At 65.7% G+C, this 113058-nt stretch carries 100 protein-coding genes, 2 tRNA genes, 1 pseudogene and 1 riboswitch (1 of these 104 only partly in view); of the genes and pseudogenes, 50 read left to right on the forward strand and 53 right to left on the reverse strand.

Annotated elements, in window-relative coordinates; all coding sequences use genetic code 11:
* The 7 genes from RM543_RS11665 to RM543_RS11695 form a co-directional block, all read right to left on the reverse strand.
* Positions 1-827: the 5' portion of an ABC transporter substrate-binding protein gene (locus tag RM543_RS11665; RefSeq protein ID WP_311691798.1), read on the reverse strand. 22 nt of this gene lie to the left of the window's left edge; only the first 827 of its 849 coding nucleotides appear in the window; it begins with the start codon at positions 825-827; its stop codon lies off the left edge, out of view.
* Positions 802-2676 (reverse strand): TonB-dependent receptor plug domain-containing protein, encoded by a 1875-nt coding sequence (locus RM543_RS11670; protein ID WP_311691801.1) that lies wholly within the window; start codon positions 2674-2676, stop codon positions 802-804. Before RM543_RS11670 ends, RM543_RS11665 begins: the two co-directional genes overlap by 26 nt.
* Before the next feature lie 151 nt (positions 2677-2827).
* A riboswitch (cobalamin riboswitch) is annotated at positions 2828-3035 on the reverse strand.
* Positions 3036-3264: 229 nt separating this feature from the next.
* Positions 3265-4404, reverse strand: a complete 1140-nt coding sequence (locus RM543_RS11675; protein ID WP_311691803.1) for a 2-methylaconitate cis-trans isomerase PrpF family protein — start codon at positions 4402-4404, stop codon at positions 3265-3267.
* Positions 4405-4745: 341 nt separating this feature from the next.
* Positions 4746-4820, reverse strand: a tRNA-Gly gene (locus RM543_RS11680).
* Between the two features lie 134 nt (positions 4821-4954).
* Positions 4955-5707: a TerC family protein gene (locus tag RM543_RS11685; protein ID WP_311691806.1), complete on the reverse strand. Its 753-nt coding sequence runs from the start codon at positions 5705-5707 to the stop codon at positions 4955-4957.
* A 76-nt stretch (positions 5708-5783) separates the two neighbouring features.
* Positions 5784-9224: a pyruvate carboxylase gene (locus RM543_RS11690; RefSeq protein WP_311691808.1), complete on the reverse strand. Its 3441-nt coding sequence runs from the start codon at positions 9222-9224 to the stop codon at positions 5784-5786.
* Positions 9225-9315: 91 nt separating this feature from the next.
* Entirely contained in the window at positions 9316-9966 is a 651-nt protein-coding gene (locus RM543_RS11695; protein ID WP_311691810.1) for a DUF998 domain-containing protein, read from the reverse strand.
* 167 nt (positions 9967-10133) lie between these two features.
* Here RM543_RS11695 and RM543_RS11700 point away from each other — a divergent pair, with 167 nt between their 5' ends.
* Entirely contained in the window at positions 10134-12521 is a 2388-nt protein-coding gene (locus RM543_RS11700; RefSeq protein ID WP_311691812.1) for an ATP-dependent helicase, read from the forward strand.
* 704 nt (positions 12522-13225) lie between these two features.
* On the opposite strand, the gene RM543_RS11705 is transcribed toward RM543_RS11700, so the two are convergent.
* Positions 13226-13444: a DUF1127 domain-containing protein gene (locus RM543_RS11705; RefSeq protein WP_311691814.1), complete on the reverse strand. Its 219-nt coding sequence runs from the start codon at positions 13442-13444 to the stop codon at positions 13226-13228.
* Between the two features lie 280 nt (positions 13445-13724).
* On the opposite strand from RM543_RS11705, the gene RM543_RS11710 reads away from it, so the two are divergent.
* A complete protein-coding gene (locus RM543_RS11710) occupies positions 13725-14801 on the forward strand; it encodes an Mrp/NBP35 family ATP-binding protein (protein WP_311691816.1) in 1077 nt (358 codons plus the stop codon).
* A 591-nt stretch (positions 14802-15392) separates the two neighbouring features.
* On the opposite strand, the gene RM543_RS11715 is transcribed toward RM543_RS11710, so the two are convergent.
* Positions 15393-15752 carry a hypothetical protein gene (locus RM543_RS11715; protein ID WP_311691818.1) on the reverse strand — a complete coding sequence of 120 codons (360 nt, stop codon included), beginning with the start codon at positions 15750-15752 and terminating at the stop codon, positions 15393-15395.
* 42 nt (positions 15753-15794) lie between these two features.
* Here RM543_RS11715 and RM543_RS11720 point away from each other — a divergent pair, with 42 nt between their 5' ends.
* Genes RM543_RS11720 through mraY form a run of 7 tightly spaced genes read left to right on the forward strand, consistent with a single transcriptional unit; the run spans position 15795 to position 23341 of the window.
* A complete protein-coding gene (locus tag RM543_RS11720) occupies positions 15795-16085 on the forward strand; it encodes a division/cell wall cluster transcriptional repressor MraZ (protein WP_311691820.1) in 291 nt (96 codons plus the stop codon).
* A gap of 3 nt (positions 16086-16088) precedes the next feature.
* Complete coding sequence (gene rsmH / locus RM543_RS11725; protein WP_311691822.1) at positions 16089-17099, forward strand: 16S rRNA (cytosine(1402)-N(4))-methyltransferase RsmH; 1011 nt, start codon at positions 16089-16091, stop codon at positions 17097-17099.
* On the forward strand, positions 17096-17464 hold the full coding sequence (gene ftsL / locus RM543_RS11730) for a cell division protein FtsL (protein ID WP_311691824.1): 369 nt from the start codon (positions 17096-17098) through the stop codon (positions 17462-17464). Before rsmH ends, ftsL begins: the two co-directional genes overlap by 4 nt.
* Entirely contained in the window at positions 17461-19248 is a 1788-nt protein-coding gene (locus tag RM543_RS11735; protein ID WP_311691826.1) for a peptidoglycan D,D-transpeptidase FtsI family protein, read from the forward strand. The genes ftsL and RM543_RS11735 overlap by 4 nt, the downstream gene beginning before the upstream one ends.
* A 50-nt stretch (positions 19249-19298) precedes the next feature.
* Positions 19299-20789, forward strand: a complete 1491-nt coding sequence (locus RM543_RS11740) for a UDP-N-acetylmuramoyl-L-alanyl-D-glutamate--2,6-diaminopimelate ligase (RefSeq protein WP_311691828.1) — start codon at positions 19299-19301, stop codon at positions 20787-20789.
* The gene (locus tag RM543_RS11745; RefSeq protein WP_311691830.1) at positions 20786-22234 is read left to right on the forward strand and encodes a UDP-N-acetylmuramoyl-tripeptide--D-alanyl-D-alanine ligase; all 1449 of its coding nucleotides are present in this window, start codon (positions 20786-20788) and stop codon (positions 22232-22234) included. Before RM543_RS11740 ends, RM543_RS11745 begins: the two co-directional genes overlap by 4 nt.
* Before the next feature lie 21 nt (positions 22235-22255).
* Positions 22256-23341 carry a phospho-N-acetylmuramoyl-pentapeptide-transferase gene (mraY, locus tag RM543_RS11750; RefSeq protein WP_311691832.1) on the forward strand — a complete coding sequence of 362 codons (1086 nt, stop codon included), beginning with the start codon at positions 22256-22258 and terminating at the stop codon, positions 23339-23341.
* Positions 23342-23360: 19 nt separating this feature from the next.
* On the opposite strand, the gene RM543_RS11755 is transcribed toward mraY, so the two are convergent.
* The 7 genes from RM543_RS11755 to RM543_RS11785 are packed head-to-tail and all read right to left on the reverse strand — an operon-like array spanning position 23361 to position 30654.
* Entirely contained in the window at positions 23361-24422 is a 1062-nt protein-coding gene (locus tag RM543_RS11755; protein ID WP_311691834.1) for a lipocalin-like domain-containing protein, read from the reverse strand.
* Positions 24423-24447: 25 nt separating this feature from the next.
* Positions 24448-24837, reverse strand: coding sequence for a Na+/H+ antiporter subunit G (locus RM543_RS11760; protein ID WP_311691836.1), 390 nt, complete (start codon positions 24835-24837; stop codon positions 24448-24450).
* A 13-nt stretch (positions 24838-24850) separates the two neighbouring features.
* Positions 24851-25120 (reverse strand): K+/H+ antiporter subunit F, encoded by a 270-nt coding sequence (locus RM543_RS11765; protein ID WP_116084365.1) that lies wholly within the window; start codon positions 25118-25120, stop codon positions 24851-24853.
* Positions 25117-25620, reverse strand: coding sequence for a Na+/H+ antiporter subunit E (locus RM543_RS11770; protein WP_311691839.1), 504 nt, complete (start codon positions 25618-25620; stop codon positions 25117-25119). The genes RM543_RS11765 and RM543_RS11770 overlap by 4 nt, the downstream gene beginning before the upstream one ends.
* Positions 25621-25623: 3 nt before the next feature.
* Positions 25624-27369: a monovalent cation/H+ antiporter subunit D gene (locus RM543_RS11775; RefSeq protein ID WP_311691841.1), complete on the reverse strand. Its 1746-nt coding sequence runs from the start codon at positions 27367-27369 to the stop codon at positions 25624-25626.
* Positions 27366-27782 carry a Na+/H+ antiporter subunit C gene (locus tag RM543_RS11780; protein WP_311691843.1) on the reverse strand — a complete coding sequence of 139 codons (417 nt, stop codon included), beginning with the start codon at positions 27780-27782 and terminating at the stop codon, positions 27366-27368. The genes RM543_RS11775 and RM543_RS11780 overlap by 4 nt, the downstream gene beginning before the upstream one ends.
* Position 27783: 1 nt before the next feature.
* Positions 27784-30654, reverse strand: coding sequence for a monovalent cation/H+ antiporter subunit A (locus tag RM543_RS11785; RefSeq protein WP_311691845.1), 2871 nt, complete (start codon positions 30652-30654; stop codon positions 27784-27786).
* 192 nt (positions 30655-30846) lie between these two features.
* Between RM543_RS11785 and RM543_RS11790 the strand changes: the two genes are divergently transcribed.
* The 6 genes from RM543_RS11790 to RM543_RS11815 all read left to right on the forward strand — a co-directional run bounded on the left by RM543_RS11790 (position 30847) and on the right by RM543_RS11815 (position 37203).
* Positions 30847-31419, forward strand: coding sequence for a hypothetical protein (locus RM543_RS11790; RefSeq protein WP_311691847.1), 573 nt, complete (start codon positions 30847-30849; stop codon positions 31417-31419).
* 25 nt (positions 31420-31444) lie between these two features.
* A complete protein-coding gene (locus RM543_RS11795) occupies positions 31445-33982 on the forward strand; it encodes a methyl-accepting chemotaxis protein (protein ID WP_311691849.1) in 2538 nt (845 codons plus the stop codon).
* A gap of 142 nt (positions 33983-34124) precedes the next feature.
* Complete coding sequence (locus tag RM543_RS11800; RefSeq protein ID WP_116084352.1) at positions 34125-34766, forward strand: ATP-dependent Clp protease proteolytic subunit; 642 nt, start codon at positions 34125-34127, stop codon at positions 34764-34766.
* A 209-nt stretch (positions 34767-34975) separates the two neighbouring features.
* Entirely contained in the window at positions 34976-36241 is a 1266-nt protein-coding gene (gene clpX, locus RM543_RS11805) for an ATP-dependent Clp protease ATP-binding subunit ClpX (RefSeq protein ID WP_311691852.1), read from the forward strand.
* 186 nt (positions 36242-36427) lie between these two features.
* Positions 36428-36811 (forward strand): NADH:ubiquinone oxidoreductase subunit NDUFA12, encoded by a 384-nt coding sequence (locus RM543_RS11810; protein ID WP_116084349.1) that lies wholly within the window; start codon positions 36428-36430, stop codon positions 36809-36811.
* The gene (locus tag RM543_RS11815) at positions 36808-37203 is read left to right on the forward strand and encodes a DUF2155 domain-containing protein (RefSeq protein WP_311691855.1); all 396 of its coding nucleotides are present in this window, start codon (positions 36808-36810) and stop codon (positions 37201-37203) included. The genes RM543_RS11810 and RM543_RS11815 overlap by 4 nt, the downstream gene beginning before the upstream one ends.
* Here the strand turns inward: RM543_RS11815 and aat are convergent.
* The 3 genes from aat to accB all read right to left on the reverse strand — a co-directional run bounded on the left by aat (position 37167) and on the right by accB (position 39763).
* Entirely contained in the window at positions 37167-37814 is a 648-nt protein-coding gene (gene aat, locus RM543_RS11820) for a leucyl/phenylalanyl-tRNA--protein transferase (protein WP_311691857.1), read from the reverse strand. The genes RM543_RS11815 and aat overlap by 37 nt on opposite strands.
* 99 nt (positions 37815-37913) lie before the next feature.
* Positions 37914-39260 carry an acetyl-CoA carboxylase biotin carboxylase subunit gene (gene accC, locus RM543_RS11825; protein ID WP_311691859.1) on the reverse strand — a complete coding sequence of 449 codons (1347 nt, stop codon included), beginning with the start codon at positions 39258-39260 and terminating at the stop codon, positions 37914-37916.
* Positions 39260-39763 (reverse strand): acetyl-CoA carboxylase biotin carboxyl carrier protein, encoded by a 504-nt coding sequence (gene accB, locus RM543_RS11830; RefSeq protein WP_311691861.1) that lies wholly within the window; start codon positions 39761-39763, stop codon positions 39260-39262. The genes accC and accB overlap by 1 nt, the downstream gene beginning before the upstream one ends.
* Positions 39764-39953: 190 nt before the next feature.
* Between accB and RM543_RS11835 the strand changes: the two genes are divergently transcribed.
* The 4 genes from RM543_RS11835 (at position 39954) to RM543_RS11850 (ending at position 43449) form a co-directional block, all read left to right on the forward strand.
* The gene (locus tag RM543_RS11835) at positions 39954-40772 is read left to right on the forward strand and encodes an Fpg/Nei family DNA glycosylase (RefSeq protein WP_311691864.1); all 819 of its coding nucleotides are present in this window, start codon (positions 39954-39956) and stop codon (positions 40770-40772) included.
* Between the two features lie 128 nt (positions 40773-40900).
* Positions 40901-41815 carry a DUF4123 domain-containing protein gene (locus RM543_RS11840; RefSeq protein ID WP_311691867.1) on the forward strand — a complete coding sequence of 305 codons (915 nt, stop codon included), beginning with the start codon at positions 40901-40903 and terminating at the stop codon, positions 41813-41815.
* The gene (locus RM543_RS11845) at positions 41812-42642 is read left to right on the forward strand and encodes a polymorphic toxin type 15 domain-containing protein (RefSeq protein ID WP_311691869.1); all 831 of its coding nucleotides are present in this window, start codon (positions 41812-41814) and stop codon (positions 42640-42642) included. The genes RM543_RS11840 and RM543_RS11845 overlap by 4 nt, the downstream gene beginning before the upstream one ends.
* 129 nt (positions 42643-42771) lie before the next feature.
* Positions 42772-43449 carry a GAD-like domain-containing protein gene (locus tag RM543_RS11850; protein ID WP_311691871.1) on the forward strand — a complete coding sequence of 226 codons (678 nt, stop codon included), beginning with the start codon at positions 42772-42774 and terminating at the stop codon, positions 43447-43449.
* 7 nt (positions 43450-43456) lie between these two features.
* Here the strand turns inward: RM543_RS11850 and RM543_RS11855 are convergent, their stop codons facing one another.
* The gene (locus RM543_RS11855; protein WP_311691873.1) at positions 43457-44101 is read right to left on the reverse strand and encodes a TetR/AcrR family transcriptional regulator; all 645 of its coding nucleotides are present in this window, start codon (positions 44099-44101) and stop codon (positions 43457-43459) included.
* A gap of 132 nt (positions 44102-44233) precedes the next feature.
* Here RM543_RS11855 and aptA point away from each other — a divergent pair, with 132 nt between their 5' ends.
* Positions 44234-45571: an omega-aminotransferase AptA gene (aptA, locus tag RM543_RS11860; RefSeq protein WP_311691875.1), complete on the forward strand. Its 1338-nt coding sequence runs from the start codon at positions 44234-44236 to the stop codon at positions 45569-45571.
* Here aptA and RM543_RS11865 read toward each other — a convergent pair.
* The 8 genes from RM543_RS11865 to RM543_RS11900 form a co-directional block, all read right to left on the reverse strand.
* Entirely contained in the window at positions 45568-46344 is a 777-nt protein-coding gene (locus RM543_RS11865) for a hypothetical protein (protein ID WP_311691877.1), read from the reverse strand. The genes aptA and RM543_RS11865 overlap by 4 nt on opposite strands.
* A 420-nt stretch (positions 46345-46764) precedes the next feature.
* Complete coding sequence (locus tag RM543_RS11870; RefSeq protein WP_311691879.1) at positions 46765-47166, reverse strand: hypothetical protein; 402 nt, start codon at positions 47164-47166, stop codon at positions 46765-46767.
* 163 nt (positions 47167-47329) lie between these two features.
* Positions 47330-49285, reverse strand: coding sequence for an acetate--CoA ligase (gene acs / locus RM543_RS11875; RefSeq protein ID WP_311691881.1), 1956 nt, complete (start codon positions 49283-49285; stop codon positions 47330-47332).
* Between the two features lie 128 nt (positions 49286-49413).
* Entirely contained in the window at positions 49414-50169 is a 756-nt protein-coding gene (locus tag RM543_RS11880) for an ABC transporter ATP-binding protein (RefSeq protein WP_311691883.1), read from the reverse strand.
* 39 nt (positions 50170-50208) lie between these two features.
* Complete coding sequence (locus tag RM543_RS11885; RefSeq protein WP_311691885.1) at positions 50209-50973, reverse strand: ABC transporter ATP-binding protein; 765 nt, start codon at positions 50971-50973, stop codon at positions 50209-50211.
* An 11-nt stretch (positions 50974-50984) separates the two neighbouring features.
* Entirely contained in the window at positions 50985-52202 is a 1218-nt protein-coding gene (locus RM543_RS11890) for a branched-chain amino acid ABC transporter permease (protein WP_311691887.1), read from the reverse strand.
* A gap of 3 nt (positions 52203-52205) precedes the next feature.
* A complete protein-coding gene (locus tag RM543_RS11895) occupies positions 52206-53237 on the reverse strand; it encodes a branched-chain amino acid ABC transporter permease (RefSeq protein ID WP_311691889.1) in 1032 nt (343 codons plus the stop codon).
* A gap of 124 nt (positions 53238-53361) precedes the next feature.
* Complete coding sequence (locus tag RM543_RS11900) at positions 53362-54729, reverse strand: substrate-binding protein (RefSeq protein ID WP_311691891.1); 1368 nt, start codon at positions 54727-54729, stop codon at positions 53362-53364.
* Positions 54730-54948: 219 nt separating this feature from the next.
* Here RM543_RS11900 and RM543_RS11905 point away from each other — a divergent pair, with 219 nt between their 5' ends.
* A complete protein-coding gene (locus RM543_RS11905; protein WP_311691893.1) occupies positions 54949-56241 on the forward strand; it encodes a short-chain fatty acyl-CoA regulator family protein in 1293 nt (430 codons plus the stop codon).
* A 33-nt stretch (positions 56242-56274) separates the two neighbouring features.
* Here the strand turns inward: RM543_RS11905 and RM543_RS11910 are convergent, their stop codons facing one another.
* From RM543_RS11910 to RM543_RS11920, 3 genes are all read right to left on the reverse strand, one after another.
* Entirely contained in the window at positions 56275-57048 is a 774-nt protein-coding gene (locus tag RM543_RS11910) for an amino acid ABC transporter ATP-binding protein (protein ID WP_311691895.1), read from the reverse strand.
* Entirely contained in the window at positions 57045-57716 is a 672-nt protein-coding gene (locus RM543_RS11915; RefSeq protein WP_311691897.1) for an amino acid ABC transporter permease, read from the reverse strand. Before RM543_RS11915 ends, RM543_RS11910 begins: the two co-directional genes overlap by 4 nt.
* A gap of 119 nt (positions 57717-57835) precedes the next feature.
* Complete coding sequence (locus RM543_RS11920; protein ID WP_311691899.1) at positions 57836-58693, reverse strand: transporter substrate-binding domain-containing protein; 858 nt, start codon at positions 58691-58693, stop codon at positions 57836-57838.
* A gap of 279 nt (positions 58694-58972) precedes the next feature.
* On the opposite strand from RM543_RS11920, the gene RM543_RS11925 reads away from it, so the two are divergent.
* The 6 genes from RM543_RS11925 to RM543_RS11950 all read left to right on the forward strand — a co-directional run bounded on the left by RM543_RS11925 (position 58973) and on the right by RM543_RS11950 (position 65550).
* Complete coding sequence (locus RM543_RS11925) at positions 58973-59152, forward strand: hypothetical protein (protein WP_311691901.1); 180 nt, start codon at positions 58973-58975, stop codon at positions 59150-59152.
* A 1-nt stretch (position 59153) separates the two neighbouring features.
* Entirely contained in the window at positions 59154-60623 is a 1470-nt protein-coding gene (locus RM543_RS11930) for a sodium:solute symporter family protein (RefSeq protein ID WP_311691903.1), read from the forward strand.
* 237 nt (positions 60624-60860) lie between these two features.
* Complete coding sequence (locus RM543_RS11935; protein WP_311691905.1) at positions 60861-61238, forward strand: response regulator transcription factor; 378 nt, start codon at positions 60861-60863, stop codon at positions 61236-61238.
* Positions 61235-61555 carry a hypothetical protein gene (locus RM543_RS11940; RefSeq protein WP_311691907.1) on the forward strand — a complete coding sequence of 107 codons (321 nt, stop codon included), beginning with the start codon at positions 61235-61237 and terminating at the stop codon, positions 61553-61555. The genes RM543_RS11935 and RM543_RS11940 overlap by 4 nt, the downstream gene beginning before the upstream one ends.
* A 13-nt stretch (positions 61556-61568) precedes the next feature.
* Positions 61569-64262 carry an ATP-binding protein gene (locus tag RM543_RS11945; protein ID WP_311691909.1) on the forward strand — a complete coding sequence of 898 codons (2694 nt, stop codon included), beginning with the start codon at positions 61569-61571 and terminating at the stop codon, positions 64260-64262.
* Positions 64263-64431: 169 nt separating this feature from the next.
* Positions 64432-65550, forward strand: coding sequence for a FliM/FliN family flagellar motor switch protein (locus RM543_RS11950; protein ID WP_311691911.1), 1119 nt, complete (start codon positions 64432-64434; stop codon positions 65548-65550).
* A gap of 114 nt (positions 65551-65664) precedes the next feature.
* Here the strand turns inward: RM543_RS11950 and RM543_RS11955 are convergent, their stop codons facing one another.
* Positions 65665-66087 (reverse strand): protein tyrosine phosphatase family protein, encoded by a 423-nt coding sequence (locus RM543_RS11955; protein ID WP_311691913.1) that lies wholly within the window; start codon positions 66085-66087, stop codon positions 65665-65667.
* Positions 66088-66221: 134 nt separating this feature from the next.
* Between RM543_RS11955 and RM543_RS11960 the strand changes: the two genes are divergently transcribed.
* The gene (locus RM543_RS11960) at positions 66222-68219 is read left to right on the forward strand and encodes an enoyl-CoA hydratase/isomerase family protein (protein ID WP_311691915.1); all 1998 of its coding nucleotides are present in this window, start codon (positions 66222-66224) and stop codon (positions 68217-68219) included.
* A gap of 12 nt (positions 68220-68231) precedes the next feature.
* On the opposite strand, the gene RM543_RS11965 is transcribed toward RM543_RS11960, so the two are convergent.
* Positions 68232-68465 carry a hypothetical protein gene (locus tag RM543_RS11965; protein WP_311691917.1) on the reverse strand — a complete coding sequence of 78 codons (234 nt, stop codon included), beginning with the start codon at positions 68463-68465 and terminating at the stop codon, positions 68232-68234.
* Positions 68466-68607: 142 nt separating this feature from the next.
* Between RM543_RS11965 and RM543_RS11970 the strand changes: the two genes are divergently transcribed.
* Positions 68608-68889, forward strand: coding sequence for a DUF2312 domain-containing protein (locus RM543_RS11970; protein WP_311691919.1), 282 nt, complete (start codon positions 68608-68610; stop codon positions 68887-68889).
* Between the two features lie 73 nt (positions 68890-68962).
* On the opposite strand, the gene RM543_RS11975 is transcribed toward RM543_RS11970, so the two are convergent.
* Positions 68963-69841, reverse strand: a complete 879-nt coding sequence (locus RM543_RS11975; RefSeq protein WP_311691922.1) for a hypothetical protein — start codon at positions 69839-69841, stop codon at positions 68963-68965.
* Between the two features lie 105 nt (positions 69842-69946).
* Between RM543_RS11975 and RM543_RS11980 the strand changes: the two genes are divergently transcribed.
* Together RM543_RS11980 and RM543_RS11985 are read left to right on the forward strand one after the other, a co-directional pair.
* Complete coding sequence (locus tag RM543_RS11980) at positions 69947-71602, forward strand: ABC transporter permease (RefSeq protein ID WP_311691925.1); 1656 nt, start codon at positions 69947-69949, stop codon at positions 71600-71602.
* Positions 71603-71649: 47 nt separating this feature from the next.
* A tRNA-Thr gene (locus tag RM543_RS11985) sits at positions 71650-71725 on the forward strand.
* Here the strand turns inward: RM543_RS11985 and RM543_RS18965 are convergent.
* Complete coding sequence (locus RM543_RS18965; RefSeq protein ID WP_432280468.1) at positions 71688-73367, reverse strand: recombinase family protein; 1680 nt, start codon at positions 73365-73367, stop codon at positions 71688-71690. The two genes, RM543_RS11985 and RM543_RS18965, sit on opposite strands and share 38 nt — an antisense overlap.
* Positions 73368-74075: 708 nt before the next feature.
* On the opposite strand from RM543_RS18965, the gene RM543_RS11990 reads away from it, so the two are divergent.
* Together RM543_RS11990 and RM543_RS11995 are read left to right on the forward strand one after the other, a co-directional pair.
* A complete protein-coding gene (locus RM543_RS11990; RefSeq protein ID WP_311691928.1) occupies positions 74076-74528 on the forward strand; it encodes a hypothetical protein in 453 nt (150 codons plus the stop codon).
* A 106-nt stretch (positions 74529-74634) separates the two neighbouring features.
* Entirely contained in the window at positions 74635-75090 is a 456-nt protein-coding gene (locus RM543_RS11995) for a hypothetical protein (RefSeq protein WP_311691931.1), read from the forward strand.
* Positions 75091-75276: 186 nt separating this feature from the next.
* Here the strand turns inward: RM543_RS11995 and RM543_RS12000 are convergent, their stop codons facing one another.
* Positions 75277-75732, reverse strand: coding sequence for a very short patch repair endonuclease (locus RM543_RS12000; protein WP_311691933.1), 456 nt, complete (start codon positions 75730-75732; stop codon positions 75277-75279).
* Positions 75733-75788: 56 nt separating this feature from the next.
* Here RM543_RS12000 and RM543_RS12005 point away from each other — a divergent pair, with 56 nt between their 5' ends.
* From RM543_RS12005 to RM543_RS12025, 5 genes are read left to right on the forward strand one after another with little or no spacing between them, the layout of a single operon-like run.
* Complete coding sequence (locus RM543_RS12005; protein ID WP_311691936.1) at positions 75789-77384, forward strand: DNA cytosine methyltransferase; 1596 nt, start codon at positions 75789-75791, stop codon at positions 77382-77384.
* A gap of 26 nt (positions 77385-77410) precedes the next feature.
* Positions 77411-78868, forward strand: a complete 1458-nt coding sequence (locus tag RM543_RS12010; protein WP_311691938.1) for an ATP-binding protein — start codon at positions 77411-77413, stop codon at positions 78866-78868.
* Positions 78865-81573 carry a Z1 domain-containing protein gene (locus RM543_RS12015; RefSeq protein WP_311691940.1) on the forward strand — a complete coding sequence of 903 codons (2709 nt, stop codon included), beginning with the start codon at positions 78865-78867 and terminating at the stop codon, positions 81571-81573. The genes RM543_RS12010 and RM543_RS12015 overlap by 4 nt, the downstream gene beginning before the upstream one ends.
* The gene (locus RM543_RS12020) at positions 81524-82555 is read left to right on the forward strand and encodes a PD-(D/E)XK motif protein (protein WP_311691942.1); all 1032 of its coding nucleotides are present in this window, start codon (positions 81524-81526) and stop codon (positions 82553-82555) included. Before RM543_RS12015 ends, RM543_RS12020 begins: the two co-directional genes overlap by 50 nt.
* Positions 82556-82557: 2 nt before the next feature.
* Complete coding sequence (locus RM543_RS12025) at positions 82558-84633, forward strand: AIPR family protein (RefSeq protein WP_311691944.1); 2076 nt, start codon at positions 82558-82560, stop codon at positions 84631-84633.
* A 33-nt stretch (positions 84634-84666) separates the two neighbouring features.
* On the opposite strand, the gene RM543_RS12030 is transcribed toward RM543_RS12025, so the two are convergent.
* The 3 genes from RM543_RS12030 to RM543_RS12040 form a co-directional block, all read right to left on the reverse strand.
* Entirely contained in the window at positions 84667-85521 is an 855-nt protein-coding gene (locus RM543_RS12030; protein WP_311691945.1) for an HNH endonuclease, read from the reverse strand.
* Positions 85521-86876: an AAA family ATPase gene (locus RM543_RS12035; RefSeq protein WP_311691947.1), complete on the reverse strand. Its 1356-nt coding sequence runs from the start codon at positions 86874-86876 to the stop codon at positions 85521-85523. The genes RM543_RS12030 and RM543_RS12035 overlap by 1 nt, the downstream gene beginning before the upstream one ends.
* A gap of 1179 nt (positions 86877-88055) precedes the next feature.
* A complete protein-coding gene (locus RM543_RS12040) occupies positions 88056-88202 on the reverse strand; it encodes a hypothetical protein (protein ID WP_311691949.1) in 147 nt (48 codons plus the stop codon).
* A 289-nt stretch (positions 88203-88491) separates the two neighbouring features.
* Between RM543_RS12040 and RM543_RS12045 the strand changes: the two genes are divergently transcribed.
* From RM543_RS12045 to RM543_RS12075, 7 genes are all read left to right on the forward strand, one after another.
* Entirely contained in the window at positions 88492-89226 is a 735-nt protein-coding gene (locus tag RM543_RS12045) for a Crp/Fnr family transcriptional regulator (RefSeq protein WP_311691951.1), read from the forward strand.
* A 78-nt stretch (positions 89227-89304) separates the two neighbouring features.
* Positions 89305-90453, forward strand: coding sequence for an acyl-CoA dehydrogenase family protein (locus tag RM543_RS12050; RefSeq protein ID WP_311691953.1), 1149 nt, complete (start codon positions 89305-89307; stop codon positions 90451-90453).
* A complete protein-coding gene (locus RM543_RS12055) occupies positions 90450-91148 on the forward strand; it encodes a PIG-L deacetylase family protein (RefSeq protein WP_311691955.1) in 699 nt (232 codons plus the stop codon). The genes RM543_RS12050 and RM543_RS12055 overlap by 4 nt, the downstream gene beginning before the upstream one ends.
* A complete protein-coding gene (locus RM543_RS12060) occupies positions 91145-91726 on the forward strand; it encodes an SAM-dependent methyltransferase (RefSeq protein WP_311691957.1) in 582 nt (193 codons plus the stop codon). The genes RM543_RS12055 and RM543_RS12060 overlap by 4 nt, the downstream gene beginning before the upstream one ends.
* A complete protein-coding gene (locus RM543_RS12065; RefSeq protein ID WP_311691959.1) occupies positions 91723-92586 on the forward strand; it encodes a glycosyltransferase family 2 protein in 864 nt (287 codons plus the stop codon). The genes RM543_RS12060 and RM543_RS12065 overlap by 4 nt, the downstream gene beginning before the upstream one ends.
* Positions 92555-93379 (forward strand): manganese catalase family protein, encoded by an 825-nt coding sequence (locus RM543_RS12070; RefSeq protein ID WP_311691961.1) that lies wholly within the window; start codon positions 92555-92557, stop codon positions 93377-93379. The genes RM543_RS12065 and RM543_RS12070 overlap by 32 nt, the downstream gene beginning before the upstream one ends.
* Positions 93380-93431: 52 nt before the next feature.
* Positions 93432-93956 (forward strand): DUF421 domain-containing protein, encoded by a 525-nt coding sequence (locus RM543_RS12075; protein ID WP_311691963.1) that lies wholly within the window; start codon positions 93432-93434, stop codon positions 93954-93956.
* A gap of 370 nt (positions 93957-94326) precedes the next feature.
* Here the strand turns inward: RM543_RS12075 and RM543_RS12080 are convergent, their stop codons facing one another.
* The 7 genes and pseudogenes from RM543_RS12080 to RM543_RS12110 all read right to left on the reverse strand — a co-directional run.
* Entirely contained in the window at positions 94327-95376 is a 1050-nt protein-coding gene (locus RM543_RS12080) for an ABC transporter ATP-binding protein (protein ID WP_311693344.1), read from the reverse strand.
* Positions 95376-96617: an MGH1-like glycoside hydrolase domain-containing protein gene (locus RM543_RS12085; RefSeq protein WP_311691965.1), complete on the reverse strand. Its 1242-nt coding sequence runs from the start codon at positions 96615-96617 to the stop codon at positions 95376-95378. Before RM543_RS12085 ends, RM543_RS12080 begins: the two co-directional genes overlap by 1 nt.
* A 49-nt stretch (positions 96618-96666) precedes the next feature.
* Positions 96667-97869, reverse strand: a complete 1203-nt coding sequence (locus RM543_RS12090; RefSeq protein WP_311691967.1) for a carbohydrate ABC transporter permease — start codon at positions 97867-97869, stop codon at positions 96667-96669.
* Complete coding sequence (locus tag RM543_RS12095) at positions 97866-99098, reverse strand: sugar ABC transporter permease (protein ID WP_311691969.1); 1233 nt, start codon at positions 99096-99098, stop codon at positions 97866-97868. The genes RM543_RS12090 and RM543_RS12095 overlap by 4 nt, the downstream gene beginning before the upstream one ends.
* Positions 99099-99156: 58 nt before the next feature.
* A complete protein-coding gene (locus RM543_RS12100) occupies positions 99157-100503 on the reverse strand; it encodes an ABC transporter substrate-binding protein (RefSeq protein WP_311691971.1) in 1347 nt (448 codons plus the stop codon).
* Complete coding sequence (locus tag RM543_RS12105; protein ID WP_311691973.1) at positions 100500-101540, reverse strand: LacI family DNA-binding transcriptional regulator; 1041 nt, start codon at positions 101538-101540, stop codon at positions 100500-100502. Before RM543_RS12105 ends, RM543_RS12100 begins: the two co-directional genes overlap by 4 nt.
* Before the next feature lie 68 nt (positions 101541-101608).
* Positions 101609-102094 (reverse strand): annotated as a pseudogene (locus RM543_RS12110) (tyrosine-type recombinase/integrase); the annotation flags it as partial.
* A 277-nt stretch (positions 102095-102371) separates the two neighbouring features.
* Here RM543_RS12110 and RM543_RS12115 point away from each other — a divergent pair.
* Complete coding sequence (locus tag RM543_RS12115) at positions 102372-102926, forward strand: hypothetical protein (RefSeq protein WP_311691975.1); 555 nt, start codon at positions 102372-102374, stop codon at positions 102924-102926.
* Positions 102927-103218: 292 nt separating this feature from the next.
* Here the strand turns inward: RM543_RS12115 and RM543_RS12120 are convergent, their stop codons facing one another.
* Positions 103219-104082: a LysR family transcriptional regulator gene (locus tag RM543_RS12120; RefSeq protein ID WP_311691977.1), complete on the reverse strand. Its 864-nt coding sequence runs from the start codon at positions 104080-104082 to the stop codon at positions 103219-103221.
* A gap of 84 nt (positions 104083-104166) precedes the next feature.
* Between RM543_RS12120 and RM543_RS12125 the strand changes: the two genes are divergently transcribed.
* Together RM543_RS12125 and RM543_RS12130 are read left to right on the forward strand one after the other, a co-directional pair.
* A complete protein-coding gene (locus RM543_RS12125) occupies positions 104167-104340 on the forward strand; it encodes a hypothetical protein (protein ID WP_311691979.1) in 174 nt (57 codons plus the stop codon).
* Between the two features lie 41 nt (positions 104341-104381).
* Positions 104382-105422, forward strand: a complete 1041-nt coding sequence (locus RM543_RS12130; RefSeq protein WP_311691981.1) for an aldo/keto reductase — start codon at positions 104382-104384, stop codon at positions 105420-105422.
* A 315-nt stretch (positions 105423-105737) separates the two neighbouring features.
* On the opposite strand, the gene RM543_RS12135 is transcribed toward RM543_RS12130, so the two are convergent.
* The 3 genes from RM543_RS12135 to RM543_RS12145 all read right to left on the reverse strand — a co-directional run bounded on the left by RM543_RS12135 (position 105738) and on the right by RM543_RS12145 (position 107771).
* On the reverse strand, positions 105738-106553 hold the full coding sequence (locus tag RM543_RS12135) for an alpha/beta fold hydrolase (RefSeq protein ID WP_311691983.1): 816 nt from the start codon (positions 106551-106553) through the stop codon (positions 105738-105740).
* Between the two features lie 346 nt (positions 106554-106899).
* Positions 106900-107139 carry a hypothetical protein gene (locus tag RM543_RS12140; protein ID WP_311691985.1) on the reverse strand — a complete coding sequence of 80 codons (240 nt, stop codon included), beginning with the start codon at positions 107137-107139 and terminating at the stop codon, positions 106900-106902.
* Entirely contained in the window at positions 107136-107771 is a 636-nt protein-coding gene (locus RM543_RS12145) for a pyridoxamine 5'-phosphate oxidase family protein (RefSeq protein ID WP_311691988.1), read from the reverse strand. The genes RM543_RS12140 and RM543_RS12145 overlap by 4 nt, the downstream gene beginning before the upstream one ends.
* A gap of 75 nt (positions 107772-107846) precedes the next feature.
* On the opposite strand from RM543_RS12145, the gene pdxR reads away from it, so the two are divergent.
* Positions 107847-109268 (forward strand): MocR-like pyridoxine biosynthesis transcription factor PdxR, encoded by a 1422-nt coding sequence (pdxR, locus tag RM543_RS12150; RefSeq protein WP_311691991.1) that lies wholly within the window; start codon positions 107847-107849, stop codon positions 109266-109268.
* Between the two features lie 238 nt (positions 109269-109506).
* Here the strand turns inward: pdxR and RM543_RS12155 are convergent, their stop codons facing one another.
* The 3 genes from RM543_RS12155 to RM543_RS12165 all read right to left on the reverse strand — a co-directional run bounded on the left by RM543_RS12155 (position 109507) and on the right by RM543_RS12165 (position 111820).
* Positions 109507-110643, reverse strand: a complete 1137-nt coding sequence (locus tag RM543_RS12155) for an MFS transporter (RefSeq protein ID WP_311691994.1) — start codon at positions 110641-110643, stop codon at positions 109507-109509.
* The gene (locus RM543_RS12160; RefSeq protein ID WP_311691997.1) at positions 110640-111164 is read right to left on the reverse strand and encodes a TetR/AcrR family transcriptional regulator; all 525 of its coding nucleotides are present in this window, start codon (positions 111162-111164) and stop codon (positions 110640-110642) included. The genes RM543_RS12155 and RM543_RS12160 overlap by 4 nt, the downstream gene beginning before the upstream one ends.
* 170 nt (positions 111165-111334) lie before the next feature.
* Complete coding sequence (locus RM543_RS12165) at positions 111335-111820, reverse strand: RrF2 family transcriptional regulator (RefSeq protein WP_311691999.1); 486 nt, start codon at positions 111818-111820, stop codon at positions 111335-111337.
* A 133-nt stretch (positions 111821-111953) separates the two neighbouring features.
* Between RM543_RS12165 and RM543_RS12170 the strand changes: the two genes are divergently transcribed.
* Complete coding sequence (locus RM543_RS12170; RefSeq protein WP_311692001.1) at positions 111954-112871, forward strand: NAD(P)/FAD-dependent oxidoreductase; 918 nt, start codon at positions 111954-111956, stop codon at positions 112869-112871.
* Positions 112872-113058: the final 187 nt, after the last annotated feature.

The raw sequence follows: 113058 nt of genomic DNA on the forward strand, positions 1-113058 counted from the left end.
CTGAGCTCAGCGAGGCGCCGCACCGCGCGAAGGATATGGGGTGTGCCGCAGACCCGGTCCGACCCCGGCAGCCCGGCATCGCGCCCGGCGGCGCGGATGCGCGCGAGGATCGGGTGGGACATGATTTCCTGGCGCCGGGAGAAGCCGGGACCGTCATCGCCGCCGGTGATCACGAGGTCCGGCTCCAGGAGCGCGAGAAGTTCGAGGGGGAGCATGCCGCCATCCGAGAGGCCGGCTTCCTCGGCCACGTTCGAAAACCCGGCCGCCGCAAGCGCTTCGCCGTCGAGCGTCCGGCTGCCGGAGGTCCAGCCGCCGGCGCCGTAGAAGGCGGCTCTTGGGCCGGAGGCCCGGTCGGCTCGGAGGGCATTGAGGTCCTGCTCGAAGCGTAGGGCGATCGACTCCGCGGCCGCCTCGCGACCCAGGATCCCGCCCATCCGGCGGATCTGGCCTGCGACATCGGCGAAGGAATTGGCCGGCGGAAAGACTTCGACCGCGATCCCGAGGCGGCGGAGCATCTCCGTCGTCGCAAGGGAGGAAAAGCTGCCGGAGAGGACGAGGTCGGGGGCGAGGAGGTAGATCTCCTCCGCCCGGCCCTGGTTGACCGGGTAGGCCAGCGCCTCATCCGCCATCGCGGAGTAGGCCGGATCCCGCGTCAGGCGCGAGATCGAGACGAGTTGTCCCTCGCCGGCGACCAGCATGGCGAGCTGGTCCGTGCACACGTTGAGGGAGACGACCCGTCCGGGGGCGGCCGTCTCTCCCATGGCCGGGGCAGCCGCAAGGACCACCCCGACCAGGAGGGCTTCAGAAATCCGCCTGAAGACCGACATAGGCCGTCCGCCCGCGCGTCGCATAGCCGAGCACCTCGGTATAGTCCTCGTCGAAGGCATTCTCGATCCGCGCGGTCAGGGAGACCTCGTCCGTGAGGGCATACCGCCCGGAGAGATCGACGGTCGTGAAGTCGTCGAGCTCGATGTCCCCTTCGCCCGTTGTGTAGAACGGGGTATCGTAGAGCCCGCTCACATGGCGCACGTCCACCGCGGCGAGGGCGCGGTCGCCCAGGAAGGCGTAGGTGGCGCCAAGGGACAGCTCATGCTCGGGGCGGCGGATCTCGGTGTCGCCGTCCGGGTCCTCGGCATCGAGCCAGGTGTAGGCGCCGCGGAAGGACAGATCCTCGGTCACGTCGAGCAGCGCCGCGACCTCGACGCCGCGGCGGTCGCTCTCGCCGTCCTCGTTGCGGTAATCGGGACCGCCCGGCGTGAACTGATAGATGATCTCGTTCTCGAGAACTTCGCGGAAATAGGTCACGTCCACACTGCCGCGCCCGCCGAGGACCGGAACCTCGATTCCGGCATCCCAGGAGCGGTTCGTCTCCGGCTCGAGATCGGGATTTCCGGTGCTGAACTGGGTATCGTAGAGTTCGATATAGGACGGATTGACCACGCCGCGCCCGGCGGAGGCGTGAAAGCGAAGGCCGCTATCCATCTGGTAGGACGCCGCGATGGTGTAGGTCCGCTCATCCTCGAACGGATCGTTCTCGCTGTAGCGAACGCCCGCCTGCAGATCGAGTGCGCCGATAGCGCCGCGATATTCGAGGGCGATGGAATCCGAGGACCGGTCGTAGTCGGGATCGGTGGAGGAGCTGTCCTCCTGCTGCTCCAGCAGTAGATTGAGTTGGTGATCCGTGGTGGCGACGGAGCGCCCGTCCAGCCCGAAGCTCAGGATGTATTCGGCGGACGTCGTCTCGGTCTTGGCGGGTGCCGCGTCGTTCTGGGCCCGCTCGTTCTGGGTGTTCTTCCAGGAGAGGCGGTGGGTCAGGCGACCGTCCAGCATCTCGTACTCCGCCCAGATGCCGGCGGTCTGTTCCTCGACATGGGTCTCGTCATCCGAGTTGACGACGTAGCCGTCCGCGGTGGAAGCCGTGAAGTCCGTGGCGTCGTACCCGAAATCCTCCTCGGCGATGCGGCCGGTGGCGCCGATCGTCAGCCCGGGCAGGATTTCGTAATCGCCCTTGGCGACGACGGAGCGGCGTTCGGTGCCGTCGCGTTCCTCGTCCTCGCCGGAGAGGTCGACGCCCTCGTCCTCGCGGTCGGTGAAGGAGAGGGACATGCCGCCCCTGTCATCCCGGAAGGAGACGTAGCCGGAGGAATTGTAGCCCCCGGCGCCGACCTCGAGCGAGCCGCCATATTGCGTGCCGGTGGATCCGGTACGGGTGATGATGTTGACGACCCCGGAGGAGGCATTGGAGCCGTAGAAGACCGATTGCGGCCCGCGCAGGACCTCGATGCGCTCGATGTTCCGCGCCGAAAGGCCGGACAGGTAGTATTCGCCGTCGCCCGCCGCGGCTTCGATCCCGTCGATCAGCACCAGCGTGTGGTTCGCCTCGCCGCCCCGGATCCGGATCTGGGAGAGGTTCGTGGAGGTGCCGTTGACGGAGAGGCCGGGCAGGGCGGTCAGCGCCTCCTGCACGGTGGCGATGCCGCGGGTCTCGAGTTCCTCGCCGGTGACGATGCTGGCGGCGCGGGCATAGTCCCCGAAGCGCAGCGGCGTGAGACCGCCGGAGACGAAGATCGTGTCGAGGTCGAAGGCGTCCGTGGCCAGCACCTCCTGTGCATGAAGGGCGATCGGCGTGAGGGCCGTTGTGGCGACGAGGCCGGCGGACAGTAAGGACGCGCGCATCGGCGGGGCTCCCGTGATGCGCCCCGGGACAGTCCCGGGGCGCGAGCTGCGGTTGTGCCGGACGGGGAAGGGACAGGACCACGCCACGGGCAACGACGAAGTCACCGCTGACGGAAGTCTTTTCCGTAGCCCGACGCGCGCCCCGCGGCCGAACAGGGTGATCACCTCGGCAGGTCTCCTGGCTTGCGGGTCGCAGCTTCGCCGGGCCTTCCCGCGCGAGGATCGCGCAGTGACATGTTCCGACGTCGCTCACCGCCTACAGTTGCGGGGGCAGCCGCGGCATCGACCCCGTTCCCGAAGCCTGACCGCGTTCCCTATTCACCGCGCATGTGGCGCGGACCGAAGCCTGATCGGCGTAGCTTTCACCGCACGTTCCGGCAAGCGATTCCGTGCGGCCGTGCTCGCTCGCGGCAAAATCGCCACGGCGCACAATGCGAGGTTGAAGGCCCGGCGATCACCGCCGCATCGGGCGAGAGGATCCGGGGTGCAGCCCCGAAGAAACCGTCCCTTGGATCAGGACTGGACGCTTCGCGGCCCTTGGAGATGCGACAGGGCGCCGGGGACCCGGGGCCTGTCGCAGCGATCAGGTCAGTTCGGAATGAGGACATGTCCTTCGAAGAGGCGTCGCGCGGTCCGGATGACGGCGCCGTGGACGGCGTGTGGCGTTCCATCACGGTCCTCGATCTCGGCATCGACCTCGAGAAGACCCGACGGATGCCCGATGCGCAGGCTGGCCTCCCTCTGCCGCGCGATGCGGGCGGGGAGGCTTCCGGGCAGTCGGGCCGCGACGCCGAGGCAGAGCCCGCCGGTGAGCGGCACCGCGCGGTGCGGATTGCCTATGGAGATCATGCGCACACCGATGTCGAACGCGTCCGCTGGCATCGTCCGGCCGGAGAGGAGCGTATAGTCCGTGGGTGCGAAGACCATCGCGACCTTGGGGATCGACGGGATGCCGCCGGCCGCCTCTGGCGTGGCGGCGATGCCCATGGCGACGGACGCGGCCCGGCGGATGCCCTCCATCGCCGTCATGAAGTCTTCATCCGCCTCGAGCGCCTCGGGATGCTCGGTTCCGGTCTTGCCGACGGCGGCGGGCTCGAGAAAGACGCATGGATTTGCCGCGTCCACCATGGACACGGTTACCCTGCCGATGCCCGGCACGTCGAGGACGCTCTCGGCCTCACCGTTCGCCGGCTGGAGGTGCCCGGTTCCGGCGCCGCCCGGATCGAGGAATTCCAGCCGGATCGGCGCGGCTGTCCCGGAAACGCCATCGATCGCCTGCCCGCCGGACACCGCGGCGGTCCCGTCCCTGACCTCGAAGCGGGAGACGATGATCTTCCCGGTGTTGGTGTTGTGGATGCGAACGGCGGCTTCGCGGTCTGCGCCTTGGGTCATTCCCTCGTCAAAGGCGAATGGCCCCATCGCGGAGGACATGTTGCCGCAATTGCCGCTGGCATCGACAATCTCGTCCGCGACTCCGATCTGGTAGAAGCTGTAATCGACATCGGCGTCGGGGCGGCTCGGCGGGCCGACGACGCAGACCTTGGAGAGCGATGAGATGCCGCCGCCCATGCCGTCGAGCTGGCGCTTGTTGGGATCGGGGGATCCCATCGCGGCGAGGAAGATCGCCGGCCAGCGGGACTCGTCGTTCGGCAGGTCCCCGCGCCGGAAGACCAGCGCGTTGGACGTGCCGCCGCGCATGAAGGTGCAGGGGATGCGGGTATAGCTCATGAAGCCCTCCTTGGCCGCCCGGACCGGCGGCGGAGTGTGACGCGGCGGGGCCGCGAGGGATCGTCACGGGGTCCGGTCCTCGGCACTTTAATCGAGGACGTGGCGCGCGGGCCAGACGAGACTGGTATCCGCCCCGCTTCCGGACAGCGAACAGGTAACCCCGGTGATCATCTCGAGGACGGTCGAGGCAGAATTTCTCCTCGTCGCACCCGGGAGCATCCTCCGGCGCGGTGCCGTCGGCTTCGTGACGGAGCAACCCGGAAGGCTGCCGGCCCAACGGGAACCGCGACGCCTGACGCGTACGCCTGAGCCGTCTCTATCACTGTAGTGGGAGGACCGAATGGAGCGGGCGAGGCGATTCGAACGCCCGACCCTTACCTTGGCAAGGTAATGCTCTACCCCTGAGCTACGCCCGCTTCCTTTCGGTGAGCGGGGGTTTAGACTTTGTGGCCGAGGGCTGCAAGAGGTTTTTTCCGCCGACTTTCGCCGCCGTGGCGTAAGGTTGGAGGAAAAGGCCGGACGGCCCGCGCGGGGCCTTCCAGGCCTTGGCTCAGGCTCGCTTTTTCTCCCCCATGGCAAGCGCGCCCTCGCCGCGGCGGCGACGTTTGCCGCGGATGAGGTTCAGCACCTCCACACCGCCGGCGAAGACCATGGCGGCATAGATGAAGCCCCGCTCGATATGCTGGTGGAAGCCGTCGGCAACCAGCGCCATGCCGACCATGACGAGAAAGGCGAGGGCCAGCATCTTGGTGGAGGGGTGGGCCTCGACGAAGGTCGCGATCGGCGTGGCGGCGGCCATCATGACGAGGATCGCCACGACCACGGCGGCGATCATGACCGGCAGGTGGTCGGCGATGCCGACGGCGGTGATGACGCTGTCGAGGGAGAAGACGAGGTCCAGCACCATGATCTGCGCGATGACGGCGGCGAATGTCGCTTCCGCCACCTTCGTCTCGCCATGGGGACCGCCCTCGACCTCGGCGAAGATCTCGGTGGCGGCCTTGTAGATCAGGAAGAGGCCGCCGGCGATCAGGATCACGTCCCGCCAGGACAGATCGAAGCCGAGGACCGTCAGGATGGGCTCGGACAGCGAGACGATCCAGGCGATGGAGGCCAGAAGCGCGATCCGCAGGATCAGTGCCCCCGCGAGGCCGACGAGCCGCGCGCGGCGGCGCTGCGCTTCTGGCAGGCGCCCCGCGGCAATCGAGATGAAGATGACGTTGTCGACCCCGAGGACGATCTCGAGGATCGTCAGCGTAAGGAACGAGGCCCAGACGGCGGGGTCGGACAGAAGCTCGAACATGATGCACCGGATGCAGGTATGACCGCCGGGAGATAGAGGCCTCCCGGCGGGTTGCAAGATCCGGTGGCCGGACGTGTCACTCCAGTTCGATCAGCAGGTCCTTGGCATCGATCTGGTCGCCCGGCTTGACGTGCACCGCCTTGACGGTGGCGTCGCGGTCGGCGGAGAGGCCGGTTTCCATCTTCATCGCCTCGATGGTCAGGAGCTGATCGCCGGCGGCGACGCTCTGTCCGGCGGAGACGGGGACGGAGGCGATCACGCCGGGCATCGGCGCGCCGACATGGGCGGCATTGCCGATCTCCGCCTTCGGCCGGACGGCCGCGGTCGCCTTCACGCTGCGATCCGTGACGCGAATGGTGCGGGGCTGGCCGTTGAGTTCGAAGAAGACCCGGGCAATGCCCTCGTCGTTCGTTTCCCCGCGGGCGGCCATGCGGATTTCCAGCGTCTTGCCGGGGTCGATCTCCGCCTGGATCTGGTCGCCCGGTTCCATGCCGTAGAAGAACGTACTCGTCGGCAGGACCCGGACAGGCCCGTAATCCTGATGCCGCGCGAGGTAGTCGGAGACGACCTTGGGATACATGAGGTAGCCGTTCAGATCCTCGTCGTCGATCTGGCTCAGCTCGAACGTCTGCTGGAGCTCCTTGCGCGTGCCCTCGATATCGGCGGGCGGGAGGGCGGCGCCGGGGCGCTCGGTCATCGGCTTTTCGCCGCGAAGGACCTTCTTCTGGATCTTGTCCGGCCAACCGCCCGGGGGCTGGCCGAGATTGCCGCGCATCATGTCCACGACGGAATCGGGGAAGGAGACCTCGCGCTTGGGGTCCTCTACGTCGGCGCGGGTGAGGCCCTGGCTCACCATCATCAGCGCCATGTCCCCCACCACCTTTGAGGAGGGCGTGACCTTCACGATGTCGCCGAACATCCGGTTCACGTCTGCATAGGTCTGGGCGACTTCGTGCCAGCGCTCCTCGAGACCGACGGAGCGGGCCTGTGCCTTGAGGTTGGTGAACTGCCCGCCCGGCATCTCGTGCAGGTAGACCTCGGAGGAGGGGGCCTGCATGCCGCTTTCGAAGGCGGCGTAATGGTTGCGGACATGTTCCCAGTAGTTGGAGATCTCCCGCACCGCGCCGATATCGAGCCCGGTATCCCTGTCCGTCAGCGCCAGCGCCTCGACGATGGTGCCGAGGGTTGCCTGGCTGGTGTTGCCCGACAGGGCATCCATCGCGCAATCGACCGCGTCGACGCCGCTTTCGGCCGCAGCGAGGATCGTGGCGCAGGCGATGCCGGCGGTGTCATGGGTGTGGAAGTGGACCGGCAGGCCGACCTCCTCCTTCAGCGCCTTGACGAGGATGCGGGCCGCGGCGGGCTTCAGAAGCCCAGCCATGTCCTTGAGGCCGAGGATGTGAGCGCCGGCATCCTTCAGCTCCTGCGCCATGCCGACATAGTATTTCAGGTCGTACTTGGCGCGATCGGCGTCGAGCAGGTTGCCCGTGTAGCACACCGTCCCCTCGCAGACCTTGCCGCTTTCGAGAACGGCATCCATCGCGACGCGCATGTTCTCGGTCCAGTTGAGGCTGTCGAACACGCGGAAGACGTCGACGCCGCTTTCGGCCGCCTGGGCCACGAAGGACTGCACGACGTTGTCGGGATAATTCGTGTAGCCGACGCCGTTGGAGCCTCGCAGCAGCATCTGCGTCATCAGGTTGGGCATCCGGGCGCGCAGATCCCGCAGGCGCTGCCACGGGCATTCCTGCAGGAAGCGGTAGGCGACATCGAAGGTCGCGCCGCCCCAGCACTCCATCGAGAAGAGCTGCGGCAGGTTGGCGGCGTAGGCGGGCGCGACGCGGATCATGTCGATGGAGCGCATCCGGGTCGCGAGGAGGGACTGGTGCCCGTCCCGCATGGTGGTGTCGGTGATCAGGAGCTGTTTCTGGTCCAGCATCCAGTCCGCGACGGCCTGCGGGCCGAACTCGTCGAGGATGGTGCGGGTGCCGGGGGCCGGCTCCGCGCGCGGCTCGGGGGCGACCGGCTCCCTGATCCCTTCGGCCGGCCGGACGCGCCCTTCGGTCTCGGGATGCCCGTTCACGGTGATGTCGGCGATGTAGGTCAGGATCTTCGTCGCGCGGTCCCGTTGCGGCGGGAAGTGGAAGAGCGCCTCGGTCTCGTCGATGAATTTCGTGGAATACTCGTTCGAGACGAATTTCGGGTGCTTCAGCAGGTTCTGCACGAAGGCGATGTTGGTCGCGACGCCGCGCACGCGGAACTCCCGGAGGGCCCGGTCCATCCGCGCAATCGCGGCCTCGGGCGTCCGCGCCCAGGCGGTGACCTTGGTCAGAAGCGAATCGTAGTAGCGGGTGATGACGGCGCCCGAATAGGCGGTGCCGCCGTCGAGCCGGATGCCCATGCCGGTGGCGGAGCGGTAGGTGGTGATCCGGCCGTAATCGGGAATGAAGTTGTTGAGAGGATCCTCGGTGGTCACACGGCACTGGAGCGCGTGTCCGTCGAGCTGCACGTCGTATTGCGAGGCGACGCCTGTCGCTTCCGTCAGGCTCTTGCCCTCTGCGATGAGGATCTGCGCCCGGACGATGTCGATCCCGGTGACCTCCTCGGTCACGGTATGCTCGACCTGCACGCGCGGGTTCACCTCGATGAAGTAGAACTCGCCGGTTTCCATATCCATCAGGAACTCGACGGTGCCGGCGCATTCGTAGCCGACATGTTCGCAGATCTTCCGGCCCAGGTTGCAGAGGCGTTCGCGCTGCGCTCCCGAGAGGTACGGCGCCGGCGCCCGCTCCACGACCTTCTGGTTGCGCCGCTGCACGGAGCAATCCCGCTCCCAGAGATGGTAGATGTTGCCCTGCTTGTCGCCGAGGATCTGCACCTCGACGTGGCGCGCGCGGGTGATCATCTTCTCGAGGTAGCCCTCGCCATTGCCGAAGGCGGCCTCGGCTTCGCGCCGGCCCTCGCGGACCTTCTCCGCGAGCTCGTCCGGGCCCATGATCGGCCGCATCCCCCGGCCGCCGCCGCCCCAGGACGCCTTCAGCATCAGGGGATAGCCGACCTCATCGGCCTGGCGGGCGATCTCGTCCATGTCCTCGCCCAGCACCTCGGTCGCCGGGATGACGGGAACACCGGCCTCGACCGCTACGCGCCGGGCGCTGGCCTTGTCGCCGAGCGCGCGCATGGTCTCGGCGCGGGGGCCGATGAAGGTGATGCCGGCTTCGGCGCAGGCTTCCACGAGCGCCGGGTTCTCCGACAGCAGCCCGTAGCCGGGGTGAACTGCATCGGCGCCCGACTGCTTCGCGACCCGTATGATCTCCTCGATCGAGAGATAGGCAGCGACCGGCCCCATCCCGGCGCCGACCCTGTAGGCCTCGTCTGCCTTGAAGCGGTGAAGGGAGAGCCGGTCCTCCTCGGCGTAGATCGCAACCGTCTTCTTGCCGAGCTCGTTCGCCGCGCGCATGATGCGGATGGCGATCTCACTTCGGTTCGCGATCAGGATCTTCTGGAAATCGGCCATCGTCGTCCCCGCATTATGCATTTGCAGCATAAGGTGTAGGGGCGATGCTCCGGGGGGTAAAGACTGCAGCGGCGGCGGCCAGCGGCGATGCTCAGCGGTGGGGGTAGCGCCCGCGCGACCGGAAGACGGCGCCGAGGACGAGCACGATCGCGCAGGCGACCAGCCCGGCCAGACGCTCCGTCAGGCCGTCGATATGATCGGGCGAGAGCAGGTAGATCGCGGAGGAGATGGCCCACAGCACGGCGAGGCCGAGCAGCACCGGCCGCGCCCATGCGATCTCCCGGCTTGCGCCGGCGGACATCAGCACCGGCACCGCGACGAACAGCGCGCCGAGCGCATAGACGAGATAGGTGTGAATGACGACGCCGCCCGTATCGTTGTCGCCGTACTCGTTGCGCGCGCCGATGACGACGACGAGGACCGCGAGGAGGACGAGGCAGAAGATCGCGGCCGTCCAGCCGTTCCTGCCCAGATGCGAGTGGGCCGCCGCGAGGGCGAGGGCGAAGAGCGCGCCCGCGAACCCGTAGAGCGCCACGTCCATCACGATCTCTCCCTGGCCCGCCGCGAGGTCCGAAATCGAATCCGAGATCCAGTTGTACTCCGCCGGCACGACGAAGGGCGCGACGAGGACCCCGAGAATGAGGGCCAGCACGCCCGCGAACGCGATGACGGCCAGAATGCGCAGAAGGCCCGATCGTTCCGAGCCCGGTGTGTAGAGCGTGTTCTGCATCAAAGTCCTCATGCGCGAAGGAATGGCCATCGGCACTTGATGTCCCACGGGGCAAGCCCTGGGAACTGGCAGAGTTCCGGCCCCTCGTCGCAATTCGGTGCCCCTCACGCGGATCTGGGTGGAACGGAAGGCGAACGCGGGCTTTCCATTCCGGCCCGCAGCGATTAGCTTGTCGCCCCATGAGCAGCTTCGACGATCATGACGCCTTCGCCTCCGCCGTTCCCCTGTCGCAGCGCGCGATGGCCGGGCGCGGCGCGCCCTATCTCGATGGGTTGAACCCCGCGCAGAAGGAAGCGGTCGAGACCCTCGAGGGGCCCGTCCTGATGCTTGCGGGGGCCGGCACCGGCAAGACCCGCGCGCTGACCGCCCGGATCGCGCATCTGCTGTCGACCGGAACGGCGCGGCCGAACGAGATCCTCGCCGTCACGTTCACCAACAAGGCCGCGCGCGAGATGAAGACCCGCGTGGGCAGGCTCCTCGGCGATGCGGGAGAGGGGATGCCCTGGCTCGGCACGTTCCACTCGATCTGCGTGAAGCTGCTGCGCCGACATGCCGAACTGGTGGACCTGAAGTCGAACTTCACCATCCTCGACACCGACGACCAGCTTCGGCTTTTCCGCCAGCTCATCCAGGCCGAGGGAATCGACGAGAAGCGCTGGCCGCCGCGGATGCTCGCGTCGATCATCGACGGCTGGAAGAACCGCGCGCTGCGCCCGGATGCCGTCCCCGTCGCCGATGCCGGCGCGTTCGACCGCAAGGGCGTGATGCTCTACGCCGCGTACCAGGATCGGCTGAAGACGCTGAACGCCTGCGATTTCGGCGACCTGCTTCTGCACATGGTCACGATCTTCCAGACCCATGACGACGTTCTCGAGCAGTATCGCCGCTACTTCCGCTTCATCCTCGTTGACGAGTACCAGGATACCAACGTCGCGCAGTACATGTGGCTGCGGCTCCTGGCGGGCGGGCACAAGAACATCTGCTGCGTCGGTGATGATGACCAGTCGATCTACGGCTGGCGCGGGGCCGAGGTGGGAAACATCCTGCGATTCGAGCAGGATTTCCCGGGCGCCCATACGGTCCGACTCGAACAGAACTATCGCTCCACGCCCCACATCCTCGCCGCCGCCTCCGGTGTGATCGCCAGCAACAAGGGGCGCCTCGGCAAGACGCTCTGGACCGAGGAGAAGGACGGCGAGAAGGTCCGCCTCATCGGCCACTGGGACGGTGAGGAGGAGGCCCGCTGGATCGGGGAGGAGCTCGAGGCGATGGGCCGGGGCACGCGCGGCCTGCGCCCCGTCTCCCTGGACGAATGCGCCATCCTCGTGCGGGCCTCGCATCAGCTCCGGGCCTTCGAGGACCGGTTCCTGACCATCGGTCTGCCCTACCGCGTCATCGGGGGCCCGCGATTCTACGAGCGGCTCGAGATCCGGGACGCGATGGCCTATTTCCGCCTCGCCGTCAGTCCCGATGACGATCTGGCCTTCGAGCGGATCGTGAACACGCCGAAACGCGGCCTCGGCGACAAGGCGCAACAGAAAATTCAGATCGCGGCCCGCTCGAACGGCGTGAACCTGCTCGAGGGCGCCCGCATCCTGCTGGCGTCCAAGGGGCTGACCGGCAAGGGCGCTGCCGCCCTCGCGGAGCTCGTCTCGGGGATCGATCGCTGGCACGCGCAGGTCCGCCTCGGTGGCTCCCATATCGAGACCGCCGAGATGATCCTCGACGAATCGGGCTACACCACGTTCTGGCAGAACGAGAAGACACCCGAAGCCCCCGGGCGCCTCGAAAACCTCAAGGAACTCGTGAAGGCGCTGGAAAATTTCGACAACCTTCAGGGGTTCCTCGAGCATGTCTCCCTGATCATGGACAACGAATCGGAGGATACCGAGGCGAAGGTCACCCTGATGACGCTCCACGCCGCGAAGGGTCTCGAATTTCCCGCCGTGTTCCTGCCGGGCTGGGAGGACGGGCTGTTCCCCAACCAGCGCGCGATGGACGAGCAGGGGTTGAAGGGTCTCGAGGAGGAGCGCCGCCTTGCCTATGTCGGCATCACCCGCGCCGAGGAGCTCTGCACGATCTCCTTCGCGGCGAACCGGCGCATCTACGGCCAGTGGCAATCGGCGCTGCCCTCCCGCTTCATCGACGAGCTTCCCGAGGAACATGTGGACGTTCTGACCCCGCCAGGTCTCTACGGCGGCGGGTTCGGAGCTGCGGGCATGGCGGCGAGCGCATCGCCGGCGATCTCCGGGGCCATGGGCTCGGACATGCATGAAAAGGCGAGCAAGGCGGACGTCTACAACTCGCCGGGCTGGCGCAGGATGCAGTCCCGCTCGGCGCAGCGGTCCGTCTCGCAGCCGCAGGAAACGCGGAACATGGTGATCGATCTCGAGGCAGTCAGCGCCTTCACCGAGGGCGACCGCGTCTTTCACCAGAAGTTCGGCTATGGCGAAGTGACGGGGATCGAGGGCGACAAGCTCCAGATCTCCTTCGACAAGGCCGGTCCGAAGAAGGTGGTCGCGAAATTCGTCGTTCCTGCCGCCTCGGCCGGAGACGTTCCGTTCTGATCCAGCGGCGCGTTACGCCATGAGCGGCTGAGACCTGGCCCCGCTCCTCGCGCGGCCCGTCCTTCCGACATTCACAGAGTAGGCCTCGGGCATGTTTGCGGGGCGCGCGAGCCGTCACGACGGGGGATGCTCCCGGCGTCCGGTGCGTCTTGAGTCATAATGTCCGGAAACAAAAAGGCGGCGGCACCAGGGAGGAGGAGAGGTGCCGCCGCCATTGTCAGAACGCCCAGGGAGGAGGAGAGGACGTCCCGATCTGAAACTGGCCTTCCCGTGAGAAGGGAAGGAGGACGGCGGCACCAGGGAGGAGGAGAGGTGCCGCCGCCATTGTCAGAACGCCCAGGGAGGAGGAGAGGGCGCCCCGATCTGAAACTGGCCTTCCCGGGAGGAGGGAAGGAGGACGGCGGCACCAGGGAGGAGGAGAGGTGCCGCCGCCATTGTCAGAACGCCCAGGGAGGAGGAGAGGGCGCCCCGATCTGAAACTGGCCTTCCCGGGAGGGGGGAAGGAGGACGGCGGCACCAGGGAGGAGGAGAGGTGCCGCCGCCATTGTCAGAACGCCCAGGGAGGAGGAGAGGACGTCCCGATCTGAAACTGGCCTTCCCGGGAGGGGGGAAGGAGGGCGGCGGCACCAGGGAGGAGGAGAGGTGCAGCCAGCCATATCAGGAAGCGCCAGGGAGGAGGACGGCGCGTCCCGAATGAGAAGTCCTCAGAGGCCCGCGGCTTCGCGCGAGATGCCCTCGATATTGGAGCGGTGCATGCCGAGATCGGCAAGCTCGCGGTCCGTCAGGTTGCCCAGCTCGCGGCGGGTCTGGCGGTAGAGTTTCATCTTGGTGCGGGTCGCTTCGTCGCGGCGGAACATGGCCGTCGCCCAGCCGAAGATGCCCGTGGTGCCGCTCATGCGGTCTGTGTTTGCTGCGTATGCCATATGCTCAATCCTCTTCGTCTCGTAACGCCACCAGAGGCTTCGTCCTCTATCCGTGTGGCGGCAGGCTCCGTGTCCTGCTGTCGAGATCGAATTTGAGACTTTTGCTGCGCTTGCACAACGCCCGAAGCTTCAACGCCGCCATGCGGCAATTGCATAAGTCATGCTGACCTATCGTCACTGAACCGTTACCCTGGCCCTCTACCGGACCCGGTCGCCCGCTTGCCTTCCGGGCGCCAGTTCTAAAGGGTGCGCTCGCCTGAAGGACAGGGAGGCTGAGATCATGGCGGCACGACGCGAGGATATTCTGGAGGCTCTCAAGGGGGTGGCGCTGCCCGGCGGCGGCGACCTCGTCTCGGCCGATATGGTCCGTGCCCTGGGAGTCGAGCCAAGCGGAGCGGTGCGCTTCGTCATCGAGGCGCCGAACGCCGACATGGCCCGGTCGCTCGAGGGCGTTCGCGTCGCGGCGGAAGGGGCGGTGAGCCAGGTGGCCGGTGTCACTTCCGCGGCCGCCGTTCTCACCGCGCACGGTCCCGCCGAAAAGGGACCGCCGCCCCAGATGAAGGTGGGACGCCATCCCACACCGCAGCAGGGCGGTCCCGCGCGGCTCGAGGGAATCGACCGGATCGTCGCCGTCGCCAGCGGCAAGGGCGGCGTCGGCAAGTCGACGGTCGCCTCCAACCTTGCCGTCGCGCTCGCCCGGGAAGGGCGGCGCGTCGGCCTGCTCGACGCCGACATCTACGGGCCGTCCCAGCCGCGGATGATGGGAACCACGAAGCGCCCGTCCTCCGAGGACGGCGAGCGGATCGACCCGCTGCACGCCCACGGGGTCACCCTCATGTCCATTGGCAACATGATGAAGGAGGACGAGGCGCTGGTCTGGCGTGGGCCCATGCTGATGGGCGCGCTGCAGCAGCTCATGACCCAGGTGAACTGGGGGAGGCTCGATATCCTCGTCGTCGATCTGCCTCCGGGCACGGGCGACGTCCAGCTCACCCTCTGCCAGCGGTACCAGCTCACGGGCGCCATCGTCGTCTCCACCCCTCAGGATGTCGCGCTGCTCGATGCGCGGCGGGCCATCGACATGTTCGGCAAGCTCAAGACGCCGGTGCTCGGCCTGATCGAGAACATGTCCACCTATGTCTGTCCGCAATGCGGGCATGAGGCACATCTCTTCGGTCATGGCGGCGTGGAGGCCGAGGCGCGGAAGATCGACGTGCCGTTCCTCGGTGCACTGCCGCTCGAACTGGAAACGCGGCTCGCCGGCGATTCCGGCACGCCCGTCGCGGCCGGCAGCGGAAAGGCGGCAAACGCCTACGCAGAACTCGCCCGGCGCCTCATCGGCGGCGGAATGGGCTGAGATCCCATTGCCGCCCCCGGTCCGGGCCGGCGAGTCGCGGGGCAGGTAGGATTTCGTGGTGACACGAGCCGGGCCTGCGGCCCGGCCCGGCCTCCCCGGCGGGCGTAAAACCCCTGTAACGTATTGATCTTGCGGCACACGTTGCGAATTTGTCCCAGCGCGGTGGGTCGAGTTCCCACGTGTCTTCCATCCTGAACCCGTTTCAGAGATCACAGCGCCGCGATCGGGCGTGAATCACGCGTGATTCTGTGGGTAACCAGTCAAGCACGCTTTCTACCACCTTGGTATTTTGCACTCCGACCTGTTGCAGTCGGGTCATCCAGCCACGTCAGCCTCACCGTCAATCTTATAGGGCGAATCGCTAGATGTGGTGAAAAGCGGCTGTTTTACATCAACATTCACACGGTTTGGCGGTCCGAGCTTGACTCCGGGCCACGTCCTGCGTCAGCGCGAATCTCCACGAATAGTCGCATCTCCCATTTCATGGGCTTGCGTGGGCAGGCGCTCCATGGCAAAACTTTCCTACGTTGAGAGCGGAACCAAAAAAGCGGGCCGACAAAGAGCACCGCAAAGACTTCCCCAAGTCAGGTTTCATACAGGCAATCCGCTACTCGATAAAAAAGAGATCCGGCGCGCAGCGAGCAGACATCCCCCCAGGTGGCTCCGCGATCGGACGAACCCAGTAATGGGACGAGGGCGGCGGATCGGACAATGGCAGCAGTCCGATCCGCCGTTTTTCTTTTCCTGGGGCGGTAATTGAGGGCGTGGCACGCGTTGCAGGAAACGTTCCGGGGCGAAGGCCTGCACAAATTGGACGGAAAGGGCCGGATTTCGATCCTGGCTGATTTCCGTCGTGTGCTCCTTGCCCAGGATTCCAGCGCCGTCGACGGAAAAAATCCAGAACTTACAGTTGTTTACGGCCATCCGGCCCAGAAGTACCTCGAATGCCATTCGGCCGAGGGAATTCAGGAAGTCGACCGCCGTATTTCGTTGATGCCGATGGGGTCCGAAACCCGCCGAAAGGTCGAGCGAATCTATTACGGCCTCTCCGTGAAGGTTCGTCTCGACGATAATGGAAGACTCGTTCTCAATCCCCGGATGCGCGCGAAGCTCGGCGACACGACGGATGTCTACATGACCGGCGCCGGCGCGACCTTCCAGATCTGGAACCCTGCCGTCTTCGAACGGCTCCGCGGCCCGATCTTCGATGCGCCGATCGACGAGGACGACGATACCGATTTCGACCCGCAATCGCTGTTCTTCGATCCGGACGGGGGGATCTGAGCCATGGCATCGGCCGACACGGCTCCCGAAGCGCCGAAGGGTCCGCATGTTCCGGTGCTCATCGATGCGCTCATCGAGGAGGTTTCTCCGGTGCGCGGGACCTGGCTCGACGGGACGTTCGGCGCGGGCGGCTACACCGAGCGACTGCTGCAGGCCGGGGCGGACCGGGTGATCGCTCTCGACCGGGATCCCACCGCCATCGAGGCCGCCGAGCCGATGCAGGCGCGCTGGGGCGACCGGCTCGACCTCCGCCTCTCCCGGTTTTCCGAGCTGGACGCGCAGGGCGATGCGCTGGACGGCGTCGCGCTCGACCTCGGCGTCTCCTCCATGCAGATCGACCGCCCGGAACGCGGCTTTTCCTTCCAGAAGGACGGCCCGCTCGACATGCGCATGGGCGATGACGGCCCGAGCGCCGCGGACCTCGTGAACACCGCCGAGGAGGCGGAACTCGCCGATATCCTCTTCCACTACGGCGAGGAGCGGGCGTCCCGCCGGATCGCACGGGCCATCCTGCGCGCCCGCCCGTTCGAGACGACCGGGCAGCTGGCGGAGGTGATCGCGTCCTGCCTGCCGCGACAGAAGCCGGGACAGATGCATCCCGCGACGCGCTCCTTCCAGGCGATCCGGATCGCGGTGAACGACGAGATGGGCGAGCTGGCCCGCGGGCTTGCCGCGGCCGAGCGCGCTCTGAAACCGGGCGGAGCGCTCGCCGTCGTGACCTTCCATTCGCTGGAGGACCGCGTGGTGAAGAGGTATCTCGCGGAGCAGACCGGCGCCGTCGGGCAGGGCAGCCGCCATGCGCCGGCGATGGCGCCGCGCACGCCGCGATTCGAGCAACGCCGCCGCAAGGCGACCGCGCCCGGCGACGCTGAGATCGCAGGCAATCCGCGCGCGCGCTCGGCCAAGCTGCGCGTCGCGTTCAGAACGGACGCCGAGGCGAACCCGCCCCGGCGCAGCGCGCTCGGCCTGCCCGGGCCGAAGGACTGGTGGCTGGAAACGGGGAACAGGGAATGAGAGGACTTCTCTACGTCGCCTCCGCACTCGCGGTGATGGCGCTGGCGTTCTGGGCCTACCAGGAGAACTACCGCACGCAGGCGTCGATCCGCGCCAACTCGGAGGTCAGCCGGGACATCGGCCGCCTGCGGGAAACGCTGTCGATCCTGAAGGCCGAATGGGCGTATCTCAACCGGCCCTCGCGGCTTGCGGATCTGGCGGAGATGAACTTCGACAAGCTCGGGCTTTTGCCGGTCGAGAAGACCCAGTTCGCACGGCCCGATCAGCTTCCCTATCCCCCGGCGGGACTGGCGCGCGTCGGCGCGCCGGTCGACCTCGTCGGCGTGGTTCCCCAATTCGCCCCCGACGGTGAGGACTGGCCATGATCCGCACGCCCCTTCGTCCCCTCGCCCGTATCCTCAAGGCCCGCGAGGACGGTGAGGATCCCGGCCTGATCGAGCGCGAGAATCGCCGCAAGCGCCGCGATGCGGATCGGGACCGCAAGCGCCTGCGGGCCCAGGGACGTCTCCTTGTCCTCGGCCTCTGCTTTTTCGCCGCCTATGCCACCATCGGCGTGCGCATGGGGATTCTCGCCAATGTCGAACCGGCCGAGCCGAAGGTCGCGAGCGCGGGGCAGCAGATCGTCACCCAGCGTGCGGACATCACCGACCGCAACGGACGCATCCTCGCCACCAACCTCGTGACGCGCTCGCTCTATGCGCAGCCGCACCTGATGGTGGAGCCCGAGCGGGCCGCACGCGAGCTGGCCGCGCTCTTCCCCGAAGAGATGGACGAGGAGCGCCTGCGCGGCTGGTTTACCGGGGAGCGCAAGTTCATCTGGCTGCGCCGCCAGATGAGCCCCGAGCAGATGCAGGCGGTCCACGATATCGGCGAGCCGGGCCTGCTCTTCGGCCCGCGCGAGATGCGCCTCTATCCCAACGGCCCGCTCGCGGCGCACATCCTCGGTGGGTCGCGCTTCGAGAAGGAGGACGTCAACGCCGCCGAGGTGATCGGCACGGCCGGCGTCGAGAAGGCGTTCGACGAGTATTTGCGCGATCCGTCGCAGGGCGGGGCGCCGCTTGCCCTCTCCCTGGACATGACCGTTCAGAGCGCCGCGCGCGAGGTCCTGGGCGGCGGGATGCGGTTGATGAATGCCCGCGGTGCCGCCGCCGTCCTGATGGACGTGCATAGCGGCGAGGTCATTTCGATGCTCTCTCTGCCCGATTTCGATCCCAACGACCGGCCCCGGCCGCTCGCGTCCGGCAACGACCCGTCAGAGAGTCCTCTCTTCAACCGCGCGGTTCAGGGGGTCTACGAGCTGGGTTCCGTCTTCAAGATCTTCGCCGTGGCGCAGGCCATGGAACTCGGCCTCGTGAACCCCGATACGATGATCGACACGAAGGGGCCGCTCGTCTGGGGCCGGTACAGGATACGCGACTTCCACGATTACGGGCCGAGCCTTTCGGTCAAGAACGTGATCGTCGAGAGCTCCAACATCGGCACGGCGCATATCGCGATGGACATCGGAGCGGAGCGGCAGGAGGATTTCCTCGCCTCCCTGGGCTTCACCACGCCGACGCAGATCGAGATGGTCGAGGCGCCGACCGGCAAGCCGCTCCTGCCGCCGAAATGGTCCGAGATCTCGACCATGACGATCAGCTACGGCCACGGCCTGTCCGCCAGCCCGCTGCACCTCGCCGCGGCCTATTCCACCATCGTGAACGGCGGCACGCGCGTGCACCCGACGCTGGTGAAGCAGGCCGGCCCGCAGAACGGCGAGCGCGTCATCAGCGAGCAGACGTCGCGGGCGGCGGTGGACATGTTGCGCGCGGTGGTGACCGAGGGAACGGCCAGCTTCGGGGACGTGGTCGGCTACGAGGTCGCCGGCAAGACGGGCTCCGCCGACAAGCCGAAGCCCACTGGCGGCTACTACAAGGACCGTGTCATCGCGACCTTCGCCTCGACGTTCCCGGCCAGCGATCCGAAATACGTGCTCATCGTCACGCTCGACGAGGGCGAGGACACGATCGGCTCGATGCCGCGCCGGACCGCGGGGTGGACCGCGGTTCCCGTGGCGGCAGCCATGATCGAACGCATCGCGCCGCTCCTCGGGCTGAGACCGGCCGTTGAACCTTCTCAGGAGGCTGCGTTAATACCGGCCAATCTCTGACGCAGGCCGCGGACGGCCGCGCCACAAGCATGGCAGGGGGCCTTGCATACATGGACGGACGAACGCAGGAGGCTTCGCTGGCCGATCTCGGCCTCACGGGGCAGGGCGGTGCCGAGGCGCGGATCACGGGCCTTTCGGTCGACAGTCGGCAGGTCCGGCCGGGCGATCTCTTCGCGGCGCTGCCGGGAACGAAGATCCACGGTGCCACCTTCGCCGAGACGGCCCTTGAGCGCGGCGCGGTCGCACTCCTGACCGACAGCGAAGGGGCGCGCGTCGCGGCGCCGGCCCTCGCCGGATCGGACGCGGTGCTGATCGTCACCGAGGACCCTCGCGAGGCGCTGGCCTACGCCGCCGCACTGTGGTTCGGCCAGCAGCCCGATGTCGTCGTTGCCGTGACCGGGACGAACGGCAAGACCTCGGTCGCCTCCTTCGCCCGGCAGATCTGGATGGCGATGGGGCTTTCGGCGGTCAATGTCGGCACGACGGGGATCGAGGGATCCTGGGAAGCGCCGCTGGCCCACACCACGCCCGAGCCGATCACGCTGCACCGCATGCTGTCCGGGGCTGCGGAGGCCGGCGTTACCCATGCGGCAATGGAAGCCTCCTCTCACGGTCTGTCCCAGCGGCGGCTCGACGGGGTGCGCCTCGCCGCGGCGGGCTTCACGAACTTCAGCCAGGATCATCTCGACTACCACGCCACGTTCGACGAGTACTTCGACGCCAAGGCCTCCCTCTTCACCCGCGTTCTGGACGAAGACGGAATCGCCGTCATCCACATGGACGACGAAAAGGGCCCGCTTCTGGAGGCGATGGCGGACGGGATCGGCCAGGAGGTGATCCGCGTCGGCCGCGGCGCCGAATGCCATCTCCGGATCGCCGGCCTGCGCTTCGACCCGACGGGTCAGGACCTGCGCTTCGTCTGGAACGAGACCGTCCGTCAGGTGCGCCTGCCGCTGATCGGGGGCTTCCAGTCCGAGAACGTTCTCGTCGCGGCCGGCCTCTGCATCGCCGGCGGCTCCGACCCGGCCGAGGTCTTCAACGCATTGCCGCAGCTTCGGGGCGTGCGCGGGCGAATGCAGCTCGCGGCGACGCGGGAAAGCGGGGCGCCTGTCTATGTCGACTACGCCCACACCCCCGACGCCCTTGCCACCGCCCTTCAGGCCCTGCGCCCGCATGTCATGGGACGCCTGATCTGCGTCTTCGGCGCAGGCGGGGACCGGGACAGGGGCAAACGTCCCTTGATGGGCGCGGCCGTGGCCGAGCATGCGGATGTCGCCATCGTGACGGACGACAACCCCCGCTCCGAGGATGCCGCCCTGATCCGCTCTGCGATCCTGGCATCCTGCCCCGGCGGGATCGAGGTCGGCGACCGGGCGGAGGCGATCCTGCGGGGCGTCGATGCCCTGCAGCCGGGAGATGCGCTCCTGATCGCCGGAAAAGGGCATGAGAGCGGACAGACCGTGGGCGATACGGTGTATCCCTTCGATGACGTTGAGCAGGCCTCCGTCGCCGTGGCCGCCCTCGACGGGCAGGTCTCGTGAGCCTCTGGACCGCGGCAGAGGCCGCCGAGGCGACCGGTGCGGAAGCCCGCGGAGACTGGACCGCCACGGGTCTTTCGATCGACACGCGGACGATCGAGCCGGGCGATCTCTTCGTCGCGCTGACCGACATGCGGGACGGGCATGATTTCGTCGCCGACGCCTTGAGCAAGGGTGCCGCCGCCGCGCTCGTCTCCCGCGTGCCGGAGGGCGTTGCGCAGGATGCGCCGCTGCTCCTCGCCGGCGATGTGATGGACGCCCTCCGGGCCCTCGGCGCTGCCGGGCGCGCGCGAAGCCGGGCCCGCGTCATCGGCGTGACCGGCTCCGTCGGCAAGACCTCCACCAAGGAGATGCTGCGCGCGATCCTTGCTGGGCAGGGAAACGTCCATGCCGCCGAGAAGAGCTACAACAACCACTGGGGCGTTCCGCTGACGCTGGCGCGGATGCCTGCGGATGCAGATTTCGCCGTGATCGAGATCGGCATGAGCAATCCGGGCGAGATCGCGCCGCTGGCCGCGCTCGCCCGCCCGCATGTCGCGCTCGTCACCACGGTCGCGCCTGCGCATCTCGCCGCCTTTGGACGGATCGAGGGAATCGCAGAGGAAAAGGCTGCGATCTTCGGCGGTCTGGAGCCGGGCGGCGTGGCGATCGTCAATGCCGACTTGGACACGACCCCGATCCTGGTCGAGGCGGCCCGGTCCGCCGGCGCGCGGCTCTCGACATTCGGGCGCACGGCAGGGGCGGACTGGCATCTCGGCTCCGCCGAGATCGCCGGCGGCGTGACCGTCGTGCAGGGGGCGGGGCAGGGCGAACCCCTCGTCTTCCGCCTCAGGACCGCCGGCGCGCATTTCGCGATGAACGGGCTTTCCGCGCTCGCCGCCGCCGCCGCCGCCGGGGCCGACACTGCCATAGCGCTCGGCGATCTGGGCAACTGGACGCCGTACGAGGGCCGCGGCGCGCGGGAACGGGTGCAGCTCGATCCCAGAGCGGAGCCCGGTCTGGGCTTCGACCTGATCGACGATTCCTACAATGCCAACCCGGCCTCCGTCTCCGCGGCCCTCGGCACGCTTGCCGCGCTCACCCCGCAGGACGGGCAGGGCCGCGTCGGGCGCGGGCGGCGGATCGCGATCCTCGGTGACATGCTGGAGCTCGGATCGGGAGAAAGACAGCTCCACGCCGCGCTGGCAGAGGATCCGTCGATGGCGCGGGTCGACCTCGTGCATGTCGTCGGGCCGCGCATGGCTGCGCTTCACGAGGTGCTGCCCGAGGAACAGCAGGGGATGGCGGTGGACGCCGCCGCCGATCTCGCGACCGAGGTGCGGGCGCTGGTCGATGCCGGCGATATCGTGCTGGTCAAGGGATCGCTCGGCGTCGGCCTTGCGCGCGTCGTTGACGCGATCCGAAATATCGGTCACTCCCGCGCGGCCGACGAGACCGACGAAATCTAGAAAAACAAGGGAGCGGAGCGCGTGCTCTACTGGTTGACCGGCCTTTCGGACGGGGGCGATTTCTTCAATCTCTTCCGCTACATCACATTCCGTGCGGGCGGAGCCTTCTTCACCGCGCTCGTCTTCGGCTTCATTTTCGGACGGCCGTTGATCGATTTCTTGCGTCGCCGCCAGCGCTTCGGTCAGCCGATCCGCACGGACGGGCCGGAAACCCATATCCAGACCAAGGCCGGTACGCCGACGATGGGGGGGCTCCTGATCCTCTCCGCCCTCGGCTTCGCGACCTTTCTCTGGGCGCGCCTCGACAATCCCTATGTGTTGATCACGCTCTTCGTCACCGCCGCCTTCGGCGGGCTCGGGTTTGCCGATGACTACGCGAAGGTCACGAAGAACAGCCATGCGGGCGTGTCCGGACGGGTGCGCATCCTTCTCGGCCTCCTGATCGCGGGGATCGCCGGTACGGCGGCGGCGTGGTCCCACCCCGAGGACCTGACAGGGCAACTCGCCTTCCCGATCTACGCCGAGCTTCTGATCAACTTAGGCATCTTCTTCGTGCCGTTCTCGATGCTGGTCATCGTCGGTGCCGCGAACGCTGTGAACCTGACGGACGGTCTCGACGGTCTGGCGATCATGCCGGTGATGATCGCGGCCGGTACGCTCGGCGTCATCGCTTACGCCGTCGGGCGGACGGACTTCACCGAGTACCTCGGCGTGCATTACGTGCCCGGGACCGGGGAGCTTCTGATCTTCGTCGCCGCGCTGATCGGCGGTGGCCTCGGCTTTCTGTGGTTCAACGCCCCGCCGGCGGCGGTGTTCATGGGCGATACCGGCTCGCTTGCCCTTGGCGGGGCGCTCGGCTCGATCGCGGTGATGACGAAGCACGAGATCGTCCTCGCCATCGTCGGCGGCATCTTCGTCGCCGAGGCGCTCAGCGTCATCATCCAGGTGATGTACTTCAAGCGCACGGGCAAGCGCGTCTTCCTCATGGCGCCGATCCACCATCACTTCGAGAAGCGTGGCTGGGCCGAGCCGCAGATCGTCATCCGGTTCTGGATCATTTCGCTGATCCTCGCGCTGATCGGTCTCGCGACGCTCAAGGTCCGCTGAAGCGAATCCGGGACGAACGTCAGTAGCCCGTCATCTCGAGGTACCCCACGCCCGCGTGGGTGCCTCGGGTGCGGACGGGGCCCTCCCAGTAGGCGAAGGATACGTCCATCCAAGCGTCCGGGTTGATCGCTTCCAGCGTGACGTCCAGATTCTCCTGCGGCAGGCGCACGCGCCAGCGGACGGGGATCTGCCGCCCCTGAACCTCGGCGCTGCCCTGGGGGTCCATGGCAAGCGCCCCGTCGGCCAAGGGAACCGCGCGGCCGTCCGGGGCGATCCAGGTGCCCGAGCCGTAGAACGTGCCGCCCGTTTCCCTGAGCCGAAACCCCATCAGTTTCGCGCCGCCCGAGAGATGGAGCGAGATCCAGTCCCATCCCTCCTGCGTCTCCGAAAGGGGCTGCGACGACCATTCCCGGTCGAGCCACGCGCGGCCCGTGACCGGAATCTCCTCGCCATCCATCCGCAACGCCCCCTCGGCTCTGTAGAACGGCTGGGAATAGTACCGGCTTGCCTGCCCCTCGGCGGACTTCACCGAATACCCGTCCTCGCCTTGCAGGATCAGCGGCCCGTCCGCGCGAAGGGCCACGCGAAAGGAGAAGTCGTCGCCTTGCGCCTCCACGTCGAGCGCGGCCAGCGCCTGCGTGCCATCATCGCGCGCGGCGAGGCGCCAATCGTCGATCCAGGCAGCGAAGGGGTCGGCCTCGACGCCGGCCTGGCCGACGCCGCCACGGGCGAGACGCTCGGCGCTGAAATGGCGATCCGGCGTCGTCACCGCGGCATGGGCCATCCAGAGCTGCGGGCTGGACCAGAGGGCCCCGTCCACCGGCGACAGCGCGGACCGGAAGAGCGTCCATTGCAGGCCCATCGGCGTGCCGTCCGGCGCTTCGAGATTGGCGGTCAGATACCACCACTCGATGCGGAAGCTGGGATGTGCGCCATGATCGGCGGGGAAGGCGAGGGGGGTGCGATCGGGCACCGCGAAGCCCTCGGCCGCGGTGCCCATCCCGGCGAACCCCTGCGCGGTGGCGCCGCTGCCGGGAAGGGCGGCCAGAAGGGCGAGAAGGCGGCGGCGGGTCAGGCTCATGATGCGGAGCTAGCGCGCCGGCGGCTCACTTCGTGTCGATCTTCTTCATCTCTTCGGGAACGGTATCGTAACCGGACCAGCCGTGATCGCCGGACGCGTCCGGCAGGTCGTCCTTGGCCACGTGCCGATGCATGTAGACCTTGGCGAGGAAGTTCGCGGTGATCGGCGCGGTCAGCAGCAGGAACACCGTGATCAGGAGCTGGTGCGCCACGATTTCCCCGTTCCAGCCGTAGGAATAGATCATCGCGGCAATCAGCACGCTGCCAACGCCGAGGGTGGTCGACTTCGTCGGCCCGTGCAGGCGGCGCATCAGATCCGGCAGCTTCACGAGGCCGAAGGATCCGACAAGGCCGAACACCCCGGCGGCAACGAGGAAAAAGGACACGGCAATCTCGAAGATCAGCTCTTCGCTCATCGGTATTCCCTCCTCATTCGATGATGTTGCCGCGCAGGATGAAGCGGCAGAAGGCGACGGTGGAGACGAAGCCGGTCATGGCGATCAGCATCGAAACCTCGAAATAGACCTCCGTCCCCTCGGCGATGCCGTAGAGGTTCAGAAGCGCGATGCCGTTGATGAACATCGTGTCGAGGGCGAGGATCCGGTCGGTGATGTCCGGGCCCTTCGCCAGCCGCACGAGGTTGAACACGAGCGCAAGGGCGAAGCAGGCGACGGCGAACCAGAGCGCGAAGGTGATCATTCGAAAATCTCCAGGAGCCGGCGCTCGTACCGCGACTTGATCTCGTCCCGGACGGACTCGGGATCGGGGGCGTCGAGATAGTGGATGAGGAGCGTATGCCCGTCCGCGGCCAGCATCGCCGTCACCGTGCCGGGCGTCATCGTGATGGTCCCGGCGAGAATCGTGATCGCCTCCGGCTGCGTCAGCTCCAGCGGGACCGCGACCCAGCCGGACTGCATCCTGGCGTTGGACTTGAAGAGAATCGTGTAGGCCACGACCACGTTCGCCACGACGATGTCCCAGAGAACCACGAACATGTAGCCGATGAAGCGCGACCTCGACCGGATCACCGGTTTGTTCTGCCAGTAGGGCCGCGTGATGATCGGGATCACGAGGCCGAGAATCAGGCCAAGGAGGATATTCCCCAGCGTGATCGTGTTGTTCAGCATCAGCCAGATCACCGTCAGTAGGAGGGTGAGCTGGGGGTGGGGGAGGTATTTGGGGCCGACTGTATAGGCCATGCGTCAGTTCCCTCCTTGGTCCGGGGCGACCTGCAGGACCGGCCGCGCGGGCGGCTCGGCATCGGTCCCCGTTTCGGTCTCTTCGGTGGGCGCAAGGCCCGGCTCGCCGCCCTCGTCGCCCGGCCCGCCATGGTCCCCGCCGTCATGCGCGTCGCCGTAGCCGTAGGGCTTGGCCGCGCCGATCTCGGCGGGCCGCTTGGCGCTGCCCTCGTAGTCGAGCACGGCGGAGATGTAGGCCCCACGCTCGAAGAGCTGGGCGGCCGTGGCTTCGGCGTAGCGGAAGGCGGGCCCGGAGAAAATCGTCAGAAGCACGATCATGCCGAGCGGCAGGGCGGCCGCGACGAGGGAGAGGGGCGCTGGCATCGGCGCGGTCACCGTCCGGCTTGCCGCCTGCGCCTCCTGCTCCTCGATCTCGATTTCCGGCTCCTCGAGGCTCTCGCCCGGCACCGGCGCGGTCTTCCAGAAGACGCGGGAGCCTTCGCGGGCGAAGCCGACGATGGTGAGGATCGAGGTCGCGAGAATGATACCCCAGATCCAAGGCGCCAGCGGATGTCCCGCGGAGGCATCGAGGATGAGCAGCTTGCCGATGAAGCCCGACAGCGGCGGCATCCCGGCCATGGCGATGGCGCCGGCGAAGAAATATGCGCCGACGAGGCCGCTCGGCTTGACCTCTCCCACCTCGCCGCGGTGGCGTATGAGGTCGACCGCGAGGAAGAGCGCCGCCGTGGCGAAGGTGGAATGGGCGATGTAGTAGATCGCCGCGGCCGCGCCCGCTTCGTTGAAGGGCGCGATGGCGATCATCAGCGTCCCCATGGAGCCGATGACGGAGAAGGCGACGATCCGGCCGATGCCGATCCCCCCGAGCGTTCCCAACGTGCCCACGATCAGGGTCACGAGCGCGGCGGGCAGCAGGATGTCCGAGAAGAAGTATCCCACCTCGCCGAGCGCCGGGGCGAAGACGAGGGTGAATATCCTCAGGATCGCATAGGCGCCGACCTTGGTCATGATCGCGAACATCGCCGCGACGGGCGCTGGGGCATTGGCATAGGTGCCGGGCAGCCAGAACTGCACCGGGAACAGTGCCGCCTTGATCGCGAAGACCACGAGCAGGAGCGTCGCGCCGACCATGGCAAGCGCTTCCTTGCCGGGATCGAGCTCGGCCATGCGCACCGCCATGTCCGCCATGTTGAGCGTTCCCGTCACGGCATAGAGCGTGCCGAGGGCGAACAGGAAGAGCGTCGAGCCGGCGAGGTTGAAGGCGACATACTGGATGCCCGCACGCATCCGCACGCCGCCGCCGCCGTGGATCATCAGCCCGTAGGAGGCGATGAGCAGGACTTCGAAGAAGACGAAGAGGTTGAACGCGTCGCCGGTGAGGAACGCGCCGTTCACGCCCATCACCTGGAACAGCAGGAGCGGGTGGAAGTGCCAGCCGCGCCGGTCCCAGTCGCTGCCGATGGCATAGGCGGAGACGATGAGGCCGAGCGCCGAGGTCAGCATCACCATCATCGCCGACAGCCGGTCGAGGACAAGGACGATCCCGAAGGGCGCCGGCCAGTCTCCGAGGCGGTAGACCGAGATGTCGTCCCCGCCCGCGAGAAGGAAGAGGCCGATCCCGATCAGGAGGGTCGCGATGGTGCCGGCCAGGGAGAAGACCCGCTGCAGCACGAGGTCGTGCCGCATGGCCAGCGCCATGATCGGCGCGAGGATCGCCGGAACGACGATCGGGGCAACGATCCAGTGGTTCACTGCAGCACCCCCGCTTCCTGCGGCGACCGGTCCCGCTTGGCCTCGACGCCGGGCTGCGCGCCGGGATCGGGAACGTCGCGGTCGTCTTCGTCGAGGGCCATGTCGATCCGGTCCGTGTCGGTCTCGAGAAAGCCGCCGAGCGCGATCAGCACGGCCAGCGCGGTCATCCCGAAGGAGATCACGATGGCGGTCAGCACGAGCGCCTGCGGCAGCGGATCGGCATAATTCTCGACCTCGGGGCCGTAGATCGGCGGCTGGTTCAGCGACAGCCCGCCGGTGGAGAAGAGAAAGACGTTCACGGCGTAGCTCAGGATCGACAGACCGATGATGACGGGGAAGGTGCGCAGGCGCAGGATGAGGTAGAGACCCGCCGAGGTCAGCACACCGATGGCGGAGGCAACGAGCAGTTCCATCTCAGCGGGCTCCTTTCTCGCCGGCGCCCGACGGGCCGGCCGGATCATAGTCCATCGCCTCCTCGTTCACCGTCTCGCCGGTGCGGCGGGCGAGCCGCGACAGCGAGTAGAGCGCCAGCATCACGGCCCCGACGACGGTCATGAGCACGCCGATGTCGAAGGCGATGGCGGAGGCCAGCTCGAATTCCTCGATGGGACGGAAATGAACGTAGGTGTACGCGCTCGTCAGGAACGGATACCCGGCGAACCATGAGGCGATCCCGGTCAGCGCGGCGATCAGCACCCCCATTCCGATCATCGAGTGGTAGGGGTACTTCTGCCGCTCCTGGCTCCAGGCAAAGCCGCTGGCCATGTACTGCATCAGAAGTGCGATCGCGATGACCAGACCGGCGATGAAGCCGCCGCCCGGCTGGTTGTGCCCCCGCAGGAAGATGAAGACGCCGACCATGATCGCGATCGGCATCATCACGCGGGTCGCGACCACCATCATCAGCGGGTGCCGGTCCTTCGAGCGCGGCACGTCGTCCCGCCAGTTGGCGAGGCGGCGGCTGGCGCGCCCGTCGAGCAGGGCCTCGCCGATGGCGAAGATGGTCAGCGCGGCGATGCCGAGAACGATGATCTCGCCGAACGTGTCGAAGCCCCTGAAATCCACCAGGATCACGTTGACGACATTGGTCCCGCCGCCGCCGGACTTGGCGTTCTCGAGGAAGTAGGGGGAGATCTTGGCCGTGTCCCCCAGCATCAGCAGGTAGGACAGCGCGCCCACGCCGAGACCGCCCGCCGCGGCGATCATTCCGTGCCACCAGCGGCGGAGAACCGGGCTTTCCAGCGGCGTGCGCTTGGGCAGGAAGTGCAGCGCGATCAGCATCAGCATGATCGTCACGACCTCGACCGACACCTGCGTCAGCGCGAGGTCCGGCGCCGAGAGCCGCACGAAGGCGAGCGAGACGACGAGGCCGATGATCCCCATCGAGATCAGCACGATGATACGGTTGCGGTGGAAGGAGACGGCGGCCGCCGAGGCCGTGACGAGGAGGGCCCATACGGTCACGTCGAGCCCGCCCACGGGCAGCATCTCGGTCTGCGGACCCTCGTGCCCGCCCCGGAAGAAGGCGCCGGTGGCGGCGGCGAGGACGGCCAGCGTCAGGACCACGAACGGCCGGGAGATCCGCCCGTCATGCAGCCCGTCCGCAACGCCGTTGGCCGCGCGGACGGCGCCAGCGACGACACCGTCGAACATGCGCTTCGCCTCGGGCCGCGGCGTCCGGTCCCAGGTCCGGCCGAGCGGGCCGAAGAGGGCCAGGAGGAGCAGGCCGCCGGCGACGGCGATGCCCGACATGAAGAGCGCCGGCGTGACCCCGTGCCAGAGCGCGAGATGGGTATGCACATCGCTCCCGGTGACGGCAGAGGCCGACGCATCCACGAGCCAGCCCGCGAAGAGGGCAGGGGCCACGCCGATGGCGACCACCAGCACGACCAGGAGGGCCGGCGGCAGCCACAGCACGCCCGGCGGATCGTGCGGGACATGCGGGTAATCGCTCCGCACCTTGCCCCCGAAGGTATGGGCGATGAACCGGAAGCAGTAGGCGGCGGAGAGAAGCGCGCCGAGCGTCGCCAGGACCGGGATCAGCCACTCGTTCCCCAGCCAGTAGGTGTGGGAGGCCTCCTCCAGCATCATCTCCTTCGAGATGAAGCCGTTGAGCAGCGGAATGCCGGCCATCGACAGCGCCGCGAGCGTTCCGATCAGCGCGGTGATCGGCATCAGGCGCATCAGCCCTCCGAGGCGCCGGATATCCCGGGTATGGGCCTCGTGGTCGACGATCCCGGCGGTCATGAAGAGAGCCGCCTTGAAGGCCGAATGGTTGAGGATATGGAAGACCGCCGCGATCGCCGCCGCCTCCGTGCCGAAGCCGAGGAGCATGGTGATCAGGCCGAGATGGCTGACCGTCGAGAAGGCCAGGAGCGCCTTCAGATCGTGCTTGAAGATGGCGATGAGCGCCCCGAGCACCATCGTGATCAGCCCCGCGCTGGCGACGATGTAGAACCATTCGGGCGTGCCGGACAGCACCGGCCAGAGCCGCGCCATCAGGAAGAGACCAGCCTTCACCATGGTTGCGGAGTGCAGGTAGGCCGACACCGGCGTCGGAGCCGCCATCGCGTGGGGCAGCCAGAAGTGGAACGGGAACTGCGCCGATTTCGTGAACGCGCCGAGCAGGATCAGGATCAGCGCGGGCAGGTAGAGCGGCGAGGCCTGGATCTGGTCCCGCATCGCCAGCATCTCGCTGATCTCGTAGGTCCCGGCGATCCGTCCCAGCAGCAGCGCGCCACCGATGAGGGCAAGGCCGCCGAGCCCGGTCACCGTCAGCGCCATGCGGGCGCCCTGGCGCCCCTCGGGCAGGTGCTTCCAGTAGCCGATCAGGAGGAAGGAGGAGAGCGATGTCAGCTCCCAGAACACCGTCAGCAGCAGGATGTTGTCGGACAGGACGATCCCGAGCATCGCGCCCTGGAAGAGCATCAGGTAGGTGTAGAACTGGCCCATCGGATCCTCGCGGCTGAGATAGCCGCGGGCATAGATGATGATCAGAAGCCCGATGCCGAGGATCATGAAGGCGAAGAGCAGCCCGAGCCCGTCGAGCCTGAAGGACAGCTGAAGGCCGAGCTGCGGCATCCAGTCCAGTCCCGCGGCGACGCCGTCGCCCTGCAGCACGGACGGCATCAGCGCCACGAGCAGCACCAGCGCGGCGAGCGTTGCCGCACCGGCGGAGACGGCGCAGGCGGTGCGCCCCGCGCGGATCATCAGGCCCGGAAAGAGCGCGCCGATGAAGGGCAGCGCCGCAATCAGGATGAGGGTCGAGTCTGTGTCAGGCTCCATCGGCGTCCCGGGATTGCGTCACAAGAAAACACCCCGGCGGGCGGGGCTTTGGCAGGGTGTACCTGCGCAAGCGGGGCTTGCCAACGCGATTGGGCCGGTTCTGACGTCCTCGTTAACGGAGACTTTGCGAATGCCCCCTAGGGTCCGCCCTCGCGTCGGCCCCTCGGCGCAACGTCCCAAGGAGTCGCTGTCATGGTCCGGAAAATCCCTTTCGCCGCCGCAATCGTCATCTCGTCCGTCTCAATCGCACAGGCGAGCGAGCTCTCGGAGGATCAGATGCGCGCCGTCTTCGATGCCGAGATCGCCCCCGCGCTTCTCTCGCCGGAGGTCGTGTCCGCCGTCGCCGCCCAGAACGCCCGCCATGCGGGGCTGACGCAGGACGAGATCACCGAGAGGGACCTCGAATGGCGGGGCCAGGTCGGCATGTCCGACGCGGCGCTGGTCGCATCGGTGGTCGAGAACGCGGTCGCTGACCGCCTGCGGGAGGTCGTGGACAGCTCTGGCGGGCGCATCACCGAGATCTTCATCATGGATGCGGAGGGGCTGAACGTCGCCGCCTCGGCGGCCACCACGGATTACTGGCAGGGCGACGAGGCCAAGTTCACCGAGACCTTCGGCGCCGGGCGCGACGCGGTCCATGTCGGCGACGTCACGTACGACGAATCGACCGGGCGGGATCAGCGTCAGCTGTCCGTCACGCTTCTCGATCCCGAGACGGGCGAGCCCATCGGCGCCGTCACCGCCGGCATTGTCGACCAAGACTGATCCGCAACCTGTCCGGGAGCCTCCCATGCGCAGACTAGATCCCCGCCGCACCCTCTTTGCGGCCGCTACCCTCGCCATTCTGCTCGTCTGCGGAGTCGCGGCCGCAGTCGAACATTTCACCGCGAGCCACGACGCGCGGCAGTCGGCGCTCGGTGAGCTTTCCGAACACGCCGCCTCGTCCACTGAACTCATTGCCGCGCAAGCCGCCCGGATCCTCCAGTTCGGCGCATCGGACCGGTTGGACGATCTTCTCGCGAGCGCGGTCGATGCATCGCATGGTGCGGCGGTCGCGGTCTCGGCCGTCGGCGCGGACGGGGATCCCGTCGCGACGTCCGGCAGCGCCGCCGGTTCCGCGATGACCGATGTGGCGGGCGAGGCCCTGTCCGGCGAGATCGCGTCGGCCGAAGGGGGGCTCGTCGTCGCCGTGCCCGTCCGGGGCAGCGACGGCGCCCTCCTCGGAGCAATCGTCAGCCGCTGGGATCCGGCCGGAACGCTGGCCGATGCGGACGCGATCGTGATGCACCAGGCACGCATCGCGCTGATCGACCTGGCCGCGATGGCGGGCATCCTGCTGCTTCTCGTCGCGATCGGCATCACCCGTCCGCTCGGGCGCCTGCGCGGACGGATCGTCACGCTTGCCGCCGGAGAATACGAGGCAGCGGTTCCCGGCCGTGGCCGCCGGGACGAACTCGGCGCGATCGCCTGCGCGGTCGACGAGATGCGCATCGCGCTGGAAGCGGGCGAGGCGGCGCGCCTCGAGACGGTCTTCAAGTCGTCCGCCTTCACGCAATCTTCGGCCGCGATGATGCTCGTCGGCCGGGACCACCGGATCCGCTACGTGAACGGCGCCGTCTGCGAGCTGATGACGGCCTACCAGCCGGTCTTCTCGAAAATCGTTCCAGGCTTCGACGCCTCCAACCTCGTCGGCTTCGAGATCGTCGGCTTCCATGACCGCCCGGACAGGATCCGGGATCTCCTCGACAACCCCGCGCGGCTTCCCTTCGAGACGGACATTGCCGTGGGCGACGCCCGCTTCCACCTCGACATCAATGCGATCTACGACGATGCGGGCAGCTTTGCCGGGGTCGTGGTGGAGTGGCAGGACGTGACCGAGCTTCGGACCCGCGAGGCCCTGGTCGAAATGATCGAGTCGGAGCAGGTGAAGGCGGAGTTTCACCCCGACGGTACCCTTGCCCGTGCCAACGCGCCGTTCTGCGCGGTGGTGGGCGAGGGGGCCGAGGCCCTGAAGGGCCGTCAGCTAGGCTCGATGCTGGCCCTCTCGACCGCCGAGGAGGACCAACAGCGTCGGCGGAACGATCTCGTCGGCTGCCTGATGGAGAATGGGAGCATTCCGGACAAGTTCCGCCTCGAGGGCGGCGGAGTGGTCGACGGGATCCTCGGCCTCGTGAAGGACAGCGCCGGCAATCCCTACCGCATCGTTCTTCTCGGTCGGGACGTGACCGCCACCGAAGCCGAGATGGCGGCCGCGGAGGCGCGACAGGTCGAGATGGCCCGGCGTCAGGAAGAGGTCGTCGATGCGCTCGGCGTGGCGCTCGGCCGGATTGCGCAAGGAGATCTGACCACCCGCCTGCCGGACTCGCTGCCGCAGGACTACGATCAGCTCAAGGCGGATTTCAACGCGGCGCTCGACGCGCTGTCCAGCGCCGTCACCGAAGTCGCGGACAGCGTCAGCACGCTCCACGGCGAGGCCCGCGAGATCAGCTCCTCCGCGGACAGCCTGTCCCGGCGCACTGAGCAGAACGCCGCGACGCTGGAGCAATCCGCCGCGGCCCTCGAGGAGCTGACGGCTTCGGTCAGCTCCTCCGCGAAAGGTGCGGACGAGGCCAACCGTATCGTCGGTGGCGCGCGGGATCGGGCCCTCCAGAGCGGTGAGGTCGTTCGGGAGGCCGAACAGGCCATGTCCGAAATCCAGACGTCCTCGCAAAAGATCGTGAAGATCATCGACGTGATCGAGGACATCGCCTTCCAGACCAACCTGCTCGCCCTCAATGCCGGCGTCGAGGCGGCACGGGCCGGGGAGGCGGGCCGCGGCTTCGCCGTCGTCGCCTCCGAGGTGCGGGCGCTGGCGCAGCGCTCCTCCGAGGCCGCGCGGGAGATCAACGGCCTGATTTCCTCGAGCTCGACCCAGGTCGGCCGCGGTGTCGATCTGGTGAACCGTGCCGGCAAGACGCTCTCCGAGATCGTCGCGTCGGTCACCGACATCTCCGGTCATGTCGAACGGATCGCCACATCGGCCAACGAGCAGTCCCTCGGCGTCTCCGAGATCAACACGGCGGTCACCCAGCTCGACCGGGCGACGCAGCAGAACGCCGCCATGTTCGAGGAGACGAGCGCCGCCGCGCATTCGCTGAACGCGGTGTCCGAGGGCCTCGCCCGCGCGGTGGAGCGGTTCGACATCGGCGCGCCCCCCGCCGCGGAAACGCGTCCGCGGGCACGGGCCAAGACGCGGACGCTCTCAAAGCCCTCGGTCGCCTACGCGGCCGGCGGGGCGACGTCGGGCTCCTCCGCGCTCGCCGAGGATGCCGATTGGGAGGACTTCTGAGCGCCGCCAGGGAGGGCCGTCCGGCTCGCAGGGCACGCCCTTGCGACCGGGGCGGCCCTTGCGGCTCCTCCGTGCCATCCTTAAGACTCGACCATCCCGAGACCCGAAGCCCGACCGGGCCGCACCACACGAGGCAGATCTCATGCAAGACCCCAGAGAAACCTACATGAACCTCGTGCCGATGGTCGTCGAACAGACCAGCCGGGGCGAGCGCGCCTACGACATCTTCTCCCGCCTCCTCAAGGAGCGGATCGTCTTCGTGAACGGTCCCGTCCATGACGGCATGAGCCAGCTCGTCGTGGCGCAGCTCCTTCACCTCGAGGCGGAAAATCCGTCGAAGGAAATCTCGATGTACATCAACTCTCCGGGGGGTGTCGTGACCTCCGGTCTGTCGATCTACGACACGATGCAGTACATCAAGCCCAAGGTCTCCACCCTCGTCATCGGCCAGGCCGCGTCGATGGGCTCGCTTCTGCTGACCGCCGGCGAGAAGGGCATGCGGTTCTCCCTGCCCAACAGCCGGATCATGGTCCACCAGCCCTCCGGTGGCTACCAGGGCCAGGCGACGGACATCATGATCCACGCCCAGGAAACGCAGAAGCTGAAAGAGCGGCTGAACCAGATCTACGTCAAGCACACCGGACAGACCCTGAAGAAGGTCGAGGCTGCGCTGGAGCGGGACAACTTCATGTCCCCCGAGGAGGCGAAGGACTGGGGCCTGATCGACGAGATCGTCGAGAGCCGCAAGGCGGTCGAGGATCGCACGGGCGGCGGCGCCTCCTGATGATCCGGGGCCGCGGGGCGCGCCCGATACGCGGCAGACCCGCCGCGCCCCGGTTCCGGTCCGCGGCGGTCTTGCGCCGCCGCAGATCCATCGCCAGATTCGGCGTTGTAGTGCCCGGAGCGCTGGCCTAACCTTTCCGGACGCCGCGTTCCATGCGCGGCGGCCCGGCGTTTGATGCGAAGAAACGGGCCCCGGCCCAGGAGACACCGATGGCGAATTCTTCCGGCGGCGACAGCAAGAACACGCTCTACTGCTCCTTCTGCGGAAAGAGCCAGCATGAGGTGCGCAAGCTGATCGCGGGACCGACAGTGTTCATCTGCGACGAATGCGTCGAGCTGTGCATGGACATCATCCGCGAGGAGACCAAGACCGCCGGCCTCAAGTCCTCCGATGGCGTTCCGACGCCGAAGGAGATCTGCGAGGTCCTCGATGATTACGTGATCGGGCAGACCCATGCCAAGCGCGTGCTGTCCGTGGCGGTGCACAACCACTACAAGCGCCTGAACCACGCCTCGAAATCCGCTGAGATCGAGCTGGCGAAGTCGAATATCCTGCTGATCGGCCCGACGGGGTGCGGCAAGACCTACCTTGCCCAGACGCTCGCCCGGATCCTCGACGTGCCGTTCACCATGGCGGACGCGACGACGCTGACCGAAGCGGGCTATGTCGGCGAGGATGTCGAGAACATCATCCTCAAGCTGCTCCAGGCCAGCGAGTACAACGTCGAGCGGGCGCAGCGCGGCATCGTCTATATCGACGAGGTCGACAAGATCACCCGCAAGTCGGACAACCCGTCCATAACCCGCGACGTGTCGGGGGAGGGCGTGCAGCAGGCGCTCCTGAAGATCATGGAGGGCACGGTCGCTTCCGTTCCGCCGCAGGGTGGGCGCAAGCATCCCCAGCAGGAATTCCTGCAGGTCGACACGACCAACATCCTCTTCATCTGCGGCGGCGCCTTCGCTGGGCTCGACCGGATCATCAGCCAGCGCGGCAAGGGCAGCGCCATGGGCTTCGGGGCGGACGTCAAGGACGAGGCGAACCAGGATATCGGCGAGCTCTTCACCCAGCTCGAGCCCGAGGATCTGCTGAAGTTCGGCCTGATTCCCGAATTCGTCGGCCGTCTGCCGGTGATCGCGACGCTGACCAACCTCGACGAGGAAGCCCTGGTCACCATCCTGACGGCGCCGAAGAACGCGATCGTCAAGCAGTACCAGCGCCTGTTCGAACTGGAAGAGACGCAGCTGACCTTCACCGACGATGCGCTGACCGCCATCGCTCGCCGGGCCATTGCCCGCAAGACCGGCGCGCGCGGCCTCCGCTCGATCATGGAGGACATCCTCCTTGAAACGATGTTCGAGCTTCCGGGTCTCGACGGCGTCGAGGAAGTTGTCGTCAACGAGGAAGCCGTGAACTCGGAGGCATCGCCGCTGATGATCTACGCTGACGCCAAGAAGGACAGCGCCAGCGCGGGCTGATCCTTCCTTTCAGGATGCGAAACGCGGGCCGGGCGCTGTCATGGCGTCCGGCCCGTCTTGCTTTCGGGCGCGAAAGCCGGGGACCATTCGATCCCAAACCCCGCATCCCCGCGCCGGCTCCGCCTTCGTGACTGGACGGCGGGCGCGTGGCGTTGCATAGCTGGGCGGACTGAACGAGAGGCGGATATGGGCATTCTGAACACGCTGCTGCGCGCCGTCACGTGGTGGAACGGGCAGACGCTGAACACGCAATTCTTCACCTGGCGCAATGGCGTCAAGGTTGGAGAGGATGATGCGGGGAACATCTTCTACCGTTCCAAGACCGGTGATCGTCGCTGGGTGATCTTCAACGGCATGGCCGAAGCGAGTCGGGTCAGCCCCGACTGGCATGGCTGGCTGCACCACACCTTCGAGGATCCGCCAGCCGAACGCCCGCTTCAGCACAAGCCCTGGGAAAAGCCGCACCTGCCGAACCTGACCGGAACGGACGAGGCCTATGCCCCCGCGGGATCGATCCGGCGCGTCGAGCCGGCCCCCCGGAGCGATTACGAGGCATGGAGCCCGGAATGATCGGTCGCGCTTGCGCAGGTCTCGCGCTGTTTCTCTTTGCCGGTGCGGCAGTGGCGCAGGACGATCAAATTCCAGAATATACCGGCCCGGAGCGCGCGGCCTCGGCGATGGCTGCGGAAATCCGCGTGCTCGACAAGCTGACGGGCGATCTCAAGGACGTGCAGATCGCGCGCGGTACGATGGAAACCTATGGCCGGCTGAACATCGTGCTCGGCGACTGCCGGTATCCCGAGGACGACCCCTCGTCCGACGCCTATGCCTGGCTGGAAATCCGGGATGACGCGATGGACGAGCCGGCCTTCACGGGCTGGATGGTCGCCTCTTCACCGGCGCTGAATGCGCTCGACCACGTGCGTTACGACGTCTGGGTGCTGCGCTGCATCACCGTCTGAGCGGACGGGGCGGGGGAGGCGGCATCGAAGCTCGCGTCCACCTCCAGCCCGTCCCGGAGCATCTGGTGGTAGGCCGCTCGGGGGACGTCGAGCGCGCCGAGGCGCTTCAGATGCGGCGTCGTGAACTGCGTGTCCAAGAGCACGAAGCCTGACTGGCGGAGCCGGTCCATCAGGTAGACGAGGGCGATTTTGCTGGCATCGGTGCGCCGGCTGAACATGCTCTCGCCGAAGAAGACGCCGCCGAGCGAGACCCCGTACACCCCGCCGACGAGGGACGCCTCCCGCCGCACCTCGATCGAATGGGCGAAGCCGCGATCATGGAGGCTGCCATAGAGGGCGCGGATCTGCGGGTTGATCCAGGTCTCCTCGCGATCGGCGCAGCCGGCCATCACGCCATCGAAATCGGTATCGAAGCTGATCGATACCTCATCGCGCAGGATCGTGCGGCGAAGGGATCGGGAGATGTGGAGGCCGCCCATGGGCAGGATGCCGCGGACCTCCGGATCGACCCAGTAGATCTCGGGGGACGTACTGCTTTCCGCCATGGGGAAGATCCCGGCGGCGTAGGCGCGAAGGAGGATCGACGGTGTGAGCGCGAGCTCCATTCGCATCTCCGATGGGCCGACGATCCGCGGCGCCGCTCAGAGAAGTGAACGACGCCGCCGATGTCGGAGGTCCTGCCGGAGCGCCAGGCGGGCGAGCCCGCGGTCTCAGGCTCCGGCGTTCTCGAGCCAGGTCTCGAGCCAGTGAATATCGTAATCCCCGGCCTGGACGTCCTCGTTGTCGAGAAGCGCGTCGAAGAGAGGGACCGTGGTGTCGATCCCGTCCACCACCAGCTCGCCGAGGGCCCGGCGAAGGCGCGCGAGCGCTTCGGGGCGATCCCGGCCGTGGACGATCAGCTTGGCGATCAGGCTGTCGTAGTAGGGCGGGATCTTGTAGCCGCCATAAAGCGCCGAATCCATCCGCACACCGAGGCCGCCCGGCGCGTGGAAGGTGCGCACGGTGCCGGGGCAGGGAGAGAAGCTCGGCAGCCGCTCCGCATTGATCCGCGCCTCGATGGCGTGTCCGGAGGGGACCAGCTCGCCTTGGGTGAACGACAGCGGCAAGCCCTGCGCGATGCGGATCTGCTCCCGGACGAGGTCGACGCCGAAGACCGCCTCGGTCACCGGATGCTCGACCTGGAGCCGCGTGTTCATCTCGATGAAGTAGAACTCGCCGTTCTCGTAGAGGAACTCGATCGTGCCGGCGCCCGAATAACCGATGGAGGCGACGGCGTCGGCACAGACCTTGCCGATACGGGCGCGGGTCGCGGCGTCGATGGCCGGTCCGGGCGCCTCTTCGAGAACCTTCTGGTGGCGCCGCTGGAGCGAGCAATCCCGTTCCCCGAGATGCACCGCGCTGCCCTTGCCGTCACCGAAGACCTGGATCTCGATGTGGCGCGGCTGGCCGAGGTACTTCTCGATATAGACCTCGTCGTTGCCGAAGGCGTTGCGGGCTTCGCTGCGGGCGCTGTGGAAGGCGTTGTCGAGGTCTGCAGGCGTCTTGGCGAGCTTCATGCCGCGTCCGCCGCCGCCGGCAGTGGCCTTGATGATGACCGGGTACCCGATATCCGCGGCGACCTCGCGCGCGGTGTCCACGTCGGGAACGCCGCCATCCGAGCCGGGAACGCAAGGCACGCCGAGCGCCCTCATCGTCTCCTTGGCGGTGATCTTGTCGCCCATGATGCGGATATGTTCCGCGGACGGGCCGATGAAGGTCAGGCCGTGATCCTCCACCACCTGCACGAAGGCGGCGTTCTCGGACAGAAAGCCGTAGCCCGGATGGATCGCCCCGGCGCCCGTGATCTCGCAGGCCGAGATGATGGCCGGGACGGACAGGTAACTCTGCCCCGAGGAGGGCGGCCCGATACAGACGCTCTCGTCCGCGAGGCGCACATGCATCGCGTCGCTGTCGGCGGTGGAGTGAACGGCGACGGAGCCGATGCCCATTTCCCGGCAGGCCCGGATGACGCGCAGCGCGATCTCGCCGCGGTTTGCGATCAGGATCTTGTCGAACATCACTCGATGATCATCAGGGGAGCGCCGAATTCGACCGGCCCGCCATTCTCCACGAGGATGCGGCGGACGGTCCCGGAATGGGGCGCGGGGATCTGGTTCATTGTCTTCATCGCCTCGACGATGAGGAGCGTCTGTCCCTCCGTTACGGTATCGCCCACCGAGACGAACGGCGCCGCGTTCGGCTCCGCCGCGAGGTAGATCGTGCCGACCATGGGGGAGGTGACGGCGCCCGGATGCTCGGCGGGATCCTCGGGCTGGGCCGGCGCGCCGCTTGCGGGCTGCGGCTGTGCCGTGGTCGGCGCCTGGGACGCGGCCGGTGCGGCATGCGCGATGTGCTGCACCTGCTGCGGCGCGGCCTGCGCGTGCCGGCTGACGCGCACGTTCAGGGAATCGTCTTCCCCGTACTCGCGGTTGACCTCGATCTCCGTGAGGTCCTTCGCGCGCAAGAGTTCCGCCAGAGCCTCAATAAAGGCTACGTCGGCATCCTGACTTTCCCTCGTCATGCGTACCCCGCTCAGGTTCTTTAGATCGCACCCCTCTAACCCAAGCGGTTAAGACATGAAAGCGTCCATGAGCGGTCCCTTGCCGTCCTTTAGGGGCACATGACCACCGGGCCGCGCGGCGCTGGTCCCCGGCGAGATCCGCGCTCTGTTGTGCGCCGAAGGTCGGCGGGGAAGGCGATCCAGATGACTGGTGACGGGACGATCAGGGGAACGGGGGCGGGGCGTGCCTGAATTGCCGGAGGCCGAGTCGAACCGCGCCCGCATCGAGGCCGAGGCGCTGAACCGCACGATTTCGGAGATCGTCCGAGGCGAGGTGAGCCATATCGACGTGCCGTCGCCGGCGGAGGGGGAGCGCCTCGTCGGGCACCGTTTCACCGAGGCGCGGCGGCACGGCAAATACATCTTCGCGGGCTCGAAAAGCGGTCCGTGGATCGCGGTTCATCTCGGCATGTCCGGCTCGCTCAGACCTTACGACGAAGAGGATGGCGCACCCGATCACGCCCGCTGGACCGTCGCTTTCGAGGGGGCGCGGCGTCTGGCGTTCTGCTGTCCCCGCAAGCTCGGGTGGGTGCGGGTGATCGACGATCCGGACGCGTTTCTGACGGACAAGAAGGTCGGGCCGGATATCCTGAGCATGGGCGAAACCGCCTTCGCGGACGCGATCGGGGGAACGAGGGGCGCGATCAAGTCCGCCCTGATGAACCAGAAGAAGGTCGCCGGGATCGGCAACCTCTGGTCGGACGAGATCCTGTTCCAGACCGGCACCTCCCGCGAAGCGCGCGGCGGTGATCTGCCTCCGGATCGCATCGCCGGGCTCTACCGGACCGCCCGGACCATTCTGAGCCGCTTGGTACGGGAAGACGCCGAGTACGATCGTCTCCCGGAGGACTGGCTCATCCACGCGCGCAGCTCCGGACGCGGCTGTCCCCGCTGCTCCGGAACCATCGGCATGCGCAAGGTCGGCGGACGCTCGGCGTTCTTCTGCGACGCGCACCAGGTTCGGATCTGACGCTCAGGCGGCAACCCGCCAAGACAGCAACATTGACGTTGCGGTGCCCGCGCGGACGTGCTCTCGTCGGGCATAAGCCCTTTTCAGACGGCGGATTTTAGAACGTGCGTCCATTTCCGCAGGACCCCTTGCTCGACCTGTTGCGCCGGCTGCCGGGGCATCTTTTCGCCGTCGTCGACGGAGCCCTGGCGCCGGGCGCTCCGCTGCATCTGTCGGACCTCGATCCAAGGCCCCTCTATCTCGGCGGGAGCGGCACGGCCTCGATGATGTCGGGCCCTCACCTCGTCAACTGCCCGACCGGTCACGCCCTCGATCTCGTGCGTCAGGCCATTCCGGCGGAGGCCATCGTCTGGTGGTCCTTTCCGGGCGAAAGTGCAGCCAGTGCGGAGGAAACGGCGTTCCGGCACATCCGCGGTCTCGGCATGGTCGAGATTCCCCGAAATCGTCCCGATGCGGGAGCGCGGACGCGCGCCGGCGGGGCAGAGGGATACGAGGCGGTGCTGTTCCGCCATGCTGATCCCAACGTGCTGGTCCATCTTCTGCCGGTGATGACGCCGATGCAGGCCGCGCGGCTTCTCGGCGAGGCCTTGGCGATCAATTTCGATGCGACGCGCAACGGAGGCCTCCGTCATGCCGCGAGGCCCTCGGACCTGCCGCCGGCACCGACGGGCCTCCTGCGCCTCGAATTGCCGCAATATCTCGCGCTCACGAATGCGCGCCTCCATGCCAGCCATGTCCGCATCGCGGCCTATCTGGCGCGTCACCGTCTCGAGGGGATGGAGCATCTGGACGAGGCGGCGCTGCTCGACATCGCCAAGCGGTCGGACGCGTCCGGCCGGCCGCTCGGGCTCAGATCGGAGAAGGCCCATTCCCGGTGGGCTTACCTGATGATGATGACGGGTGGACAGGTCGCCGAGGATGATACCGCCCGGGACTTCGTCCGCTCCGGTCCCGATCCCGAGCGGCGCGTAAGGCAGCTGATCGACGAAGCGGCGGCGGCGATCCGGCGGGACGGCTTTGCCTCCGCGGGAGGCGCGCGATGAGCGGATACGGAGAGGCCGGCGCAGTCGGCGGGCGCGTCGCCGGCGGATTGGTCGGCGGGGCGATCGGCTCGTTCCTCGGTCCCCTCGGAACGCTCGCGGGCCGGGCCATCGGCTCCCGTCTCGGCGGCCTGGCCGGCCGGGCGGCGGCGGAAGCGGTCGCCAGCGCCATGACGGACGCGAACGAGGAGGCCGAGGAGATGTCCGACGAGGACGCCTCCACCTCCTGCGCCGAGTGCGGAGAAATCGACTGTTTCACTCCGCCGGACGGCGCGGATCCCGAGGAATTCCGCCGCCAGCTCAAGGAGCAGCAGGACGCGATCAACGAGATGTCCCCGGACAAGATCCTCGAGAACATGGACAATTTCGACAAGGTTGGGCGCGGGCCAGACGACGCAAGGCTCCGGCGCGAGGCTCGCGATACCTACAGAACGCGCGAGACGCGAAACCGCGCAACCGAGCTTCGCCGTCAGGAGGGTCTCAGCCGTCCGGACGCCGAAGCGCAGGCGGCGCAGGAGGTCGCCGAGGCGATGCGTTCGCTCGATGCGCTCCACGCCCCGGACGGAATTGCCGGCGGGGATGGTACGATTTCAGGCCTCGGCAACCGTTCGGCCAATCGCTCCATCGGTGGTCAGTGGAAGAACGGACGGGCGGACCAGCTGAAGGAGATCGCCGAGCAATCCCAGCGCGAAGGGCTGGAGAAAATGGATGTCGAGCTCGAAGTCTGTCCCGAAGAGGGAGACGCGGGTAGTGACGGGCCCGAGTCCGGCGCTGGCGCAGGCGCGGGCGACGGTGATGGAAGCGGGCAGGGCGACACGCCGATGGTGTGAACCCATCTGGACCAATGACGGACAGGCGGGTCGAGGCCGTGTCTGGTGAAGGGGAGGCCGTCCCAATCCTCCCCGCAGACGCCTCGGGTCTTCCGCTGGCGGATAATCGAATGAGTGAAGGAAGCTGACATGGCAGACGACATCGGCGAGGACCTCGAATACGCCATCGAGAAATTCGGCCCCGTCGCGGAGCATGCCCCGATGCCGGCGACGACCCTGTCCAGGCTCGAGGGTCGCGTTCCGGATACGCTCGTCGCGTGGTGGAGGCGCTACGGCCAGAGCAGCATCCTGAACGGCGAGTTCCAGGTGGTGGATCCCGAGGCGTATCGCCCGCTTCTCGAGGCCCTGTTTCGCGGTGATCCTGACTTCGACGCATCAACGACCCATGTCTTCGCCATCGGCGCGACCGGCGGCCTCGACTGCTGGTCCGAGACCTGGGGCGATCTGTCCATCGGGACCTTCCCGAACCGGCTGATCTCGGAGAAGTTCATTCACCCCGAAACGCAGCGCGACGATATCGACCTCGGCACGGTCTTCTCCATGGCCGACGATTCAGGGGCCGACCCCTACGATGACAAGGGGCGGGACCTTTTGCCGAAGATCCGCAAGCTGCACGGTCCGCTGGAGTTCGGGCAGGTCTACGCTCCGAAGCTTCATCCGGCCCTCGGCGGCCCTCGGACGGCGGAGAACTTCCGGCCCGCTTCGGCACTTGAGGCGATCTCCCTCATCCATCAGGCCGAACCGGTCATCCTCACCGACGCATCCGTCTTTCCCCCGAAGGACATCCGGGTGATCGGGCAGGGGTGAGGCGCGGTCAGCTCGCCAGCAGACTTCCGTACAGCGTTTCGAGGAAGGTCTGCGGCGTATCGGAGATGTCTGCCTCCTCGCCGAGCAGACGGCGGATCTGCGAATCGTAGTCCGCGTAGTTCTGGGTCAGGGCCCAGATCGAGATCAGCAGGTGCGGTGCATCGACATGAGGGATGCGTCCCGCGGCGCTCCAGCTTCGGATGAGGTCCGTCTTGGACTGTACGATCCGGCGCAGGGACTCCAGCGTCTCTCCTTCGAGATGAGGCCCGCCCTGCAGGATCTCGTTCGCGAGGAGGCGGCTTTCGCGGGGCATCGTGCGCGTCTGCTGCAACTTGCGCCGGACGTAGGACAGAAGCTCCTCCCTCGGATCGCCGTCCGGGTCGAGGGAGGTGAGCGGCACGCCCCATGTGTCGATCAGGCTCGTCAGGAGCGCACGGTAGAGCTCCTCCTTCCGCGAGAAATAGTATAGCAGGTTCGCCTTGGAGAGCCCGGCGGCGCGGGCGATGTTCGCGATCGAGGCGCCGTGGAACCCGTGGGCCGAGAATTCGTCGAGCGCCGCGCAGAGGATGATCTTCCGGTTGCGTTGCTGGATCAGGGTTTCGCCGCGCCGCGGCTCGCCACCTGATCGTGGCTCTTGTATTCTGGCTGACATTGGCTCTCACTCGTAAAAAGAACGGCCCGAACGCAGACCGCTTGACTGGTACACCGCGATTGGTAGCGTCAAAATCCGGGGTCGGTCAAATGGTTCGACCATTTTATCCATGTATCACAAGGGGATCGCATTATGGCCGATGGTAGGGGCGGGAGCCATGGTGCGGCGCCGAACGATCTGGACGCCTTCTGGATGCCGTTCACGGCGAACCGGCAGTTCAAGGCGGCCCCGCGCATGTTCGTGGCCGCGGAAGGGATGCACTACACGACGCAGGACGGCCGGCAGGTTCTCGACGGGACGGCGGGGCTCTGGTGCTGCAATGCCGGGCACGGCCAGCCCCGCATCATCGAGGCAATCCGGGAGCAGGCCGGCATCCTCGACTACGCCCCGGCCTTCCAGATGGGCCACCCCAAGGCCTTCGAACTCGCCTCCGCGCTCAGGGACATGGCGCCCGAGCCGTTCGAGCATGTCTTCTTCACCAATTCGGGCTCCGAGAGCGTCGAGACCGCCCTCAAGATCGCAATGGCCTATCACAAGACGCGCGGCGAGGGCGGCAGGACCCGCCTGATCGGGCGCGAGCGCGGCTATCACGGGGTGAATTTTGGCGGGATCTCCGTCGGCGGCATCGTGACCAACCGAAAGGCGTTCGGCACGCTTCTGGCCGGCGTGGATCACCTGCCGCACACCCATATCCCGCAGAACGCCTTCACCCGCGGCCAGCCCGAGCACGGCGCACATCTGGCGGACGAGCTGGAGCGGATCGTGGCGCTCCACGGCGCCGAGACCATCGCCGCCGTGATCGTCGAGCCGATGGCCGGATCCACCGGGGTCCTGTTGCCGCCCAAGGGATACCTGAAGCGCCTGCGCGAGATCACGGCGCGGCACGGCATCATCTTGATCTTCGATGAGGTCATCACCGGGTTCGGCCGCCTCGGTGCATCCTTCGCCGCCGAGCGTTTCGACGTGATGCCGGACCTCATCACCTGCGCCAAGGGCCTGACGAACGGTGTGATCCCGATGGGCGCGGTCCTTGCGACGTCCGAGATCCACGATGCCTTCATGCAGGGGCCCGAGCACCTGATCGAGCTCTTTCACGGCTATACCTATTCCGGCAATCCCATCGCCGCGGCGGCGGGCCTCGCGACCTTGCGCACCTACCGCGAGGACGGGCTCTTCGAACGGGCGGACGGCCTTGCCGGTTACTGGGAAGAGGCCCTGCATTCCCTTGCCGGTCTGCCCCATGTCATCGACGTGCGGAACATGGGCCTCATTGGCGCCATTGAACTGGAGCCGATCGAGGGCGCTCCGACCAAGCGCGCATTCCAGGCCTTCCTCGATGCCTACGACAAGGGCATCCTCATCCGCACCACGGGGGATATCATCGCCCTGTCCCCGCCGCTGATCATCGAGAAGGCTCATATCGACGAGCTGATCGGCACGCTGGGCGAGGTGCTCTCCGCCCTGGACTAGGACGCGAGCATCTCGCGGTAGGCGTCGACCGGCCCGGTCGACCGGGCGAAATCGCGCGCGGTGCAATAAGCCTCGCGGGCGATCTCCTCCCGCATTTCCTGCGCGCCGAGCAGCGTCCGGACCTTTTCGCCGAGGTCGGAAAAATCCCAGGCAAGCGGAACGTACGTCTCCCAAGGGCGATACAGATCGGGCAGCGTCCTCAGGTGATCCATGGACGGCTTCAAGAGCACCGCGCCCGCAAGGATCGCCTCGACATCGCGCCAGCAGAGCTCTCCGCTGCCGAACGGGGAGAAGCAGAGCTTCGAGCGACCGAGCTCGGCCATGTACTCGGCCCAGGGGAGCCCGCCGCCCGTCGCTGCCGAGATGTCGCCGATCCGGCCCACCTGCACTTCGGCGTCCTGCCGCATCCGCCCGTACCAGCCGTCGCGAGACACGCCGCCAAGGCGTGCGTGCAGGTCGATGGGACGCGCCTCTTCGCCCTGCCGTGCCGGCTCCTCGCCCTTGCGGAACCGTTCGAAGAGTGTGGGCTCGGTCAGGAAATTGGGCGACAGGCGCAGTTTCGAGGCGTCCGCGCCGAGGTCCCGGCCCGGAACCACGTCCATCTCCAGACCGTAACGCGCGCCGTAGAATTCGCTGAGATTCGAGCCGCCGTGACGGTCCTGCGCGTATCGGGACGGGTCCGCGTAGAGCGACTTCTTGAAGTAGAAATCGGCCTCCGGGAGCAGTCTTCCGAACGGTAGCGAAAGACTGGCAACGCTGTCGAAGATGGTCATGCCTGGGCGCGATGGAAGGGATCGCACGCTATCCAGAAGCCGATCCATCCGGTCCGGATCCGAATCCCAGGGTTGAACGATGACATGATCGGCGTTCCTCAAGCGGCTCGGGATACCGGTTTCAGCGTCCTTGGTCGGATACAGCCGGAAACTTGCGGCTGCGGCGCTGCCGGCGCCCTCCTGCCGAAGAAGCGGATGCACCTGCGCATATGAAATCTTCTGTGGCTTGTACAAGATCAGGACGTTCTTGCGCCGCCCCCCGAGGAACGGCCGCCCAAGAACGATCTTCCGGCGCTTCCGCTTCCAGGGCTCGGGCCCTGTCCGAACGACCAGGGAATTCAGTGTCATGCGCGCGCCTTCCGTGCTCTGCTCGCTCAGGTTACAGGTTTCGCGGCGGAGCGCACCCGCATCGTCGTGGGCCTACCTGCTCGTATCCAGCCGGGCGGGGCGGGGGGACGGTCCGGTGATCCTTGCGGCGTCGGTCAGGGAGGGGCGGAGGACGGCTTCTTCGCGGTGCCGGGCGATCCGTATCATGGCTTCGCTCGGGATCACGGCGTATCGGCCGAGGAGCGCTTCGACGTGATCCGATTGCCCGGCGCGGTCCGGCCGGGGCGTCCCGGCTGCCTGCAACGCCGGGGCGGGCGGCAAGCCGCCATCTCTGCTGCCGGCCGCATCCGGTGCGGCGGAGAGCGCCCCTCTCGGCACCGGCCCGGCTTTCACCGCTGCTGCCGGCCGACCATCTTCCGGCGCGGCGCTCAAGAAGCGCCCGGCCTGCGGCAATGACGGGCCGGCCGGGATACGGATCGCGTCGATTGCTGACATCTGAAAAGCCCTCGCCTGGCTCGGATGCCCCACGATTCGAATGATTCCACGAAATCTTTACGAGAATGCTTCGGTCCGTGCCCGAATTTTTCCAAGAGGGCTATGGACAGGCAAACGGGCGCAGGTCGGAGCCGGCGCCCGCCACGGAGCATCGCGCCGGCGTTCAGCCCTTGCGGTTCATCCGGTTCTCGACGAGGTCGTCGACGACGTCGGGATCGGCGAGGGTCGACGTGTCCCCGAGGCTGCCGGCATCGTCCTCGGCGATCTTGCGCAGGATGCGGCGCATGATCTTGCCGGACCGTGTCTTGGGCAGGCCCGGCGCCCATTGCAGCAGATCGGGCTTGGCGATCGGGCCGATCTCGGTCCGGACCCATTTCTCGAGCTCGGCGCGGAGATCGTCGGTCGGCTCGACACCGTTCATCAGCGTGACATAGGCGTAGATGCCCTGGCCCTTGATGTCGTGCGGATAGCCGACGACCGCGGCCTCGGCGACGTCCCTGTGCGCGACGAGGGCGCTTTCGACCTCCGCCGTGCCCATCCGGTGGCCGGAGACGTTGATGACGTCGTCGACCCGGCCCGTGATCCAGTAATATCCGTCAGCATCCCGCCGGCAGCCGTCGCCGGAGAAGTAGTACCCCTTGTAGTCGGAGAAGTAGGTCTTCTCGAACCGTTCGTGGTCGCCCCAGACGGTCCGCATCTGGCCGGGCCAGGACGCCTTGATGCACAAAACGCCCTCGCACTCGGTTTCCTCGATCTCCGCGCCGGACTGGGGGTCGAGGACGATGGGTTCGATGCCGAAGAACGGTCTGGTCGCGGAACCGGGCTTGAGGGGCGTCGCGCCGGGCAGCGGCGTCAGGAGGTGCCCGCCCGTCTCGGTCTGCCACCAGGTATCGACGATCGGGCGCTCCCCCTTGCCGACGACCTCGTTGTACCAGTTCCAGGCCTCCGGGTTGATCGGCTCGCCCACCGTGCCGAGGACCTTGAGGGAGGAGAGGTCGTATCTCTCGACCGGCTCGCGGCCATGTCCCATCAGCGCGCGGATCGCCGTGGGGGCGGTGTAGAACTGCGCGACATCGTGCTTTTCGCAGATCGCCCAGAAGCGACCGGCATCGGGATAGGTCGGCACGCCCTCGAACATCAGCGTCGTCGCGCCGTTCGCCAGCGGCCCGTAGAGGATGTAGCTGTGGCCCGTGACCCAGCCGACATCGGCGGTGCACCAGTAGACGTCCCCCGCGTGGTAATCGAAGACCAGCTCGTGCGTCATCGCGCAATAGACGAGGTAACCGCCCGAACTGTGGACCACGCCCTTGGGTTTGCCCGTGGAGCCGGACGTGTAGAGGATGAAGAGCGGATCTTCGGCGCCCATCGGCTCGGGGTCGCAGTCGGGCGCGACGTCCTCCATCATCGACAGCACGTCCACGTCCCGCCCGTCGATCCAGGTGGTCTGATCGCCGGTATGCTTCACGACGAGGCAGCGCACCTTGTCGGAGCAATGAAGGAGCGCGGCGTCGGTATTCGACTTGAGGCCGGTGCGCTTGCCGCCCCTCGGGGCGCTGTCCGCCGTGATCACGGCCTTGGCGCCGCAATCGTTGATCCGGTTGGCGAGCGCGTCGGGGGAGAAGCCGGCGAAAACGACGGAATGAACCGCCCCGATCCGGGCGCAGGCCAGCATCGCATAGGCCGCCTCGGGGATCATCGGAAGGTAGATGATGACCCGGTCCCCCTTCGCGACGCCCTGGCTCTTGAGGACGTTTGCGAAGCGGCAGACCTGCTCGTGCAATTCGTTGTAGGTGATGTGCCGTGCCGCGTCGCCCGGCTCGTCCGGCTCCCAGATGATCGCGGTCTGCTCGCCGCGGGTCTCCAGATGACGGTCGACGCAGTTGGCGGCGACGTTCAGGATGCCGTCCTCGAACCAGTTGATGGACACCGAGCCGAGGTCGAAATTGCAGTTCTTCACCCGGGTGTAGGGCTCGATCCAATCGAGCCGCTTGCCCTCTTCGGCCCAGAAGGCCTCGGGGTCGGCGATGGAGCGGGCGTAGCGTTCCTCGTACTCTTCGGCGGTGACGTGTGCGCCTTCCGCGAAGCTGCCCGGAACGGGGACCTTCTTGTCGTCCAGCATGTCTGTCCTCCCTCGGATGGCGCGGGCGGAGCCTCCCGCCGGGGGGACCCCCCGCTCCCGCGCCCAGATCTGTCCTCATACCCCTTGTCGGTTCCCGGGCGGCGAGGTGCAAGGCCCGGGACGGGCTTTCAGATGGCGAGATACTCGGCGCGAAGCGCGTCGTCCTTCAGCACCTCCTCCGCGCTGCCGTCGAACACGATCTGCCCGGTGTCGAGGATGACGGCGCGGTCCGCGAGCTTCAGCGCGCGAATGGCGTTCTGCTCGACGATGATCGTGGTGATGCCCTGGCTCTTGATCAGGGCCAGCGTCTTCTCGATCTCGTCCACGATGACGGGCGCGAGGCCCTCGTAGGGCTCGTCGAGAAGCAGGACCTTGATGTCCCGCGCAAGCGCCCGGGCAATGGCCAGCATCTGCTGCTCACCGCCCGACAGCGTCACGCCTTCCTGCTTCCGCCGCTCGCCGAGGCGGGGGAACAGTTCGTAGAGTCGCTCGAGGGACCAGCCAATGGGCGGCGCGATCTGCGCCAGCTTCAGGTTCTCCTCCACCGTCAGCCCCGGAATGATCCGCCGGTCCTCCGGCACGAGACCGAGGCCCGCCGCGCTCGCCTCGTGGCTGGCCATGCGGTGGAGCGGCTGGTGGTCGAGCCAGATCTCACCGTGGGTGAGCTGCGGGCTGCCGGTGCGGGCGAGGGCGCGGAGGGTCGAGGTCTTGCCGGCGCCGTTGCGACCGAGAAGCGCGAGGATCTCCCCCTCGTGCACGGTGAAGCTGATGCCCTGCACGATGTAGCTCTCGCCGTAATAGGCGTGCAGGTCCCACACCGAGAAGAAGGCGGGCGCGGTGCTGGCATGGTTGGCGTGCTGACTGAAATCGGGTCTGGCGACCATGGTGCTATCCTTGGGGGTCATATCCTTGGGCTCGGAAGATCAGGCCGCGGCGTCGGAGGTGCCGAGATAGGCCTCCTGCACCTTCGGGTGCCCCTTGATGCGCTCCGGCGTGTCCTCGACGAGCGGAGTGCCCTGGGCGAGGACGGTGATCCGGTCCGCAAGGGAGAACACGACGTGCATGTCATGCTCGATGATGACCATCGTGATGTCCCGCTTGGCCTTGATCTCCTTCAGGAGCGCAATGGTGTTGTTGGTGTCCGCGCGGGACATGCCGGCGGTGGGCTCGTCAAGGAGAAGCAGGCGCGGTTCCTGCACGAGACACATCGCCATTTCGAGGCGGCGCTTGTCCCCGCGGGAGAGGGAAGCCGCGTGGACGCCCCGGTTCTGCGCCATGTTCACGTCGGCGAGGATGGCTTCCGCCTTCGCCGCCATGTCCGTCTGCGACGCGACGGAGACCAGGGGGTTCAGCTCGAACGCGCCGTCCCTCCGGGCGAAACAGGGAATGAGGACATTCTCCATCACCGTCAGGTCGCCGAAGATCTCCGGCGTCTGGAAGACACGGGCGATGCCCAGCTGGTTGATCTCGTGTGGCTTGCGGCCGAGGACGGATTGCCCGTCGAAGAGCACGGAGCCTGTATCCGGCATCAGCTTGCCCACGAGACAGTTCAGCAGCGTCGATTTGCCGGCCCCGTTCGGCCCGATGATGGCGTGGACGGTGTTCTCCCTGACCGACAGGGTCACGTCCGAGAGGGCCTGAAGTCCGCCGAAGCGCTTGCCGACATCCTTGACGTCGAGAATTCCCATGGTCTCTCTCCTCACTCTGCCGGACGGGTGGCGCGTTGCTTGGCGGCGTCTTCCTCGGCCGCGCCGCCGCGACGGCCCCGGCGGCGGAAGAGGGCGCGGCTGCGCCGCCCGCCTTCGACCAGTCCGCCCGGCAGGAAGATGATGATGGCCATGAACAGAAGGCCGAGCGTCAGGTGCCAGCCCTCGCCGGTGAAGCGCGCGAGCACCCAGACGATGGCGTTCTCCAGACCGTCCGGCAGGGCGCCGAACCAGCCGTGGAGGACGCCTTCGTTGATCTTCGAGAAGATGTTCTCGAAATACTTGATGACGCCCGCGCCGAGGACCGGGCCGATCAGCGTTCCGGCGCCGCCGAGGATCGTCATGATCACGACCTCGCCGGACGCGGTCCACTGCATCCGCTCGGCGCCCGCCAGCGGATCCATCGAGGCAAGGAGACCGCCCGCGAGGCCGGCATACATGCCCGAGATCACGAAGACGGCGAGCGTGTAGGGCCGGGTCGACAGACCGGTATAGCTCAGCCGCTGCTGGTTCGACTTCACCGCCCGCAGCATCAGCCCGAAGGGCGAGCGGAAGATGCGGATGGAGATGTAGAAGGTGACGAGGAGCAGGATCGCGCAGAGATAATACCCGGCGTTGAACTGGAACGCCCAGGGGCCGAGATTCAGCGTTTCGGTCGCCCGCATCTCGATGCCGAAGAAGTTGGTGAGGGGCAGGGACGTCGCGACCCCGCCGCCATCCAGCACCCGCGGATCGTCGAGCGAGAGCTGCAGGCCCGTCTCCCCGTTGGTGATCGGCGTCAGTACCGAGTAGGCGAGGTTGAACGACATCTGCGCGAAGGCGAGCGTCAGGATCGAGAAGTAGATGCCCGACCGCCTGAGGGAGATGTACCCGATCACGACGGAGAACAGGCCGGCCACCGCGATGGAGAGCAGGATCGCCGGAACGACGTTCATGCTCAGAAGCTTGAACATCCACACCGCGGCGTAGGACCCGACCCCGAGAAAGGCGGCATGGCCGAAGGAGAGATAGCCCGTCAGCCCGAAGAGCAGATTGAAGCCGATGGCGAAGATCCCGAAGATCACGAACCGCTGCATCAGGTCGGGGTAGCCTGCGTTGAACTGCGCGAGCTCGGAGCCCTGCGGGAACGGGTTGAGAATGAACGGCGCGAAGAGCGCCAGGATCGCGACGACGGCCAGAAGGCCGGTATCCTTGCGGTCGAGACCGAGCATGGATCAGTCCTCCATGACGCCCTTCCGCCCCATCAGGCCACGCGGCCGGGTCAGAAGGATCACGATTGCAATGAGGTAGATGATGATCTGGTCGATGCCGGGAATGATCGACTTGATCTCGTTCATCGAGGCGAAGCTCTCGAGGATGCCGAGGAGGAACCCCGCGAGGACGGCCCCGGGCAGGCTTCCCATTCCGCCAACGACGACCACGACGAAGGACAGGACGAGGAAGTCCATCCCCATGTGGTAATTGGGCGAATTTATCGGCGTGTACATCACCCCCGCGAGCCCTGCGACGGCGGCCGCGATGCCGAACATGATGGTGAAGCGCTTGTCGATGTTGATGCCGAGAAGGCCCACCGTCTCCCGATCCGCCATGCCGGCGCGGACGACCATTCCGAACGTGGTGAATTGCAGGAAGCAGAACACCCCGGCGATCATGAGGCCGGCGAAGGCGAAGTAGATCAGGCGCCAGTAGGGGTAGATGATCGTCATGGGATCGAAGCCGAGCGCGGCGCCGAAATCGAACGAGCCCGCGAAGGCGCTGGGGGCCGGCGTCGGGATCGGATTGGCGCCGTAGAAGTACTTGATGATCTCCTGGAGAACGATCGCGAGGCCGAAGGTGACGAGGATCTGGTCCGCATGGGGGCGCTTGTAGAAGTGCTTGATCAGTCCGCGCTCCATGATCCAGCCGATCAGAAGCATGACGGGGATCGCGAAGAGGATCGCCAGCGGCACGGACCAGTCGATGAGCGCGGCGCCGAACTCGGGGCCGAACCAGATCTCGAGATAGGGCGTGTCCACTTCCATCGGGTTTCCGAGGAAGTCCGTCCGGCTCTCGTCCACCGTGGTGCGAGAAATGGTGAAGATACGCTGCAGCGTGACCGCGCAGAAGGCGCCGATCATGAACAGGGCGCCGTGGGCGAAATTGACGACGCCGAGGGTGCCGAAGATGAGGGTGAGGCCGAGGGCGATCAGGGCGTAGGCCGAGCCCTTGTCGAGGCCGTTCAGGATCTGAAGGAGTATCGCGTCCATCGCGGGTGCTTTTATCCTGCTGTGAGGGAGGGGCCGCGCGCGGGATGCGGGCGCGGCGGGTCAGGTGCGGCGTCGGAGATGGGCGGGGCGCCCGGTGCCCGGGCGCCCCCCTTTCACGCGGGCGTCAGGCGCCCTCGTTGCACTCGCCGAGCGCGCCGCCGGCGAACATCGGGTGATCGGCCGGGTAGGTGACCTGCTCCACGGGGGTCGCCTCGACGATCTCGACGAGGTCGAACTCGTTGTCCGGGTTCTCCTTGCCGCGGGTGACGACGACGTCCTTGAGGCACTGGTGATCGGCGCCGCGGTAGAGCGTCGGGCCGTTGCCGAGACCGTCGAACTCGTAGTCCTCCAGAGCCTCGACCACCGCGCAGGGGTTGAACGAGCCGGCCCGCTGGACCGCATCCGCGTAGAGCAGCGTCTGCACGTAGCAGGTATGGGCCGCCTGGGACGGCGGGAAGCCGTACTTCTCACCGAAGGACTGGGTGAAGACGTTCGTGCCGCGATACCGTTCGCCAAGCTGGTTCTCGAGCTTCCAGTCCCAGTTCTGGGAGCCGGGAATGCCGCGGATGTTCTCGCCCGCGCCGCGCGCCATCAGCTCCGAGTAGAGCGGCACGACGATCTCGAACTGCTTGCCGGTCTGGGCCATCGCGTCCTTCAGCCCGAACTGGACGGCGTTGGTGAGCGAGTTCACCATGTTGCCGCCGTAGTGGTTCAGGAAGAGCACGTCCGCGCCCGATTGAAGGATTGGGGTGATGTAGGAGGAGAAGTCCGTCGCCGCGAGCGGCGTGAGGACGTTGTTGACCGTCTCCCAGCCCAGATCCTCGGTGACGGCCTGCATGGATTCCTGCGTCGTCCAGCCCCAGGTATAGTCCGCGGTCAGATGGTAGGCCTTGCGGTCGGTTCCGTACAGGGTCTCGAGGACGGGGCCGAGCGCCGCGCCAGACTGGTAGGCGTTGAAGAAGTGACGGAAGCCGTTGGCCTTGCGGTCCTTGCCGGTGGTGTCGTTCGAATGCGTGAGGCCGGCCATGAAGATCACGCCCGCTTCCTGGCAGAGGCCCTGCACGGCGACGGCAACGCCGGACGATGAGCCGCCCGAAATCATGACCGCGCCGTCCTTCTCGATCATCGAACGGGCGGAGGCGCGGGCCGCGTCGGACTTCGTCTGCGTGTCGCCGGTTACGTATTCGACCTTCTTGCCGAGGATGCCCTCTCCCGTGAGCGCCTTCGAGGAGAAGGTGTTCATCATGCCGCCGTCGCCCTCGCCATTGAGGTGCTCGACCGCGAGCTCGAACGCCCGCAACTCATCGGCGCCCTCGTCGGCATAGGGGCCGGATTGCGGCACGTTGAAGCCGAGCGTCACGGAACTGCCGGTGGGCTCGTTGGTGAAGGCGCTGGCGGATCGGGCGGTGAAGATGGTCGGCAGGGCGAGCCCCGCGCCGGCGGCGATACCGGTTTTCAGGATACCGCGACGTGTTTGTCTGCGAAACGACATGAATTTCCTCCCATTTGTTCGCCCCGCGCTCTCCTCCCGAGAGGGGGCACGCCCCGCTTCCGTGGGCTGTAATTTTTATGCAGTCCTTTGAGAAAACAATTCAACAACCCATTCCAAAACAGTAGGAATTTTGTAAATTGATGGACAGTGCGGTGCAGCATTTTGTAAAGTTCTTGATGCTGCATCGCGGTAAGTCCCTGACGGGAAAGGACGTCATCCATGGCCAGCGCGGGGCATGCCGGAAGCCGCATCAGGGAGCGGCGCATCCTGAACGGGATCAAGCAGGCGGATCTGGCCAGGGCGGCTGGAATCTCCGCCTCCTATCTCAATCTCATCGAGCACAATCGCCGCCGGATCGGCGGCGGGCTCCTCGCCACGATCGCGAGAGAGCTGGGCCTTGAAGCACAGGCGCTGTCCGAAGGCGCCGGGCGGGCGCTGGTCGCCGATCTCGAGGATGCGGCGGCGGGCCATGCCGGCGCGTCGGCGGAGATCGCGGAGCTGGAGGACTTCGCCGGGCGGTTCCCGGGCCTCGCGCGCCTGATGGCGGAGCAGGGCGGTGCGGTGCGGCGGCTGGAGCGGACCGTCGCGTCGCTGTCCGACCGGCTCGCGCATGATCCGATCCTGTCCGCCTCGCTGCACGAGGTGCTGTCGGTCGTGACCGCCATGCGCTCCACCGCCGCGATCCTCGCCGAAACGCGGGATCTGGACGCGGTCTGGACGGAGCGTTTCCATCGAAATCTCGCCGAGGACGGCGACCGTCTTGCCGGCGCGGCGGAAGATCTGGCGCGCTACCTCGATGCCAGTTCCGAGGATGCCGCGCCTGCCGGTCCGCTGGAGGAGGTGGAGCGCTTCCTAGCTGCGCGGAACTGGCACATCCCCGAGATCGAGACGGCCGATGCGGGGGACGCAAGCCGGATCGCGGAAGAGCTGTCGCAGGCGAAGGAGCTGGAGAGCGCGGCCGCGCAGCGTCTCGCCCAAGGTCACCTCGCCCGCGCCGCCGGAGATGCCCGCGCCCTGCCGCTGGGGCTCCTGAGGGAGGCGCTCAGCGAGGGCCTCGATCCCGCGGCCGTTGCTATCCGGGCAGGCTGCGGCCTCGGCACGGTCCTGCGCCGGATCGCGAGCGTGCCGGAGGCCGGCGCCGCGCTTCTGAGCTGCGATCTGTCGGGCACGATGATCCTGCGCAAGCCGGCGCCGGGCTTTCCCGCGCCGCGCCTCGGTGCCGCTTGTCCGCTATGGCCCCTTTTCGAAGCGCTGCTCCGCCCCGGCGTTCCGATCGCCCGTGACATCGAGATGGACGGCCGCCCTTCCGTCCGGTTCGCGGCCTATGCGCTGGCCGAGCCGTCCGGTCCGCCTGCATTCGGGCGTCCGCCGGTGATCGAGGCGACGATGTTGCTTCTGCCGGCCGCCGAAGGGTCGGGGGAGGCCGCGCTCCCTGTCGGTGCGGCCTGCAGGCTGTGCACACGGGACGCCTGCCCGGCGCGGCGGGAGCCGTTCATCGCCGGGTCAGCCTGAGCGCCGGACTGCTCGTTGCAGTCCGGCCGTCCCTCAATGTGTCAGGACGCGGGACAGGAAGCTCTGGGTCCGCTCATGCTGCGGATTGTCGAACACCTGCTCGGGCGCTCCCTCTTCGACGATCTCGCCCTGGTGGATGTAGATCACTCGGTCCGCGACCTCGCGGGCGAATGTCATCTCGTGGGTGACGATGACCATGGTCATGCCCTCGCGGGCCAGTTCGCGCATGGCGTCCAGCACCTCGCCGATCATCTCGGGGTCGAGCGCCGACGTCGGCTCGTCGAACAGCATGAGGCGCGGCTCCATCGCAAGCGCGCGGGCCAGAGCGACGCGCTGCTGCTGTCCGCCCGAAAGCTGCGAGGGGTACTTCTCCGCCTGGTTTGCGATGCCGACCCGGTCAAGCAGGCGATCGGCGGTTTCCCGTGCCTCGGCGGTACTTGCATTGCGGACCTTGCGCGGGGCGAGGGTCACGTTGTCCCGGACGGTGAGGTGCGGAAAGAGGTTGAATTGCTGGAACACCATGCCGACCTCGGTGCGGATCTGCTGCAGCGCTTTTGATGCGCGTCCGTCGGGTTCCAGCCTCCGGCCGTCCACCTCGAGCGCGCCGCTCTGGAATTCCTCGAGCCCGTTGATGCAGCGGATCAGGGTCGACTTGCCGGAGCCGCTGGCGCCGATGATCACCACGACCTCGCCGGGCGTGACCGACAGATCGACGTCCTTGAGGACGTGCAGCGAGCCGAAGTTCTTGTTCAGCTTCTCCATTTTCACGATGGGGGTGGCGGTGCTGTCCGTGGTGCGATCGCTCATTGTCCGACGAGCCCCTTGCGTTCCAGAAGTCTCAGGAAGAGCGACAGCGTGAGCGTGATCGCCAGGTAGAGGAGGGCGACCATCAGGTAGACCTCCAGCGCGCGGAACGTCGTCGCGATGTAGATCTGACCCTGCCGGACCAGCTCGCCCACGCCGATGACGGCGAAGAGGGAGGTGTCCTTGATGCTGATGATGCCTTGGTTGCCGAGGGAGGGGATCATGCGGCGGAAGCCCTGCGGCCAGATGATGTACCGGAAGGTCTGCGTCCTGGAGAGGCCGAGGGACAGGCCCGCCTCCCGCTGTCCACGCTCGATCGACTGCACGCCGCCCCGCACGATCTCGGAGATGTAGGCGCCGGAGTTCACCGCGATGGCCGCGATCCCGGCGACGACGGCATTGATCGGCCCGCCCAGAAGCTGCGGCAGGCCGTAGAAGATGAACAGAACCTGCACGAGAACGGGCGTGCCGCGAAAGATCTCGATATACGCGATCGCGGGCCAGCGCAGCCAGCCGGCGCGGCTCAGACGCAGGAGCCCGAAGATCATCCCGATGACGAAGCCGATGGCGAGCCCGCCGAAGGAAATCAACAGGGTGTAAGGTATGCCCGCCAGGAGATGGGGGATGGACTGGAAGGCGGCCTCCCAGTCGAAATCGAAATTAGAATCCAAGACCGGGCTCCGTCTGCGATCGACGTTATCAAAAAAAACCTCCCCGGAGCGCCGAAGCTCTCCGGAGAGGCCAATTATTCACGCAAGGGCCGCGCCTGCAAGCGCTGCCCCGATGTGGATCAATCTTCGCTCTCGGCGCCGTCTTCTTCCATGTCGCCGCCCTCGGCGTCCATGTCCTCGGTCTCGGCGTCGGTAGCGGCGGCGTCGTCATCGGACGGGGCGCTGCCGAACCACTCGGCGTAGATCTCGTCGTAGGTGCCGTCCTCGCGCATTTCGGCGAGCGCCTCGTTCACCGGCGCGACGAGCTCGCTGCCCTTGGCGAAGGCGATACCGTATTGCTGGCCTTCGTAGAGCGGACCCACGACCTTCACGCGGCCTTCGCCGCGGGTCTTGGCGAAGTAGCTCACGTTCGGCGCATCGTAGAAGACCGCGTCGACGCTGCCACCCATCAGGGCGAGATACATGTCGCCCGAGCCCGGGTAGGGCGTGATCGTGGCCGTGTCTCCGAATTCCTCGGTGAGGTAATCGTAGCTCGTGGAGCCGATCTTGGTCCCGATGGTCATGCCCTCGAGATCCTCGATGGTCTCGACACCGTCGTTGTCGGCGGCGACGAGCATCTGCAGACCGCTGTCATAATACGGATCGGAGAAATCGACGATTTCCCCGCGCTCGTCGGTGATCGTGATCCCCGCGATGGCGATGTCGACATTGCCGGTCTGAACCGCGGGGATGATCCCGTTGAAGTCCATCGTGTTGATGTCGACCTCGAAGCCGGCGCGGTCGGCCAGTTCCCGGATCATCTGCATGTCGAAACCGGTCATCTCGCCGGTTTCCTCGTCCATCATCTCGAACGGAACGAAGCTCGGATCCGTCGCGACGGAGGCCGTTTCCATGTCCTGCGCGAAGGCCGTGCTGCCCACGACGAGAGCGGCGCTGATGGACCCCACGAGGGTGGCGGTTTTGGTCGGAAAAGACATTTTGTCTCCCTTTTTGCTTTGTAAAACCGAGAGTTAATCGGTTTCAGCTGTGCCTGATGTTGTAGCGCTCCATTCGCGACGTCAAGGTCCGGGCCGGTGCGAAGGGCGCGCGCGGCCGGCGGTCTGTTCGGAGAATTTCCTTTATCGCCGGGATGCTAGCGCAAAGGCGGCGCCCCCCGCGAAATTGCCGGACCTGCGGCTTGACCTTGGGGGAAATAGCCGTGAAGCACCGGGGGGCCTGGCGCATGATACGGCGCCGCCGAGGGACAGGGGAGCGTCATGGGCGCATTTCGCGGGTGGCTGGCCGGGACCGGCCTGCTCATTCTGGCGGGGATCGCGGTGCCTTACGGCCTGCTGCCCGGGGACGAGCCCTCCTTCGCGGTGCTGATTTTCTGGTGCCTCTTCGCGGTCGCCGTGATCGGGGCCATTCTCGTCGGCATTTCCGGATGGCGCCGCTGACATGATCTCTCCCGTTCTCGTCTGGGGCGCGATCGGCGCCTTCGCCCTCATCGGCTTCGCGGTCGCCTTCGCCGCATCCCGCGGCAATACCGGCAGCGCCGTCGACTACTATCTCGGCGGACGCGCCATCGGCGGGGCGGTCTCCGGCCTCAGCTATGCCGCGACGACCTATTCGGCCTTCATGCTCGTCGTTCTGACGGGCCTGACCTACAGGGGCGGGGTCGGGGCGCTCGGCTTCGAGCTGATCTACTTCTCGGGCCTGTCGCTCGTCGTGGTCTTCGGGCCGCGCTACTGGCTCGCCTCGCAGACCTGGGGGTTCGTGACACCGGCCGAGATGCTGGGACGCAGGTACGGCTCGCGGAGTGTCGCGCGGGCGACCGCCGTGGTCTCGCTGCTGTTCCTCATGCCCTATTGCACGACGCAGATGGCCGGCATCGGCCTGTTGCTGTCCGGCGTCACCGGGGGCGCGATCACGCTTCCCCTGGCGGTCGCGGTCGGCGCGCTTCTGGCGATCTTCTGGACGCTCGTCGCGGGCCTGCGCTCTGTCGCGTGGACGGATGCGGGTCAGGCCGCGGTGATGATGGTCGCGGCGCTACTCGCCGTCGGCTTCGTGGTCGCGGCGATCGGCGGGCCGGGGGCCTTCGCCGAGCGGGTGATGGAGGAGCGGGCGGCCTGGCTCGGCGTTCCCGGACCGGGCCTCTGGTCCCTGCCGACCTTTCTCGCCCTGTCCGTGCCGTGGTTCTTCTTCCCGCTGTCGAACCCGCAGGTCAGCCAGCGCCTCTTCGCGGTGCGGGACCTTCGCGCGATGCGCTCCATGATCCTCTGGGTGCTCGGGTTCGGCCTTCTCTTCACGCTGATCTCGGTCGTCTGGGGCTTCGCCGCACTGATCCTGACACCCGATCTTGCGAACAGTTCCGAAGCGACGCCCGCGCTTCTGGCCTCCGGCGCGGTCCCGGTCTGGGTGTCGCTCCTCCTGATCGTCGGCATCCTGTCAGCGGCGGTCTCCACTCTCGATTCCATCGCCCTGACGCTCGGTGCCATGGTCGCGCGGGATCTCGCAGGGCGGGAGACGCAGGAGGCGCGGCAGGTCTTCGTCGGCCGGCTGGTGGTCGTCCTCGTCATCCTCTTCGCCGCGATCTTCGCGGTGCAGCAGGCGAGCATCGTGGATCAGCTCGCGGCCCTCTCGGCGGCCGGGCTCATCGTCTCCGTGCCCGCCATCGTCGGCGCGTTCTTCTGGCGGGGCGGAACGGCGGCAGGGGCGCTGGCCTCCCTCGTCGGCGGTGCTGCCCTCGCTCTGTGGTTGGCGCTGGGCGCAGGGATCTCGGTCTTCGATCCGGTGCTCTGCGGCAGTGTCATCGCGGCCTCGACCCTGCTGTTCGTCGGCGTCAGCGCCGTCACCCGCGGACGGCCGGACGCCATCGACTTTCCGGGCGAGCTTCGCCCGCTCCTGAGCCGCAAGGCGATCTGGTAGGGGCCTGCGCCGTCGGCTGGTGCGCCGAGGCATTCCTTGCGCCGGAAGGGACGATCCCGGCCCGGGGCGCGTCCGCCCGCCGATTGCAGTCGCGCCCCCGTCTCTGAGCCTCACCCGCAGCTCACGGCGTTTTGACAAGTCGCCGGCGGCGGGCCAAGATGCACGTCGCGCGTGTGGTCCGGTGGGGAGGCCGACCACGCCGTTCCGCGCGCGGCGGCCGGGGGAGGGCCACCCAAGATGGACAAGCGTGTCCTGCTCGTCGAGGACGAACCGAACATCATCGAGGCCATCCGCTTCATCCTGTCCCGCGACGGGTGGACCGTGCTCACCCATTCGGACGGGACAACGGCGGTCGAGGCCGTGGCGCGGGCGGCACCGGATGTGCTCGTGCTCGACGTGATGCTGCCCGGCCGCTCGGGCTTCGACATCCTGCGCAGCCTCAGGGCAGACGGGACATCGGCGGGACTGCCGATCCTCGTTCTGACCGCCAAGGGGCAGGATCGCGACCGCGCCATGGCGGAGGAGGCCGGCGCGACACGGTTCATGACCAAGCCGTTCGCCAATGCCGAGATCCTGCAGAGCCTGTCGGATCTCTACGCCGGTGCGCGGGGATGAGCGCCGGTGAGATGCCAGCCGCGGAGACGCCAGCCGCGGAGACGCCCGCCGGGGAGCGGCGCGCGCTGTTTCTCGAACGCGGCTCCTATCGCCGCCGGCGGCTCATGGATGCTGCGCGCATCCTGCCCGTCGCCGGTGCGATCCTGCTGATCCTGCCGCTTCTGTGGCATTCGGGCTCTGCCGAGAACGGGCCGGGCCCGGCGGCGGACGCGATCTACGTCTTCGCCGTCTGGATCCTGCTGATCGCCGGGGCGGCCATCCTGTCACGCTTCCTCACCGTGCCGCGGGCGGAGCCGCCGCGCGGGCGCGAGCCGTAGGGCGGCAGGGGCCATGCCCTTCAATCTCCTCCTCGCCATCGCGCTGACCTATGTCGCCGCGCTCTTCCTCATCGCATTCCTGGCGGATCGCCGGGCCCAGCGGGGGCAGGGCCGCTGGCTGTCCTCGCCGCTGGTCTACACCCTTTCCCTGTCGGTCTATTGCACCGCGTGGACGTTCTACGGCGCGGTCGGATACGCGGCGCGGTCCGGCCTCGAATATCTGACGATCTATCTCGGGCCGACCCTCGTCTTCGCCGGTTGGTGGCTGATCCTGCGCAAGCTCGTGCGGGTGGGACGGACGCAGCGGATCACCTCGATCGCGGATCTGATTTCCTCCCGCTACGGCAAGTCGACGCTTCTCGGCGTCATGGTCACGCTCCTCGCGGTTCTCGGCACCACGCCCTACATCGCGCTCCAGCTTCAGTCGGTCGCCCTCTCCCTCGGGGTCTTCGCGCTGCCCGGAACGACGGGCTGGGTGGCGGCGGATCCCACCGCCACGGGGCTCTGGGTCGCGGCGGGGCTCGCCGCCTTCACGATCCTCTTCGGCACACGCAACCTCGACGCGAACGAGCGGCATCCGGGCGTCGTCATGGCGATCGCGGTGGAGGCCGTCGTCAAGCTCGTGGCGCTGATCGCCCTCGGCATCTTCGTCGTCTGGGGGATCGGCGGTGGCGTCTCGCAGACGCTGGCGCGGATCGACGCTGCCGCCCATCCCGGATGGGAACTGGCCGGCGGCCGTTGGGCAGGGCTGACCTTCACCTCCGCCGCCGCGATCCTCTGCCTGCCGCGCATGTTCCAGGTCATGGTGGTGGAGAATGCCGACGAAGCCCACCTCGCTATCGCCGGCTGGGCCTTTCCGCTCTACCTGATGCTGATCTCGCTCTTCGTGCTGCCGATCGCCGCGATGGGACTGGAGCGGTTGCCGGACGGTGCGAACCCGGACCTCTTCGTGCTGACGCTGCCGCTCGCTGAGGGGCAGGGGGCGCTGGCGACGCTCGCCTTTCTCGGCGGCTTCTCCTCGGCCACATCCATGGTCATCGTCGCGGCGATCGCCCTGTCCACCATGGTCTCGAACCACATCGTCATGCCGCTCTATCTCGCCCGGCGCCCGGCGGGGGCGACCATGTCAGGGGACGTGCGCGCCGCCGTCCTTCGCGCGCGGCGCCTCTCGATCGCGGGTGTATTGCTCCTCGGCTATCTCTATTACCGAATGTCCGGCGGGTCTGAGGCATTGGCGTCCATCGGCCTCATCTCCTTCGTCGGCGTCGCACAGGTCCTCCCGGCTCTCATGGGGGGGCTCTTCTGGCGCGGGGCGACGCGCACCGGCGCCGCGGCCGGGCTCGGGATCGGCTTCGCCGTCTGGGTCTACGCGCTCTTTCTGCCGAGCTTCGGGCCCGAGGGGCTGATCTCCGCCGGTGTCCTCGCCGATGGCCCCGCCGGGCTCCACTGGCTCCGCCCGCAGGCGCTGTTCGGCATCGTCGGGCTGGACCCGGTCATCCATGCGCTCGTCTGGTCGATGCTGCTGAATATCGGTGTCTTCTGCGTCGTCTCGCTCGCCAGCTTTCCGAGCCCGCTCGAGCGGCTTCAGGGCGCCCAGATGGTCAACGTGTTCGAGCGCACGCTCGGCGCCCGCGGCTGGAGCCACGGCTCTGCGGAGGCGGAAGACCTCTTGACGATGGCGCAGCGCATTCTCGGCCCCTCGGAAGCGCGCGCCCTCTTCGCCGAAGAGGCACGGGCGCAGGGCAAGGCGGACGGCCTTCCGGACACGACGCCCGAGTTTCTCGGCCGCCTCGAACGCAAGCTCTCGGGCTCCGTCGGCGCCGCCACCGCCCATGCCATGGTCGCCCAGATCACCGGATCCGCGGCGGTGCAGGTTGAGGACCTCCTGCGCGTGGCCGACGAGGCGCAGCAGATCATGGAGTATTCGAGCCGTCTCGAGGCTCAGTCCGACGAACTGCGCCGCACCGCAAAGGCCCTTCGCGAAAGCAACGCCAAGCTCACCGCGATCAGCGCGCAGAAGGACGCTTTTCTCAGCCAGATCAGCCACGAGCTGCGCACGCCCATGACCTCGATCCGTGCCTTTTCCGAGATCCTGCGCGATCACGGGCTGACCGCCGTGGAGCGGGAGCGCTATGCGGGGATCGTCCATGACGAGGCGATCCGTCTGACGCGTCTGCTCGACGATCTTCTGGACCTCTCCGTGCTGGAGAACGCTCAGGTCTCGCTCAACCTCGCCGAGGTGCGTCTCGTGGATCTGATCGACCGCGCGGTGGATGCCGCCTCCGCCGTTCCCGGCGCGACGCGTGTCGAGGTGCGGAGGGACAGGGACGCGGAGGCGGTCTCACTGGTCACCGATGCGGACCGCCTGACGCAGGTGTTCATCAATCTCATCGGCAACGCCTACAAGTACTGTGACGCCGCCTCTCCGGTCCTGAGCGTTGAGGTCGTCGCCGATGCCGAGACGATCCGCGTCGACGTGATCGACAACGGCCCCGGAATTCCGCCCGGCGCGCGGGACATCGTCTTCGAGAAGTTCTCCCGCCTCGGGGAGCCCGGAGCCGCCGGCGGGGCAGGGCTCGGCCTCGCCATCTGCCGGGAGATCGCCCACCGACTCGGCGGCCGGATCGTCTATCTGCCGGAGCGGGAGGGCGGAGCGTTCCGCCTCACCCTTCCGCGCGGCCTTGGGCTGGCGGACGCGGCCGAATGACGGGCGCGGCGGGACGCGGGCGCGCGGTTTCCGGTGCGCGTTAACGTCCCGCTTACCCGCCATCGGCTAAACCCCGGGATGTGCGGCCCCGATCGGGGCGTCTGGACAGGCGAGGCTTGGGGCGGTGTCCGACCGAGACGACAAGACTGAAACAGCCGTGCTTCGGCGCATGTCTGAAACGTCCCGCCGGACGGATCCCGGTGGCCGCGTGCTCACGCCGGAACGCGCGCTGTCGCATGCGCTGTCGAAGGTGGCCGACGACGAGATCGGCCTTGTCCTGCAGGTCTCCGGCGTGGAAACGGCCCGCGCCAGCCTGCCCGAACTGCTAGAACTTCTGCCTGAGGACGGCCTTCTCGCGCTTCTCGACGGGTTCGAGGGGGCGCAAGGGGTGGTCAGTCTCGACCAGGCTCTGTTCGGCGCCGCCATCGAGATGCAGATGACGAGCGAGCTGGGGCGCGCCGCGCCGCAGCCTCGCCGCCCCACGCGGACCGATGCCGCGCTCCTAGCCGACCTGATCGATGGCGCCCTCTCGGGAATGGGGGCGACGCTCGCCGGGCGGGAGGAGGCGCGCTGGGCCGCCGGTTGGGGCTACTCGTCCCACCTGCCCGAAATCCGCCCCCTCGGCCTGATGCTCGAAGAGACGGAGTACCGCAGCATAACGCTGAAGATGTCCCTCGGCGTCGGCACCGGCCGCATAGGCGAGCTGCGCCTGTTCGTGCCCGCCATCGGCCGCGGTCCTGTCAGCCCCTCGTCAGACGGTGCGGACGAGGATGCGGGCGACAGCTGGGGGGATCGTCTGCGCCAGAACGTGATGGAGGCCGATGTTCCGCTCGACGCGATCCTCTGCCGCTTGCCGATGCGCCTGTCCGAGGCCGGCCGGCTCGCCGTGGGGGACGTGCTGCCGATCCCGGTCGCGGCGCTTGGCGAGGTGGAGCTCGTGGCGGGGGAGGCGGGGGCGATCCGGCGCGGCTGCCTGGGACAGATCCACGGCCTCCGCGCCCTTCGCCTCGGTCCGGCCGATGGCACCCCACCGGAGACGGACGAAGCCCCCGCGGGCCACGGGTTCGAGGCGATGCCGGGCCCGCATCCCGGCTCCAATTCGCGGCCGGCTCCCGCTCCGCCCCTCGCGGCGATGGACCCGCACGGGGCCCCCCAGATGCCGGTGCCGGGCGCTGGAGACATGTCCGATCCTGGCGACGGCGATGCGGGCGCGCCTCGAAGCTCGGAGACGGGCGAGGCGGGCGGCGCCCTGCCTGATATTCCGGGCCTGCCGCCCCTTGCGGGTTAGAAGCAGGCAGAGACCGTGTCTTCACCGGTCCCGGACGGCGTCGGGGAGGCCGCGCCCTCATGCACGGCATCGGCGTCCCGCCGGGACCAGCCGACGCGCGGGGGTGGCGCGCGATCAGCCGCGGTGCAGCGCTTCGAGTTGCGGGCGAAGCTGTTCGAGGTTGTAACCGGCGCGCGCCGCAGTCTCGATCAGCTCGTCCGGCGGGGTGGAGGGGGCGGCGCCCAGCATCCACACCACGGTGCAGCGCGTTCCGGAGGCGCAGTACGCGAGGCTGGGGCCCGCTCCGGCAATCGCCGCAACCTGCGCCTCCACCTTCTCGGGCGACATCGTCTGATGGGTGATCGGATTGTCGAAGAACTGAAGTCCGGCCGCCTCCGCCGCTTTTCTCAGGTCAGCGGACTGAAGGCCGGGAGGCACCTCCGAATCGGGGCGGTTGCAGATGATCGAGGCAAAGCCCGCCTCGGCGAGGGCGGGTACGTCCTCCGGTTCGATCTGCGGCGATACGGAGTGGGCGGGGGTGAGCTGGCGGATATCCATGAGGCGGACGATTGCGCCCCGCGCCCGCCGGGTCAAGCCCGCGCACTACGGGATCCCGCGGCCGCGCTTGTCATCCCGCCGCCGGACCGCCATCTTCGCGCGCGGATGAGCGCAACTGCAAGACCGGAGGCGGCATGAGCGGACTGAGCCTCGAGACCGGATCCCGGGACGGCACGCGACTGCTTCGGCTCAAGGGGGGCGGCGACGACACCGGCGCACTGCGGGACATCGTCCGGGCCCTGGCGGAGGAGGACGCCACGCAGGGGATCGTCTTGGTGATTTCCCCCGCCGCGACCTGCCCGGCGGAGAGGCTGCCCGATCCCGACTTTTCCGCGGCGCTCGATGCCGCGACCCTCGCCATCGAGACCTCGCCATGGCCCGTCGTTGCCGTCATCCGCGGCGCAGCAACGGGACCGCTTCTCTCCCTCGCGCTGGCCTGTCCCGTCCGGCTGGCCTGGACGGGCGCAACGCTTGCCTGTCCCGAAACGCGCCTTGGCCTCATTCCGGGAGGCGGTGCGATGCAGCGGATGGCCCGGCTCTGCGGTGCCGCGGCGGCGCTCGCGGTTCTGCAGGGCTCGCCGCTCGTTCCGGAGCAGGCCGAGGCTCTCGGTCTCGTCGATGCCGTGATCGAGGAGGATCCGGTCGGCGCAGCGGCCTCCCTCGCCGCGGAGCTGGCCGGGGAGGGCGCCGAGCGCGTTCGTGACCGCGCCCGGCATCTCGCGGACCCCGCGGCCTGGAGCGCGGCGGTGTCGGATGCGCGCGCGCGGCTATCGCCTGCCGAGATTGCGGCCCGCAAGGCTGTCGACTGCGTGGAAGTCGCGTTGCTGCTGCCGTTCGACGCGGCGCTCGATTACGAGCGGGCCGCGCTGTCCGACCTCGCCGGCAGCTCTGAGAGCCGGGCATTGCGGGCCCTCGCTGTCGCCGAAGCCCGCGCGGCACGGCTGGGGGAGGGCGCGACCGAGACCGGCGAGCTCACGATCCTCGGCGCCGGGCCGGCCGGCATAGAGCTTGCGGCCATCGCGCTGGCGGCGGATCTGGACGTGCGGCTCTGCGATCCCGATCCGCGGGCCCTCGAGACATCCCGCCGGCAGCTCGCCGCAGCCATCGGCGGCGCGCCGGACAGGCTGACCACGGGAGGAATCGAGGCAGCGGAGGGCGCCGCGACCGTCGCCGATTGCACCGACGGCACTCCGCCATGGCGATCGGCGGCGCTCGCGCGGATCGGAGCGGGTTTGCCGCAAGGGGGTCTGCTGATCGATGCAACGGACAGCCCCGATCCGGTGCGGTGCGCTCGGGAGGCTGGCGTGGAGGAGGGCGTCCTCGGCCTGCGCCTCGCCGATCCCCTGAAGGGCGGGCGGCTCGCCGAGATCATCCTGCCCGAGACCGCCGAAGACGAGGGGCCGCTCGGTCGCCGCGCCGCCGCCCTGTTCCAGGCGATGGGGCTCGTTCCGCTGTTTTCCCGCGGCGCGGCGGTGGTGCCGGCGCTCGGCGCGGCGCTCCTCGAGGCGGCGGATCACCTCGTGGAGGACGGCGCGGCTCCAGACTCGGTCGACGCGGCCCTCGTCCGGGCGGGCTTCGCTGTCGGACCTTTCGAGGCGCTGGACCGGGATGGGCACGGGCCCGCCATGGCGCGGCGGCGGGCCATGGCGGCGGGCCGCGATCCGCGGCGTCGCTACACGCTCCTCGGCGATCTACTCGTGGCCGAGGGCCGCACCGGGCGCGCAGCGCGCCGGGGGTACTACATCTGGAACGAAGAGGGCGTCCGGCTGCGCCCCGATCCGGTGATCCCGTCGCTCGCGGTCGCCGCGCGGGAGGAGGCCGGGATCGCGCCGCGCCCCGTTTCGGAGGAGGAGATCGTGGAGCGTGCCATGCTGTCGCTCCTCCTCGAGGGGATCCGGCTGGTGGATGCCGGGATCCTTGGGGCGGCGTCCGATGTGGATGTCGCCGTCATCCACGGGCTGGCGCTCTCGCAATCCGCGGGCGGGCCGGTGCACCGCGCCGATATCCGGCCGCTTATGACCACGCGCGCCCGGCTTCTCAAGCTGGCGCGGGAAGAGGATGCGCTTCACTGGGCCGTGCCGGATCTGATCGAGGAGCACGTCCGGACGGAGACCCCCCTCTACGAGGGCTGACTGCTGCGGGGATCAGCTTAAGATGGCGCCGACGACGACCATGCCGAGGCCGAGCATCGACAGAAGAAGGGCCGCCATGTTGATCGCGACGGCGCGTTGCAGTCTGGCGCGGAGCGCGGCTTCATCTTTCTCACGGGCCCTCGCACGCGCAACCTGAACGGCGCAGACGACGATGCCGACAAGCCCGATGACGGAGATCACGGCTCCCGTCCAGATCAGCCACTCCATGATGCGCTCCCACTGCAAGTGCCAATCTCCGCTAGCCTGTCCCGCTCCGGCGGGCAAGCCGCGGCAAGGCGCCGATCGCCGCCGCAGGCCTTGCGGGACGTCGGGCCGTGGCGCTAGAGGGGGCGATTGAAAGAGGCAGGCAACGAAGGACGGAATGCATATGGGCGAGGCGGACGACACTGTGATCGAAAGCTCCGGCGACATGACCTATCGGGTCACCGCCGACGAGTTGCGCCAGTTCATCGAGCGCTGGGAGCGTCTCGAGCAGGACAAGAAGGACATTGCCGAGCAGCAGAAAGAGGTCATGGCCGAGGCCAAGTCCCGCGGCTACGACACAAAGGTGATGCGCAAGGTGATCGCGCTGCGCAAGCGTGAGCCGGACGATATAGCGGAAGAGGAAGCCGTCCTCGAGATGTACAAGGAAGCGCTCGGCATGGGCTGAACCCTGTCCGGGCGAGCCGCGCACAGACCTTGATCCCGGCGCCCCCGTGACGTCGGGATTTTTATCGGGTGGCTCAGGGCGCGATGACGCGTACGCCGTCCATGCCGGCGATGCGGGCAAGGTCCGCCTCGTAGGTCTCCGTCAGACGGCCGACCAGCTCCTGCGTCCATCCCGGCAACTCGAACTCCTCCTCCACGGCACCGGGGCGGGCGAACTTGTCGAGGAACGCGGCGGTGATGCGGCGGCGGTGGTCCGGCGTCTTCGGCGGATGGCTTGCGAGGTAGGAATCCATCCGGGTGACGCCCTCGGGCTTCATGATGGTGCCCAAGAAATCGGTTTCCCCCTCCAGGGTCATGTCCTCCGGATGGCCGGCGAGGGCGCGCAGGACATCGTGCCAGATCAGCGGAGTGTCCTCGTTGGCCCATACCGTGACCGGGCAATCGGGCACCGCGGCGACGAGCCGCTCCACCATTTCGGCCCAGGATAGTTTCTCCGGGGCGATGCGGGAGATGTACTCCGCGAAATCATGGTCGTCGCCCATGCGCTCGTGCAGCGCGGGCAGGAGCGTCGCGGGGTTGCGGACCGAGAGGGCGAATTCCGCCGGGTCGTCCGGAAAGAGATTGCGGATCCAGGGCGCCCGCTCGCCGGTCTGCGGATAAAGCCGTTCGGCGCCGACAGCGCGGGCCGGCACGCAGAGAAAGCTGTCCGAGGAGAAGACGATGCGCTCGGGCGAATCCACATCCGTGACCGCATCGAGGACGCTTTCCTGCGTATCCGCCCCGGCGGGCTGGCCACGCAAGGTCACCATCGCTTCGCGCAGCACCGGCCGGAATCGGCCCGGTACGGCGACGACGGTGCCATGCGCGCGCAGCATCTCGCTGTTCTTCAGAAGGCACCGCAGCGCGCGGTCCTCGTCGGTGCAGTGAAGCCCGATGTGATAGACGATCCGCATGGCGTTCCGTTTTCTGGTCCCGTGAGCGACGTCGCCCCCGTTCGGGTCGGCGCATAATAGGCGGCCGGCTGGACAGGTAAACCGCTTTGTCCTAGCGAGGTTACCATGACAAGTGCGCATGCGGAAACCGACGCGCGGCCGATGCGCCGCGGCGTTGACGTCTGGTCCATCCTCGCCGTCGTGATCGCGGCGCTGGTGCTCCTTCCCCTCGTCGCGGTCGTGACTATCGCGCTCTTCCCGTCGGAGAACATCTGGCCGCACCTGATGGCCACCACGCTGCCGCGCTACCTCTCAACGACGTTCTGGCTGATGGCCGGGGTGGGGCTCATCTGCGCCGCCGCGGGCACGGGGGCCGCCTGGCTCGTGACGATGCACGACTTTCCGGGGAGGCGCTGGCTGCAATGGGCCTTGTTCCTGCCGCTCGCCGTGCCGGCCTATGTCGGCGCCTACGCGCTGGTCGATTTCCTGGAATATGCCGGCCCGGTGCAGGGCGCCTTGCGGGCGGCCTTCGGCTGGGAGAGCGCGCGGGACTATGCCTTTCCGCAGATCCGCTCCCTCGGCGGGGCCATCGTGGTCCTGTCAGCCGCGCTCTACCCGTATGTCTACCTTCTCGCGCGGGCGGCGTTCCGGGAGCAGTCGTCCGATGCGTTCGATGTCGCGCGGGCGCTCGGGGCCGGGCAGCTCTCCCGCTTCTTCCGCGTCGGGCTGCCGCTGGCCCGCCCGGCCATCGCCGTCGGCGTCGCGATCGCGATGATGGAGACGGTCAACGATTTCGGCACCGTGGATTTCTTCGCCGTTCAAACGCTGACCCGCGGCATCTTCTCCGTCTGGCTGGAACAGAACAACCGCGGAGGAGCGGCCCAGCTCTCGCTCGTCATCCTGGGCGTCGTCCTCGGCCTTGCACTCATCGAGCGGGCCGGACGCAAGCGTGCCAAGCGGTTCCGGCTGTCGCGGCAGACGCGCCCCGTGATGCCCGTTCGGCTTGGCGGCGTCGCGGGCTGGATCGCCTCGGCTGCCTGCGCCTTTCCGGTCGCCCTCGGTTTCGTCCTGCCGGTCTCGGTCATCGGCTGGCACGCGATGGGGGCGAAGGCGGACTGGAGCGAGCCGGCCCTTGTGTCCGCCCTCGTCAACACGCTGACGGTGGGGGGGATCGCGGCGATCGTCACGATCCTCGCGGCGCTTCTCATGGTCTACGGCGTGCGCCTGACCGGCCGGGGCCTGCCGCGGCTGCTCCTGCCGGTGACCCTGATCGGCTATGCCGCGCCGGGGGCGGTCCTCGGGGTCGGTGTGCTGATCCCGCTCGCCGCGTTCGACAACGCGCTGGCCGATGCGATTCTCGCGGCGACGGGCGTCGATCCGGGGCTGTTGCTGACGGGCACGGCGGCCGCCCTCATCTATGCCTATGCCGTACGGTTCTTCGCCATTGCGCAAGGGGCGGCGGACGCGGCGATGGGGCAGGTGTCCCCGTCGCTGCCGATGGCCGCGCGGAGCCTCGGGCGGAGTTCCGGCGGCACGCTCAGGGATGTCTTCGTCCCGCTCATGCGCGGCTCGATCGGTACGGCGCTGCTCCTCGTCTTCGTCGACTGCGTCAAGGAACTGCCGGCCACGCTCCTCCTGCGCCCGTTCAACTTCGATACCCTCGCCACGCGCACCCACGAGACGGCCTCCCTCGAGAACCTTGCCGGCGCCGCGCCGCCCGCGCTCATGATCTGCGCCGTCGGCGCCGTCGCCGTGATCCTCCTCGCGCGCGCCAATCGCTGAACCTGCTTGCAAGACAGCCGCCCTCGTGGCTATTCCTGACCTCAGGCGCCCCTATAGCTCAGCTGGTAGAGCATCTGATTTGTAATCAGAGGGTCGGGAGTTCGAGTCTCTCTGGGGGCACCAAAAATCCATTATCGCCCTTCGGGGAAGATAACGCATTGAATGCAAAGGTGGTTTTGCCGGTTCGAAGACCTTTGATGCGGCTGTATGGCAGTCGTTCGGCGAACACAGACTTCAGCACAAGTCGCTTCCATCGAAGATCCGTTTTTTGCCATATTTTACAGGGGGTTGAGAGGATCTCGACCGTGTGTTCGAACATGTCTTCGAACGCGGGCTGCTTTTTGTCGAGATTTGCCTCTTCTTCCTCGAGGATCGCCAGCTGGCCCTGAAGGTGCGTGACCCTCTTTTCGTAGGCTGAGACGATGCTCGGATTTGTTGTCTCAACAATCCTGTCGAGGAATCCTTCGATCTCCATCTCGATCTTTTTTGCATCCCCCTTGATGCTCTTGCGTCGCGTAGCGAGATGAGCCCGGCGTCCATCCCACATGTCCTTCAACATCGCGCGTGCGGCCACCACGATGTCGGCACTCGGTTCGAGCCGGCGAAGGTAGTTTTCGAACTCGCGCTCGAGCTTCTCTCGCGGGATGGCTTTACGATGGCTTGGACAGCCTTTCTTGTGGCACTCGTAGTAGGGATACCGCACCTTCTTACGGTTCGCAGCCCAATAGCTGGTGAGCGGTGATCCGCAATCGGCGCAGACAATGAAGCCTCGCAACGGGAAATCCTTTGCGATGTCTTTTCGGAAGGGCGCCGTCACCCGCTGGTCCAAGCGGTCTTGGATCTTCTTGTGGGTTTGCATCGATATGAGGGGCTGGTGCTTTCCTTTGGTTACTGGAACACCCCACGGAGCATAGTCATAGTATCCAGCGTATATGCTGCGGGAGAGCAAGTCCTTGACGAAGTTGTTCCCGACCCGGGGATTCTTCCGCTGCGCTCTGAAATCCGGATGTTTTTCGATGAATGTTCTTACTTCACCGTGAGTCTGGAAATGCCCAGACGCATATCCCTCGAGTGCCGCTTTTGCGATGGGAGCGAAAGTTTCATGCGGCACCATGACCTTCCCTTTTCCGTCCGACCTATAGCCAAACGGCGCCTTCATGCACCAATAGCCGTTGATCAACCGCCCCTTTGTCCGGCTCTTGGTTTGTTTCGCATTCTGTTGTCGTTGAAATTGATCGACAGAAATCTGGATATTTTCCGAAAGCTCGCCTTCAGGTGAGTCTTCGAAACGGAATGTCGGACAGGAAAAGCGCGCCCCAGCCTTAATCGCAGCATCTTTGATTTCGTGGTAGATTCTGACGTCACGCGCGAGCCTGGATAGCGCATCGAACACCACAACGACGTTCTTCGCCTTGTTACGCGCAAGCCACTGCTTCAGGCTGTTCAGCCCCTTCCGGTCGCCACTGCCTCCGGTGGTGTCATCTTGAAAGATTTCCACGGCCTCGAAGCCTTGTTTCTTGCAATGTTCATTGCAAATGGCAATCTGCGAACTGAGGCCATTTCCCTCCCTGACCTGTTTGATACTGGAGACCCGAGCGTAGATAACCGCAGCATTATTCATAATACATCCCCATTTCACATCGGCAGTGCATTCTATTTTTCTGGGCCCCTGCATCAATACTGCCGGGGCCCAGAAGTTTTCGTCATTACAAGCTCCAAGGCTTCCCTGAGGTCTCCGGGCCCCATATGCATGATAGCAGCTCATAGAGCGAGCTGACCGTTTCGAGCTTTTGTTCAGTGGTTAAGCTCGAATCGCTGATAAGTTCAGCATATCTCAGCATATTTTCGGGCGTGATGCCCTCGCAGCCTACGCGATCTGCTTCCGATGTATGGGGCAGTGCAAAGCCTGGCAGCGTTTCGTCTTTGATGTCCATCCATGCTCTGTGATCGAATGGCAGTGTGCCAATTTTCAGTCGAGCATCGTTGCTCGGATGCAGTCCGAACGACTGCGTCAAGCTGATCAGGAGAATTAGACAGACAAGCCCCACTGCGCGGGGAAATCGGAGGGCGCGGTTATCGATGTTATCGATTGTATAGCAAGACCTTTTGACTACGGCATATGTGCCAGTTTTGCCGGGATTCCCCGAGATGCGGACGGCCCGCGTCAAGATTTGCTACGCTAAGAGCGTGGCTCCGTTGCAGTGCAAAGAATATGTCCTCCCCCCTCTATGTCAAGTGTATCTTGCAAGAAAAACCTTCATAATCAGTATATTGGCCGCTTTCGTGACGGACGAAATTACTTTTTCTTTCTGCTTCAGAAAGCGCTGCGACGGCATGAAGAAGGTATCGCGTCATTCTCGGAGTGGGATTTTCGTCGAGACAGGACTGGTCGGACCAGAGGCGGTGCATGTCGGTCGCTGTTTGGTTCGACTCCTCTGAGTGAGAGCCGAACCAACCAGCGACCGACAACACCATGAAAATATGGACGAAGGGCGATCTTGACCCGGCCAAGAGCCGGACTTTCGAACTGGAGGACTACATGTTCGACCAAATCCAATCCCCATCGCTCTTTACAAGTTCCGACCCGGTCGCTTCGCTTCGGGATTTCGTCGTAAGTCACCGGGAGGGCCTTCTTCATGCCGCCGGGCTACTCGGCGGTAAACGTGGCACCGGCTTGGTGCTCGAGATCCTCGAGGAGCTGTCGTCTGCTCGCCCAGTGTCTCGAAGAACGCGAACCCGTGTGATTGCGCTTATCGAGCTTCTTTCGCTCGAGCGAGTTCATGAACTTGGCAGCGAGGAGTGCTTTTACTTTGCTGCTATCGATCCGTGCGACCCGGTTGTGGAGGAGATTTGCTTGCTGACCGACGGACTGCGCGACGCGCTCCCGCTGGCTTCGCCGCATCATCGCCAACCGCCTGAGTTCTGAACGATTAAACTCCCAAGCTGCCGATCTCTCCGACCGGCAGCTCTTGACGACAACAGCACTTTCAACACGCAGCAAGTGCTGCGGGGCTGGCGTCGAGGATAAAGCAATGAATTCTTTCAATACTGGCACATGCCGAGCTTCCATCGCACGGGGAGAGGGGCGAGACCTGACCGAGATAATCGCCGATGCGCTCAGGAAAGCGAGGGATGTGCGAGGCATGCTTGCCGGGGCGGTTATTCCGGCCATGCCGCCTGCGCGACGTTCGTTCGCGGATTGGCTTGTTCGAACGCTCGATCACGGCGAATTCTTCGATGAGGCGATGCTGAGGGACATCGACGCGTTCATGTCGTTGCTTCAGCGCGAAATCGATGGAGGCACATATGTAGGGTGGGAACCCGACGAATATCATGTCCGTGGGGGTTACGAACGCATTGAGTTCGATGCCCGGGCCAAAAATCTCGCGCCCGCATTGGCGGCCCTCATCAAGCTCCGGAGCTCCATTGCGATGGCGCTGGACGTGGCGCGGGCAACGTCGATTACACAGGGCATGATATCCGAATAATACAGCGGCGCCCCACCATCTGGGGCGCCGCGAACTTGAGGGCTCTCGAGCCCGACCTGTCGGCCGGATCACCGGCAGTGGGCGCGTCGGCGAACTTCCTCTGCTGCTCGGATGCCGACGCGCCACATCAGGTATAATGACCCGTCAGGTGGATCTACGCTTTTGCAGCCTCAAGTAGCTTGGTGATCAACATGGCGCGCGGGCAGGGATTTCTATTCGATCGGGCCCCCCTTGGACCCAAGCTACCAGCGCAGATAGGCTATGCTCGCGAAAACTGCTCTTGAGAGCGCACTCCCACACCACTCCAACTCGCCAGCCCATGTGCTGAAGCGCGGCTATCGCTCTCTCGTCTCGTTCGACGTTCGATGCGAACTTGCTTACCCAGAAGGCTTGGTTCGACTTCGGCGTCGTGGCAAAACGGCATCCTTGATGCCGATGCCAGTAGCAACCGTGCACGAAAATGGCCGCCCTATGGCGAGTGAGAACGAGGTCCGGGCTGCCGGGGAGCTTTCGGACATCAAGGCGAAATCTCAGGCCCTGTGCGTGAAGGTGGCGGCGAACCAGCAGCTCCGGACCGGTGTCCTTCCGCCTGTTCGCGGCCATCATCCTGGATCTGACCTCGGGTGAGACTGTATCAGCCATAAAATTGCCCCAGTGGCACCTTTGCTCCTTCAATAAAATGGTCCAGAGTGCGGAAAATGAAAGAAGCTTTCGGAATTGTTGATCTGTTCTCGGGCCCCGGCGGCCTTGGCGAGGGATTCTGTGCCTGTCCGGGCGCTAAAGATGCGTTCGAGATTGATGTCTCCGTGGAGAAGGACCCCGTGGCGCATGGAACGCTCAGATTGCGGGCTTTTTTGCGACGCTTTGGATCTCACTTACCGCCCGAATACATCGACTTCATAAATCGCGGCGGCCCCGAGCCGGATTGGTCGGCACTTTACCCGCGCGAATGGGCTCACGCTGAGCGGGAAGCTCTGAACTTGACATTGGGCGAGCCGGAAACCGCATCCATCTTGGATGAACGCATTGCCGAAATTCGGCGACGGCGCGGCGATCGCATCGTCCTGATAGGCGGCCCGCCCTGCCAAGCCTACTCGCTTGCCGGCAGGGGCCGGAAGCCAAGTGACCTCGGATACGTTGCGCACGACGAGAACCGCCATCTCCTCTATCAGGAATACATCAACGTCCTGAAGAAGTTGCGTCCGGCCGCCTTCGTCATGGAAAACGTCAAGGGTATGCTTTCTTCAAGCATCGAGAAGCGCAAGGTCTTCGATTTGGTCACCGAGGATCTGAGAACCGGTGGCGGTTCTGTGGAGTATGAATTGTTTCCGTTGACCGGCAGCACAGACCTTCATGAGCACGCACAGCCAAAGGACTTCGTCGTCGCGGCGGAGGACCATGGCGTCCCTCAAGCGCGCCATCGCGTGATCATCGTGGGCCTGAGGCGCGACTTGCTTCCGGCGATGGATGAGTTCAAGCCGCCTCGGCTCGATGCAGTCGCAGATCGCAACACGGTTCGCGATGTTCTTTCGGCGATGCCCGTGCTCCGAAGTGGGATAAGTTCACGCGGTGGGCATGTCGACGATGTTGAAGATTGGAGGCGGACAGTCGCGCTCGGTGCCGCCAGGATCGCGGTGTTGCCGCATGACCTTGACGGCAAAGCAGCACTGAAATTCGGGGAGGCTCTTCGCACCGTTGATAGGACCCGCAAGATCACCGTCGAGAAACGCAAGGATGCGGTCGGCGGCACGAGGTTGCCGGACAGCTGCCCCGACGACCTCCGCGATTGGCTGGAGGACGATCGGTTGACCCGGCTATCGTTACACGAAACCCGCGGACACATGGTCGGCGATCTCGAGCGGTATCTCTTCGCCTCCTGCTGGGCGGCCGCGACCGGCTGTTCCCCCAAGGCGGCGGATTTTCCGGATAAGCTCGCCCCGAAGCACGACAATTGGAAGTCCGGCAAGTTCAACGATCGCTTCCGGGTCCAGCCTTGGGATCTCCCGTCGTCTACCGTGACTTGCCACCTATCAAAGGATGGACACTACTTCATCCACCCCGACCCCACTCAGTGTCGCAGCATGACGGTGCGCGAGGCAGCGAGATTGCAGACCTTCCCGGACAATTATTTTTTCAGGGGCAACCGCACCCAGCAATATATCCAAGTCGGGAATGCCGTTCCCCCGTTTCTGGCATCGAAAATTGCCGCTGCATTGCATCCAGTATTATCCCGGCTATTCGACGTCGCAACCCCGATCGTCGATAACGGGGAGAAGGCCGCGATAACGGCATGACTGATCGGCTATGCGACGGAAAAAGCTTGTATCACGAAGTTCGGCCGAACGCCGGGGCGCTGATCGAAAGCCTCCGTGACATCGGCTACACGATGTCGAGCGCATTGGCCGACATCGTGGACAACTCGCTGACAGCTTGCGCAACGGAAATCTCGATCAGTGTTCGATCAGACCCCGATGATGCTGCCATCGGCATCATCGACAACGGCGTCGGGATGTCACGGGCGGAACTGCTCGAAGCGATGCGCCCTGGGTCGCGCTCGCCGACGGAAGCGCGAAGCGCCAACGATCTGGGCAGGTTCGGCCTCGGGATGAAGACGGCGTCCTTCTCGCAATGTCGACGATTGACGGTGGTGACCCGCCGGGACGATGCCGTTTCCGTGGCAATCTGGGATTTGGACGTCGTGGTCGCTCGGAACGCGTGGGTTGTCGAAGCGCGCCAGTCGGCAGACGGCATTCGGTTCGCCGACCTGCTGAAGCACGACGGCACGCTCGTCCTATGGGAAAAGCTCGACAGGGTCGGCTTGGAGCTGGGCAGCCAGAATTTCCTGAGGATCATGGACGAGGCGTCGAGGCATCTCGAGCTGGTGTTTCACCGCTTCATGAAATCGGAGAAGGGGCGGAAAGTGGTCTCCTTCGAAGTCAATGGACGGAAACTGGAAGCGGTCGATCCGTTCGCGGAATGGCATGACGCGACGATCAGGCAAGCGGAAGACCGCCGCGTGGTGGGTGGTGGCACAGTCACGATCCAGCCCTTCATCCTGCCGCACCGCAACAAGGTGGCTTCCGAGGCGGAATGGAAGAAGATGGGCCTCCGGGAAGGCCACATGAAGTCGCAAGGCTTCTATCTCTATCGGAACAAGCGTCTCATCCGGTATGCAACTTGGTTTCGGATGGCGCCCCAGCACAGATTGACGCAGCTCGCCCGTGTGCGGATCGACATCGGCAACGAGAGCGATGCGGCGTGGAAGATCGACGTGCTCAAGGCTTCCGCATCACCACCGCCCGCCCTACGAGATTATCTCAGGAGGCTGATCGAGGGTCTCGGCGGAAAGTCGAAGCGCGTCTATCGCAAGCGTGGTGCGAAACTAACGGACGAGAACCCCCTTCCGCTCTGGCAAAGAACGAAGGCCGACAACCGCATCAGCTACGCATTGAACGAAGATCACCCCTCGGTGGCGGCATTTGTAGCCACACTGACCGAAGAGCAAGAGAACGCTTTCGGCGAGGTATTGCGTCTGATTGCGGCGGGCTTGCCGGTCGAGGCGCTTTATCACGACATGGCTGAGAACTTCACCGACATCAGGCAAGAATGCCTCGATGAGACGGAGCTTCGAGCAAATGGTCGAAAATTGATCGATCAACTCAGAGAGATGGGACACGAAGACAGGGACATCGCGGCGATGATGAAGGTGGTTCCACCCTACGCCGGAAACGAGCAGGTAATAAGCGAGCTCTTGGTTCAGGAAAAGGCGGCACCATGAACATCCTCACGTTGGACAACATCCGCGGCCTGATCCGTGACTTCATGATCGAGACACATAGGACCGAGGAAGAGCTGAGGACCGAAATTGAGAAATACGCACCACTTGCGCGCGCGGAGGTGACACGCGAACAACTCGACGAACTCTACGACGAAATGCGCATCCGCCACGGCGTCCTGATCGAGACCGGAGCCGCACTTGTTGCGCCCGGTTTCACGCCTTGGTTCGATAAGAGGCGTCGAGAGAAAACCGACTGGTTCTACTGGGGGCGGTATCGAATTCAGCTCGCCAATTCCGGTTTTCCGGGGCCCGTGTTGGAGGCGATGAACGAGAAAACCAACCGGATCATTGAACTTTGCGGTGATCCGCAAGCGGACGCTCCGTTCGATCGCCGCGGCATGGTGATGGGAGATGTCCAAGCGGGCAAAACGGGCAACTACACCGCGCTCGTAAGCAAGGCGGCCGATGTCGGCTACAAGGTCATCATTATCATCGCCGGCATCCATGAGAATCTGCGGAGCCAGACCCAGACACGTATCGACGAAGGGTTGATCGGACGGAACAGTGACGTCTCGCGCTTGGAAAACGTGCGGGACGACGGCCGAGTGGGCGTTGGTCTAATCGATCCATCACGTGAACCGAGCGCCATGACCACCCGTCGGGCCGATTTCCGAAAGGGGCAGGCAGATCAGCGAATTCCGCTCGTGAACATGGAGAAGGAGCCGATCGTCTTCGTCATCAAGAAGAACGCGAGCGTCCTAAAGAACTTCCTCACATGGCTGAAAGCCTTCAACCTCACTCGTGGCGGCGGGACGATCGATCAGCCGATGATCCTGATCGACGACGAGGCCGACAATGCCTCGATCAACGTGGCAAAGGGGCCGGAGGCCGTTTCTCGGATCAACGGTCAAATTCGCGCACTGCTGAATCTCTTCAGCAAGAGCTCCTACGTCGCATTTACGGCCACGCCCTTCGCCAACATCTTCATCGACCCAGATCTCCAGCACGAGGAGGCAGGGCGTGACCTCTTCCCGGAACACTTTCTGATCGCGCTGGATCGACCCGGAAACTATTACGGCGCGGAGAAGGTCTTTCTGGGCGAACCCGATGAGGAAGCCGAGCGTCCCACGCGCGACATCGAGGACAACGAGCCCCACTTGCCGTTGAAGATGCCGAAGGGCCAGCAGGTCCGCGATCTTCCGGAATCCCTGATGACGGCAATTCGGACATTTATCGTCTCCGGAGCGATCCGTCATCTCCGCGGGCAACGAGACAAGCATCATTCCATGCTGGTTAACGTCTCGCACCTCACTTCGGTCCAGACCGATGTGGCGAACCTCATCAGGCACCGCATCAACGAGATCATTCGCCCGGCGCTGAACCTGCACTGTGCGCTTCCCCCTGACGAGGCTGAAGCCAACGAAGAAGTGGCCGAGATGAGACAGGTCTTCGACGACGAGTATGTCGACACTGAAGTAGATTGGGAGGAGGTATTGCCGCTCCTCAATCAGGTGGCCGGACGAGCCGCTGTCTACGAGGTGAACAGCAAGTCGGGTGAGAAGCTCGAGTATCCGGAAATCAAGGACCCCGAAAATGACCAGGTCACGGCGATCGCGGTCGGCGGATATTCCCTGTCTCGAGGACTGACACTCGAGGGGCTGACAATCAGCTACTTCCTAAGAAATTCAAAGGCTTACGATACACTTCTTCAGATGGCCCGCTGGTTCGGTTATCGCCCGGGTTATGAAGATCTCTGCCGGGTATGGATCAAGGACGAAGCCCGTCTCTGGTATGCCCATATTGCCGAGGCATCCGAGGAACTGAGGCAGGATTTGCGCTACATGGCCGCGTCCGGAGCGAGCCCGCGCGATTTCGGCCTACGGGTTCAGCGCCATCCGTCGGCCCTCGAGGTGACGGCACGCAACAAGGCTGGAAGCGGGCAGGAAGTGATCGTCGATGTCAGCCTGTCGCGCAGCCGCATCGAAACAACGGTCATTCACGACAACGGTCCGGGCGATGAAGCCGAGGAAAACCGGCAAGCGGCGATCCGGCTCCACGACCGGCTTTCAGACAAGTCCTTCAAGATGGACGGCGAAAGCAAGCTCTTCTCCGCCGTCTCTTCCGATATCGTCAAGGAGTTTCTCCAAGACTTTCGAAACCACCAAGATGCAGAGCGGACGCAGACTGAACCGGTGATCCGATACATCGAGGAGCGCGAGGACGAGAACCTCGATGAATGGGACGTCGCGTTTGTCGGTAGTGAAAAGACCGATGCTGCAACTTTTGATGGCTTCGGATTCCGCATGAGCATCCAGACCCGGACGCCAGCCGCACGCGAGGATGGCAAGGTAATCGCAACCAGCCGCCGGTTCTCATCGCGCGGGGTCGTCCGGTTCGGCATGACCGATGATGCCCTTGCGGAGGTGCGAACGGAAGCCGCAGCTGAAGGCACGAAGAACATTGCGGACAGCGCATACTTGGCGAAGCGGTGCCGTCCGATATTGGCGGTGCATGTTATTGCGCTTCTGGATCGGGAGACGAGAAAATTGACTAAAGAGCCTCCAGTCACCGCGTGGACCATCGGGTTCCCGACATCAGAGAAAAAGGGAAAGACGGTGAGTTATCAGGTGAACACGATCTGGTGGCAGCAGAACCGTGGCGAGATCGACGAGGAAGTGGGAGAGGCTCTTGACCGGGAAGAGTGACGACCCTTGGTCGAATATCATGCCATCGCCGTCCGGCCCGCGCTTGAGTGGGCGACTGGTCGCGGAAAGCAGGCCTTGGGAGATCTTTCGCGCGCTCGACCATCTCGGGCGACGCATTCTGTTTCTTGTGCATAATCGTGCCTCTACCTCTGGGGTGACCCTCCCCAAGATCGCTGGTCTCGACGTCGAAGCGCGGGTGAGAAGTGAAGACGACAAGGGAATCCTGTCAGTCACGTTAGAAAATGCCGATAACGCAGACATCTTCACGCGCTTCACGGATGACATCATCGAAACGGTTGCAGCTGCGGGCGACGAAGTGACGGCCGTCCAGTCTTTCGTTGGGCGAACTTGGAAATGGCACGATCTCCTGAAAGGGGGCCGGAAGCCGACACTGAGTCGAGAGGTGCAGTTGGGGCTGATTGGCGAGCTATGGACGCTCTTGAATATCATCGCGCCCTCGAGGGGACTCGACACGGCAGTCATGGGGTGGCGGGGCTCCCAGCGTGCGCCGAAGGATTTTGAGCTCTCCGATCTGTGCATCGAATGCAAGGCGCGTGGCGCAGCTTCCCGAAACAAAGTCCGGATCACATCTGAACATCAACTTGACGATGTGTCCGGCCACCGGGTGATCCTTCTCGTTCATACCTTTGCATCTTCAAGCAAAGAGGATGTCGGCACCCTCGACCTCCACGAGATCGTTATGCAGGTCCGCTCCGCGATTACTTCAAACGCACCGCAAGCCTCAAATGCGTTTGAAGCGGCGCTCGAAGATGCCGGCCACGACGACACCCACGAATACGAAGTGCTCGTGCTGCACAGGGCATTCGACGCCTATCATGTCCGAGACGGCTTCCCCAGAATAGTTCCTGGCGCCTTCCCCGATGGCCCGGTCGAGGTGGCGTATGACCTCCCTCTCGCTGACCTTAGTGCATTTCACATGAGCGAACGCGACTTCAATGACCGGCTTGCAGGCAAGGACTGACCATGGGCGAAGACGATCAGTATGCAGACATGCTCCGGGAAGACGTCCGGCTGCTTTCCGAAGCGAATGGCACCTCGATGGAAGAAGCGTTCTTTGCCCGCGTCACAGACACGATTACCGGTTCCGGGGAGATCGACGCCTTGGAGTATTTTCACCATCGGGGAACACAGCAATCCGGTATTAGAGTGGACGGCTGGGGCGGTGATCCACGGAGATCCAAGCAGCTGACACTTCTCGTCATTGACCACGCTGACGATCCTGACGCGCCGACACTGACCGGCACCGAGTTGAACAGCCAGTTCAAACGCCCCTTGCGGTTTCTGAAGTCGGCGCTTGACGAGGATTGGCGAAACAGGCTCGAGGAAACGGCGCCAGGTTTCGAATTGGCCGACATGATCGCCGCGCGATGGTCATCGGTGAAGAAGATCCGCCTGCTTCTGCTCACCGATCGCAAGCTCAGCAGCCGTGTCGATGGACGCGATATGACCGAGTTCATGGAACGTCCGGTCAGCTACAGCGTGTGGGATGTCACCCGTCTCGAGCGGATCGAGAGTTCCGCGATGGGTCGGGAGGATATCATCGTCGATCTTGATCAGCATGGAGGGGCGATACCCGTTCTTCCCGCCCACATGCTGGATTCACCTTACGAAGCATATCTTGCTGCTCTCCCGGGACCGGTCCTCGCGTCGATCTACGACCGATGGGAGGCACGCCTCTTGGAGCAGAACGTGCGGGTTTTTCTCCAGGCAAGGGGTAATGTGAACAAGGGAATCCGGAAGACCATCGAAGAAGACCCGTCGATGTTCTTTGCCTACAACAACGGGATCACCGCCACGGCCGAGGCGGTCGAGATCGAGGAGCGGGACGGCATCCACATGATGACGCGTCTGACGAACCTCCAGATCGTGAACGGAGGGCAGACCAGTGCTTCCATTCACGCCGCGCTGCGAAGCGGGACGGACCTATCGAAAACTTTCGTCCAAATGAAGCTCTCGATCGTCGATGCGACGAAGGCCGAAAAAATCGTCCCGGATATTTCTCGGTATGCGAACAGCCAGAACAGGATCGCGGCCGCTGACTTCTTCTCGAACCATCCCTTCCACGTTCGGATGGAGGAAATTTCGCGCAGGCTCTACGCGCCGGCGAAGGAGGGGAATTTCACACAGAGCCGGTGGTTCTATGAGCGCGCTCGCGGCCAGTTCGCGGATCGGCGCTCCCGCCTGACTTCGGCACAGCGGCGAAAATTCGACCTTGAGCATCCACGGGCGCAACTCTTCACCAAGACCGACCTCGCCAAGGCGGAGATGACATGGCGCCAGCGCCCTGATTTGGTAAGTCTCGGAGCACAGAAAAACTTCGCTCATTTTGCCCACACCATTGGCAAAGAATGGGAAAAACGAGATGAGACATTTTCCGAGGAGTGGTTTAGAGACGCTATCTCGAAGCTGATAGTCTTCCGAAAGACGGAACGCATTGCCTCGGACGCGACTGGTTCGTGGTATACAGGCGGCTTACGCGCGAACACGGTCTGCTATGCGATCGCCAAGCTGGTCCACGATGTCGCCGAGCAAGGGCAAGCTCTTGACCTCTACTTGATCTGGAACAGTCAGAGCTTGCCTGAACCGCTGATAGATGTCCTCGACCAATACGGCGAAGCCATGCATGCGCACCTTCTTTCCCCGCCAACCGGCGGAAGCAACCCGACGGAATGGGCAAAGAAGAAGGCATGCGTCGAGGCGGCGATGAAGACCGAACTGGAGTTCCGCAGTGATCTCTCGGACATGCTTATCGGCACCGCCGAACGTCGCCACCGAACGGCAGAGGGTCGTCGCGATCAACGCGTGGTGAGCGGCATCCAAGCCCAAGCCGCCGTCGCCGAGATTGGATCGGCCGAGTGGGTCTGCCTTAGGAACTGGGTCCGAAGCTCAGGGATGCGGCTCACGCACTCTGAAGACGGCATACTCGAGGCGGCCACTCGTCTCCGGCTACGTCCCCTCTCTGAAGCCCAATCGATGAAGGCGATGTCAGTAATGGAACGCGCGCGGAATCAAGGATACCGTTCGACTGATGCAGAGTAATTCCAGTGGTTGCTACCTCGTAGGTTTATGGTGCTAATCTAATTCGTCATCTTCGAAGCCGCCGTCAAGAAACCACTCATTTTCGCACGAAGCTTTGAAAAATGCTGTGCGCCATGAATTTCGCCTGTCGAATAGTGACGAATCATATTCACCTTCGAGGTGGCGTCGCACAGTATCTGCGCCTCCGGCGGCATAGAGCCGACGCAAGGTTAAACGGATTGAGCTGAGCAAATCATTGGCTTCTATAGAGTAAAGGGCGTCGAGGCCAAGGTTCTCAATTTGATATTTCAGACGGATTAAGCTTATTGCGTCAATGCCGGATTCTTCATCAACGGAATACAAGAATACCGCGGAGGGGCCTTCAAGTATGTCGGCCTTCAGCCACGCTACATCATCCACATTCTCGAAATACGGGTGAAGCGGTAGATCCTCGATTTTGTCAGCATCTCCTGATAGCTTGTCTGTATTGCAATCCGAACAAGACGGGACCAAGTTCTGGGGGGTCACGGAGAACGTGGGATACTTAGATTTGGGGAGAAAGTGATCCAATTGCCTTACCCGGCGATGTCCGCAGTACGGGCAGAGACCGTTTGGCGCCAGCGCCATTATTGCGTCATAGATGTGCCGCCCAGCATTAACTCTACGTAGCCCGCTTTCATATAGTCTAATCATCTCAGGCTTGGTTATCTCGCCCGGGGCTTCATCATGCGCACCAATCTCGTAGAGTAGTTGCTGCACTCCCTTCTCGCGATAATCATCAGCAGTTTCCAGAATGTCGGTGCGAGCAGCGCCAAGCCGATCACGAATGTTATCTATGTTGCGCAATCGCGACCGTGCAGCATCAAAAGCTTGGGCAGCGGTGTGGCCGGGTGACTGTAGTGGCCACATTACTTCTGGGATCTTCTTTTTTGAACGGCAATTAAACTCCGAATTAGGCCACGACCTTCAGAACCAATACTTCCACCATACTTTTCAATGATCTCATCATAGTCTCCCAGTGAAAGAACTGCATCGCGAATAAGATTGTAGAAACCAGCCTCCTCAACTTCCAGGCCGAATATCCGATGCGTAAGAATTCCTACATTCTCAGCAAAGGTCTCAGCGGATGGTCTTTCTGCTGTCATGAGAGTGTGATGCCGTTCAAGTAGCCAGGTGCAGTCCGCTGGAACCTCCTGCAACACAACAGGTGAATGCGTTGCAACTATCGCGACGCCGTTCCTGTTGTTTAGCAAGTCGGAAAGGGCGCGAACAAAAGCTGAGAGCAGGGGTGGGTGCAAATGTGCCTCCGGCTCATCAAGCAGAACCAGACTTCTCTCAGCTACAAGTTCAACCAATCGTGTGACGGTCAAGAGAACTATTTTGTGTCCGGAGCTCAGATTTCGAAATCGGGAAGACGCGACTTTCTTGAATTCATCAATTTCGTTTATTTCAGCTAGCTCCGATATCTTTGCGATTTTGAAGATTGGGTCCGACTCAAGCATGTCCAAGGCGCGCTGCCATCGGGTAAGTTTGCCCTCATCTAAGCAGTTTCTGGCGCTGATGCTGAACTCCCGGGAAAGGGAGGAGATGTCTTTCAATCCAGGGTCGTCGGATTGACTGCGTTTCTTCTTCTTTAAGCCAACGTATGCATAGCCAATGCCACTCTTCGGAACCAGTCGCTCGGAAAGTGGCTCGAATTTATCGAAGGCACTGAAGCTGACGGATATAATCGATGAGAACCCGTCTTCTTCCACTAAGTTCTCTTCAACGAAAAATTTTCCGTCATTATCCTCGTCTGCGCCATCAATGACCAGTGCACGGACCATAGCATTCAGCATGAAGGACTTGCCTATCCCATTCCGACCAATGAGCACATGTATGTTCGATGGCGGATCAGATTCCGGAGTGACCTTAAACGACAACTCCACTGGCTCATGTTCTGCTGAAAGCTGTGCGGGCCCCCTGTATCGGAAGTCATATGCGGTTAATGGAGCAGCTCCACTAATAATTCGAGCATATTCGCCCAGAACAGTTGTCTCTTTTACACTGCGCAGGAGGGAGGTTTCAAAAACGTCTTCATGACGCGCCTTGCGGAAGAGATCATTATCATACGCGATATCTCGAAGGTCTTTTAGTGCTCGATCCGCTACATTGAACTCCTGAAGCGCACGATAGTAAGCCTTTCGTTGACCGACTGAAAAAAAGTCGTCGCCCAAGTTCTCAAACTTTGCAGGTATTTTCGGTCTACGCTGACCTTTTTCCATGCCAAACTGGCCGATTTTTATGGGACCTACTTCGACAAGGTTGCCGTCCGCATCGCAGTAATGAAGATGGTATTTAGTTTCATAGGTGAACCAGTCGTCCCAATTATCCTCTAAGAGAAGAAAATCCCCTGGAGACGGTGGGTCCGCGATTGTTTTCAGGACGTAATACAGGACTATGCCCCTCCACCGACGTCACTTTCCTACAACTAATAACACGACAGCGAAGATCGCAAGGAGGCATATGGCCTGAAACCTTCCGGCCTTCAGGTTCACTCACAGTAGCTACAGAACGTGAGCGCTTGGGGCGAAGGAGGCGCATCGCTTTCCAAGCGCAGGCCGACAATCAACCTCGAAAGCTATCGCGGGAGCCCTATGGCGGGGCTTTGTCGACGTCGGTTATCCTCCATGGGGTCGTCAGAAGGCGATGCTGTTAGCCTCCTGAACATTTGTATGGAGGCTGTTTCCACAGCAAGGTTCGAGTAGACTTGAGCATCTACGGGTTTCTGCGGTCGGGCTTTTCCTTGCCAAAAAAGGTCGCTTTATGGGAGGTCGCATCGGCGTTTTGAGCGACTTCGAGCGACTGAATCTGGTTCCGGATCTTGAGAAGTTCCTCGAAAATGCGGTTCGAACTTTCTCTCGTTGGGCGCACCATCTCTAAAAAAGAGCATTGTTATAAAACGCTTTCTTCGGGAAAGTGTCCCACGAAAGCTGAGCGTGGGACACATTAACACTAAGACTGAACTGAGCGGGTCGACTTCGCCCCACTCGGAGCTGTCTGCCGTTCGCTGCATATGCTCACCTTCAACGATACGTGCGAAGTTGTGCTTACCTGAGGGCGGAGAGCAGGCCTAAGTTGCACGCTCGGTATGATCGACAGGTAGCGCGTCAAACCGTCGTTCGCTGCGGGTCGGAGCGAACGACAGATGGGTCGAAAAGCGAGCGTTCGTCCGGATGATCTGACCGGGACACCTCGCCACACGAACGATCGCGCCGCCCGACGTCAGGCTTGCCGGGTTCTAGCGCGTACATCAAATGTCGAGCGGCATATCGAGGGCGACTTTCAGGCCTGCCTGGCACCAAGCGTAGCTCAGCCGGGCACCGATGGTTCGCAGTACGCTCTCGGTCATGCGCGGTCCGGTGCCCGCGATACTGGGCACGGCGACGGGCGGCCCGCCTTACTCACTCCACGTCTGTCTCGCCACGTGCCGACAGGCCAACGATCGCAGACATGACAGCGAAAAGGTTCTTGGTACGGTTCTGAAGTTCCGTAGCGACCTCGTCCTGCAAAACGATCCGTTCACGCTTCTCGACGAGGAGTATCGTCATGCGCCTCGGGGGCCAGTTCCTGACCTTCTTGGGGCGTTTCGCGCTTCGAGCCCTCGTTCGGAGCGTTCCTGCCAAGGCTCGGAGCCAGGGCGCTCGGGTGGTGCCAATCGGTCCGCTCCTCGGTGGCATACTCTGACCTCCAGGCATCTGGTCTTGTGGACCCCACCGTCTATACGGAGAAAGCTGTGTGCATCGATTGGCGTTTGGCCCGGAGCGCGGCTTTCCATGCGTACACATCGCATGCGCGTCTCAGCGAACCGCTCATCGCAACGTCTTTTAGGAGTGCAGGATGGCGAACACCCATCGACTGGAAGCCAGCCTGGCGCGGCGTGCCGATCTGTCGGCGGCGGAGCGGGATGTTCTGCGTGCCTTGCCGGTGGAGCGCACGGTCTACGCCCACGGGGACCGGATCGTCGTCGAGGGGGCCGCTCCGGACGGCAGTTGTCTTCTCGTCGACGGAATGGCGATGCGGTCGCACCGGATCGGCGGGTCCGAGCGGGTCATCAGCGCCCTGCATGTGCCCGGAGATTTCATCGACCTCCATTCCTTCCTGTTGCAGCATATCGACCACGACATCCTCGCCGTGGGCCCCTGCACGGTCGAATTCGTCGCCGCCGCGCATCTTAAAACGATCACGCAGGATCATCCGCATCTCGCCAGGCTGCTGTGGCTCGACACGCTGATTGACGCCAAGATGCACCGTGTCTGGGTTGCGACGCGCGCCGCGCTGCGCGGGACACAGCGGCTGGGCCACCTCCTGTGCGAATTGCACGCGCGGCTGGATGCGGCGGGGCTGGTCCTGGCGGAGGGCTTCGCGATGCCGCTCGATCAGCGGGGGATCGCCGAGGCGCTGGGGTATTCCGTGGTCCATGTGAACCACGCCGTCCGCGATCTGCGCGCCGAGGGGCTGCTGGAGTGGGAGCGGGGCCGCGTACGTCTGCCCGATCCCGGTCGTTTGGCACACTATTCCAACTTCGATCCTGCCTACCTGGAGCTTCGACGACCGCCCGCCAGCGCGCCGTAAACAAGTTTAACCAGAGGTTGTCGCCCCACCGGCCCGCCTATCTTTCGCTATGCGGATCGTCCGCGTGCGGAGAGACGAATGGGCCACTGCGATAGCGGATCTACGGCACCGGGAGCGACCGCGCCGGGCGACGCGATCCTTCCCTTGCTCGACCGGCTTCGCGCCTCGTCCGACGCGGCGGCGCGGGAGCTGCCGGACCTCGGCGGCACGATAGAGCTGCTTCGGTCGGCGGGCATTCTGAGATCCGTTCTGCCCGAGCCGGAGGGCGCTGGCATCGGCTGGGCGCCGGATAGGGCGGTGGCTCTGTCGGATCTGCTGCGTCGCGTGGGTGCAGCCGATCTCGCGCTCGCCCGCCTGCTCGAAGGGCACATCAACGCTGCGATCCTCGTCGAGATGCATGCCGAGCGCCCCGCGCGGGACGCGATGCGCGCGGCGGTGCGCGACGGCGCGCTTCTCGGCGTCTGGGGGGCGGACGGGTCAGCGCCGCTGGAATGGGTGGACCGCACGGAGGGCGGCATCCGGCTGTCAGGGTCCAAGCGCTATGCCTCCGGGCTCGGCCATGTCGACCTTGCGCTCGTGACGGCGCGCGCGGCGTCCGGCGCTCCGGCGCGCATGTTCCTCGTGCCTGCAGGAGATCCCGCGCGCCACGATCACGACGCCTGGACCGCATCTGCCATGCGCGCGTCCCGCTCGGGCGGGTTCGACGCCACCGGGATCGTCCTCGACGAGATGGGCTGCGTCGGCCCGGCGGGCGCGCTGATGACCGAACCGTGGTTCGAGGGCGGCGTGTGGCGCTACTGTGCCGCCCATGTCGGCGGGGCCGAAGGCCTGATCGACCGCTGGACCACGCTGCTGCGGCGTATGGGGCGACTGGACGACCCGGTTCAGCGTGACCGGCTTGGACGCGCGATGGCCGAGGCCGTTGCCGCCCGCGCCGTGGTCGAGGCCGCCGCCGTGGCGGTGGAGGGGGCGACCGAAGCACTGCCCGAGGCGGTGGAGCGGGCGGTCGCCCATGCCCTGATGGCGCGCGAGGCGGTCGAGGGCGCGTGTATCCGCATCCTCGCGCTCTGCGAGCGCAGTCTCGGAATGGCCGCGCATGACCTGCAGGGCCCGGTGGACCGGATGCGGCGCGATCTGTCGCTGTTCCTGCGCCAGGCGGGACCGGACGCGAAGCTCGACCGGGCCTTGGGGACGGCGCTGGATGTCGGCCCGGGGGGGCTGCGATGAGCGCCCTTTCGCCCGAGACCCTGCTGGGCGACGCACCCTTGCTGGTGCTCGCGCCGCATCCGGACGACGAGTCGCTGGGCTGCGGTTTGCTGCTGGCCGAGCGCTGGCACCGGGGGCTCCCCACGCATGTCGCCTGCCTGACCGACGGCGCGGCCTCCCATCCCGGTTCGCGCGACTGGCCGGGTCCGCGGCTCGCGGCCCTGCGTCGTGACGAGTTGTCGAGGGCCGTCCGCTGCCTCGGGGGCGATCCGGTGCGGGACATCACCTGGCTCGGCCACCCCGACGCCGCGTTGCACCGGCTTCACGCGCCCGGAGGTGACCTCGCGCGCGATCTGGTGAGGCTGGTGGACGGTCTCGGGGCAGGGGTCGTCCTGACAGCCTCATCGGATGATCCGCATTGCGACCACGTCGCCTGCGCCGAGGCCGCCCGCCGCGTCGGCGCGCAGCGCCCTGGCCTGCGCCTCTGGTCCTATGCCGTCTGGTCGCGATGGCACGGTTGGGCCGGCGGCATCGAGGTGCCGGGACTGCGGCTGGACCTGCCACACAGACGACCGGCCAAACGCGCGGCGATCCAGGCGCATCGCAGCCAGATGGGCCTCGTTGTGCGCGATGACCCGCAGGGCTTCGCCATGCCACCGGGGTTCGCGGACCGGTTTTGCGCCGAGGCCGAGATCTTCGCGCAGGTGCAGCCATGACGCCTGCGAACCTTGCGCATCTGCACGGTCTCTATGCCACGACGGACGATCCGTGGGATTTTCGCGGCTCGCCCTACGAGGCGGAGCGCTTCGCCGCGGTCGCGCGCACTCTACCGCGGGCGCATTACGGGATGGCGCTGGAGATCGGGTGCGGGAACGGCGAACTCGCACGCCGGATCGCCCCGCGCTGCGCGTCCTATACCGGGCTCGACGCGGTGCCTGCAGCACTGGAATCAGCGCGCGCGGCCGTCCCGACGGGCCGGTTCGTGGAAGCGTTCCTCCCTTGCGCCCTGCCCGAACCGCCGGGCGGGGCGGGCTACGACCTCGTGATCCTGAGCGAGATCCTCTACTTCCTCGACCGGAGCGCCATCGCGCGGATCGCCGGGGACCTCGACGGGGATCATCCCGGCGCGGATGTGGTCTGCGTGACATGGCGCGGCGAGACGGGCCACGCGCTGAGCGGGGACGACGCGGTCGCGGCCTTCGCCGCCGCCACCGACCGTCACTGCCGGATGCCGCATGTCGGCGATGGCTACCGGATCGCCATTTTCGCCCCGCTCGAGGGGACAGGGTCGTGACGCGAGCGGTTGCCGTCATTCCGGCCCGCGACGAAGCTGATCGCCTGCCGACAGCACTCGCCTCCCTTCGACGTGAAGGGCTCGCCGCACTCGTGGTCGCCAATGGCTGCACCGATGCCACGGCGGAACTGGCCCGGGCCGAGGGGGCCGCGGTCATCGAGACGCCCGCGCTTGCGGGCGGGGTCGGTGCGGCGCGGGCCATCGGCCTTGACGCCGCGCTGGATCGCGGGGCGCGCATCCTGTTCACCATTGATGCCGACTGCACACTGGCGCCCGGCAGCGTGGCCGCGGTCCTGCGGGCACTCGACCGCGCCGATGCCGTCTTCGGCCGGGTCGTGCCCGACGCGACCGAGTTCGCCGTCCTGCCGAGGTTGGTCCGTCGACACGGTGCCGCCGAAGACCGGTGCGATTGCCTGCGCGCCCTGATCGCGGCGCTCATCGCCAGGCGCCCGTGGGACCCGTTCCCGGCACATGGTCAGAGCCCTGGTGCGCTGATCGCCTGGCACGCCTCGGCCTACCGCGCCGTCGGTGGCATCGATCCGGTGGCGTCCCACGAGGATCGCCGCATGGCCGCCGCCCTGATCGACCACGACCTTCGGGTCGCGCGGCCCTGGGATGCCGTGGTCGTCGCCTCCTGCCGGCTGCGCGGTCGGGCACCCGGCGGAATGGCCGACACGATTGCAGAACGAACCCACGCCGGGGCGCGCCTCGCCGCCGACGCCGTTGCCCTCGAACGCGAATGCGCCCGGCTCGAACGACGCCTGGCCGCACTGGCGCCCCGGGCCGATTGGCCTAGCCTTCCATCACTGTTCACCAAAGGAGACGACAATGTTCCATCATTCCAGCAAGCTTCAGTATGAGGTTCGGGTCGATACCCCCGATCCGCAATTCGCCAAGTACCTCCAGCAGGCGATCGGCGGCATCGAGGGCGAGATCCGCGTCGCGATGCAGTATTTCTTCCAAGCCATGGGCGCGCGCGGCGACGCGAAGTATCGCGACATGCTGATGATGACCGCCACCGAAGAGCTGAGCCATATCGAGTTCCTCGGCCACGCGGTCGCGCTGAACCTCGAAGGCGCGCCGGTCTCGGTGCAGGAAGAGGCGGCGAAGGACCCGGTCGTTCACGCGATCATGGGCGGGGCCAACCCGCGACATATCCTCAGCTCGGGGCTGTCGGCCATGCCGGTGAATGCCAACGGCGTGCCCTTCGACATGAGCCACGTCTATGCCACCGGCAACCTCGCCGCGGACATGATGGCCAACGCCACCGCCGAGTCGGGCGGGCGGGTGCTGGCCAGTCGCCTCTACAACATGACCGAGGATGCCGGGATGAAGGACATGCTGTCCTTCCTCATCGCGCGCGACACGATGCACCAGCAGCAGTGGCTCGCGGTGATCGAGGAGCTGGGCGGCTGGAACCAGCAGCTTCCGATCCCGAACTCGACGCCCGAAGAGCACGAGGCGACGGAGCACAGCTACTACTTCCTCAACACCTCCCTCGACGAGCCGACGCCCGAGGGACGCTGGACCTCAGGCCCCTCGCTCGACGGTCGCGCCGAGTTCTCGGCGAAGGAAAAGGTCGAGCCGCTCGGCCAGAAGCCCGATCTCGGCAAGGCCCGTCCCGGAACCGGCACGCAGACCGAACAGCAATGATCTCTCGCCCCCGGCACGACGCCGGGGGCGAGGTCCACATGGGGAGTAGCATATGTTTTTCGACGACGAGGGCGCTTACTGGCATATCCCGGTAGCGGTGGTTCTGGGGTTCTTGCTGCTCCTCTTTCTGCTTCGGCTGTCCGGCAAGCGGACGGTCGCGCAGTTCAACATGTACGACATGATCCTGACCTTCACCGTCGGGTCGGTGCTGAGCTCCTTCATCATTCTCGACAACGTGGCCTTTCTCGATGCCGCCATCGCCTTGGCGTCCTTGATCGCCATGGATTACGTGATCTCTCTCGTCATCATGAAGTCCGATGGCGTCCGAAAGCTCGTGCGGTCGCAACCCGCGTTGCTAGTCTTCAAGGGAGAGCTGCAGCACGCGAACATGCGCCGGGAACGGGTTATCGAGGACGAGGTCCTGATGTTCATGCGCCAGCGCGGCGTCGATCGGCTGTCGCATGTGTCCGCGATGATCCTCGAGCCGGCGGGGGACGTTTCGGTCTTCAGCGACGCGCAGGATCACGGCGATGTGGCCAAGAGCCTGCAGAGATCCGGCGTGGACATTCCCGGCTAGGATCCACGCGCCGCGGGTCCTGGTGACAGGCAAGGGATGTTCTGCTCATGCAGAATGCTGCGGGACGGCGTTCGGTAAAACGGGCTCTCTATCGACCTTCGCTGCGGTCTACGTGAGCGACCGCAGCGCGGACAACCCCGCCGCTTCCATCGCCGCGAGCAATGACGGCACGCAGTCCGAAGCGGACATGATCGGGTTGGCGGTCGCGTCGTCGCGGATCCGATGAGAATGGCGGATTCCGGTCATTCGCTGCGGACGCCAAGGTGCCCCGGCCACCCTCAGGAAGCAGACATTCAGCTAGCCGGGCTCGCCGCCAATGATCGAAGCGTTGCCCGCTCGATCAGGCAACGCTCTGGTAGCTCAACTAATATCAGCGCAGGGCTTGTCCGGACTCTTCAAACGCGTGGAGCGCTCCCGAAACGGAGAGTCCCATTCTGTCGCCCGGTTTGGCCTGCGTCGTGCCATCGGTGCGCAGCGTGATCTGGCCGGCGTTCTCAGACCCGAGGATCAGGAAACTGTCGGCGCCGAGGTATTCGACGACCTCGACCTCGGCATCGAGCATTCCCTCGCCTGTAGCAACGGGCGTCAGATCCTCAGGGCGCACACCGATCTTGACGGCTCTGTCACGGCCCTCGCTACCGGGGATGCGCCGCCCCCCTTTCGGCGCGAGGCCGCCATCGACCGTTTCGCAAGGCAGGATATTCATTGCGGGCGAACCGATGAATTCGGCGACAAAGAGGTTGGCGGGCCGCTCGTAGAGCTCGCGCGGTGTGCCAACCTGGGCGATGGTGCCGAACTCGAGTACAACGATCCGGTCGGCAAGCGTCATCGCTTCGACCTGATCATGGGTCACGTAGATCATTGTACGCCCCAGGGTCTGGTGCAGCTTGGCAATCTCATAGCGCATCTCCACGCGAAGGGCGGCATCCAGATTGGAGAGCGGCTCGTCGAACAGGAACGCGGTCGGGTCGCGCACGATCGAACGACCAATGGCCACCCGCTGCCGCTGTCCACCGGACAACGCTTTCGGCCGCCGGTCGAGATAATCGCCAAGCTTCAGGATACGTGCAGCGTCGTCCACTTTCTCGGCGATCTCTGACTTGGGCGCGCCGGCGGTCTTCAGCGAGAAACCCATATTGTCGCGGACCGACATGTGGGGGTAGAGCGCGTAGCTCTGGAACACCATCGACAGGCCGCGCTTCGACGGCGGGTCAGAGGTGACATCGCGGTCATCGATGACAAGATTGCCGCGGCTGATCTCTTCCAGCCCACCGATCATTCGCAGGAGCGTGGATTTGCCGCAGCCGGAAGGGCCGACGAAAACGATGAACTCGCCATCCTCGATCTCGAGGTCGATGCCCTTGATAACCTGCAAGCTCTCGAACCACTTCTCGATATGCTCAAGCCGGATCGCACCCATCACGTTTCCTCTCTGTTGGCCCATGCCAGCCAGATGGCGGCCGTCCATGTGAATCGGTCCCCGCCACAGGCCGTGCCGTCCGTGGGGTCGAAATACTCGAAGAAGCCTCCCTGCCGGATCAGCTCGGCCGTCTCGCGGCGGAGACGCGCCTCGTCGGCGTCGCGTCCGGCCGAAGTCAGCCCGACGGCGATCAGCGCGTTGACGACCGGCCAGGTCGGCCCGCGCCAGTAGCGGCGCGGCTCAAAGCTGGGCGCGGCGGGATCGTTTGACGGTATGCCGTAGCGCACCCGGTCCCACATGGCGGCGAGCTTCTCCTCCATCGCCGCGTTCTCTACACCGGCAAGGAGGCCGAGCGCGGCGCCCGACGAGATGGCGCTGGCGAAGACGCCGGTGCGCGCGTCCCGTGCGACATAGGCCTGCAGGTCGTCGCTCCAGAGCCACGGCAGCGCGGCTTCCATCTCGTCGGCCCATGCGGTCGGCTCGGCGCTGTCCTCTCCGAGGATGTCGGCGATGGCGGCAAGATCCCTGTTGGCGCGGATCAGGATGAAGGTTGTGGCCGGATCGCCCATCAGGAACGGGCCATTATCGCGGATTTCCACCTGGTCCCAGCCGCACTCCCGCCCGAACTTCACCATGGTGATGTAGCGGTCGTAATCTTCCTTGCTGGGGCGCATGGCCGCGTCCACGTGGCCGGTATCGCGGCGCTGATAGGTGCCGACGCCCGCGGTGTCGACATTGGCCATGCCCGGGTCCCAGTCGGGGCAGTTGTCGCGCCCGGACTCCCAGGGATGGGCGATACAGGCGATGCCATGGGCCACGCGACACTCCAGCCACCAGCGGTGCCATGCCAGCAGTTTGGGGTAGAGCGCGCGGAGCCTCTCCGTGCCGCCGACCCGGTCATGGATCAGCCGCGCAAGGATCGCCGCGACGGGCGGCTGCGAGATGCCCGACGTCGCAGGCGTCGTCCCGGTGTCCCAGACGTCTGGGCCGGGGAAATAGCCGTCGTCTTCCTTGTGGAACACGATATGCGGGACCATTCCGGTCGACCACTGGGCCGAGAACAGCGTCTCGAGCTCGGTCCAGGCGCGATCCGCATCGAAGGTCGAGAACCCCCATGCCGCGAAGGCCGAGTCCCAGTTCCACTGAAACGGGTAGAGCCCCGCGGTCGGGATCGTGTAGCCGCCACGGTCGTTCGCGGTCAGGATATCCCGCGCGGCCGCGTCGAGGTCTTCGTCGGTCATCTGTCCGTCTTTCGTATCATGTCGTCTTTCGGCATCGCCCGCGCGCCCCTCATCCCTTCACCGACCCGGCGGTGAGGCCGCGCGTCATGAAGCGTTCGAGGCCGAGGAAGATCGCCATGATGGGCACCGTCGCGATGACCGATCCGGCCATCAGGTGCTGCCGCGGGATCTCGGAGCTGTCGAGCGAGGCGATGCCCCGCGTCAGCGTGAACTTCGACGGATCGTCGAGCAGCATGAACGCCAGGAGGAACTCGTTCCACGCGATCATGAAGACGTAGAGCGAGACCGAGGCCAGGGCCGGCAGCGACAGCGGCAGGGTGATCTTCCAGATCACCGCGAGGCGCGACAGCCCGTCCATCAGCCCCGCCTCCTCGACCTCCGCCGGAAGGCCGCGGAAGTAGCCCTGCAGCATGTAGAGGGCGACCGGAATGGTCGTGACCGGGTAGATCAGGACGATCCCGAGGACCGAGTTGCGCAGGCCGATCATCGAGTAGCCGATGTAGATCGGCAGCGCCAAGACGATCATCGGAACCATGTAGATCAGGAGGATCGAGCGCGAGAACGCCGCCGCGCCCCGGAACCGCATCCGCGCCACGGCGTAGGCGCCGGGGATCGAGAAGGCAAGCGTCAGAAGGACGGTCAGCACCGCGACGTAGAAGCTCGTCCAGAGGTATGAGCCGAAGTTGAACACCGTCATCAGCTCGACATAGCTCTCGAACAGGCCCCATCCCCGCGAGAGGTCGATACTGAAATCGAGGGGGTTCTGAACGAGTTGCTGCTGGTTCTTCAGGCTTGTCATCACCATGACGTAGAAGGGGATGGCGACGATGGCGGTGAAGAACACGTAGCCGAACCCGGTGAGGAAACGAATGATCGCGTCCTCGAATTCGTGCCGCGTGAGGCGCCCCGATGGCAGACCGCGCAGAAAGCCGTTGAGCCCCGCGACCGTGGCCGCGGCGGCCAGCGCGTGGCCGATGAGGCGCGACAGGAAGCCGACCTCCCCGGTCTGGACCGGGCCGAGACCCAGGAGCCCCAGCGCCAGCAGTCCGAGCGCCGCGATCGAGACGCCCGCGCGCCCCTGAAGGCAGGCGATCCCGGCGAGCGCACCCGCCACGACCGACAGCAGGGCCGAGGGCCGGAACGCCGCGCCGGTCAGGAACGACATGGCGACGGCCACCGTGATGGCGACGGTGAAGGTCCAGAGGATACCGAGGATCGCGGCGGTGACGTATCCGTGGCGAAGCGCGTTCATAGCCCTTCCTCCCGGCTGATGACCTTGAAGAAGAAGACCGAGAACAGAAGGAGGCAGGCGAAGATCACCACGGCGACCGCCGCGCCTGCGCCGATGTTCGAGATCGCGAAGGCCTGTTCGTAGACGTTGACCGTCAGCGTCCGCGTGCCGGCGTTGCCGCCGGTCAGCAGGAAGATGTCGTCGAACTTGTTGAAGGTCCAGATGAAGCGCAGCAGGAACAGCACCGACAGGATGCCGAGAAGCTGCGGCAGCGACAGGAACCAGAACTTCTGGAAGGGCGAGGCGCCGTCCATGTCGGCCGCCTCGTACATGTCCTCCGGTATCGACTGCATCCTGGCGAGGATGAAGAGGAACGAGAGCGGGAAGTAGCGCCAGATCTCGAACACGGTGACCATGATCAGCGCGAGCGGCCGATCGCCGAAGAAGTTGATCGCGCTCTCGGTCACGCCCATCCGAAGGAGAAGCGCATTGGCCGAGCCCGAGAAGGGATCGAACAGGATCACCCAGGTGAAGGCCACCGCGATCACCGGGGCGACGTAGGGAAAGAGATAAAGGCCGCGGAGGATGCCCTGTCCCCGGAACGACCGGTCGAGCAGCAACGCCGCGAAGAGCCCCACCACCAGCGCGCCGATGGTGCCGACCGTGGCATAGAACAGCGTCACGCCGAGCACGTCCCAGAACTCGTCGCCGTCGAAGATGCGGGCGAAGTTCTCGAAGGTGAATTCCGCGTTGGTCAGGATGTTCGGCGCCCGGCCGGTCACTCCCGGCGCGCTCTCCTCGGCCTCGTCGCCGAGGGCGTCCGCGTCGCCGTCGGCCGAGACGAAGATCTCGATCTCGTCGCGCCCGCCGGCCTCCAGATCGCCGAGGTCGCAGAGGATGGTGCCGTTGGTCACCTCGCACCGGTCATCGTTCTCGCGGATCGAGAGGCCGGGCGGCAGGGTGTCGCTGATCGTCACGCCTGAAATGGCGATGTCCCGCGAGGAGTTCCTGAGCCGATACTGCAGCCTCAGGTCCTCACCATCGCCCCGCAGGCTCTCGCGGACGACGGGCTCTGGCGGGCGCAGGTCTGCGAGTCCCACGGGCTTGAACGAGATCCAGAGGATCGCGAGGAGCGGCAGCACGACGACCGCCGAGACGATGGCGATCGTCGGCGCGAGCAGGCCCCAGGCCAGGCGGGCCTCGCGGCGGGCGAGCGGACCGCGGCCTTTCGGTGGAACGGCGTCCGTCATGTGTGTCTCCTCCCCGGTTGATGCGCGCCGGGACCGACCCGGCGCGCACCGCGTTCTGTCACTCGATTTCGGCGAGTTCCTCGTTCATCCGCTCGACGGCCGCGGCCGCCTCGATCTCGCCGTCGATGAACTGGCGCACCACGCGGTTGATGATCTGGCTGTTGACGATCTTGGAGGCGAGCGCGAGCTGGCCGTCCTCGATGCCCCAGCGCTGCGCGGTGTCGAGACCAGCCACAATCTCGTCGATCATCGCCGGATCGTAGAGCTCGGAGAGCGGCGCCTTGCGGTCGACGCCCACGGGCAGCTCGGCCCAGGCCTCGACGAACTCCTCGGGGTTCTCTTCGGTCCCCCTGCGGACGGGGAACTTGCCTTCGGGCGCGATCGCCAGCGTCTGGGTGTAGCCGTCCGTCATCGAGTACTCGACGAATTGCTGCGCCTCGTCGAAATCCGCGTCTACCGTGATCCCGAGGTAGCGAATTTCGGCCCAGGCCGCGCCATCGGGGTTCGAGGGACCGGCGAAGCTGGTGACGATGCCTGTCTTCGTGGCGAGCTCCGGCGAGGTCGGATCGTCGTTGATCGTGGGCGGCGCGTCGTCGCGCAGGCCCGCGAGTTCGTCGAGGATGAAGGGCGACCAGATGATCATCGCCGCATCGCCCGAGAAATAGAGCGAGCGCGACTGCTCCCAGAAGAGTTCGCCCGGCGGCGAGGCCTCAGCGATGGTCTTGTAGAACTCGAGAACCTCGGTGGTGGCCGCCTCGTCGAAGCCGGTGAAACCGCCGTCGCCCACCGGGCTCGCGCCGTTGGCGAGGAAGACGTGCTCCAGCACTTGGCTCATGAAGTTATCGTCCACCTTGGTCGCGGCGACGAAGCCGAACATCTCGGGCGGGTTGTGCAGGGCTTCGATCGCCGTCGTCACCGCGTCATAGGTGGTGGGCGCCTCGAGCCCGGCCTCCTCGAACAGGTCCTTGCGATAGAGGATCATCTGCGTCCAGCCATCGACCGGCACGGCGGCATACCCGTCTTCGGCCGCAGCGAATTCCAGCGCGCCGGAGGCGAAGGTGTCCGGGCCCAGCTCCTCGATCACCTCGGTCGCGATCTCACCGTCGAGGATGCCGGCCTCGATCCAGGGCAGGGCATATTGCAGCGGGTGGTAGATGACGTCGGGCAGGTCGCCTGCGGCGTAGGCCGCTGTGGCCCGCGTGCCAAGCTCGCTCTCGGTCACCGGGATCACCTCGACGGCGATGCCCGACTGCTCCTCGAAATCCGCGGCGAGCCGTTGCTGCCGCTCGAGCCGTTCCGGCTGTTCTTCGGTCGTCCAGAAGCGGATGTCGGCCGCCGCCGGAAGCGCGATCAGCGTCGTCAGCGCGGTGCCCATCAGGGCCTTGGCAAGTATCTTGGTGGTCATCGTGTTCCTCCCGTGGTGTCGTGGTTCAATGGCGGACCGTCGGTGCCGCCTTCGCGCAGGACGGCATCCGCCGTCTCGCGCAGGGTCAGTGGATCGGCGCCGCCGATCCGCGCGATCAGCAACTCGGCCAGCCGCGCGCCCGCCGCGACCTGATCGACCGCGAAGCTCGTCAGTGGCGGGTCGAGGGTTTGCCCCTCCCTGCTGCCGTCGTAGCCGATGATGGAAATGTCCCGACCTGCGGTGAGCCCGCGCGCCTGCGCCGCCCTTATGGCGCCGATGGCCAGAAGATCGGTGGCGCAGACCACGGCGGTCGGGGGCGCCTCGCCTTCGAGAAGAGCAAGCAGTCCCGTTCCGCCGTCCTTGGCGGTGGCATGCCCGGCTGTGACCAGCGGTGAAAGTCCCGCCTCGGCCATCCCCGCGCGATATCCATGCAGACGCTTGGTGGCGTAGGTGTAGACCGGATCGGCCCCGATGAAGGCGATGCGCCGATGACCGAACCCTGCCAGCCGGGCCACGGCCTGCTGCATGGCCTGACCGCCACGAATGTCGAACCAGGCGCAGTCGTCGCTATCCTCGGTGCGCCCGAAAAGGACGAAGGGGCATCCCGCGTCTCGGAGAAGCGTGATCCGCGGATCGTGGCGCTGTGTTCGCGGGAGGATGAACCCATCTGCCTTCCTCTCGGCCATCAGGCGGAGATACGTGTCGAGCCCCTCGTCCTCGCTCTCAGCGGTTGCCACCGTGAGGGTCCAGTTCTGCGCGGAGACTGCGCGCGTGATCCCGCGCAGAAATTCGGCCAGGAACGGCCGTTGCGCGTCGTGCTGTTCCATCTGGAGCACGAGGCCCAGAGAGCGGGATTGTCCGGTACGGATGGATTGCGCCAAGGCCAAGGGGCGATAACCGATGCGCTCGGATACCTCGCGCACGCGCTGAATGGTCGCCGGGCTGATATCGCGATACCCGTTCAGAGCGCGCGAGACCGTCCCTTTCGACAGGCCCAACTCGCCTGCAAGGTCGCGCAGCGTCACCCTGCGTTCCATACGATCCTCCCCGTACCTCGGGACAGTTAAAACTCGCCGAAACCGGTTTCGTCAACCATTTTTGGTGTGGTCCGGCGCATGGAATGGGTGCCGTAGGAGCTTGGCTCCAGTCCGATCGAGGTGGCCCAGCCCCGGACAGGGCGCGCGTACTGGCGGGTCGAGATGTGGAGCCTCTCGTGGAACCGTCCCGGCCATAGATATTTCGATCCGAACAGTTCGGGATCGCCGAGCCAAGCCACGAGGGACGTCCGCGTGCCGTCGGTGATCTCGAAGCGGACCGGTTGCCGGGTCTTGCTCTGGGTGATCGAGGCCCGCTCCTTAACCTGGCCCGCCGCGTAGACGTCGGCGACCCGGAGCGAAACGAGGTCGCAGCCGCGCAGCTTGCTGTCGATCGCCAGGTTGAAGAGAGCGAGATCACGGGCGCGGTCGGCGAGCTCGAGCCGCCCGCGGATCGCCCAGGCGTGTTTCGGCAGAAGCGGTCGCTTCTGACCGACGATGCGGCCCTTGTTCCAGGCTGGCCGGCATGCGCGGATTGCGGGGGAGGTTCGAGGCAGGCATGGCAGTTCCTCCGGTCCGCCGGGCTCCTCCCATCACCGGCACCTTGTCGGTGCCACAGGGTAGCACGCCGCGATGCCGCATGTCTGCTTCGAGCCCGTGTTGTCTGATGCTTCCCATCGCATGAATGTCCGCTATACTTATGACGGCTGACCGTGATCAATAATTTCCGGTGGCCTTTTGGCGGAATTTATAAGCTTTTATGGGATAGTAATTTTGCCAAATTTAAACTGGTTCGGCAATGAATCTGACCACGCGGTTATATTATCCGAGATCTTGGCAACTGAAGATTTTCAGGTGTATGAACTTTATTCCGAGCCCGGGAAGTCCATTCGGATTTTTACCGATGTCGACGAAATCCTCGCAGAGTTCGAGGTCCCCCACGAGGGCGGCAATCGGCGTCACGCCATTGATCTGAACCTATGGGTACACGGCTCGGGCCCACGGCCTCAGACCAACCGATTTGCTTTGGACCCCGCAAAGAGCCACGGTCATACTTGGAGAGAAAGATGCGGAGCGGCAGGTTTCATACAACTCTACCTTGAGCGTCCGGTAGAAGAAAACCTGCACTACTGCACAACAAACACATTTTCGGAGGCGCGCTTGGGGGCCAACGATGGTATTCGGACAGGCCGTGGCGGTGAAATATGGAACGTGAGACATACGAACCGTTTCTCGGGTAAGCTTAACAGGATGATTAAGGCGAAGGCCATCGCCAAAATTTCTTCCGTGCCCGTTCTGCCCGGAGCAGCAACGCTGTGGGAAGAAGGGTACTGTTTTTATAATCATTGGTCAAAAGCCACTACCCCCGACGCATACAGGTTGAGTTGAACCGACCTACAGCCATTTTTGCCGAACGGCAGCTCCGTCCCACAAAATGTGAGTTCGAGCGTGCCTCGATCTCGCAACCGCAGCTAACGGCCGGTTCGGCGGGCCACGCTGCGGCATTCAGAGAAGTGATGAACGGCATGACAGGGCCGGGACCAACGGTCGCTGCGTCCCGGCTGCTGTTCTGCTCGCCGTGCCGCCGCGCGTCGGCTTCGAGCCGCGAAACGACAGATACTGCACGACAGGAGAACGACTGGTTTCGCGATCGGCCGACCCGTCGTCACCCGCAAATGTGTCACCCGAAAGCGCGTCCGATCCTGTCGAGGGCTCGCCTGATCTCCGGCAGATCGCGGTCATCGTCGTGGCTGACGAGCCATTGGTCGTGGGCGAGGTCGTCCACCACCGGACCGGTCCTTTCCAAACCGGCCTGCCGGTCGCCCAGGAAGGTGGGCAACATGGCGCGGCCGAAACCGCTTAGCGCGAGATCAAGCGCGAGGCGTGGGCTGTTCGCCTCGACCGCGATCCCGTCGCCACACCGCTCCGCCACCCAGTGTGCGGAGGGCGTATCCGCGCGTACGACGATCCAGTCATCGGGCGCGTCGGCTGTCGCGAAGGGGGCGAATTCCACCCTTTGAATCCGCCGTCCGGCCAGACCCGTGTCCGTCGGGCGGCGCGAGCGGAAGCCGATGGCGGCCTCGCGGCGCGGTATGGACAGGACATCCTCGCCCTGCAGAAGTCGGACCCGGAGGTCGGGTGGGTCGCCAGTGATTGAACGAAGGACCGCTGTGAGGGCCAGCGCTGTCCAGGTTCCGGCCGAAATCTTGACAAGGGGCAGTGCGCCGTCGCTCGCCGGAAGCGTGGCGCGGGCGATGATATCTTCGACCGGCAGAAGCCGGTCCCTCAGCTGCGCGCCCTCTGCCGTCAGGTCGTATCCGTGGCTGCGATGCACGAACAGCTCGCGCCCCAAGGCGCGTTCCATCGCCCGCATGCGTCGCCCGAGAGTAGGCGCACTCGACCCGATGTCGCGTGCCGCGGCGGAAAGGCCGCCCTGCCGCGCGATGGCGAGAAAGGCCGACAGGTCACCCCAGGGGATCCGCCCCGAGGCGCGTGACGGCGTTCCATCCTTCTCCTTCGCCGGTCCATTTTTCTTTTCACTCATGAAGTGACCGCTTCATTTCGTTTTGTTCAAAGCATGGTCGATCATTGCTATCTCGATGACAACCGCAAACGAAAGGAGCTCGCCATGACCATGCTCACAACCTCGATTCCCGCCGGCGCACTGGACCCGAACGTGTCCGATGGATGGACGGTCGACCGCACGCGGCACACCGCCCGCAAGGCTCAGAATGCCTTTCTCGCGCGACACGGCGGCCTTGGACCGCGCACGCTCTACCGCCTTGTCAGCGCCCTGTCGTGACCACGACGCCCGACACGGAAACGACCGAAAGGAGAGCCCGGATGACCCAGGCCACACGTATGCCCATGCACACCCTTGGACGCGGAGGACCCATCGTGTCCGCCCACGCTCTCGGCACGATGACATTCGGTGCCGAGACCGACGAGGCCGAGTCGTATCGTATGCTCGACGTGTTTGTCGCGCGGGGTGGGACCGTTATCGACACGGCGGATGTCTATTCGGGCGGTGTGTCCGAAGAGATCATCGGCCGATGGGGCCGCGCACGGGGCGGCATGGACGATCTTGTCGTCGCCACCAAGTGCCGCTTCGGCCCCTCGCCCGGTAGCCGGGGCGCATCGCGCCGCGCGGTGCTGCGCGCCGTCGACAAAAGCCTGGCACGCCTGCAAATGAACGCGATCGACCTGTTCTTCATCCACGGGTGGGACAAGGATACGGATGTATCCGAGACCCTGCGCGCCCTCGGCGATCTGGTGACGGCGGGCAAGATTCATCACATCGGCTGGTCCAACGTCACCGGCTGGCAACTGGAGCGGATTTGCACTACCGCCCGCGCCGAAGGTTTGCCGGTGCCGGTCGCGCTCCAGCCGCAATACTCGCTGCTGGACCGGGGTGTCGAATGGGAAGTGCTGCCCTGTGCGCTGGAGAACGGTGTTGGACTGACTCCGTGGTCGCCTCTGGGCGGCGGGTGGCTGACCGGGAAATATGCCGCCGACACGCGTCCCTCCGGAGAGACACGTCTCGGAGACGATCCGGACCGGGGGCTCGAGGCCTATGACAACCGCAACACCGACCGCACCCACGCCGTGCTCGGCGTCGTCGAGAATCTTGCGCAAAAGCATGGGCGGCCCATGGCGCATATCGCGCTGGCGTGGCTCGCAAGTCGCCCGGGCCTCACCTCGATCCTCCTGGGGGCGCGCAACACCGAACAGCTTGCAGGCAATCTCGATGCCATCGACCTTGCGCTCGATGCAGACGCGCTCGACGCCCTGACGAGAATATCGGCCATCGGCGTGCCGCAGTATCCCTATCAGTTCGTCCATGACTGGAGCGGGGTCGAGCACTGGACTCATCTGGGAACATGATAGACCGTGTCCAGGATTCAGGCGGGCCCGCACGGTCAAAGCCCACATTCGAGCAAACGACTCGAATGTCGGCTCCGTCCCGCACAGCTGACTTACGACCGACGCCGGGGCTCGCAAACGCGGCGAACGGCGGCTTAGACGGGCCGCGCTACAGCATCCCGACGCGGGTCGAAGCTCTGATAAAGGCCGGCCGCGGCATCCGCTGATGCCTGACACGTGTCCGACCCGGTGAGACGCCGCATGTCAGCTTCGAGCCCTTTTTGCAGGATGATGCGCAGCGCATGAATATCGGTTCTTTTGCTGGAACAATAACCGTCAGAAAAACTGCCGCACGTGCTCGATTACGGCATCCGGGTTTTCTAATTGAGGCAGATGTCCGACGCCCGGCATGGTGCCAAAACCTGCATCAGGCATCAAAGCATGGAGGGACCGCCCTCTTTCGAGCGGAATCCACGGATCGTCCTCCCCCCAAACGATCATGGTAGGGCAACGGACTTTGCCAAACAGCGGCTCGACTTCTGCGGTGTAATTATCATCAGCTTGAGCAAACTGTCGGTAAAAGCTGGATGCGCCATTTTCGGTCAGCCAAGGTGCCACGAGGCCGTCGATGTCATCCACCGATATCTCATGGATCAAAGCGCCTTCGACGTAAGCTCTAACGATCGCGCGATGAATATGTGGCGGCAACCCCTGAAACGCATCGATATGCCGTCCCATGTGGTCAAAGAACTCAGACCCCCATGGCCGCATCGCAACCACATTCATCAGAAGGTATTTCTCGAAGTCGCAGCCATGAAGAAGGTGGGCACGAAGCGTAGTCGCGCCGCCGAAGTCATGGGCGACGACCCGCGGGCGAGCCAGCCCCCAATGGTCCATCATTTCGGTGAAGACTTCTCCCTGAATATCCAATGACGTGCGCTGGTCGGCGCTTTTGGCAGATTGGCCGTAGCCCGGCATGTCGTACCAGTGGACACGAAAATCCTTGGACAATTCAGGAATCACACGATGCCAGCAAAACGACGACCAAGGCCAACCGTGCGCCAACACCAAGTCTGGCCCGTCACCGGCGCGGCCCGCCGCTACTAATCCCGCCGAGGTTTCATAGTTTTCCGCCAGTATCCACGCTGCCATTCCAACCTCCATCCATCCCACCCTGCGCAATATGGCAATGGGCGATTGCCATGCCAAGTCAGCGCGGTATCGGACCAGCGTAAAACAGAATTCACAGCTGGCGTGGGCGCGCTCAGGGCACAGGTCCGTTCCGTCCCGTTTAGCAGAACTCTGACTCTCTGATTTCGCGGCATGATGTCATGAAGGGCCGCTCTGAGGAAGCTGCGCCGCAGCGAGGCCGACCCTCGCGAAGGGCCGGAGTGGCCGGGAGCTGCGTCCGCCCATCCGATCCCGATGGACATGCCCGCGGCGAGTCCCTTCAGGCCGGGGTCGACCATGCTGGAGGGCAGGGCGAAGCCCATGGCGATCAGTGCGGCCCCCGCCGCTGACAGGGGGCCGCACCGAGACGGCCAGCCTCCCATCCCACGATGGGCACACCCACGAACGTTCCCAGCATCGCCGCGAAGAGGATCGCGCCGACATCCGCCGGGCTGCCCCCCATTGCGGCCAGATGCCGTGTCAGCAGGAACGTCGCGCCGTAACCGGTCGCGGCGAGGAACGTCCCGAGGAACAGGGCGGACGTTCCGGCGATGCGCGGCGAGGTCATGCGAACCTGCGCCGGGCGGCTGCGAGCGACGCAGGCTCGGGGATGCCCTCCGGCGTGTCTCCGTCCCCGATACCCGTTCCGAGTGTCGTGACCACTGGCAGCACGCCCGCCCAGGTGCCATCGCCGAGGTCGGCGGGATCGTCCTTCGGCGGGCCGGTGCGGATCTTGGCGGTGGCGTGCGCGATCTCTATCGCGACGACGCCGGTGGCCTTGCGCTCCTGTGCGGTCATGGGGCGGACCTCTCCGCTTCGTCCCGGCAACAGGTGATCGGTGATCGCGTCGAGCGCTGCGTCGATCTCGTTGCCTTCCACCCGCCGCGCGGTGCCGTGGACGACCGCAGAGCGGTAGTTCACCGAATGGTGGAAGCCCGAGCGCGCCGCGACGATACCCGTCAGCGTCGTCACCGTCAGGCAGACGGGCACGCTGTCGAGCCGGGCAATCCGGGCCTTGGACGCCCCGTGCAGGTACACCGTTTCGCCCGACCGGGCATAGGCCATCGGGATCACCATGGGGCGATCTTCGGCGACGAAGCCCACATGGGCGACAAGGCCGGTGTCGAGGATGGCGTGGAAGATCTCGGTCTCTGTGCTGGCGCCCTTGGGCTGGCGAGGGCGGGCATAGCGAGGGGGCATCGGTCTCTCCTGATCTTGACGGCTTGCAGCGATAGCCGCTTGACTGGCATTGCGTCAGATCCAGTTGGTCCCGATATGACCAGACCACTTTCCCTGCCGCTTCTCTGCCGTCCCGCGCGGGACCGGCGCGAACCGCTTGCCGTGCAGGTCTATCGCGATCTTCTTGCGGCGGTGCGGGACGGGCGTCTGGCCGATGGCGCGACGTTGCCGTCGAGCCGCGCGGCGGCGGACGAGCTCGGACTATCGCGCTCCACCATCAACACCGCCTACGACCTGCTGCGTGCCGAAGGGGTCATCGCGATCCGCCGCGGGGCCGTTCCGCGGGTCGTCGGCCCTGCGCTGGTGCCACGGAAACCTGCCGTTCCGGTACCGCGCGCCGTGTCGAACAGGGGAGAGCGCCTGTCGCGGACCCCCCGAGCGACGGCCACGCCCGAAACCGGGATCATGGCTCCGGGCGAGCCGGACGAGGCGCTGTTTCCCGCCGACGAATGGGCCCGTGCCCTGCGCCGCGCCGCCCGGCGGTCCCATGGCGCGGTCGCGTCCTACGCCGACCCCTGGGGCGTGCCCGCCCTTCGCCGCATCCTCGCCCACCGACTGCAGGTGGATCGCGGGATCGCCGCCACGCCCGACCGAATTCTGATCACCACCGGGACGCAATCGTCCCTTGCGCTGGCTGCGCAGGTCCTGACCGATACGGGCGACGTGGCGGCGCTCGAGGATCCGGGCTATCTGGGCGCTCGGGTCGCGTTTCAGGGCGCGGGCCTGACGCCGGCGCCGATCCCGGTCGATGCCGAAGGGGCGATCCCCGACGCGGTTCCGCGCGACGCGCGCCTGATCTATCTGACGCCGTCGAACCAGTATCCGACCGGCGCCCGGCTGTCGCACGCCCGCCGGGCGGCGCTTTTGCAGCACGCGCGCGACACCGGCGCGCTGATCCTGGAGGACGACTACGACAGCGAGTTTCTGTGGCGCGGTCGCGAGATCGCTGCCCTTTCGGCCTCGGCGCAGGGCGGAGAGACGATCTACCTCGGCACGGCCGCCAAGGTGCTGATGCCGGCACTGCGGATCGGCTGGATGGTCGTGCCGCCGGACCTTGTCGCGCCGTTCCGCGTGGCCCAGCGGAACCTGGGGCTGATGGCGAACCTTCACGCCCAGATCGCGCTGGCCGAGATGATGGAGACCGGGCGCTACCGCGCCCAGCTGAAGCGCATCGCTCGCACCTACGAGGCGCGGGGCCATGCCTTGGCCGAAGCGCTTTCCTCGGTGAAGGGCCTCTCGGTCCGCCCGCCCGACGGCGGCGTCCAGCTCACCGCCCGGTTTGGAAACGGGCGGTCGGAGGCGTCCACGCTTGCGGCGCTTGCGGCACAGGGCTTCCGACCCGCGCGCCTGTCGGCCTATTGCCTGAATGCGGATCGAACCGGCCTCGTGATCGGCTTCGCCGACGCCACACCGAAGCGGATCGAAACCTTCGTCCGTGTGCTAAGCGCGGTTCAATAAATGACCGCTGAGTTCGCGAAGCTGCCTCAAGCGCCGAGATGATACTGCGCGAGGTCACCGATGTCCGTGTCGGGGAAGCCGCACCGCGGCCCAGCCTCTTCGCGCGTTCGGCAGGTAGGGGCAGGGGGGGGGGGCCACCCGGGGGGCGCGCATATGTGCGCCCTGATGCGTCGCCGGATGGGCGCCTCGAGCCCTTCCGCGACGTTCGAGCGAAGCGCTCCCCGGTGCTTTTCGGAGGCTATGCAACCGCGCCCTCGGTCGCTCTTCCTGCTCGAAAGGCCCCGGCGAAGAGCGCGACGACGGCGAAACACGTCACGGCTGGCCCTGCACCCGGACCTGCCATCAGAAACCCGAAGAGAGGTGCGCCGGCGGTCTGGCCCACGGCGATGGTCAGGAACCCGATCATGAGCCCGGTCGCGGGACGGTCCGGCAGGGCGTGCGTTCCCCAGACGAGGTAGACCCCCGTCAACATCACGTACGCCGCCCCGAAAAGAGCGCCTCCGATCACTGCAAGGGCGGGAGTGGTGATGCTTGATCCGACCGCGAGTATGCCCGCCGACATGAGCCCCAGGAAGGTCCAGTGAACGCGGTCGAGACCGAACCGGCCGACAAGTGTGCCGGCCCAGGCCCCGGCAATGCCGCCAGCGCCGATGCAGGTCCAGAGGATCCCGGTTCCGGTCGGCCCCCATCCCAGTTGCCGTGAGACAAGCTGACCTCCGAAGGACCACAGGGCTGTGCTCGCGGCGCCCATCAGGAACGACGCGGAGATCAGGCGCATCACCGGGCCATTCACCGGAGGCAGACCGCCTGCGCTCTGCCCGTTCTGAGACGCCGGGAGGGAAACCGTGGCGGCGACCGCAAGCACCACGGCCACGGCAGCGAAGGCGCCGAAGGCAAGACGCCACTGCCCGGCGATGGCCAGGGCGATCGGTCCCGACAGGGCCACGCCTGCGCTTGTCCCGGCGTTGATGACCGTATTCGTGAGATCCTGCCGGCTTTTGCGCACCGCAGCTGCAACGGCCGCGGCCATTGGCGGGGAGGCAAGGCCCGCGCTCGATCCTGCCACCACCACGGCGATGGCGAGGATCAGCGGCGACGGCGCGAGTGCGATCCCGGCCATGCCGACGGCGGCGACGATGGCCGCCCCCGCCGCGACAGCCCGAGCGCCGATCCGTTCGGTCAGCACCGCCGAGACGACGATGGCAACGCAGTAGCCCGCGAACGAGCCGCCGGAGATGAGACCGCTGAGCGAGGGGCCGAGGCCCAGATCACTGTCGATCTGCGGCAGGAACAGGCCGAAGGCGAAGCGGGCGAAGCCGTAGCAGACCGCGATCAGGCCGAAACCTGTCGCGCCGATGCGAAGGGCAGGGCTCATGTGCGCGCCCTTTTCATCAGGATGGCGGCAGCCGCCTTTGCGGCGGAAACGGCGTCCGTACCCCGGTAGACCGCCGCGTGGGTCGCCCCTTCGAGGAGAACGAGCACCTGTTCGGCCAGCGCCGGGTTTTCGCGTCCGAGATCCGTTGCGACGACCTCCTCGATCCGTTGATGAAACGCCGCCTTGTGCGTTGCGACCGCCTCCGCGATTTCTGGCGTGTCACCGCCGGTCTCGGCACGGGATCGCAGAAACAGGCAGCCCCGCGTGCCCTCGACCCGCACCCAGTCCTCGAGCGCGGCGAACAGCGCGTCGACGCTCTGCACCTGGAGCCGTGCCATGAACCGCCGGTCCCGCTCGGTCAGCACTCGCGCCATGAGCTGCGCCTTGCTGCCGGCATGCTTGTAGAGTGTCCGGCTCGACATCCCCGCGGCAACGGTCAAGCGGTCCATGCCGGTGGCCATGTAGCCATGCCGGTCGAAGAGCCGCTCGGCGGCGGCGATAAGCTTCGTGGTCATGTCCATGGGTAACCTCCTTCGATATCCATGGGCATCTATGTAAAACGTACGTTTTACATTGCAAGCCGAGAACATCGCGGAGTGCGGCACTGTCCCACGCGGCCGCCAGTGGACCAAGGGCGGATGACCGGACTGAGCGGGCCCAGGCCGTCCGTGCGAGGCGCGACGACTGAACTCTACTGAGCGTTTCTTGTGCGCTGATCTGCGGCGTCGCAGGTGTCGCGAACGTCTTGCTGCTTTCCCGCAAGCCGGGCGTCGAAGTCCCGCGCCAGAGCTTCGACGCTGATCTCGGAGAATTGCGCGAGCAGGCGCGCCTCGGCCTCGCGCAGCGACGCATCGAGCCGCGCGTCTACCGCCTTTTCGACCAGGCATTCGGGCGGGTCCGCGTGGGGGCCGATGTTGAAGAGGGGCGGCGCACCGACGGCGTCATAGATGTCCCGCAGCGTCACCTCGGCCAGCGGTTTCAAGAGCTTCCAGCCGCCGCCATGCCCCTTTTCGGAGGTGACGATACCCCGATCGCGAAGCCCGCCCATCATCCGACGCACGACCACGGGATTGGTCGAGATCATTTTCGAGATCTGTTCGGAGGTCGCGAGGGGCACATGCCGGTCCATATGGATCAGCGCATGCAGGATGCGGGACATGCGCAGATCGCGTGGCATGGGACGTGGTCCTTCTTCGGGTGCGGCCTGACTATCACCGCTTACGCAACATTCCAAGTTTCATGTCTTGCGAACAAGCGGCGGGTCACGTAACTCCTTGAGTTGCGATAGGCTGGTAAAGGGAACAATTGCCATGGACCACGACGTCATCATCATCGGGGGTAGTTTCGCCGGGCTCTCGGCGGCCATGCAGCTGGCCCGCGCTCGCCGCAACGTGCTGGTCCTCGATACCGGCACCCCGCGCAATCGCCATGCCGCGTCCTCGCACGGCTTTCCCGGGCAGGATGGGCGAGCCCCGGCCGAGATCAAGTCGGCGCTCCGTACCGAACTGGGCATGTATCCGACCGTGCGGTTCCGTGACGCCGAAGCCACGGAAGCGTCTCGAAAGGAAGGCGGCTTCCGCCTGTCGCTTGCGACGGGCGAAGAGATCACGGCGCGCAGGCTCGTCCTGGCTTACGGCGTCAGCGACACGCTGCCCGATCTTCCGGGCGTGGCGGAGCGGTGGGGGGCGAGCGTGCTGCATTGCCCGTATTGCCATGGGTATGAGTTGAACCAGCAGCCGGTGGGCGTTCTGGCAAAGGACGAGAGGGCGATGCATCAGGCCTTGCTGCTGCCCGATTGGGGTCCGACGACGCTCTTCACGCAAGGCACGTTCCAGCCGACACCGGCGCAGCAGCAGGCGCTGGAGGCCCGAGGCGTCACGCTAGAGGAGGTGCCGATCACGGGCCTTGTCGGTTCCGCCCCCGCGCTCGAGGCGGTGCGGCTTGCCGATGGGCGCGCGATCCCGGTGGCGGGGCTGTTCATCGCGCCGCAGACGAGGCCGGCAGTCGACCTTGCCGCATTGCTCGGGTGCGAGGCGAAAGATGGCCCGACCGGGCCCTACCTCGCCGTGGACGGGATGCAGGTGACCAGCGTTCCCGGCGTCTTCGCGGCGGGCGACCTTGCCAGTCCGATGGCCAACGCAACGCTCGCCGCCGCTGCGGGCGTGATGGCGGGGGGCGCTGCGCATCAGTCGCTGATCTTCGATCCCGATCTTGCCGATGCGGCCTGAAAGAGAGAGGGCGGGGTCCAGGCAAGCCCGAACCTGCCCTCTCCAAGTTCGCGGGCGCTTGCGCCCAGGCACGGCGCTGGAGCTTGGCTGCGCCGGGGGGTGACGACGCCGGCTTGCCGGCCCGTTGGAATTGGAAGGATGGCGGTGCAGCCGCTCGGACCAATAGCGGCAAAGGTCTACCTCAAGC

This window comes from Tropicimonas omnivorans, from assembly GCF_031846565.1.
GTDB lineage: Bacteria > Pseudomonadota > Alphaproteobacteria > Rhodobacterales > Rhodobacteraceae > Tropicimonas_B > Tropicimonas_B omnivorans.

What these genes read in the sequence shown, in the direction of transcription:
- RM543_RS11670 (WP_311691801.1), bottom strand. Translation starts at nt 2,676, where the DNA reads ATGCGCGCGTCCTTACTGTCCGCCGGCCTCGTCGCCACAACGGCCCTC.
- RM543_RS11675 (WP_311691803.1), bottom strand. Translation starts at nt 4,404, where the DNA reads ATGAGCTATACCCGCATCCCCTGCACCTTCATGCGCGGCGGCACGTCC.
- RM543_RS11685 (WP_311691806.1), bottom strand. Translation starts at nt 5,707, where the DNA reads ATGTTCGAGCTTCTGTCCGACCCCGCCGTCTGGGCCTCGTTCCTTACG.
- RM543_RS11690 (WP_311691808.1), bottom strand. Translation starts at nt 9,224, where the DNA reads ATGGCCGATTTCCAGAAGATCCTGATCGCGAACCGAAGTGAGATCGCC.
- RM543_RS11695 (WP_311691810.1), bottom strand. Translation starts at nt 9,966, where the DNA reads ATGAGGACTTTGATGCAGAACACGCTCTACACACCGGGCTCGGAACGA.
- RM543_RS11700 (WP_311691812.1), top strand. Translation starts at nt 10,134, where the DNA reads ATGAGCAGCTTCGACGATCATGACGCCTTCGCCTCCGCCGTTCCCCTG.
- RM543_RS11705 (WP_311691814.1), bottom strand. Translation starts at nt 13,444, where the DNA reads ATGGCATACGCAGCAAACACAGACCGCATGAGCGGCACCACGGGCATC.
- RM543_RS11710 (WP_311691816.1), top strand. Translation starts at nt 13,725, where the DNA reads ATGGCGGCACGACGCGAGGATATTCTGGAGGCTCTCAAGGGGGTGGCG.
- RM543_RS11715 (WP_311691818.1), bottom strand. Translation starts at nt 15,752, where the DNA reads ATGGCATTCGAGGTACTTCTGGGCCGGATGGCCGTAAACAACTGTAAG.
- RM543_RS11720 (WP_311691820.1), top strand. Translation starts at nt 15,795, where the DNA reads ATGCCGATGGGGTCCGAAACCCGCCGAAAGGTCGAGCGAATCTATTAC.
- rsmH (WP_311691822.1), top strand. Translation starts at nt 16,089, where the DNA reads ATGGCATCGGCCGACACGGCTCCCGAAGCGCCGAAGGGTCCGCATGTT.
- ftsL (WP_311691824.1), top strand. Translation starts at nt 17,096, where the DNA reads ATGAGAGGACTTCTCTACGTCGCCTCCGCACTCGCGGTGATGGCGCTG.
- RM543_RS11735 (WP_311691826.1), top strand. Translation starts at nt 17,461, where the DNA reads ATGATCCGCACGCCCCTTCGTCCCCTCGCCCGTATCCTCAAGGCCCGC.
- RM543_RS11740 (WP_311691828.1), top strand. Translation starts at nt 19,299, where the DNA reads ATGGACGGACGAACGCAGGAGGCTTCGCTGGCCGATCTCGGCCTCACG.
- RM543_RS11755 (WP_311691834.1), bottom strand. Translation starts at nt 24,422, where the DNA reads ATGAGCCTGACCCGCCGCCGCCTTCTCGCCCTTCTGGCCGCCCTTCCC.
- RM543_RS11760 (WP_311691836.1), bottom strand. Translation starts at nt 24,837, where the DNA reads ATGAGCGAAGAGCTGATCTTCGAGATTGCCGTGTCCTTTTTCCTCGTT.
- RM543_RS11765 (WP_116084365.1), bottom strand. Translation starts at nt 25,120, where the DNA reads ATGATCACCTTCGCGCTCTGGTTCGCCGTCGCCTGCTTCGCCCTTGCG.
- RM543_RS11770 (WP_311691839.1), bottom strand. Translation starts at nt 25,620, where the DNA reads ATGGCCTATACAGTCGGCCCCAAATACCTCCCCCACCCCCAGCTCACC.
- RM543_RS11780 (WP_311691843.1), bottom strand. Translation starts at nt 27,782, where the DNA reads ATGGAACTGCTCGTTGCCTCCGCCATCGGTGTGCTGACCTCGGCGGGT.
- RM543_RS11785 (WP_311691845.1), bottom strand. Translation starts at nt 30,654, where the DNA reads ATGGAGCCTGACACAGACTCGACCCTCATCCTGATTGCGGCGCTGCCC.
- RM543_RS11790 (WP_311691847.1), top strand. Translation starts at nt 30,847, where the DNA reads ATGGTCCGGAAAATCCCTTTCGCCGCCGCAATCGTCATCTCGTCCGTC.
- RM543_RS11795 (WP_311691849.1), top strand. Translation starts at nt 31,445, where the DNA reads ATGCGCAGACTAGATCCCCGCCGCACCCTCTTTGCGGCCGCTACCCTC.
- RM543_RS11800 (WP_116084352.1), top strand. Translation starts at nt 34,125, where the DNA reads ATGCAAGACCCCAGAGAAACCTACATGAACCTCGTGCCGATGGTCGTC.
- clpX (WP_311691852.1), top strand. Translation starts at nt 34,976, where the DNA reads ATGGCGAATTCTTCCGGCGGCGACAGCAAGAACACGCTCTACTGCTCC.
- RM543_RS11810 (WP_116084349.1), top strand. Translation starts at nt 36,428, where the DNA reads ATGGGCATTCTGAACACGCTGCTGCGCGCCGTCACGTGGTGGAACGGG.
- RM543_RS11815 (WP_311691855.1), top strand. Translation starts at nt 36,808, where the DNA reads ATGATCGGTCGCGCTTGCGCAGGTCTCGCGCTGTTTCTCTTTGCCGGT.
- aat (WP_311691857.1), bottom strand. Translation starts at nt 37,814, where the DNA reads ATGCGAATGGAGCTCGCGCTCACACCGTCGATCCTCCTTCGCGCCTAC.
- accC (WP_311691859.1), bottom strand. Translation starts at nt 39,260, where the DNA reads ATGTTCGACAAGATCCTGATCGCAAACCGCGGCGAGATCGCGCTGCGC.
- accB (WP_311691861.1), bottom strand. Translation starts at nt 39,763, where the DNA reads ATGACGAGGGAAAGTCAGGATGCCGACGTAGCCTTTATTGAGGCTCTG.
- RM543_RS11845 (WP_311691869.1), top strand. Translation starts at nt 41,812, where the DNA reads ATGAGCGGATACGGAGAGGCCGGCGCAGTCGGCGGGCGCGTCGCCGGC.
- RM543_RS11850 (WP_311691871.1), top strand. Translation starts at nt 42,772, where the DNA reads ATGGCAGACGACATCGGCGAGGACCTCGAATACGCCATCGAGAAATTC.
- RM543_RS11855 (WP_311691873.1), bottom strand. Translation starts at nt 44,101, where the DNA reads ATGTCAGCCAGAATACAAGAGCCACGATCAGGTGGCGAGCCGCGGCGC.
- aptA (WP_311691875.1), top strand. Translation starts at nt 44,234, where the DNA reads ATGGCCGATGGTAGGGGCGGGAGCCATGGTGCGGCGCCGAACGATCTG.
- RM543_RS11865 (WP_311691877.1), bottom strand. Translation starts at nt 46,344, where the DNA reads ATGACCATCTTCGACAGCGTTGCCAGTCTTTCGCTACCGTTCGGAAGA.
- RM543_RS11870 (WP_311691879.1), bottom strand. Translation starts at nt 47,166, where the DNA reads ATGTCAGCAATCGACGCGATCCGTATCCCGGCCGGCCCGTCATTGCCG.
- acs (WP_311691881.1), bottom strand. Translation starts at nt 49,285, where the DNA reads ATGCTGGACGACAAGAAGGTCCCCGTTCCGGGCAGCTTCGCGGAAGGC.
- RM543_RS11880 (WP_311691883.1), bottom strand. Translation starts at nt 50,169, where the DNA reads ATGGTCGCCAGACCCGATTTCAGTCAGCACGCCAACCATGCCAGCACC.
- RM543_RS11885 (WP_311691885.1), bottom strand. Translation starts at nt 50,973, where the DNA reads ATGGGAATTCTCGACGTCAAGGATGTCGGCAAGCGCTTCGGCGGACTT.
- RM543_RS11890 (WP_311691887.1), bottom strand. Translation starts at nt 52,202, where the DNA reads ATGCTCGGTCTCGACCGCAAGGATACCGGCCTTCTGGCCGTCGTCGCG.
- RM543_RS11895 (WP_311691889.1), bottom strand. Translation starts at nt 53,237, where the DNA reads ATGGACGCGATACTCCTTCAGATCCTGAACGGCCTCGACAAGGGCTCG.
- RM543_RS11900 (WP_311691891.1), bottom strand. Translation starts at nt 54,729, where the DNA reads ATGTCGTTTCGCAGACAAACACGTCGCGGTATCCTGAAAACCGGTATC.
- RM543_RS11905 (WP_311691893.1), top strand. Translation starts at nt 54,949, where the DNA reads ATGGCCAGCGCGGGGCATGCCGGAAGCCGCATCAGGGAGCGGCGCATC.
- RM543_RS11910 (WP_311691895.1), bottom strand. Translation starts at nt 57,048, where the DNA reads ATGAGCGATCGCACCACGGACAGCACCGCCACCCCCATCGTGAAAATG.
- RM543_RS11920 (WP_311691899.1), bottom strand. Translation starts at nt 58,693, where the DNA reads ATGTCTTTTCCGACCAAAACCGCCACCCTCGTGGGGTCCATCAGCGCC.
- RM543_RS11925 (WP_311691901.1), top strand. Translation starts at nt 58,973, where the DNA reads ATGGGCGCATTTCGCGGGTGGCTGGCCGGGACCGGCCTGCTCATTCTG.
- RM543_RS11930 (WP_311691903.1), top strand. Translation starts at nt 59,154, where the DNA reads ATGATCTCTCCCGTTCTCGTCTGGGGCGCGATCGGCGCCTTCGCCCTC.
- RM543_RS11935 (WP_311691905.1), top strand. Translation starts at nt 60,861, where the DNA reads ATGGACAAGCGTGTCCTGCTCGTCGAGGACGAACCGAACATCATCGAG.
- RM543_RS11940 (WP_311691907.1), top strand. Translation starts at nt 61,235, where the DNA reads ATGAGCGCCGGTGAGATGCCAGCCGCGGAGACGCCAGCCGCGGAGACG.
- RM543_RS11945 (WP_311691909.1), top strand. Translation starts at nt 61,569, where the DNA reads ATGCCCTTCAATCTCCTCCTCGCCATCGCGCTGACCTATGTCGCCGCG.
- RM543_RS11950 (WP_311691911.1), top strand. Translation starts at nt 64,432, where the DNA reads ATGTCTGAAACGTCCCGCCGGACGGATCCCGGTGGCCGCGTGCTCACG.
- RM543_RS11955 (WP_311691913.1), bottom strand. Translation starts at nt 66,087, where the DNA reads ATGGATATCCGCCAGCTCACCCCCGCCCACTCCGTATCGCCGCAGATC.
- RM543_RS11960 (WP_311691915.1), top strand. Translation starts at nt 66,222, where the DNA reads ATGAGCGGACTGAGCCTCGAGACCGGATCCCGGGACGGCACGCGACTG.
- RM543_RS11970 (WP_311691919.1), top strand. Translation starts at nt 68,608, where the DNA reads ATGGGCGAGGCGGACGACACTGTGATCGAAAGCTCCGGCGACATGACC.
- RM543_RS11975 (WP_311691922.1), bottom strand. Translation starts at nt 69,841, where the DNA reads ATGCGGATCGTCTATCACATCGGGCTTCACTGCACCGACGAGGACCGC.
- RM543_RS11980 (WP_311691925.1), top strand. Translation starts at nt 69,947, where the DNA reads ATGACAAGTGCGCATGCGGAAACCGACGCGCGGCCGATGCGCCGCGGC.
- RM543_RS18965 (WP_432280468.1), bottom strand. Translation starts at nt 73,367, where the DNA reads ATGAGCTGCTATCATGCATATGGGGCCCGGAGACCTCAGGGAAGCCTT.
- RM543_RS11990 (WP_311691928.1), top strand. Translation starts at nt 74,076, where the DNA reads ATGAAAATATGGACGAAGGGCGATCTTGACCCGGCCAAGAGCCGGACT.
- RM543_RS11995 (WP_311691931.1), top strand. Translation starts at nt 74,635, where the DNA reads ATGAATTCTTTCAATACTGGCACATGCCGAGCTTCCATCGCACGGGGA.
- RM543_RS12000 (WP_311691933.1), bottom strand. Translation starts at nt 75,732, where the DNA reads ATGGCTGATACAGTCTCACCCGAGGTCAGATCCAGGATGATGGCCGCG.
- RM543_RS12005 (WP_311691936.1), top strand. Translation starts at nt 75,789, where the DNA reads ATGAAAGAAGCTTTCGGAATTGTTGATCTGTTCTCGGGCCCCGGCGGC.
- RM543_RS12015 (WP_311691940.1), top strand. Translation starts at nt 78,865, where the DNA reads ATGAACATCCTCACGTTGGACAACATCCGCGGCCTGATCCGTGACTTC.
- RM543_RS12025 (WP_311691944.1), top strand. Translation starts at nt 82,558, where the DNA reads ATGGGCGAAGACGATCAGTATGCAGACATGCTCCGGGAAGACGTCCGG.
- RM543_RS12030 (WP_311691945.1), bottom strand. Translation starts at nt 85,521, where the DNA reads ATGTGGCCACTACAGTCACCCGGCCACACCGCTGCCCAAGCTTTTGAT.
- RM543_RS12035 (WP_311691947.1), bottom strand. Translation starts at nt 86,876, where the DNA reads ATGGAAAAAGGTCAGCGTAGACCGAAAATACCTGCAAAGTTTGAGAAC.
- RM543_RS12040 (WP_311691949.1), bottom strand. Translation starts at nt 88,202, where the DNA reads ATGACGATACTCCTCGTCGAGAAGCGTGAACGGATCGTTTTGCAGGAC.
- RM543_RS12045 (WP_311691951.1), top strand. Translation starts at nt 88,492, where the DNA reads ATGGCGAACACCCATCGACTGGAAGCCAGCCTGGCGCGGCGTGCCGAT.
- RM543_RS12050 (WP_311691953.1), top strand. Translation starts at nt 89,305, where the DNA reads ATGGGCCACTGCGATAGCGGATCTACGGCACCGGGAGCGACCGCGCCG.
- RM543_RS12055 (WP_311691955.1), top strand. Translation starts at nt 90,450, where the DNA reads ATGAGCGCCCTTTCGCCCGAGACCCTGCTGGGCGACGCACCCTTGCTG.
- RM543_RS12060 (WP_311691957.1), top strand. Translation starts at nt 91,145, where the DNA reads ATGACGCCTGCGAACCTTGCGCATCTGCACGGTCTCTATGCCACGACG.
- RM543_RS12070 (WP_311691961.1), top strand. Translation starts at nt 92,555, where the DNA reads ATGTTCCATCATTCCAGCAAGCTTCAGTATGAGGTTCGGGTCGATACC.
- RM543_RS12075 (WP_311691963.1), top strand. Translation starts at nt 93,432, where the DNA reads ATGTTTTTCGACGACGAGGGCGCTTACTGGCATATCCCGGTAGCGGTG.
- RM543_RS12080 (WP_311693344.1), bottom strand. Translation starts at nt 95,376, where the DNA reads ATGGGTGCGATCCGGCTTGAGCATATCGAGAAGTGGTTCGAGAGCTTG.
- RM543_RS12085 (WP_311691965.1), bottom strand. Translation starts at nt 96,617, where the DNA reads ATGACCGACGAAGACCTCGACGCGGCCGCGCGGGATATCCTGACCGCG.
- RM543_RS12090 (WP_311691967.1), bottom strand. Translation starts at nt 97,869, where the DNA reads ATGAACGCGCTTCGCCACGGATACGTCACCGCCGCGATCCTCGGTATC.
- RM543_RS12095 (WP_311691969.1), bottom strand. Translation starts at nt 99,098, where the DNA reads ATGACGGACGCCGTTCCACCGAAAGGCCGCGGTCCGCTCGCCCGCCGC.
- RM543_RS12100 (WP_311691971.1), bottom strand. Translation starts at nt 100,503, where the DNA reads ATGACCACCAAGATACTTGCCAAGGCCCTGATGGGCACCGCGCTGACG.
- RM543_RS12105 (WP_311691973.1), bottom strand. Translation starts at nt 101,540, where the DNA reads ATGGAACGCAGGGTGACGCTGCGCGACCTTGCAGGCGAGTTGGGCCTG.
- RM543_RS12120 (WP_311691977.1), bottom strand. Translation starts at nt 104,082, where the DNA reads ATGAGTGAAAAGAAAAATGGACCGGCGAAGGAGAAGGATGGAACGCCG.
- RM543_RS12125 (WP_311691979.1), top strand. Translation starts at nt 104,167, where the DNA reads ATGACCATGCTCACAACCTCGATTCCCGCCGGCGCACTGGACCCGAAC.
- RM543_RS12130 (WP_311691981.1), top strand. Translation starts at nt 104,382, where the DNA reads ATGACCCAGGCCACACGTATGCCCATGCACACCCTTGGACGCGGAGGA.
- RM543_RS12135 (WP_311691983.1), bottom strand. Translation starts at nt 106,553, where the DNA reads ATGGCAGCGTGGATACTGGCGGAAAACTATGAAACCTCGGCGGGATTA.
- RM543_RS12140 (WP_311691985.1), bottom strand. Translation starts at nt 107,139, where the DNA reads ATGACCTCGCCGCGCATCGCCGGAACGTCCGCCCTGTTCCTCGGGACG.
- RM543_RS12145 (WP_311691988.1), bottom strand. Translation starts at nt 107,771, where the DNA reads ATGCCCCCTCGCTATGCCCGCCCTCGCCAGCCCAAGGGCGCCAGCACA.
- pdxR (WP_311691991.1), top strand. Translation starts at nt 107,847, where the DNA reads ATGACCAGACCACTTTCCCTGCCGCTTCTCTGCCGTCCCGCGCGGGAC.
- RM543_RS12155 (WP_311691994.1), bottom strand. Translation starts at nt 110,643, where the DNA reads ATGAGCCCTGCCCTTCGCATCGGCGCGACAGGTTTCGGCCTGATCGCG.
- RM543_RS12160 (WP_311691997.1), bottom strand. Translation starts at nt 111,164, where the DNA reads ATGGACATGACCACGAAGCTTATCGCCGCCGCCGAGCGGCTCTTCGAC.
- RM543_RS12165 (WP_311691999.1), bottom strand. Translation starts at nt 111,820, where the DNA reads ATGCCACGCGATCTGCGCATGTCCCGCATCCTGCATGCGCTGATCCAT.
- RM543_RS12170 (WP_311692001.1), top strand. Translation starts at nt 111,954, where the DNA reads ATGGACCACGACGTCATCATCATCGGGGGTAGTTTCGCCGGGCTCTCG.